This window comes from Microbacterium sp. BLY, from assembly GCF_017939615.1.
Taxonomy (GTDB): Bacteria; Actinomycetota; Actinomycetes; order Actinomycetales; family Microbacteriaceae; genus Microbacterium.
On sequence record NZ_JAGKSR010000001.1, the window covers coordinates 493459 to 605922 of the forward strand.

The 112464-nt window shown below is 71.4% G+C and carries 111 protein-coding genes and 1 riboswitch (2 of these 112 cut by a window edge); of the genes, 50 read left to right on the plus strand and 61 right to left on the minus strand.

The window, feature by feature from the left end:
• The 4 genes from KAF39_RS02625 to KAF39_RS02640 all read right to left on the minus strand — a co-directional run.
• Nucleotides 1-641: the 5' portion of an ABC transporter substrate-binding protein gene (locus KAF39_RS02625; RefSeq protein WP_210675830.1), read on the minus strand. The gene continues 361 nt to the left of window position 1, outside the view; the window shows 641 of its 1002 coding nt (coding positions 1-641); it begins with the start codon at nt 639-641; its stop codon lies off the left edge, out of view.
• A 135-nt stretch (nt 642-776) separates the two neighbouring features.
• Complete coding sequence (locus tag KAF39_RS02630; RefSeq protein ID WP_174521432.1) at nt 777-1811, minus strand: ABC transporter permease; 1035 nt, start codon at nt 1809-1811, stop codon at nt 777-779.
• Nucleotides 1811-3313, minus strand: a complete 1503-nt coding sequence (locus KAF39_RS02635; RefSeq protein WP_210675831.1) for a sugar ABC transporter ATP-binding protein — start codon at nt 3311-3313, stop codon at nt 1811-1813. Before KAF39_RS02635 ends, KAF39_RS02630 begins: the two co-directional genes overlap by 1 nt.
• Nucleotides 3314-3493: 180 nt before the next feature.
• Nucleotides 3494-4414: a sugar phosphate isomerase/epimerase family protein gene (locus KAF39_RS02640; RefSeq protein ID WP_307805029.1), complete on the minus strand. Its 921-nt coding sequence runs from the start codon at nt 4412-4414 to the stop codon at nt 3494-3496.
• A gap of 139 nt (nt 4415-4553) precedes the next feature.
• Here KAF39_RS02640 and KAF39_RS02645 point away from each other — a divergent pair, with 139 nt between their 5' ends.
• Nucleotides 4554-5555, plus strand: a complete 1002-nt coding sequence (locus tag KAF39_RS02645) for a LacI family DNA-binding transcriptional regulator (protein ID WP_210675832.1) — start codon at nt 4554-4556, stop codon at nt 5553-5555.
• Between the two features lie 96 nt (nt 5556-5651).
• Here the strand turns inward: KAF39_RS02645 and KAF39_RS02650 are convergent, their stop codons facing one another.
• The 3 genes from KAF39_RS02650 to KAF39_RS02660 are packed head-to-tail and all read right to left on the minus strand — an operon-like array spanning nt 5652 to nt 8349.
• Entirely contained in the window at nt 5652-6071 is a 420-nt protein-coding gene (locus KAF39_RS02650) for an RbsD/FucU family protein (RefSeq protein WP_210675833.1), read from the minus strand.
• 27 nt (nt 6072-6098) lie between these two features.
• The gene (locus KAF39_RS02655; protein ID WP_210675834.1) at nt 6099-7067 is read right to left on the minus strand and encodes an aldo/keto reductase; all 969 of its coding nucleotides are present in this window, start codon (nt 7065-7067) and stop codon (nt 6099-6101) included.
• Nucleotides 7054-8349: an L-fuconate dehydratase gene (locus KAF39_RS02660; RefSeq protein WP_210675835.1), complete on the minus strand. Its 1296-nt coding sequence runs from the start codon at nt 8347-8349 to the stop codon at nt 7054-7056. Before KAF39_RS02660 ends, KAF39_RS02655 begins: the two co-directional genes overlap by 14 nt.
• 123 nt (nt 8350-8472) lie before the next feature.
• Here KAF39_RS02660 and KAF39_RS02665 point away from each other — a divergent pair, with 123 nt between their 5' ends.
• Both KAF39_RS02665 and KAF39_RS02670 read left to right on the plus strand, forming a co-directional pair.
• Nucleotides 8473-9333, plus strand: a complete 861-nt coding sequence (locus tag KAF39_RS02665) for a fumarylacetoacetate hydrolase family protein (RefSeq protein WP_210675836.1) — start codon at nt 8473-8475, stop codon at nt 9331-9333.
• Nucleotides 9315-10100, plus strand: coding sequence for an SDR family NAD(P)-dependent oxidoreductase (locus tag KAF39_RS02670; RefSeq protein ID WP_210675837.1), 786 nt, complete (start codon nt 9315-9317; stop codon nt 10098-10100). The genes KAF39_RS02665 and KAF39_RS02670 overlap by 19 nt, the downstream gene beginning before the upstream one ends.
• A gap of 278 nt (nt 10101-10378) precedes the next feature.
• On the opposite strand, the gene KAF39_RS02675 is transcribed toward KAF39_RS02670, so the two are convergent.
• Nucleotides 10379-11278: an amidohydrolase gene (locus tag KAF39_RS02675; RefSeq protein ID WP_210675838.1), complete on the minus strand. Its 900-nt coding sequence runs from the start codon at nt 11276-11278 to the stop codon at nt 10379-10381.
• A gap of 47 nt (nt 11279-11325) precedes the next feature.
• On the opposite strand from KAF39_RS02675, the gene KAF39_RS02680 reads away from it, so the two are divergent.
• The gene (locus KAF39_RS02680) at nt 11326-12003 is read left to right on the plus strand and encodes a FadR/GntR family transcriptional regulator (RefSeq protein WP_025105368.1); all 678 of its coding nucleotides are present in this window, start codon (nt 11326-11328) and stop codon (nt 12001-12003) included.
• Between the two features lie 4 nt (nt 12004-12007).
• Here KAF39_RS02680 and KAF39_RS02685 read toward each other — a convergent pair whose 3' ends face one another.
• Complete coding sequence (locus tag KAF39_RS02685) at nt 12008-12670, minus strand: transaldolase family protein (protein WP_210675839.1); 663 nt, start codon at nt 12668-12670, stop codon at nt 12008-12010.
• 119 nt (nt 12671-12789) lie between these two features.
• On the opposite strand from KAF39_RS02685, the gene KAF39_RS02690 reads away from it, so the two are divergent.
• From KAF39_RS02690 to KAF39_RS02710, 5 genes are read left to right on the plus strand one after another with little or no spacing between them, the layout of a single operon-like run.
• Nucleotides 12790-13752 (plus strand): ribokinase, encoded by a 963-nt coding sequence (locus tag KAF39_RS02690; RefSeq protein ID WP_210675840.1) that lies wholly within the window; start codon nt 12790-12792, stop codon nt 13750-13752.
• A gap of 15 nt (nt 13753-13767) precedes the next feature.
• Nucleotides 13768-14172, plus strand: a complete 405-nt coding sequence (gene rbsD, locus KAF39_RS02695; RefSeq protein WP_210675841.1) for a D-ribose pyranase — start codon at nt 13768-13770, stop codon at nt 14170-14172.
• Complete coding sequence (locus KAF39_RS02700) at nt 14172-14984, plus strand: GntR family transcriptional regulator (RefSeq protein WP_210675842.1); 813 nt, start codon at nt 14172-14174, stop codon at nt 14982-14984. The genes rbsD and KAF39_RS02700 overlap by 1 nt, the downstream gene beginning before the upstream one ends.
• A gap of 24 nt (nt 14985-15008) precedes the next feature.
• The gene (locus tag KAF39_RS02705; RefSeq protein WP_210675843.1) at nt 15009-16067 is read left to right on the plus strand and encodes a PLP-dependent cysteine synthase family protein; all 1059 of its coding nucleotides are present in this window, start codon (nt 15009-15011) and stop codon (nt 16065-16067) included.
• A 21-nt stretch (nt 16068-16088) separates the two neighbouring features.
• Nucleotides 16089-16604 carry a glycine cleavage system protein R gene (locus KAF39_RS02710; protein WP_210675844.1) on the plus strand — a complete coding sequence of 172 codons (516 nt, stop codon included), beginning with the start codon at nt 16089-16091 and terminating at the stop codon, nt 16602-16604.
• 102 nt (nt 16605-16706) lie between these two features.
• Here KAF39_RS02710 and KAF39_RS02715 read toward each other — a convergent pair whose 3' ends face one another.
• Nucleotides 16707-17384, minus strand: coding sequence for a FadR/GntR family transcriptional regulator (locus KAF39_RS02715; RefSeq protein WP_210675845.1), 678 nt, complete (start codon nt 17382-17384; stop codon nt 16707-16709).
• Between the two features lie 166 nt (nt 17385-17550).
• Between KAF39_RS02715 and KAF39_RS02720 the strand changes: the two genes are divergently transcribed.
• The 4 genes from KAF39_RS02720 to KAF39_RS02735 all read left to right on the plus strand — a co-directional run bounded on the left by KAF39_RS02720 (nt 17551) and on the right by KAF39_RS02735 (nt 22030).
• The gene (locus KAF39_RS02720; protein WP_210675846.1) at nt 17551-18786 is read left to right on the plus strand and encodes an aminotransferase class V-fold PLP-dependent enzyme; all 1236 of its coding nucleotides are present in this window, start codon (nt 17551-17553) and stop codon (nt 18784-18786) included.
• A 62-nt stretch (nt 18787-18848) separates the two neighbouring features.
• Nucleotides 18849-20162: a sugar ABC transporter substrate-binding protein gene (locus KAF39_RS02725; RefSeq protein ID WP_210675847.1), complete on the plus strand. Its 1314-nt coding sequence runs from the start codon at nt 18849-18851 to the stop codon at nt 20160-20162.
• Between the two features lie 3 nt (nt 20163-20165).
• Nucleotides 20166-21113, plus strand: a complete 948-nt coding sequence (locus tag KAF39_RS02730; protein ID WP_210675848.1) for a carbohydrate ABC transporter permease — start codon at nt 20166-20168, stop codon at nt 21111-21113.
• Nucleotides 21110-22030 carry a carbohydrate ABC transporter permease gene (locus KAF39_RS02735; protein ID WP_210675849.1) on the plus strand — a complete coding sequence of 307 codons (921 nt, stop codon included), beginning with the start codon at nt 21110-21112 and terminating at the stop codon, nt 22028-22030. The genes KAF39_RS02730 and KAF39_RS02735 overlap by 4 nt, the downstream gene beginning before the upstream one ends.
• 65 nt (nt 22031-22095) lie before the next feature.
• On the opposite strand, the gene KAF39_RS02740 is transcribed toward KAF39_RS02735, so the two are convergent.
• The 3 genes from KAF39_RS02740 to KAF39_RS02750 are packed head-to-tail and all read right to left on the minus strand — an operon-like array spanning nt 22096 to nt 25159.
• Entirely contained in the window at nt 22096-23109 is a 1014-nt protein-coding gene (locus tag KAF39_RS02740) for an aldo/keto reductase family protein (RefSeq protein ID WP_210675850.1), read from the minus strand.
• Nucleotides 23110-23161: 52 nt separating this feature from the next.
• Nucleotides 23162-23659 carry a hypothetical protein gene (locus KAF39_RS02745; protein WP_210675851.1) on the minus strand — a complete coding sequence of 166 codons (498 nt, stop codon included), beginning with the start codon at nt 23657-23659 and terminating at the stop codon, nt 23162-23164.
• A 9-nt stretch (nt 23660-23668) separates the two neighbouring features.
• The gene (locus KAF39_RS02750) at nt 23669-25159 is read right to left on the minus strand and encodes a PLP-dependent aminotransferase family protein (RefSeq protein ID WP_246878209.1); all 1491 of its coding nucleotides are present in this window, start codon (nt 25157-25159) and stop codon (nt 23669-23671) included.
• Nucleotides 25160-25178: 19 nt separating this feature from the next.
• On the opposite strand from KAF39_RS02750, the gene KAF39_RS02755 reads away from it, so the two are divergent.
• Complete coding sequence (locus KAF39_RS02755) at nt 25179-25514, plus strand: hypothetical protein (protein ID WP_210675852.1); 336 nt, start codon at nt 25179-25181, stop codon at nt 25512-25514.
• Here KAF39_RS02755 and KAF39_RS02760 read toward each other — a convergent pair.
• Both KAF39_RS02760 and KAF39_RS02765 read right to left on the minus strand, forming a co-directional pair.
• The gene (locus tag KAF39_RS02760; protein ID WP_210675853.1) at nt 25502-26980 is read right to left on the minus strand and encodes a DUF4407 domain-containing protein; all 1479 of its coding nucleotides are present in this window, start codon (nt 26978-26980) and stop codon (nt 25502-25504) included. The genes KAF39_RS02755 and KAF39_RS02760 overlap by 13 nt on opposite strands.
• A gap of 63 nt (nt 26981-27043) precedes the next feature.
• A complete protein-coding gene (locus KAF39_RS02765; protein ID WP_210675854.1) occupies nt 27044-27601 on the minus strand; it encodes a TetR/AcrR family transcriptional regulator in 558 nt (185 codons plus the stop codon).
• Nucleotides 27602-27665: 64 nt separating this feature from the next.
• Here KAF39_RS02765 and KAF39_RS02770 point away from each other — a divergent pair, with 64 nt between their 5' ends.
• Entirely contained in the window at nt 27666-28289 is a 624-nt protein-coding gene (locus tag KAF39_RS02770) for an NAD(P)H-dependent oxidoreductase (protein ID WP_210675855.1), read from the plus strand.
• Here the strand turns inward: KAF39_RS02770 and rlmN are convergent.
• Complete coding sequence (gene rlmN / locus KAF39_RS02775; protein ID WP_246878210.1) at nt 28238-29527, minus strand: 23S rRNA (adenine(2503)-C(2))-methyltransferase RlmN; 1290 nt, start codon at nt 29525-29527, stop codon at nt 28238-28240. The genes KAF39_RS02770 and rlmN overlap by 52 nt on opposite strands.
• Nucleotides 29528-29658: 131 nt before the next feature.
• On the opposite strand from rlmN, the gene KAF39_RS02780 reads away from it, so the two are divergent.
• The 3 genes from KAF39_RS02780 to KAF39_RS02790 are packed head-to-tail and all read left to right on the plus strand — an operon-like array spanning nt 29659 to nt 31758.
• The gene (locus KAF39_RS02780) at nt 29659-30297 is read left to right on the plus strand and encodes a bifunctional 4-hydroxy-2-oxoglutarate aldolase/2-dehydro-3-deoxy-phosphogluconate aldolase (protein WP_210675856.1); all 639 of its coding nucleotides are present in this window, start codon (nt 29659-29661) and stop codon (nt 30295-30297) included.
• Between the two features lie 37 nt (nt 30298-30334).
• On the plus strand, nt 30335-31012 hold the full coding sequence (locus KAF39_RS02785; protein WP_210675857.1) for an ankyrin repeat domain-containing protein: 678 nt from the start codon (nt 30335-30337) through the stop codon (nt 31010-31012).
• Entirely contained in the window at nt 31009-31758 is a 750-nt protein-coding gene (locus KAF39_RS02790) for a sulfite exporter TauE/SafE family protein (RefSeq protein WP_210675858.1), read from the plus strand. Before KAF39_RS02785 ends, KAF39_RS02790 begins: the two co-directional genes overlap by 4 nt.
• A gap of 117 nt (nt 31759-31875) precedes the next feature.
• Here the strand turns inward: KAF39_RS02790 and KAF39_RS02795 are convergent, their stop codons facing one another.
• Together KAF39_RS02795 and KAF39_RS02800 are read right to left on the minus strand one after the other, a co-directional pair.
• Nucleotides 31876-32709: an NAD(P)-dependent oxidoreductase gene (locus KAF39_RS02795; protein WP_210675859.1), complete on the minus strand. Its 834-nt coding sequence runs from the start codon at nt 32707-32709 to the stop codon at nt 31876-31878.
• Nucleotides 32710-32789: 80 nt separating this feature from the next.
• Entirely contained in the window at nt 32790-33548 is a 759-nt protein-coding gene (locus tag KAF39_RS02800; protein WP_210675860.1) for an SDR family NAD(P)-dependent oxidoreductase, read from the minus strand.
• Between the two features lie 134 nt (nt 33549-33682).
• Here KAF39_RS02800 and KAF39_RS02805 point away from each other — a divergent pair, with 134 nt between their 5' ends.
• Complete coding sequence (locus KAF39_RS02805) at nt 33683-34408, plus strand: aminoglycoside 3'-phosphotransferase (protein WP_210675861.1); 726 nt, start codon at nt 33683-33685, stop codon at nt 34406-34408.
• A 12-nt stretch (nt 34409-34420) separates the two neighbouring features.
• Here the strand turns inward: KAF39_RS02805 and KAF39_RS02810 are convergent, their stop codons facing one another.
• From KAF39_RS02810 to KAF39_RS02830, 5 genes are all read right to left on the minus strand, one after another.
• Nucleotides 34421-35893, minus strand: a complete 1473-nt coding sequence (locus KAF39_RS02810; RefSeq protein WP_246878211.1) for an amino acid permease — start codon at nt 35891-35893, stop codon at nt 34421-34423.
• A 10-nt stretch (nt 35894-35903) separates the two neighbouring features.
• A complete protein-coding gene (locus tag KAF39_RS02815) occupies nt 35904-37268 on the minus strand; it encodes a glutamate decarboxylase (RefSeq protein WP_246878212.1) in 1365 nt (454 codons plus the stop codon).
• 116 nt (nt 37269-37384) lie between these two features.
• Entirely contained in the window at nt 37385-38176 is a 792-nt protein-coding gene (locus tag KAF39_RS02820; protein ID WP_210675863.1) for an energy-coupling factor transporter transmembrane protein EcfT, read from the minus strand.
• Nucleotides 38173-39630 carry an ABC transporter ATP-binding protein gene (locus KAF39_RS02825; RefSeq protein WP_210675864.1) on the minus strand — a complete coding sequence of 486 codons (1458 nt, stop codon included), beginning with the start codon at nt 39628-39630 and terminating at the stop codon, nt 38173-38175. The genes KAF39_RS02820 and KAF39_RS02825 overlap by 4 nt, the downstream gene beginning before the upstream one ends.
• On the minus strand, nt 39630-40271 hold the full coding sequence (locus KAF39_RS02830) for an ECF transporter S component (RefSeq protein WP_210675865.1): 642 nt from the start codon (nt 40269-40271) through the stop codon (nt 39630-39632). The genes KAF39_RS02825 and KAF39_RS02830 overlap by 1 nt, the downstream gene beginning before the upstream one ends.
• Nucleotides 40264-40373, minus strand: a riboswitch (TPP riboswitch). Its footprint overlaps the gene before it by 8 nt.
• A gap of 77 nt (nt 40374-40450) precedes the next feature.
• Between KAF39_RS02830 and KAF39_RS15880 the strand changes: the two genes are divergently transcribed.
• Complete coding sequence (locus KAF39_RS15880; RefSeq protein WP_210675866.1) at nt 40451-41977, plus strand: D-alanyl-D-alanine carboxypeptidase family protein; 1527 nt, start codon at nt 40451-40453, stop codon at nt 41975-41977.
• A gap of 57 nt (nt 41978-42034) precedes the next feature.
• Here the strand turns inward: KAF39_RS15880 and KAF39_RS02840 are convergent, their stop codons facing one another.
• Both KAF39_RS02840 and KAF39_RS02845 read right to left on the minus strand, forming a co-directional pair.
• On the minus strand, nt 42035-44350 hold the full coding sequence (locus KAF39_RS02840; protein ID WP_210675867.1) for an ABC transporter ATP-binding protein: 2316 nt from the start codon (nt 44348-44350) through the stop codon (nt 42035-42037).
• Nucleotides 44347-46074 (minus strand): ABC transporter ATP-binding protein, encoded by a 1728-nt coding sequence (locus KAF39_RS02845; protein WP_210675868.1) that lies wholly within the window; start codon nt 46072-46074, stop codon nt 44347-44349. Before KAF39_RS02845 ends, KAF39_RS02840 begins: the two co-directional genes overlap by 4 nt.
• A 203-nt stretch (nt 46075-46277) precedes the next feature.
• Between KAF39_RS02845 and KAF39_RS02850 the strand changes: the two genes are divergently transcribed.
• Both KAF39_RS02850 and KAF39_RS02855 read left to right on the plus strand, forming a co-directional pair.
• Entirely contained in the window at nt 46278-47300 is a 1023-nt protein-coding gene (locus KAF39_RS02850; protein ID WP_210675869.1) for a hypothetical protein, read from the plus strand.
• Nucleotides 47297-47704 carry a GntR family transcriptional regulator gene (locus tag KAF39_RS02855; protein ID WP_210675870.1) on the plus strand — a complete coding sequence of 136 codons (408 nt, stop codon included), beginning with the start codon at nt 47297-47299 and terminating at the stop codon, nt 47702-47704. Before KAF39_RS02850 ends, KAF39_RS02855 begins: the two co-directional genes overlap by 4 nt.
• A gap of 7 nt (nt 47705-47711) precedes the next feature.
• Here KAF39_RS02855 and KAF39_RS02860 read toward each other — a convergent pair whose 3' ends face one another.
• On the minus strand, nt 47712-48773 hold the full coding sequence (locus KAF39_RS02860) for an enoyl-CoA hydratase/isomerase family protein (RefSeq protein ID WP_210675871.1): 1062 nt from the start codon (nt 48771-48773) through the stop codon (nt 47712-47714).
• A 110-nt stretch (nt 48774-48883) separates the two neighbouring features.
• Here KAF39_RS02860 and KAF39_RS02865 point away from each other — a divergent pair, with 110 nt between their 5' ends.
• The gene (locus tag KAF39_RS02865; protein WP_210675872.1) at nt 48884-50968 is read left to right on the plus strand and encodes an ATP-binding cassette domain-containing protein; all 2085 of its coding nucleotides are present in this window, start codon (nt 48884-48886) and stop codon (nt 50966-50968) included.
• A 58-nt stretch (nt 50969-51026) separates the two neighbouring features.
• Here KAF39_RS02865 and KAF39_RS02870 read toward each other — a convergent pair whose 3' ends face one another.
• From KAF39_RS02870 to hemE, 11 genes are all read right to left on the minus strand, one after another.
• Nucleotides 51027-51476, minus strand: a complete 450-nt coding sequence (locus tag KAF39_RS02870) for a hypothetical protein (RefSeq protein WP_210675873.1) — start codon at nt 51474-51476, stop codon at nt 51027-51029.
• A 314-nt stretch (nt 51477-51790) separates the two neighbouring features.
• On the minus strand, nt 51791-53113 hold the full coding sequence (locus KAF39_RS02875; RefSeq protein WP_210675874.1) for a glutamate-1-semialdehyde 2,1-aminomutase: 1323 nt from the start codon (nt 53111-53113) through the stop codon (nt 51791-51793).
• Between the two features lie 96 nt (nt 53114-53209).
• Nucleotides 53210-54187, minus strand: a complete 978-nt coding sequence (gene hemB, locus KAF39_RS02880) for a porphobilinogen synthase (protein WP_210675875.1) — start codon at nt 54185-54187, stop codon at nt 53210-53212.
• A complete protein-coding gene (locus KAF39_RS02885; RefSeq protein WP_025104869.1) occupies nt 54184-54981 on the minus strand; it encodes a uroporphyrinogen-III synthase in 798 nt (265 codons plus the stop codon). The genes hemB and KAF39_RS02885 overlap by 4 nt, the downstream gene beginning before the upstream one ends.
• Nucleotides 54978-55979 carry a hydroxymethylbilane synthase gene (gene hemC / locus KAF39_RS02890; RefSeq protein ID WP_210675876.1) on the minus strand — a complete coding sequence of 334 codons (1002 nt, stop codon included), beginning with the start codon at nt 55977-55979 and terminating at the stop codon, nt 54978-54980. Before hemC ends, KAF39_RS02885 begins: the two co-directional genes overlap by 4 nt.
• A 5-nt stretch (nt 55980-55984) precedes the next feature.
• Nucleotides 55985-56665 carry a hydrogen peroxide-dependent heme synthase gene (gene hemQ / locus KAF39_RS02895; RefSeq protein ID WP_210677923.1) on the minus strand — a complete coding sequence of 227 codons (681 nt, stop codon included), beginning with the start codon at nt 56663-56665 and terminating at the stop codon, nt 55985-55987.
• A gap of 72 nt (nt 56666-56737) precedes the next feature.
• Nucleotides 56738-57010 carry a hypothetical protein gene (locus KAF39_RS02900; protein WP_025104872.1) on the minus strand — a complete coding sequence of 91 codons (273 nt, stop codon included), beginning with the start codon at nt 57008-57010 and terminating at the stop codon, nt 56738-56740.
• Entirely contained in the window at nt 56997-57404 is a 408-nt protein-coding gene (locus KAF39_RS02905; RefSeq protein ID WP_210675877.1) for a phage holin family protein, read from the minus strand. The genes KAF39_RS02900 and KAF39_RS02905 overlap by 14 nt, the downstream gene beginning before the upstream one ends.
• Before the next feature lies 1 nt (nt 57405).
• A complete protein-coding gene (locus KAF39_RS02910) occupies nt 57406-57816 on the minus strand; it encodes a hypothetical protein (RefSeq protein WP_210675878.1) in 411 nt (136 codons plus the stop codon).
• Nucleotides 57817-57980: 164 nt separating this feature from the next.
• On the minus strand, nt 57981-59492 hold the full coding sequence (hemG, locus tag KAF39_RS02915) for a protoporphyrinogen oxidase (RefSeq protein ID WP_210675879.1): 1512 nt from the start codon (nt 59490-59492) through the stop codon (nt 57981-57983).
• Between the two features lie 93 nt (nt 59493-59585).
• Complete coding sequence (gene hemE / locus KAF39_RS02920) at nt 59586-60608, minus strand: uroporphyrinogen decarboxylase (protein WP_210675880.1); 1023 nt, start codon at nt 60606-60608, stop codon at nt 59586-59588.
• A 72-nt stretch (nt 60609-60680) separates the two neighbouring features.
• Between hemE and KAF39_RS02925 the strand changes: the two genes are divergently transcribed.
• Nucleotides 60681-61985, plus strand: coding sequence for a glutamyl-tRNA reductase (locus tag KAF39_RS02925; RefSeq protein WP_210675881.1), 1305 nt, complete (start codon nt 60681-60683; stop codon nt 61983-61985).
• Nucleotides 61986-62047: 62 nt separating this feature from the next.
• Nucleotides 62048-62680: an HhH-GPD-type base excision DNA repair protein gene (locus tag KAF39_RS02930; protein ID WP_210675882.1), complete on the plus strand. Its 633-nt coding sequence runs from the start codon at nt 62048-62050 to the stop codon at nt 62678-62680.
• 38 nt (nt 62681-62718) lie between these two features.
• On the opposite strand, the gene KAF39_RS02935 is transcribed toward KAF39_RS02930, so the two are convergent.
• Both KAF39_RS02935 and KAF39_RS02940 read right to left on the minus strand, forming a co-directional pair.
• The gene (locus KAF39_RS02935) at nt 62719-63441 is read right to left on the minus strand and encodes a hypothetical protein (protein ID WP_210675883.1); all 723 of its coding nucleotides are present in this window, start codon (nt 63439-63441) and stop codon (nt 62719-62721) included.
• Between the two features lies 1 nt (nt 63442).
• Nucleotides 63443-64828 carry a glycine--tRNA ligase gene (locus KAF39_RS02940; RefSeq protein WP_025104883.1) on the minus strand — a complete coding sequence of 462 codons (1386 nt, stop codon included), beginning with the start codon at nt 64826-64828 and terminating at the stop codon, nt 63443-63445.
• A 115-nt stretch (nt 64829-64943) separates the two neighbouring features.
• On the opposite strand from KAF39_RS02940, the gene KAF39_RS02945 reads away from it, so the two are divergent.
• Complete coding sequence (locus tag KAF39_RS02945; protein ID WP_210675884.1) at nt 64944-66413, plus strand: peptide MFS transporter; 1470 nt, start codon at nt 64944-64946, stop codon at nt 66411-66413.
• Between the two features lie 15 nt (nt 66414-66428).
• On the opposite strand, the gene KAF39_RS02950 is transcribed toward KAF39_RS02945, so the two are convergent.
• Both KAF39_RS02950 and KAF39_RS02955 read right to left on the minus strand, forming a co-directional pair.
• Complete coding sequence (locus KAF39_RS02950; protein ID WP_210675885.1) at nt 66429-67118, minus strand: GNAT family N-acetyltransferase; 690 nt, start codon at nt 67116-67118, stop codon at nt 66429-66431.
• A 48-nt stretch (nt 67119-67166) separates the two neighbouring features.
• A complete protein-coding gene (locus KAF39_RS02955) occupies nt 67167-67385 on the minus strand; it encodes a hypothetical protein (RefSeq protein ID WP_210675886.1) in 219 nt (72 codons plus the stop codon).
• A 143-nt stretch (nt 67386-67528) separates the two neighbouring features.
• Between KAF39_RS02955 and KAF39_RS02960 the strand changes: the two genes are divergently transcribed.
• Nucleotides 67529-68971 carry an MFS transporter gene (locus tag KAF39_RS02960; RefSeq protein WP_210675887.1) on the plus strand — a complete coding sequence of 481 codons (1443 nt, stop codon included), beginning with the start codon at nt 67529-67531 and terminating at the stop codon, nt 68969-68971.
• A 10-nt stretch (nt 68972-68981) separates the two neighbouring features.
• On the opposite strand, the gene KAF39_RS02965 is transcribed toward KAF39_RS02960, so the two are convergent.
• The 5 genes from KAF39_RS02965 to KAF39_RS02985 all read right to left on the minus strand — a co-directional run bounded on the left by KAF39_RS02965 (nt 68982) and on the right by KAF39_RS02985 (nt 74672).
• Nucleotides 68982-69380: a hypothetical protein gene (locus KAF39_RS02965; RefSeq protein WP_210675888.1), complete on the minus strand. Its 399-nt coding sequence runs from the start codon at nt 69378-69380 to the stop codon at nt 68982-68984.
• A 330-nt stretch (nt 69381-69710) separates the two neighbouring features.
• On the minus strand, nt 69711-70673 hold the full coding sequence (locus KAF39_RS02970) for a serine hydrolase (RefSeq protein WP_210675889.1): 963 nt from the start codon (nt 70671-70673) through the stop codon (nt 69711-69713).
• Between the two features lie 112 nt (nt 70674-70785).
• Nucleotides 70786-72771, minus strand: a complete 1986-nt coding sequence (locus KAF39_RS02975; RefSeq protein ID WP_210675890.1) for a M13 family metallopeptidase — start codon at nt 72769-72771, stop codon at nt 70786-70788.
• Between the two features lie 45 nt (nt 72772-72816).
• Complete coding sequence (locus KAF39_RS02980) at nt 72817-73977, minus strand: sensor histidine kinase KdpD (RefSeq protein WP_210675891.1); 1161 nt, start codon at nt 73975-73977, stop codon at nt 72817-72819.
• Entirely contained in the window at nt 73977-74672 is a 696-nt protein-coding gene (locus KAF39_RS02985) for a response regulator transcription factor (RefSeq protein ID WP_210675892.1), read from the minus strand. The genes KAF39_RS02980 and KAF39_RS02985 overlap by 1 nt, the downstream gene beginning before the upstream one ends.
• A gap of 154 nt (nt 74673-74826) precedes the next feature.
• On the opposite strand from KAF39_RS02985, the gene KAF39_RS02990 reads away from it, so the two are divergent.
• The 3 genes from KAF39_RS02990 to KAF39_RS03000 all read left to right on the plus strand — a co-directional run bounded on the left by KAF39_RS02990 (nt 74827) and on the right by KAF39_RS03000 (nt 77165).
• Complete coding sequence (locus KAF39_RS02990; RefSeq protein ID WP_210675893.1) at nt 74827-75279, plus strand: DM13 domain-containing protein; 453 nt, start codon at nt 74827-74829, stop codon at nt 75277-75279.
• On the plus strand, nt 75276-75755 hold the full coding sequence (locus KAF39_RS02995) for a DoxX family membrane protein (RefSeq protein ID WP_210675894.1): 480 nt from the start codon (nt 75276-75278) through the stop codon (nt 75753-75755). The genes KAF39_RS02990 and KAF39_RS02995 overlap by 4 nt, the downstream gene beginning before the upstream one ends.
• Nucleotides 75756-75842: 87 nt before the next feature.
• A complete protein-coding gene (locus KAF39_RS03000) occupies nt 75843-77165 on the plus strand; it encodes an MATE family efflux transporter (protein WP_210675895.1) in 1323 nt (440 codons plus the stop codon).
• A 28-nt stretch (nt 77166-77193) separates the two neighbouring features.
• Here the strand turns inward: KAF39_RS03000 and KAF39_RS03005 are convergent, their stop codons facing one another.
• Nucleotides 77194-77859 carry a TrmH family RNA methyltransferase gene (locus tag KAF39_RS03005; RefSeq protein ID WP_210675896.1) on the minus strand — a complete coding sequence of 222 codons (666 nt, stop codon included), beginning with the start codon at nt 77857-77859 and terminating at the stop codon, nt 77194-77196.
• A gap of 102 nt (nt 77860-77961) precedes the next feature.
• On the opposite strand from KAF39_RS03005, the gene KAF39_RS03010 reads away from it, so the two are divergent.
• The 6 genes from KAF39_RS03010 to KAF39_RS03035 all read left to right on the plus strand — a co-directional run bounded on the left by KAF39_RS03010 (nt 77962) and on the right by KAF39_RS03035 (nt 81885).
• Nucleotides 77962-79245 (plus strand): Nramp family divalent metal transporter, encoded by a 1284-nt coding sequence (locus KAF39_RS03010; RefSeq protein WP_374093330.1) that lies wholly within the window; start codon nt 77962-77964, stop codon nt 79243-79245.
• A 20-nt stretch (nt 79246-79265) separates the two neighbouring features.
• The gene (locus KAF39_RS03015; protein WP_210675898.1) at nt 79266-79565 is read left to right on the plus strand and encodes a hypothetical protein; all 300 of its coding nucleotides are present in this window, start codon (nt 79266-79268) and stop codon (nt 79563-79565) included.
• Nucleotides 79566-79610: 45 nt separating this feature from the next.
• Nucleotides 79611-80243, plus strand: a complete 633-nt coding sequence (locus KAF39_RS03020) for a metal-dependent transcriptional regulator (RefSeq protein WP_210675899.1) — start codon at nt 79611-79613, stop codon at nt 80241-80243.
• A 97-nt stretch (nt 80244-80340) separates the two neighbouring features.
• Complete coding sequence (locus KAF39_RS03025) at nt 80341-81150, plus strand: HAD-IIA family hydrolase (protein ID WP_210675900.1); 810 nt, start codon at nt 80341-80343, stop codon at nt 81148-81150.
• Nucleotide 81151: 1 nt separating this feature from the next.
• Nucleotides 81152-81721, plus strand: a complete 570-nt coding sequence (locus KAF39_RS16210) for a YdeI family protein (protein WP_102209458.1) — start codon at nt 81152-81154, stop codon at nt 81719-81721.
• The gene (locus tag KAF39_RS03035) at nt 81718-81885 is read left to right on the plus strand and encodes a hypothetical protein (RefSeq protein WP_210675901.1); all 168 of its coding nucleotides are present in this window, start codon (nt 81718-81720) and stop codon (nt 81883-81885) included. The genes KAF39_RS16210 and KAF39_RS03035 overlap by 4 nt, the downstream gene beginning before the upstream one ends.
• Before the next feature lie 24 nt (nt 81886-81909).
• Here KAF39_RS03035 and KAF39_RS03040 read toward each other — a convergent pair whose 3' ends face one another.
• The 8 genes from KAF39_RS03040 to KAF39_RS03075 form a co-directional block, all read right to left on the minus strand.
• A complete protein-coding gene (locus tag KAF39_RS03040; RefSeq protein WP_210675902.1) occupies nt 81910-83541 on the minus strand; it encodes an ABC transporter ATP-binding protein in 1632 nt (543 codons plus the stop codon).
• Entirely contained in the window at nt 83538-84620 is a 1083-nt protein-coding gene (locus tag KAF39_RS03045; RefSeq protein WP_210675903.1) for a serine hydrolase, read from the minus strand. Before KAF39_RS03045 ends, KAF39_RS03040 begins: the two co-directional genes overlap by 4 nt.
• Nucleotides 84617-85744 (minus strand): enolase C-terminal domain-like protein, encoded by a 1128-nt coding sequence (locus KAF39_RS03050; protein WP_210675904.1) that lies wholly within the window; start codon nt 85742-85744, stop codon nt 84617-84619. Before KAF39_RS03050 ends, KAF39_RS03045 begins: the two co-directional genes overlap by 4 nt.
• Nucleotides 85741-86931 (minus strand): anhydro-N-acetylmuramic acid kinase, encoded by a 1191-nt coding sequence (locus KAF39_RS03055; protein ID WP_210675905.1) that lies wholly within the window; start codon nt 86929-86931, stop codon nt 85741-85743. The genes KAF39_RS03050 and KAF39_RS03055 overlap by 4 nt, the downstream gene beginning before the upstream one ends.
• Complete coding sequence (murQ, locus tag KAF39_RS03060) at nt 86931-87836, minus strand: N-acetylmuramic acid 6-phosphate etherase (protein ID WP_210675906.1); 906 nt, start codon at nt 87834-87836, stop codon at nt 86931-86933. Before murQ ends, KAF39_RS03055 begins: the two co-directional genes overlap by 1 nt.
• Nucleotides 87833-88720, minus strand: a complete 888-nt coding sequence (locus tag KAF39_RS03065) for an ABC transporter permease (protein WP_210675907.1) — start codon at nt 88718-88720, stop codon at nt 87833-87835. Before KAF39_RS03065 ends, murQ begins: the two co-directional genes overlap by 4 nt.
• A complete protein-coding gene (locus KAF39_RS03070) occupies nt 88717-89688 on the minus strand; it encodes an ABC transporter permease (RefSeq protein ID WP_210675908.1) in 972 nt (323 codons plus the stop codon). Before KAF39_RS03070 ends, KAF39_RS03065 begins: the two co-directional genes overlap by 4 nt.
• A gap of 67 nt (nt 89689-89755) precedes the next feature.
• The gene (locus tag KAF39_RS03075) at nt 89756-91306 is read right to left on the minus strand and encodes an ABC transporter substrate-binding protein (RefSeq protein WP_210675909.1); all 1551 of its coding nucleotides are present in this window, start codon (nt 91304-91306) and stop codon (nt 89756-89758) included.
• 164 nt (nt 91307-91470) lie between these two features.
• On the opposite strand from KAF39_RS03075, the gene KAF39_RS03080 reads away from it, so the two are divergent.
• The 3 genes from KAF39_RS03080 to KAF39_RS03090 all read left to right on the plus strand — a co-directional run bounded on the left by KAF39_RS03080 (nt 91471) and on the right by KAF39_RS03090 (nt 93972).
• Nucleotides 91471-92370 (plus strand): MurR/RpiR family transcriptional regulator, encoded by a 900-nt coding sequence (locus tag KAF39_RS03080; RefSeq protein ID WP_210675910.1) that lies wholly within the window; start codon nt 91471-91473, stop codon nt 92368-92370.
• Nucleotide 92371: 1 nt separating this feature from the next.
• Nucleotides 92372-93514, plus strand: a complete 1143-nt coding sequence (locus tag KAF39_RS03085; RefSeq protein WP_210675911.1) for a sugar MFS transporter — start codon at nt 92372-92374, stop codon at nt 93512-93514.
• 122 nt (nt 93515-93636) lie between these two features.
• The gene (locus KAF39_RS03090; protein ID WP_210675912.1) at nt 93637-93972 is read left to right on the plus strand and encodes a hypothetical protein; all 336 of its coding nucleotides are present in this window, start codon (nt 93637-93639) and stop codon (nt 93970-93972) included.
• 8 nt (nt 93973-93980) lie between these two features.
• Here KAF39_RS03090 and KAF39_RS03095 read toward each other — a convergent pair whose 3' ends face one another.
• Nucleotides 93981-94883 (minus strand): ROK family protein, encoded by a 903-nt coding sequence (locus tag KAF39_RS03095; RefSeq protein ID WP_210675913.1) that lies wholly within the window; start codon nt 94881-94883, stop codon nt 93981-93983.
• Nucleotides 94880-95440, minus strand: coding sequence for an orotate phosphoribosyltransferase (gene pyrE / locus KAF39_RS03100; protein ID WP_210675914.1), 561 nt, complete (start codon nt 95438-95440; stop codon nt 94880-94882). The genes KAF39_RS03095 and pyrE overlap by 4 nt, the downstream gene beginning before the upstream one ends.
• A 37-nt stretch (nt 95441-95477) precedes the next feature.
• Here pyrE and KAF39_RS03105 point away from each other — a divergent pair, with 37 nt between their 5' ends.
• A complete protein-coding gene (locus tag KAF39_RS03105) occupies nt 95478-96323 on the plus strand; it encodes an exodeoxyribonuclease III (RefSeq protein ID WP_210675915.1) in 846 nt (281 codons plus the stop codon).
• Between the two features lie 28 nt (nt 96324-96351).
• Nucleotides 96352-97245, plus strand: a complete 894-nt coding sequence (locus KAF39_RS03110) for an HAD family hydrolase (RefSeq protein ID WP_246878214.1) — start codon at nt 96352-96354, stop codon at nt 97243-97245.
• 16 nt (nt 97246-97261) lie between these two features.
• On the opposite strand, the gene KAF39_RS03115 is transcribed toward KAF39_RS03110, so the two are convergent.
• A complete protein-coding gene (locus KAF39_RS03115) occupies nt 97262-98434 on the minus strand; it encodes an MFS transporter (protein WP_307805035.1) in 1173 nt (390 codons plus the stop codon).
• A gap of 79 nt (nt 98435-98513) precedes the next feature.
• On the opposite strand from KAF39_RS03115, the gene KAF39_RS03120 reads away from it, so the two are divergent.
• The 7 genes from KAF39_RS03120 to KAF39_RS03150 all read left to right on the plus strand — a co-directional run bounded on the left by KAF39_RS03120 (nt 98514) and on the right by KAF39_RS03150 (nt 104781).
• The gene (locus KAF39_RS03120) at nt 98514-99767 is read left to right on the plus strand and encodes a sensor histidine kinase (RefSeq protein ID WP_210675916.1); all 1254 of its coding nucleotides are present in this window, start codon (nt 98514-98516) and stop codon (nt 99765-99767) included.
• Nucleotides 99764-100453 carry a response regulator transcription factor gene (locus KAF39_RS03125; RefSeq protein ID WP_210675917.1) on the plus strand — a complete coding sequence of 230 codons (690 nt, stop codon included), beginning with the start codon at nt 99764-99766 and terminating at the stop codon, nt 100451-100453. Before KAF39_RS03120 ends, KAF39_RS03125 begins: the two co-directional genes overlap by 4 nt.
• Nucleotides 100454-100539: 86 nt before the next feature.
• Nucleotides 100540-100677: a hypothetical protein gene (locus KAF39_RS03130; RefSeq protein ID WP_210675918.1), complete on the plus strand. Its 138-nt coding sequence runs from the start codon at nt 100540-100542 to the stop codon at nt 100675-100677.
• On the plus strand, nt 100674-101492 hold the full coding sequence (locus tag KAF39_RS03135; protein ID WP_210675919.1) for an SDR family oxidoreductase: 819 nt from the start codon (nt 100674-100676) through the stop codon (nt 101490-101492). The genes KAF39_RS03130 and KAF39_RS03135 overlap by 4 nt, the downstream gene beginning before the upstream one ends.
• Before the next feature lie 37 nt (nt 101493-101529).
• Nucleotides 101530-102711: a benzoate/H(+) symporter BenE family transporter gene (locus tag KAF39_RS03140; RefSeq protein ID WP_210675920.1), complete on the plus strand. Its 1182-nt coding sequence runs from the start codon at nt 101530-101532 to the stop codon at nt 102709-102711.
• A 106-nt stretch (nt 102712-102817) separates the two neighbouring features.
• Nucleotides 102818-103702: an ABC transporter ATP-binding protein gene (locus KAF39_RS03145; protein WP_210677926.1), complete on the plus strand. Its 885-nt coding sequence runs from the start codon at nt 102818-102820 to the stop codon at nt 103700-103702.
• Entirely contained in the window at nt 103699-104781 is a 1083-nt protein-coding gene (locus KAF39_RS03150) for an ABC transporter permease (protein WP_210675921.1), read from the plus strand. The genes KAF39_RS03145 and KAF39_RS03150 overlap by 4 nt, the downstream gene beginning before the upstream one ends.
• Nucleotides 104782-104863: 82 nt before the next feature.
• Here KAF39_RS03150 and KAF39_RS03155 read toward each other — a convergent pair whose 3' ends face one another.
• Nucleotides 104864-108319, minus strand: a complete 3456-nt coding sequence (locus KAF39_RS03155; RefSeq protein ID WP_210675922.1) for a bifunctional proline dehydrogenase/L-glutamate gamma-semialdehyde dehydrogenase — start codon at nt 108317-108319, stop codon at nt 104864-104866.
• Nucleotides 108320-108457: 138 nt separating this feature from the next.
• On the opposite strand from KAF39_RS03155, the gene KAF39_RS03160 reads away from it, so the two are divergent.
• Nucleotides 108458-109366: a LysR family transcriptional regulator gene (locus tag KAF39_RS03160; protein WP_210675923.1), complete on the plus strand. Its 909-nt coding sequence runs from the start codon at nt 108458-108460 to the stop codon at nt 109364-109366.
• Nucleotides 109367-109466: 100 nt separating this feature from the next.
• Nucleotides 109467-110054, plus strand: coding sequence for a nitroreductase family protein (locus KAF39_RS03165; RefSeq protein WP_210675924.1), 588 nt, complete (start codon nt 109467-109469; stop codon nt 110052-110054).
• 68 nt (nt 110055-110122) lie between these two features.
• On the opposite strand, the gene KAF39_RS03170 is transcribed toward KAF39_RS03165, so the two are convergent.
• Complete coding sequence (locus tag KAF39_RS03170) at nt 110123-112339, minus strand: ATP-dependent Clp protease ATP-binding subunit (protein WP_210675925.1); 2217 nt, start codon at nt 112337-112339, stop codon at nt 110123-110125.
• Nucleotides 112340-112457: 118 nt separating this feature from the next.
• Nucleotides 112458-112464 carry the end of a bifunctional phosphopantothenoylcysteine decarboxylase/phosphopantothenate--cysteine ligase CoaBC gene (gene coaBC, locus KAF39_RS03175; RefSeq protein WP_210675926.1) on the minus strand. It continues 1193 nt past the right edge of the window, so only the last 7 of its 1200 coding nucleotides appear in the window; the start codon falls outside the window, past its right edge; the stop codon is at nt 112458-112460.

Consider the following 112464-nt stretch of genomic DNA (forward strand, 5'->3'; position numbering starts at 1 on the left):
AGGTGGTCGCCGTCACCGTACTGGATGTCGACGATCTTGATGTCGGGGTAGTCCGCCTCGATCTTCTCGACGAAGCCGTCGCGACGCTCGACACCGGTCGAGTTGATCTGCGAGTGCCCGACGATGGCGACCTCGCCCTCGCCGCCGATCAGCTCGGCCATGTGCTCGGCCGCCAGCGCGCCGGCGACCTTGCTGTCGGTGGCGGCGAGGCTCAGGCCCACGTCGCCGTTGCAGGGGGCGTCGAAGTAGACGACGGGGATGTCCTTCGACTTCGCCTGCTCGAGCGGGGCGACACACGCCTCGGGGTCGAGGGCGGCGTAGGCGATGGCATCCGGGTTCTTGTCGATGGCGGCGGTCAGCATCTCGAGCTGCTGCGCGATCTCGGTCTCGGCGGCGGGGCCTTCGAACGTGATCTTGACGCCGAGCTCCTTGGCCTTCTCCTCGGCGCCCTTCTTGACGGCCTGCCAGAACTGGTGCTGGAAGCCCTTCGAGACCATGGCGATGTACATCTCGCCGTCGCCGCTGCCGGTGTTGCCACCCGAGCCCTCTTCGATCACGTCGCCGCCGCCGGCACAGCCGGCGAACACGAGCGCGGATGCGGCCACGAGCGCCGCGAATGCGGTCTTCTTGCCGAATTTCATGGAAACTCCATTGTTCTGTGTGGGTGCCGGCCAGGGACCGGCGGGTGGACATTCGTGGTGCCTGTGCGGAGGGTTCCGCGGGGTCCGGCCGGAGCCGGGGACGGCGGCGGGCACGGGTTTCGCCGCCGCCGTGTCTCAGGTCCGCTGGCGGTTGCGCAGCGAGTCGAGGAAGACGGCCAGCAGGACGACGACGCCGACGACGATGTTCTGCCACTCGGGCTGGATCGACATGATCCGCAGGCCGTTGACCAGGACGCTCATGATCAGGGCGCCGATCACGGTGCCGAGGATCGAGCCGCGGCCACCGAGCAGCGAGGTGCCGCCGATGATCACGGCCGCGATGGCCTGCAGCTCGTAGCCGGTGCCGATCTGCGGCTGGGCCGAGTCGAGGCGGGCGGCGATCACGATGCCCGCGATGCCGGTGAAGGCGCCGGCGAACATGTAGATGAGGATCGTCCAGCGGCGGGTGTTGACGCCGGAGAGGCGCGTGGCCTCCTCGTTCGAGCCGATCGCGAAGGTGTACCGGCCGAGCAGGGTCTTCGACAGCACGAGCCAGGCGACGATCGCGAGCGCGGCGGTGATCAGCACGGCGTTCGGGATTCCGGGGATGAGCACGCCGAGCGCGATCTTCTTGAAGTCGGGAGCCGAGGTCGAGAAGTAGATCGGCGCGACGTTCGAGATGACGAGGGCGAGGCCGCCGGCGATCATCATCATGGCCAGCGTCGCGATGAACGGAGGCAGCCGCAGGAACGTGATGTTGACGCCGTTCACGAGGCCCATGAGCACACCGGTCGCGATGCCGCCGAGCACGCCCACCCACACGGGCAGGCCCATGTTGGTGATGAGCACGCCCGTCATCACGGCGCAGAGCGCCATGCCGGTCCCGATCGACAGGTCGATGCCGCCGGTGATGATGACGAAGGTCGTACCGAGGGCGAGGATGCCGATGACCGCGGTCGACAGCAGCACCGTGGCGATGTTGCTGAAGGTGAAGAAGTTCGGGCTGGCGATCGAGAAGAAGATGACCAGGACGATCAGGGTGCCGAACGCGAGGGACTGCTGGAACTGCCGCTTGAGGAAACCGGCGACGTCGCGCTTGTCGGTGTCTTCGTTGACGGCCGTCTGGATGATCGTCGTCGTCGACGATCCGGACTGCTGTGGGGTGCTCATCAGTCTTCCTCCCCGTGGGCTGCGAGTTGCATGATCTTCTCCTGGCTGGCTTCCTCGTTGCGGAGCGTCCCGGTGATGCGTCCGTTCGCGAACACGGCGATGCGGTTCGCGACGCGGAGGATCTCGGGGAGCTCCGACGAGATGACGATGATGGACTTGCCCGCGTCGGCGAGCTGCTGCATGAGGCGGTAGATCTCCTCTTTCGCGCCGACGTCGATGCCTCGCGTCGGCTCGTCGAAGATGAGGATGTCGCAGTCGCGCATCAGCCACCGGGCGATGACGACCTTCTGCTGGTTCCCTCCGGAGAGGAGCTTGACGACCTGGTTGACCGACGGGGTCTTCACCCGCAGCTGCTGCACGTACTCCTTGGTGCGGTTCTTGGCCTTGCTGTCGCCCATCCAGCCGATGCCGTTGGCGTAGGAGCCGAGCGAGGCGAGCACGGTGTTGAAGGTGACGTCCTGCTCGAGCATGAGGCCGAGCAGCTTGCGGTCTTCGGAGAGGTAGCCGACACCGTGCTTGACCGCGTCGGCGGGCTGAGCGATGCGGACGGCGCGGCCGCCGATCGTGATCGTGCCGCCGTCGCGGTGGTCCGCGCCGATGACGGCGCGGGCGGTCTCCGTGCGGCCGGCGCCCATGAGGCCGGCGAACCCGAGGATCTCGCCCTTGTGCAGCTGGAACGAGACGTCCTTGAGGAGGTTGCGGGTGGAGAGCCCCTGCACGTCGAGCACGACCGGGTCGTTGAGGTGTTCGCGTGCCTGCGGGCGGGTGCCTTCGTCGATCACACGGCCGACCATCATCTCGATGATCGTCGGGATGGTGATCTCGGACTTGTCGAGTGATCCGATGTATGTGCCGTCGCGGAGGACGGTCACGCGGTCCGCCAGCCGGCGCAGCTCATCCATGCGGTGGGAGATGTAGACGATGCCGGTGCCGCGGGCCTTGAGCTGCTCGATGAGCACGAACAGGGTCTCGACCTCGCTGTCGGTGAGGGCCGACGTCGGCTCGTCCATGATGAGGACCTTGGCGTTGAAGGACAGCGCCTTGGCGATCTCGACCATCTGCTGCTCGGCCACCGTCAGCTCTCCTACGCGCTGGCGGGGGTCGAGGTGGATGTCGAGGCGCTGCAGCAGCTCGGCCGTCTGCCGGTTGAGCTTGCGCTCGGACAGGAAGGGACCGGTGGTGGGCTCGCGGCCCACGTAGATGTTCTGCGCGACGGTCAGGTCGGGCATGAGGTTGAGTTCCTGGTGGATGATCGTGATCCCCAGCTCCTGCGCCTGCAGCGGGCTGGTGAGCTCGACCTCCTGCCCCTCGAAGGTGATGGTGCCCTCGTCCTTGGTGTAGATCCCGGAGAGGATCTTCATCAGGGTCGACTTGCCGGCGCCGTTCTCGCCCACGAGCACGAGCACCTCGCCGGCGCGCACCTCGAGGTGCACGTCCTTCAGCGCCTGGACGCCGGGGAATCCTTTGCTGATCCCCTCGACCCTCAGGATGGGTCCACTCATGCGCTCACCTGCTTCCTTGAAGGTTCTGTCGCGATTTCGGCGGACCATTCCGCCGTAAACATCGGATCAATTCTGCGACCTGCACCCGGGTCAGTGCAAGTTGTATCTAAATGTATCTAACGAGGGGCGGCGAGGGAAGACCTGTAATAACATCTTGATCTCGAAGCGCGCCGCGCCGCCTCAGTGGAGGCGGATCGAGTCGACCGCGACGAGCTTGTCGCGGATGTAGGCGTTCGCATGCGCCCCCAGCTCGTCGTTGTCGGTCCAGAGGTTGCGCCAGATGCCGAGCATGCGACTGAGGTCGGGCGCGACCACCGCCGAGGAGAACGACTCGAACACGATGGGGCCGTCGTACCCGATGCGCCCGAGCGCCTTGAAGAACGTGTCGAAGTCGACTGTCCCGGTGCCGAGGTAGCCGCGGTGGCTCTCGCCGATGTGCACGTACCGGAGCGCCGGAGCCGCATCGAGCACCGGCGCGAACATGTCCGACTCCTCGATGTTCATGTGGTACGTGTCGAGGTGGATCCCGAGGTTCGGACGGTCGACCTCTCCGACATATGCGAGCGCCTGCCGCGCCGTGTTCAGCACGTTGGTCTCGTAGCGGTTGACGACCTCGAGCGAGACCGAGACGCCGCGTGCGGCGGCGTGGTCGGCCACCCGCGCGATGGCGCGACGGCTCGATGCCAGGCCCGCGGGCGTCACCGGGTCCATGTACTTCTTCATGGCGCTGTAGATCACGCCGCAGAAGTGACTGCCGCCCAGCTCGGCGAGCACGTCGACCGCGCGGAGCAGGAGCGCTTCCCCCGCGGCGACCACGGCGGGGTCGCCACTCGTGACGTCGGTCTCGTCGGAGAGCCCGAGCGAGGCGCTGACCGCGAGTCCGTGCTCGGCGAGGGCGGCTTTGGCGGCGGTGACATCGAACGAGAACGGGTCCATCAGGGGGAACTCGATGAGGTCGAAGCCCGCCTGCTTCGTCTTCTCCACCGCGAGGCGGATGCCGTCCGCGTCGAAGGTCCCCGTCCAGACGAGTCCGTGGCAGCCGATGTTCATGAACGCTTCCTCCGGCGGGTGTCCGGCACCGTCGCCGCGCGGACTTGGCACGTTACAAGTCCGGTGTGCGAGTCACGCTACGGGGCGGCGACCTCGGGTGTCAAGAACTTTTTTGGCACGTTGCAAGTCGTCCGCTAGCCTGGGCGTCATCCGGTCGCCGTCCGACGGCCGCCATCGCCGAAGGAGGCCCATGCCCGCGAGCGTGAAAGACGTCGCCGCTCTCGCGGGGGTCTCGGCGTCGACCGTGTCGAACTACCTCAACCATCCGCATGTCCTCGGCGCCGCCAGCCGCGAGCGCGTGCGCGCCGCGATCGCCGAACTCGGCTTCGTGCCGAACGAATCCGCCCGCCAGCTCCGCGCCGGCTCGAGCAAGGCCCTCGCGCTCATCCTCCTCGACGCCTGGCTGCCGTACTTCAACGATCTCTCCCGCGGCGTCGACGACGTCGCCCGGGAGGGCGGCTGGTCGCTGTTCTTCAGCGACAGTGCCCGCGACGTCGCCCGCGAGGAGCAGAACATCGATATGTTCGAGGCCCACCGGGTGCAGGGCATCGTCATCTATCCGCGCGGCGACGTGGTGCCGCGGCTGGAGCAGCTCGCGGCCCGCGGCATCCGTTCCGTGGTCGTCGGCCCCATCCCCGCCTCCGCGTCCGTCGCCTCCATCACCTTCGACGACCACGGCGGAGGACGGCTGGCGGGCGAGCACCTGCTCTCCCTCGGCCGCCGCCGCATCCTCTTCCTCGGCGCCCCCGCCGTGAGCCAGTCGAACGACCGTCTGGCGGGGCTGCGGGACGCCGTGGCGGGATGGGACGCGACGGTGTCGGTGCGGGACGTCGAGCATCTCACGACCGAAGACGGCCTCCGGGCCGGCGCCCACCTCGTGGAACTCCCCGCGGAGGAGCGCCCGGACGCCGTGTTCGCCGCGAACGACGGGGTCGCCCTCGGCGTGCTCACGCAGCTGCTCCGCCACGGCATCCGCGTGCCGGAGGAGATCGCCCTCGTCGGATTCGACGACGTGGCCGCCGCGCATCAGAGCGTGGTGCCGCTGACGAGCGTCCGCCAGCCGGGCTATGAGATCGGCCGGGCCGCCGGGGCTGCTCTGCTGCAGCTCCTCGCCGATCCGACCGCTCCCCCGCCGGCGCCGACGCCGTTCCCCGCCGAGCTCGTCGTGCGGGAGTCCACCGTCGGGCGGTGAACCCCGCGTTCACAACTCAGGAGAAGAGCGCCGCTCGGCGTCGAATCGGCCGGTCCGGCCGATTCCGCCGACGTTTCTCCTGAGTTGTGAACGACGTCAGGCCGAGGGGTGACCGACCACGCCCTTCCGGAGCAGCGCGTTGCCGTACTTGCGCGTCTCTCCCGTGCGCACCATCAGGTACGCCTCCTTCGCGACGTCGTAATAGGCGAAGCGCTCGACGAACCGGGTCGTGTCGAGTTCGGTGCCCGCCGCGGCCATGAGCTCGTGCTGCACCTGCAGCACCTCGCCGTCGGCGGAGGTCATCAGATCGATCCCCGGAGCGTCGTCGAGGGGCAGCACGCTGCGGATGGCGGCGACGACCTCGGGCGTCGTGGTGCCGGGAAGGTCGACCACGCGGGCACCGAGACCCCAGGCCGGGAAGTGCGCGTCGGCGACGACCACGGCGTCGGAGTGCCCCATCCGGTCGAGATGCAGCAGCAGCTCCCCGGTGAGCAACGGGTGGATTCCTTCGAGCACGGCGGCTCCTCTCGGTCGGGAGGCGGATCAGGATGCGGGGATCAGGCCCTCGGCCGCGAGGTTCTCCCACAGGGCGGAGGGGATCTCCCGGGCCGCGTACTCGGCATTCTGCCGCAGCTGCGCTGGTCGGCTGCCGCCGACGACCACCGAGCGCACGACGTCGGCCTGCAGCGGGTACTGGATGGCGGCGGCAGGGAGCGGCACGTCGTGGTCGGCGCAGACTGCGGCGATGCGCACGAGTCGGTCCCAGAGCTCGTCCGGAAGCTGCCCGTACTCGTACCGGCCGTCCCGACGCGGCTCGTTCGCCGCGAGGAGCCCGGAGTTGAACACCGATGCCGCGACGATCCCCGTGCCGGTCTCCCGACAGGCCGGGAGCACGTCGACGGCGGCGGGCTGCTCCAGCAGCGTGTACCGACCGGCCACCATCACGAGGTCGAGGTCGGCCGAGCGGACAGACGCTGCCAGGGCATCGGACACCATCGAGCCGATGCCGATCGCGGTCACCTCGCCGTCCGCGCGCAACTGCTCCAGCGCGGGAAGGGCCTCGGCGAGCGCGAGGTCGAGGTCGTGCCGCTCCGGATCGTGCAGATAGAGGAGGTCGATGCGCTCGATGCCGAGGCGCTCGCGCGACTCCTCCAGGCTCGTGCGGATGCCGTCGGCCGAGAAGTCCCACACGCGGCGGAGGTCGTCCGGCACGTGGAAGTCGTTGGCGGTGTCGAGGCCGCCGTCGTGGTCGGGGTTGGGGCGCAGCAGCCGGCCGACCTTGGTCGAGAGCACGTACTCGTCGCGGGGCTTCGTCTGCAGGAACGCGCCAAGGCGGCGCTCCGACAGCCCGAGGCCGTAGTGCGGTGCCGTGTCGTAGAACCGGATGCCGCTCTCCCATGCCGCATCGAGCACGGCCCACGCGTCGTCGTCGGAGAGGGGACGGAACAGGTTGCCGACGTTCGCGGCCCCGTAGCCGAGCCGCGGGACGGTCAGGCGCTCAGATGCCGACATGCGCACCGGTCCAGGTGTATTCCGCGATGCTGTCGGCCTTCATCTCCATGCCCGTGCCCGGTGCGGTCGGCGCCGTGTAGGAGCCGCCCTGGATGTCGGTCGGCACGACGAAGTGCTCGTGCAGGTGGTCGACGAACTCGATGAGGCGGCCTTCGCGGGTGCCGGAGACGGCGACGAAGTCGAACATCGACAGGTGCTGCACGGCTTCGCAGAGGCCGACGCCGCCGGCGTGCGGACACACCGGCACGCCGAATTTCGCGGCGAGCAGCAGGTTGGCGATGTTCTCGTTGACTCCGGCGACGCGGACGGCGTCGATCTGCATGACCGAGATCGCGTCGGCCTGCAGGAGCTGCTTGAAGATCATCCGGTTCTGCGCGTGCTCACCGGTGGCGACCCGGATCGGGGCGACGCCGCGGGCGATCTCGGCGTGGCCGAGGATGTCGTCCGGGCTGGTCGGCTCCTCGATCCAGGCCGGGTGGAACTCGGCGAGCGCGTTCACCCACTCGATCGCCTCCGACACCTCCCAGCGCTGGTTCGCGTCGATGGCGATCGGGAAGTCGGGACCGCACACCTCCCGCGCCTTCCGGAAGCGGCGGATGTCGTCCTGCAGGTCGGCGCCCACCTTGAGCTTGATCTGCGTGAACCCGTCGGCCATGGCCTCGCGGGCGAGGCGTTCGAGCTTCTCGTCGGAGTAGCCGAGCCAACCGGGGCTGGTCGTGTAGCCGGGGTAACCGGTGGCGAGGAGCTGCTGCTCGCGCTCGGCGCGACCGGGCTCCGCCGCCCGCAGGATCTCCAGCGCCTCCTCGCGGGTGAGCGCGTTGGTGAGGTAGCGGAAGTCGACGAGGTCGACGAGCTGCTCCGGGGTCATCCGGGCAAGGAGCTGCCAGAGCGGCAGGCCCGCGCGCTTGGCCTTGATGTCCCACAGCGCGTTGACGACCGCGCCGATGGCCATGTGCATGACGCCCTTCTCGGGGCCGAGCCAGCGCAGCTGGGAATCGCCGATGATCTCGCGGAACGTGCCGCCCATGTCGTCGAGCAGGGGTTCGATCTCGCGCCCGACGAGGTGCCCGGCGAGCGCGTCGATGGCGGCGACCTGCACGTCATTGCCGCGGCCGATCGTGAAGACGAAGGCGTGCCCCTCGATGTCGTCGCCGGCGTCCGTGCGGACGATGACGTACGCGGCGGAGTAGTCGGGGTCCGGGTTCATGGCGTCGGAGCCGTCGAGGCTCAGCGACGTGGGGAAGCGGATGTCGGTGGTGTCGAGGGCGACGATACGGCTCACGGGGGTCCTCTCCCTGCACGGGTCATTCTTCCGTGCGGATCCCTTGGAGTGTAAACATCCGATGTCTATACTGTCAACGAGACCGGCCGCTGAGCAGCGGCCTCCCGAACGATCAGGAGAATCATGAAGTTCGCGCGGCTCGGCACCCCGGGGGCGGAGATCCCCGTCCTTGTGGAGGGTGACCGCTACCTCGACCTCCGCCCGGTGACATCCGATGTCAACGGCGACTTCCTTGCGGGAGACTTCGTCGCCCGCGTCGCCGCCGCCCGCGACGCCGGGGAGCTCCCCGAGCTGCCGGACGCCGCGACGATGCGCATCGGCGCCCCGATCGCCCGCCCCAGCGCGGTGATCTGCATCGGGATGAACTACGCCGCGCACGCCGCGGAGTCGGGCTCCGAGCCGCCGACCATCCCCATCATCTTCCTCAAGACGCCCAACACGGTCGTCGGCCCGAACGACGCCGTGACGATCCCGCGCGGGAGCGAGAAGACGGACTGGGAGGTCGAGCTCGGCATCGTGATCGGCACTCGCACCGCCTACCTCGACTCCCCGGAGGAGTCGATGGCGCACGTGGCCGGCTTCGTCGCCGCGAACGACGTGTCCGAGCGCGACTTCCAGATGGCGGTCTCCGGCGGGCAGTGGTCGAAGGGCAAGATCGCCTTCGGCTTCAACCCCACGGGTCCCTGGCTGGTCACGCCGGACGAGGTCGACCATCAGGCGCTCGGCCTCCGCAGCTTCGTGAACGGCGAGCCGCGGCAGGACTCGAACACGAGCGACATGATCTTCACGGTCGAGCAGATCGTGCACCACCTGTCGCAGTACGTGACGCTCGAGCCCGGTGACCTGATCCTCACCGGCACCCCGCAGGGCGTGGCCCTGTCCGGCAAGTACCCCTACCTGGCCGCGGGCGACGTGGTCGAGATCGAGATCGACGGCCTCGGCCGGCAGCGCCAGGACTTCATCGCATGGGAGGCAGAGAAGTGACGCTTCGACAGGCTCAGGGACCGGGCACGGAAGGCCTCGTGGCCATCGTCACCGGTGGCGCGTCCGGCATCGGCGCGGCGATCGCCGACCGTCTGCACGCGGACGGCGTCATCGTCGCGGTCCTCGACCGCGACACGACCCACGCCGACGAGCGCTTCGCCGCGTTCACCGCCGACGTCTCCGACCGTGCGAGCGTGGACGCCGCCGTCGCCGCCGTCGCCGAGCGGTTCGGCCGCATCGACATCATCGTCAACAACGCCGGCATCGGAGCGCAGGGCGACATCGCCACGAACGACGACGACGAGTGGGCGCGCGTCCTCTCCATCAACGTCACCGGCATCGCGCGGGTGACGTCGGCGGCGCTGCCCTGGCTGCGGAAGTCCCCGGCCGCCGCGGTGTGCAACACCGCGTCGATCGCCTCCACGACCGGAATCCCGCAGCGAGCGCTGTACTCCGCGTCGAAGGGCGCCGTGTCGGCCCTGACCCGCGCGATGGCGGCCGACCACCTGCGCGAGGGCATCCGCGTCAATGCGGTCAACCCCGGCACGGCGGACACCCCCTGGGTCGGACGCCTGCTCGACTCCGCTGCCGATCCCGCCGCCGAGCGGGCTGCACTGGAGGCTCGCCAGCCGCACGGCCGCCTGGTGAGCCCCGACGAGGTCGCCGCCGCCGTCGCCTACCTCGTGAGTCCCGCCGCGGGCTCCACCACCGGCACCTTCATCGAGGTCGACGGGGGGATGGCGCAGCTCCGCCTCCGCCCCGAGTGACCCGATCTTCCCGACGGCCCGGTGTCTCCCCGCGAGACCCCGGGCCGTCCCCGTCCCCTCCCCATCCGGTCCCCATCCCGTCCCGCCCCGCCCCACCGTTCGGGATCAGAACCGCCCCTCCACCCCGCCCCGCACGCCCCTTTCTGATCCCGCACGCCGCACGCTCCCGGGAGGGTCGATCGTGAGCCGTGCGGCACCCATCCGGCCGGGATCAGAAACGGGCCCGGGCGGGGCTCGGGAGGTGGCATATCGCACTCGCCCCGCGTAAGGGGGTGGGACTAGAGGGAGTAGACGGAGGTGGCGGTGCCGTGGAAGAGGGCGTCGCGGTCGATGCCGCGGGAGGAGGCCCAGGTCGCCACGGCGTCGGCCCAGCGGCTGCGCGCGGTCGGCTGATAGGTGGGCGCGCCGTCGGCGGGAGCGTGCGGGTCGCCCGGCTCCGCGGGACCGATCACCGACACGGGCCAGTCGCTCCCCCACATCAGGCGCTCGGGACCGAAGACGTCGGCCGCGGTGTCGAGGAACGGTTCGAGCTGCGCGAGACTCCAGTCCCCTCCGGCCTCCGCCGGCAGACCCGACACCTTGCAGAACACCTGAGGATGCCGCGCCAGCTCGGCCAGATCCCGCTCCCACTCCACAGAGGGCGTGCGCGGAGCGGAAGCCGTCCCGACCTCGGGCTTGCCCAGGTGGTCGAGCACGATCCGCAGCTCCGGGATCGCGCCGGACAGTCGCGCGACGTCGGGGAGCTGCGCGGCGCGCACGCACGCGTCGAAGGTCCACCCGTGCGCCGCGACCTCACGCGCACCCGAGATGAACGCCGACGAGAGCATCACGCCGTCCGGCTCCCCCTGCAGCAGATGACGCACCCCGACGACCAGAGGTTCCGCGGTGAGGCTCTCCAAGTGCACCGTGGTGTCGGTGCCGCGGTCCAGGCGGGCGCCGGCGACGATGCCGACCACCCCGAGCCGCTCCGCCTGTGCGGCGACCCACCGCACCTCGGCGAGGAAGTCGTCCTCGGCGGTCTCGGCCTGGACGAACACGGCTCGTTCGGCCGTGGCCGCATCGAGTCGCGCATGCTCCAGCTCGATGTCGCCGAAGCGCCACGCGAGCGGGCCCTCGAGCCACGTGTACGCGAGGACCTCCGGGTCCCACAGGTGCAGGTGAGAGTCGAGGATGCGCATGCCCCCATCCTGCCGCAGACATCGGATGTTGTGCGAGGATGAGCGCCATGGCTGTGACGGACGAGGCGATCGAGAAGATCAAGGCGATGATCGTGTCGGGCGAACTGGCCCCCGGCGATCGCCTGCCCCCGGAGAAGGAGCTGTCCGAGCGCCTCGGTCTCTCCCGCAACTCGATGCGCGAGGCGGTGAAGGCGCTGGAGGTCATCCGCGTGCTCGATGTGCGGCGCGGCGACGGCACCTACGTCACGAGCCTGGAGCCGCACCTGCTGCTGGAGGCGATCGCGTTCGTGGTGGACATGCACGACGACGACTCGATGCTGGAGATGTTCGCCGTCCGCCGGATGCTCGAGTCGCAGGCCACCGGGCTCGCGGCCACCCTCGGCACGGACGAGGCGATCGCGGCCCTGCAGGAGGAGGTGGAGGCGGTCGACGCGTCCGTCGGGATCGAGGAGCTCGTCGACCACGACATCCGCTTCCACCGCGAGATCGTGGGCATGGCGGGCAACGCCTACCTCGCGAGCCTCATCGAGCACCTGAGCAGCCAGACGGTGCGGGCGCGCGTGTGGCGGGGCCTCACGGAGGGCGGCGCCGTGGAGCGCACCCTGTCGGAGCACCGGGCCATCGCCGATGCGATCGCGCAGCGCGATTCGGCGCTGGCGACCTCCCTCGCCACGGCCCATATCGCGGGTGTCGAGCGCTGGCTGCGGCAGGCCGCGTCGGCCTGAGCCGTCAGGCCCCGAGGCGCTGCATCGCGGCGTCGAACTCGGCTGCCGAGCTGTCGCTCACCTCGTGGAACAGCAGCTCGTCGAGCACGTCGGGCGCGGCGGTGAAGTAAGGCACACCCGCCGCGCGCAGCCCGGTGATGTCGTCGGCCGAGCGCAGGGAGGCGGCGAGGACGTTCGAGTCGCTGCCGGCGCACATCTCCTGCATGCGGGCGATGAGCGCGTCGCCGTCCATGCCGGCGTCCCGCATGCGGCCGAGGTACGGCGCGATGTAATGCGCGCCGATCGAGGCGCACGCCAGCGCCTGCGCGACCGAGTAGACCGCAGTCACGAGCACGGTGGCTCCGTCCCGGACGAGGGCGGACGCCGCCGCGAAACCGGCCGCCGTCGCGGGCACCTTCACCGCCACCCGGTCGCCGAGCGCGCGGATGCCCTCCGCGTTCCGGAGGAAGGAGGCGGTGTCGCCGCCCCAGGTCTGGAAGAAGACCTCGCGGGCCCCCTCGTCCACCCAGCGGGCGTAGAGGTCGGGGATCTCCGCGGCCGTGCGGCCGCCGCGTTCGAGGATCGTCGGGTTGGTCGTGACGCCGTGCACCACCCCGGCGGAGAGCAGCCGCGATACGCGGTCGGTGTCGGCGCTGTCGACGTACAGGCGGGGCGCGATCGCGGTCATCGGGGTCTCCTCGCGGGCAACCTGTCGTTACAGGTGGGGATTCGGCTAATGTAATGACAGCTCCCGAGCCTTGTCAAAGACGCGGGAGTCCCGCGCTGTCGAAGAGGATCAGGAGCGAGATGACCCCCGCACACCCCGGCGACCGTTCCGGCGTCGTCATCGTCGGCAGCGTGACGGCCGACGTCACGACCTTCTCCCAGCGGCTTCCGGCCCGCGGCGAGACCATCCTCGGCGACGAGTTCACGCTGATGCTCGGCGGCAAGGGGGCCAACCAGGCCGTCGCGGCCGGGCGCTCCGGCGCCCGCACGAGCTTCGTGGGCTGCGTCGGCGACGACCTGTTCCACGACCTGGTGGTGGACGGGCTCACCGCCGCCGGCGTCGATCTCGCGCACCTGCGCACCGTGCCGGGGCCGACCGGCATCGCGCACATCCGCGTCGACGCCTCCGCGCAGAACGACATCGTCATGGTCCCGCTCGCCAACGCCGCCCTCAGCACGGCGCAGATCGACGAGGCGCTCGCGGCGCTCGCTCCGACCACCTCGGTGCTGCTCACCCAGCTCGAGACGCCGTCCGCCCTGACCGCGCACATCACGGCGCGGGGGCGCGAGCACGGCATGACCGTGATCCTCGATCCGGCACCGGCGGCGGAGCTGGCGCCCGAGATCTGGCGCAGCATCGACATCGTCACCCCGAACGAGACCGAGGCGTCGCTCATCAGCGGCATCGAGGTGACCGACGCCGCCTCCGCGGAGCGCGCCGGGCACTGGTTCCTGGAGCAGGGCGTCGGCGCCGCCGTCATCACCCTGGCCGGGCAGGGCTCGTGCGTGGTCACCGCCGACGGCGCGACGGTGGTGCCCCCGTTCCCCGTCGAGGCCGTCGACACCACCGCCGCGGGCGACGCCTACGCCGGGTACCTCGGCGCGGCCCTCGCGAGCGGGGCGGCGCTCACCGACGCCGTCCGGCTGGCCACTGCGGCCGGCGCCCTCACCGTCACGAAGCAGGGGGCGTCGCCGAGCCTCCCCCACCGCGCCGACGTCGAGGCCTTCCTCGCCGCGCGCACCGCGGCCGCCGTCGCGAACTGATCTCAGGAGCACACGATGCGCAAGACCCCGACCACGATCAACCCCGCGCTGTCCCGCGTCATCAGCGAGACCGGTCACACCGACCTGATCGTCGTGACGGATGCGGGGCTGCCGATCCCACCGGGCTCCGAGCGCATCGATCTCGCCTACCGGCCCGGCGCACCGGCCTTCCTCGACGTGCTCGACACCGTGCTCGCCGAGCTGGTCGTCGAAGGCGCGACGGTGTCGGCCGAGGTCGCCGAGAAGAGTCCCGAGGTGCTCGACGCCCTGCGTGAGCGCTTCGCGGGGATGAGGTTCGAGATCGAGCTCGTCCCGCACGTCGAGTTCAAGAAGCGCACGCATGACGCCCGGGCGTTCGTGCGCTCCGGGGAGTTCACCCCGTACGCCAACGTGATCCTGCATGCGGGGGTGGCGTACTGATGACGACCGTCGAGGATGCGATCGACCGCCACAGCGCGGCCCCCATGTACGACCAGCTGCGGCAGCTGATCATCGACGGCATCGCCCGCGACGGCCTGCAGCCGGGTGATCCGCTCCCCGGTGAGCATCGGCTGTGCGAGCGCTACGGCATCTCCCGCACGGTCGTCCGGCAGGCACTCGCGCAGCTCGAGCACGAAGGGCTCGTGGAGCGTGTGAAGGGCAAGGGCACGTTCGTCTCGCGCCCGCGCACCAGCGAGAGTCTCGTGCACACGCTCGTGGGGCTGTACGACGACGTCGAGCGGCGCGGCGGCCACGTGCACAGCGACGTCCTCCGGCACGAGCAGACCCTCGCGGACGAGGAGGTCGCCCTCGCCCTGGAGGTGCCGGTCGGGTCGCCCGTGATCGCCCTGGAACGTCTCCGGCACGTGGACGGCGAGCCCTGGTCGCTCTCGACCACCTGGATGCCCGAGGCGGTCGGTGCGGTCACGCTGGGCGCCGACCTCACCGAGGCGTCGCTGTACCGGCTGCTCGCCGACCACGGCATCGTCGCGACGCACGGCGTCCGCTCGGCCGAGGCGACGGTCGCGACGCACGAACAGGCGCAGCATCTCGGTGTGAGCGCCGGCTCGGCGCTCCTCCGTCTGCGCAGCATCAGCCGCAGCGAGGACGGGCTGCCCATCGAGTACTTCATCGCGTACCACCGGGGCGACCGCTCGCGCTTCGAGTTCCAGCTCCAGCAGGAGCAGTCGCAGGCGTCGCTGATGCACGTGGACGGCTCGGGCGGGGCGTCTCCCGCCGGCACCGTCGGCTGACCCCAGGCCGGTACGCTCGAGGGCATGAGCGACTGGAGCAGCACCGCGATCGCCCTGCTGGAAGCCGATGCCAACCGCAGCGCCGACACGCACCTGCACCTGTTCCCCCTGCCGTCCGAGTGGGGCATCGACCTGTACCTCAAGGACGAGTCGGTGCACCCGACCGGCTCGCTCAAGCACCGTCTGGCGCGCTCCCTCCTCCTCTACGGGCTCGTCAACGGGCGCATCCAGGAGGACACGACCCTCGTGGAGTCGTCGAGCGGCTCGACCGCGGTGTCGGAGGCGTACTTCGCGCGGATGCTGGGGCTGAAGTTCATCACGGTCGTGCCCCGGTCGACGGTGCAGGAGAAGATCGACCTCATCGAGTTCTACGGCGGCACGTGCCACTTCGTCGACCGCGCGGAGGACATGTCGCCGGAAGCGCAGCGCCTCGCGTCGGACTGCCACGGCCACTACCTCGACCAGTTCACCTACGCCGAGCGCGCGACCGACTGGCGCGGCAACAACAACATCGCCGACAGCGTGTTCGGGCAGCTGGCCCAGGAGCGGCACCCGATCCCCCGCTGGATCGTCACGGGCGCCGGCACCGGGGGCACCAGCGCCACGTTCGGCCGCTATGTGAAGTACCGCCGCCATGACACCCGGATCGCGGTCGTCGATCCGGAGGGCTCGGCCTTCTACGACGGCTGGGCGGGCACGGTCGACCCGCCGGCCGGGCGGCCGAGCCGCATCGAGGGCATCGGGCGGCCGCAGGTGGAGGCCTCCTTCGTGCCGTCCGTGATCGACGAGATGATCCAGGTCCCGGACGCGGGCTCCATCGCCGCCATCCGCCTCCTCCGCGAGCGCACGCTGCACTGGGCGGGCGGCTCCACCGGCACCAACCTCTACGGCGCGTTCCAGCTCATCGCCCGGATGCGCGCCGCGGGCGAGACCGGCAGCGTCGTGACCCTGATCTGCGACAGCGGCGTGCGCTACGCCGGCACGTACTACTCCGACGAGTGGGTGGCGCAGCAGGGGTGGGACCTCGCTCCGCACCGTGCGCGACTGGAGCGGTTCCTGGAGACCGGGGCCTGGGAGGACTGATCCGCGGGTTACGCTGACCCCATGACCACACTCATCCTCACCGTCGCGGGTGCCGACCGTCCGGGCCTCGTGGCCGCCGTCGCCGATGTCGTCGACGCCCACGGCGGCAACTGGGAGAACAGCTCCCTCGCCGAGCTCGCCGGCACGTTCGCGGGTGTCATCGAGGTGTCGGTGCCGACGGAGCGCACCGGCGAACTCGAGACCGCCCTCCGGGCGATCCAGGGTCAGGGGCTGCTCACGCTGTCGGTGCTCACCGGCACCCCGGGCCCGTCCGAGGACGAGGAGCAGCTGCTCGTGATGCAGGTGCTCGGCAACGACCGTCCCGGCATCGTGCGGGAGGTGTCGGCGGTGCTGAACGCCCATGCCCTGAGCATCGAGGAGCTCGCGACCGAGACCCGGGACGCCGCGATGGCGGGCGGGCGGCTGTTCGAGGCGTCGGTGATCGCGAAGGTGCCGCCGACGGTCGACCTCGACGCTCTGCGCGCCGATCTGGAGCGTCTCGCGTCCGAGATCCAGGTCGACATCACGCTCGGGTAGCCGTTCGCCGACCCACCCCTTCCGGTGCCCCCCACCCCCTTTCGGACGTCCGAAGAGGGCCGGGAGGCACGAAGGGGGGCGGGTCGGCCGGGAAACCAGCAGTCAGAGGCCGGAGTACCGCCGCACCCAGTACTCGGTGTACGCGACGTGGGCGGACGCGGCGGCCGAGGCCGCGACGGGATCCGCGGCGGCGAGGCCACGCAGGATCGCGCGGTGGCCGGCGTCGGAGTGGATCTTGAGCTCCGCGGCATCCTCCGGGTCGGAGATCCGGTAGGCGCGGGAGCGGGAACGCAGCACGTCGATCAGGCTGGTCAGGGCGTCGTTGCCCGCGACCGACGAGATGGCCATGTGGAACTCGTGGTCGAGGCGGGACTGCGCCTCGAAGTCGGTCGTCGACTCGATCTCGGTGAGCACGTCGTCGAGCGCAGCCACCGTGTCCTCGTCGATGCGCGCCGCGGCGAGCGCCGCCGCATGCGGTTCGAGCACCCGCCGGAGCTCCGTCAACTCCAGCACCCCGGCCATCGGCAGCAGTCCGACCGTGAGGGAGAGACTGCCGATGAGGTCGGCGGCGCGGAGCTCGCTGACATAGCTGCCGGACCCGTGCCGTGTCTCCAGCACGCCCAGTGCGGCGAGGGTGCGGATGGCCTCGCGCAGCGACCCTCGGGAGACGCCGAGCCGTTCGCACAGCTCCCCCTCGCTCGGCAGCCGGTCGCCGGGGCGCAGCGCGCCGTCGGCGATGAGGGCCCGCAGGCCGTGCAACGCCGTGTCGAGTGCGCTCATCGTCATCCTCCCTGACCCTCCGCCACCCCTCGTGCAGTCTGTCGGAACCACCGGGCGCCGCAAACTCGTATGACAACTATGTTCCATCTTCGCGGATTCGTAGCCAAAACAGGAGGCGTGTGGCAAAGTTGTGCAACAACTCGCCCCCACTCATCGATGAGGTCCGATGCCCGCTCCGCAGTTCCCCGCTCCGCTCACGCTGAACTCCGGCCTGCGAGCGCGCGATGCCTGGCCCCTCGACCCGACGGTGATCCACCTCAACCACGGATCCTTCGGAGCCGTGCCGTCCGTCGTCGTCGCCCACCAGGACGCGCTGCGCCGCCGCGCCGACCTCAGCCCCGTCGAGTGGTTCCCGCGCATCGCGGAGCGGGTGCAGGATGCCAGGGAGCGCACCGCACCGTTCGTCGGTGCCCGCGCGGAGGACAGCGTCTTCGTCCCCAACGCGTCCGCCGCGGCCACGGTCGTCTACAACGCGCTCCAGCTCGAGCAGGGCGACGAGATCCTCGTCACGGATCAGGGCTACGGCGCCATCACGATGGGCGCCGAGCGCCTCGCCCGCCGGTTCGGCGCCTCCGTCCGCACGGTCGCCCTTCCGCTGCTCGCCTCCGACGACGAGATCGTCCAGCTGTTCGCCGACGCGCTCACCCCGCACACGCGGCTGCTCGTCGTCGACCAGATCACCTCGCCGACTGCCCGCCTGCTGCCCACCCGCCGCCTCGCCGACCTCGCGGCCGCGCGCGGCGTGCGCACCCTCGTCGACGGCGCCCACGCTCCCGGTCTCATCCCGGATGCGGCGGCCGTCGCCGGCGGCGACTGGTGGTTCGGCAACCTGCACAAGTGGCCCTGCGCGCCTCGCGGCTCCGCCCTCCTCGTGACGACCGCCCCCGACCGCGACGAGCTGTGGCCGCTGATCGACTCGTGGGCCGCCCGCGAACCGTTCCCCGAGCGCTTCGACACCCAGGGCACGATCGACGCGACCACCTATCTCGCCACGCCCACCGCGATCGAGTTCATCGAGGCGGAGTTCGGGTGGGCCGCCGCCCGCACCGCGATGGCGGAGCGCGCCGATGCCGGCGCCGAGATGATCGCCGAGGCCCTGCGCCCGTACAGCGATGAGGACCCGCTGACCCCGCTGCCCTCGCCGGTGCCGTCGATGCGGCTGATCCGGCTGCCGCTCGGCCTCGGCGCCACCCGCGAGGAGGCCGACGCGCTGCGGATGGATCTGCTCGACGAGGTGGGCGTGGAGACCGCATTCACGAGCTTCCGCGGCGTCGGCTACTTCCGCCTGTCGGCTCACCTCTACACGGAGGCCTCCGACGTCGAGGCGTTCGTGGAGCGCTGCGTCCCCGCCATCCTGCGCCGCGCCGGGATCCGTCCCGCCGAGGCCCTCATCCTCCCCTGACCCGCATCACCTCCTGCACGACCCACCCGAAAACCCATCCATTCCCCACCGAGAGGCACATCGTGAAGAACAAGATCTTGACGACCGCAGCCGGAGTCGGCACCGTCGCCGTCCTCGCACTCACCGGCTGCTCCGGAGGCTCCGGCTCGTCCGGCGACGGCGGCGACGTCACCCTCCAGATGGTCGAGAGCCTGACCAACCCGGCCCGCACCGAACTCATCCGCGGACTGCTCGACGAGTTCGAGAAGGACAACCCCGACATCACCGTCAACCTGGTCTCACCGCCCACCGAGCAGGCCGACCAGAAGATCCAGCAGATGCTGCAGTCCGGCAAGGGCGTCGACGTGCTCGAGGTGCGCGACATCACCGTCGGACCGTTCGCGAACAACGGCTGGCTGTACGACCTCGGGCCCGACCTGAAGAAGTGGGACGGCTGGGACGCCCTCACCGAGAACGCGCAGTCGGCCTCGGTCGCGGAGGACGGCAAGAGCTACTTCGTCCCCTACGGCTTCTACGGTCTCTCCCTCTTCTACCGGACGGACCTCGTGAAGGACGCCGGATTCGACGGTCCGCCGCACAGCTGGAAGGACCTGCTGGAGCAGGCGTCCGCGATCCAGGACCCGTCGAAGAACATCTACGGGTACGCGTTCCGCGGCGGTCAGAACGCGAACAGCAACGTCGTCGCCGCGATCGAGGCCTACACGATCGACGGTCTCGACACCGAGGACGCGTTCCTGATGAAGGACGGCTCCACGATCTTCGCCGCTCCCGAGGCGCAGGAGGCCGTCGACGACTACTTCGAGCTCTTCACGAAGGCGTCGCCGCCGTCCGCCGTCTCGTGGGGCTACCCCGAGATGGTCGCCGGCTTCACGAACGGCACCACCGCATTCCTGCTCCAGGACCCCGAGGTCATCGCGACCGTGCAGGACTCGTCGCTCAGCGAGGACCAGTGGGACACTGCTCCGCTGCTCGTCGGCCCGTCCGGCAAGGCCGCGCAGCCGCTGGCCGTCGCCGGCTGGGGTGTCGCGGAGAACAGCGCGCACAAGGAGGCCGCGGTGAAGCTCGTCGAGTTCCTCTCGTCCGCTGAGCCCGCCACCGAGTTCGCGCAGGCGAACAGCCTCGTCCCGATCATCGCGGCCGCCGCGGACGACGAGTTCTACTCGACCGGCCCGTGGACCAGTTACGTCACCATGACCGAGGACCCGGAGACCTACGTCAACGTGCGCCAGCCGCGCGGGGTCAGCTGGTGGACCGAGTGGATCCAGAAGTCCGACCAGGACGTGCAGAACGTGCTGCTCGGCAACATGTCCACGAAGGACCTCCTCGCCTCCTGGGACGCGTTCTGGACCGAGAAGTACGCCGCGGAGAAGGGTTGATCCGTGGCCCGCACCATCCGTAAAGGGGGCTCCGTCGGCACCGCCGGCGGGGCCTCCCCGGCATCGCGTCGTCGCCCGTTCCGGGGTCGCACCGCGCTCACCCTGCTGGCGTTCCTCGCGCCCGCGATCGTCTTCGTCTGCTGGTTCACCTACTGGCCCATGCTGCAGGGCGCCCGCATGGCGTTCCACGACTGGAACCTGTGGGACCTCACGTCGACCCCTTTCGTCGGCTTCGACAACTTCCTCGCCGTGTTCCGCGATCCGGCGTTCCCGACGGTGGCGTGGAACTCGGTGCTCTGGGTGGTCGGCTCGCTGGTGCCGCAGCTCGTGATCGGCTTCCTGATCGCCCTCGCCCTGCGCAAGCGGTTCCGCTTCCGCGGCCTCTACCAGGCGCTGGTGTTCTTCCCCTGGGCGGTCTCCGGCTTCCTCATCGGCATGCTGTTCCGCTGGATGTTCAACGCGGAGTTCGGCGTCGTCAACGACCTGCTCATGAAAGCGGGCCTGATCGACGCGCCGCTGCCGTGGCTGGCCGACCCGAAGCTCGCGATGTTCGCCGTGATCGTCGCGAACATCTGGTACGGGGTGACCTTCTTCGCGATCATGATCCTCGCGGCGCTGCAGTCGGTGCCGGACGAGATGCTGGAGGCGGCGAGCCTCGACGGCGCCGGCAAGGTGCGGCAGCTGTTCTCGATCATCATCCCGTACATCTCGATGACGCTGCTGCTGACGATCCTGCTGCGCGTGATCTGGATCTTCAACTTCCCCGACATCATCTACGCGATGACGAACGGCGGCCCCGCCAACCAGACCCACATCATCACGACCTGGATGATCAACTACACGCAGCAGGGCAACTACGGCATCGCGAGCGCCATCGGGCTCATCGTCGTGGCGTTCCTCATGGTGTTCTGCGCGTTCTACCTGATGGCGATGCGGAGAGTGCAGCGATGACCATCACCTCGTCCGTCCGGACCGGATCCTCGATCACCGAGACGCGCCGCATCACGGTGCCCGACCCGAAGGCCGCCCCGCGTCCCAAGCCCCGCGTCACGGTGGGCGGCGTGGTGCGCATCGTCGGCCTGACGCTGTGGCTGCTGATCACCCTGTTCCCGCTGTACTGGATCACGCTCACCGCGTTCAAGTCGCCGGGGACCATCAACCGCTTCCCGATCGAGTACTGGCCGAGCGAGCCCTCGCTGGACAATTTCACGAGCCTGTTCGAGAAGAGCTCCTTCGGGACGTTCCTGGCGAACTCGGCCATCGTGGCGGTGTCGGCAGGCGCCGTGGCGACGCTCATCGCCCTGCTCAGCGCGTACGTGCTGGCGCGGTTCGAGTTCCGCGGCAAGGGGGCGGTGCTCATCGCGTTCCTGCTGACGCAGATGATCCCGGCCTTCATCGCCCTCGGGCCGCTGTACTCGATGATGACCGAGCTCGGCCTCGTCGACACCAAGCCGGGCCTCATCCTCGTCTACATCGCGATCTGCATCCCGTTCTCCACGGTCATGCTGCGGGGCTTCTTCGAGAACGTCCCCGACGCGCTCGAGGAGGCGGCGATGATCGACGGCTGCTCGCGCCTGGGCGCCCTGTTCCGGGTGCTCGTGCCGGTGATGACCCCGGGCATCATCGCCGCGTTCATCTTCAACTTCGTGAACTGCTGGAACGAGCTGTTCCTGTCGGTCGTCCTGATGAACACCGACGCGAACCGCACCGTCCCGTCGGCGCTGAACGGCTTCATCTCGACGTTCAACATCGACTGGGGCTCCATGAGCGCCGCGGCCGTGCTGACGATCCTTCCGACGATGGTGATGTTCGCCCTCGCCAGCCGCTGGATCGTCCAGGGCCTGACCGCCGGCGCCGTCAAGGAGTAACCCGCCGAGTCGCGCGAATGGTCGCATTCCCGGACGGAATGCGACCATTCGCGCTCTTCGACGGCCTAGACGAGCCGGGACTTCGGCGACACGGAGTACGTGTGCTCGGCGTCGCGGTTGACCGTGTCGCCGAGGGCCTCGTCGATGGCGGCCATGGTGTCGGCATCGAGCGTCACACCGGAGGCCTTGACCGTGTCGGCGAGCTGCTCCGGACGGGAGGCGCCGACCAGGGCCGCTGCGACGTTCGGGTTCTGCAGTACCCACGCGATCGCGAGTTGCGGCATCGACAGCCCCGCCTGCTCGGCGATCGGCTTGAGGCGCTGCACCGCGGTGAGGATGTCGTCCTGCAGGAAGCTCTTGATGAAGCCCGCGCCCGAGTTCTGATCCGTCGCCCGCGAGCCCTCCGGCACCGGCTGGCCCGGCAGGTACTTGCCGCTCAGCACGCCCTGCGCCATCGGCGACCAGACGATCTGCGAGATGCCGAGCTCCTCCGACGCCGGAACGACCTTGCCCTCGATGACCCGCCACAGCATCGAGTACTGCGGCTGGTTCGAGATGAGCTGGATGCCGAGCTGCTTCGCCAGGGCGTGACCTTCGCGGAGCTGCTCCGCCGTCCACTCCGAGACGCCGATGTAGAGCGCCTTGCCCTGACGGACGACGTCGGCGAAGGCCTGGAACGTCTCCTCCAGCGGGGTCTCGTAGTCGAAGCGGTGGGCCTGATAGAGATCGACGTAGTCGGTGCCGAGGCGCTGCAGCGAGCCGTTGATCGACTCCATGATGTGCTTGCGGCTCAGGCCGGTGTCGTTCGGGCCCTTGGGACCGGTGGGGAAGTAGACCTTCGTGAAGATCTCGAGGCTCTCGCGGCGCTGGCCCTCCAGGGCCTTGCCGAGCACGACCTCGGCCGCCGTGTTGGCGTACGTGTCCGCGGTGTCGAACGTGGTGATGCCGGCGTCGAGGGCGGCGTGCACGGTCTTGACCGCGGCGTCGTCCTCGACCTGCGAGGCGTGCGTGACCCAGTTGCCGTACGTGATCTCCGAGACCTTGAGACCGCTGTTGCCGAGATAGCGATAGTTGACCATGGACCAACGCTAGTCCCGCTCGGGGACCGGCGGGCCGGATCGGCGGTGATCGTCAGGCGGTGGCGGGCGCGGGCCCTCGCCGACGGGACGTGAGCGCGGCGCCGACCAGCACCCCGACCGCGGACAGCGCGCTGATCGCGTACAGGGGCAGCGCCCACGGGGAGGCATCGGCCCCGCTGATCCCGAACGTGTCGGCGAGCGCCATCCCCGGGCCGAAGGAGGCGACGAAGTAGGCCGGAGTACCGCCCATGAGCACGGCGAGGAAGGTCATGGCCGGCACGATGGGATGTGCGCGCATGACCACGCAGACCACCGCCACCCCGATCGCCAGGCAGACCCCGGCACCGAGGATGCCGAGGACCGTCGTCGGCATGAGGCTCTCCCCGGCGTTCGACATCGCCGCGCGGACCTCGTCGAGGGAGAGGTCGCCCGGAGCCGCGGCGAGCGGGTTGAGCACGAGGATCTGCACAGCGGCGAGCGCCGCGTACGCGGTGACGACGAGCACGCCGGCGACAGAGGTCCAGAGGGTGGAGCGCGGCACCGGTGTCATGCGGTCACCCTAGGCAGGGCCGCTGAGAGAATCCCGGTACTCGCGCCAGGCATCGCCCAGCCGACGCACGCCCTCGGTGAGCACGTCGTCCGGCGCGGTGAACGGCAGGCGCACGTGGTCGTCCGGAGCGGCGGCCGAGACCGCGAAGGCGCCGGTGCCGGCGATGGAGACCCCGTGCGCCGCAGCGATCCGCGCGAGAGCCGACGCGGAGCCCCGCGGCAGGGCGGCCCACAGCGAGAGGCCGCCCCGAGGAGCGTCGTAGGTCCAGTCGGGAAGGTGCGCGTCCATCAGCTCCTCCAGCAGCCGGAGCCGTTCCTGATGCACGCGGCTGCCCACGCGACGGAGCTCCGTCGCGTGGGCGATGAGGTCGAGGGCGAGCAGCTGGCCGGGCACGCTCGTGGACTGGTCGGCGAGCTGCCGCGCTCCGCGGAGCCGCCGGACCAGGACGGGATCGGCGCGCAGCCACCCGATCCGCAGGCCTGCCCAGGCCCACTTCGACACGGACTCGACGACGAGCACCGGGGCATCCGGCCGTTCGGAGGCGAGCGTCGGCGGCACGACCCCGTCGAACGAGATGCCGGCGACGACGCGATCCTCGATCACGGGCACCCCGTACTGCGCGGCGAGCGCCGCCACACGATGCCGCGCCGCGGCGGGCAGACGCGTCCCCGTCGGATTCTGGTGGTGCGGGTTGAGCGCGATGAGGACGGGGCGCAGTCGGGCGATCGCCTGCTCCAGCGCGTCGACGTCGAGGCCGTCCGCGCCCATCGGCACGCCGTGCACCGTCCCGCCGCGCAGCCCCACGGAGTCGGTCACACCCGGCCAGGTGATCTCCTCCGCGAGGACGACGTCACCCGGTTCCACGAGCGCGTTGACGACGAGGCTGATGGCCTGCTGCGCGCCGTGGGTCACGAGGATCTGCTCGGGCGTGGTCGGCGTCCCCTCGGCGCGGTACATGTCCGCGATGAGCTCCCGCAGGGCGGGGAGCCCCGCGGGATCGGTCTCCGGGAGCAGGGCGAGGTCGAGCCGCGGCCGGTGGTCGCGGATCAGCTGCACCCCGAGCTCCGGGATCTGCGGCACCGTGCGGAGCAGATCGATCGCGTTCGGGAGAGCCGAGAACAGGGCTTCCCCGCGGCCGGGGCGACGGTCCGCCGCCGGGGTCGAGGGCGTACCGGAGACCCGGGTGCCGCTGCCCTGCCGCCGTTCGACGAGGCCCCGCTCCGCCAGGGACGTGTAGGCGGCCACGACGGTGCCGCGTGAGACGGCGGCCACAGCGGCGAGCGCGCGCTCGGCGGGCAGGCGATCGGTCGGACGGAGCTCACCGCTGCCGATGAGGGCGGCGATCCCCGCGGCGAGCCGGGCGGAGAGGGGGCCGTCGCCGTGCGTCCAGCGACCGAGACGTGCAGCGAGCGCGGCGGCGGACACCTCCCCCGCCTGCACCAGCACGGGGGCCGATCCGTGGGCCACCGGCGCCACATTGGCCCTGTCCGTCGTGTCCATAGCACCCGATTCTGGACCAATGACACGCACCGCGACCACTTACTCCGGAGATCTCGGTCCAATCCAAAGGGATTGGACCATCGGCGAGCTTCTGGTCTGGCTCGCCGACGACATCCGCACGCACGACCCCTCGCTCCGGGACCACCTGGCGCTCATCGAGGCCGCCGTGAGCGGCGCCCCCTGGCCGACCGCCTCGTCCACCGTCGCCCCGTCCACGGTCGCCGTGATCCGTTCCCTCGCCCTGGCAGCGCGGGCCGGGAACCTCTCCCCCGTGCGAATCGCCCACTTCGTCCCGAATCCGGCGGAGATGGAGCAAAGGGAGCGATTCGAAACCACGGAGCGTCAGGTGGCCTGAGCCCCGGGGGTGGTGACGATGTCGGCGCGATCGCGGAAGCCCTCCGCGGTCACCCTGTCGAGCGCGACCTGCTTGCGGATGGCCAGCGCCTTCTCGTACAGACTCGGGTCGCCGTAGCTCGTCAGCACCTTCACCAGCACCGGCAGCAGCTCGATCATGAAGAACAGCGCCGCGATGAGGATGTGCGCCCACAGGATCGCGGGCTCCTTCTCGCTCAGGCGATTGAGACCGCTGATCTGACTGAGCAGGCCCACGGCCCCGGCGTTGCCCTGCGCCACGGAATCGGCCCGGGCGTTGTAGGCCGCGAGCGCCTGCTCGTACGTGTCACGGGCGGCGGGGAGCTCGTCCTTCGCCTGCTGGCGGTTCTGGGACTCCGATGCCGAGGTGTTCTCCTTGGCGGCGCTGCCGGCGGCCGCGAGTTCCTCGTTCGCGGTGCGGAGCTGGGCGGCCAGGGCATCGTAGGTCTGCTGGGCCTCGGCGAGCTGGGCCTGAGCGGCCTGCGAGCTCGCACCCTCGCCGTTCACCCCGGTGCAGCCGGGCACGGTGCCCGCGCCTTCGCCGGTGAGCTCGCACTGATACAGCGTCCGCGCCTGGTCGATCACGGCCTGCTGCTCCGTGAGCTTGGCGGTGAGGTCGTCGACCGTGGCCTGCGCCGCGGACTCGGTCGCCGACGACGACTCGGTTCCCGCGACGATGCCCGTGGCCGCCTGGTTCTCGAGCGCGGCGACACGCTCGGACGCCGCGTCCAGCGCCTTCTTCTCGGGGCCGGTCTCCAGCGCCTCCTGGTCGGACTGTGCCTGCACGATGTTGGTCGCGGCGACCTCGCGCGAGATGTCGTTGTGGAAGATCTGCAGCACGAGCGGCTCCGCGACGACGAAGCCGATGATCGCGGCCATGATGACGCGGGGGATCGCGAGACCGATGAGCTTCCCGATGTTGCGGGTCGACGTCATGGTCGAGGTGAGGAACCGGTCGAGGTTGAAGATGATGAGCGCCCACACGATCGCGAGCGGGACGGCCAGCCAGATCGCGGCGCGCACGCCCGTCGTGAGCGCGAACAGCATGGAGATCGCACTGACCAGGGCGGTTCCCGCGAGCACGAAGAACATCTGCACGAAGCGCGGGGTCTCTCCGGGGACGCGGTCGAGCACCTCGCCTTCCGCGCCGCCGAGGATGGCGAGGGCGCGCAGCCGCTCGGCGGCCGTGCGTCGACGCCGCGGCTTCCGCGTGCGCGGTGGGCGGGCCGGGCGGTCGGCGACGGCCTCCGCACCATCCGCGGTCGAGGACGCCGTCACAGGCTCGGGCGCCGGGTCGTCGGAGGCGACGTCGGGCTGCGCAGGTGTGTCGCCGGTCGGCTCGAACTCGCGCAGGAAATCGAGGTCATCGGTCTCGGCGTTCGGGTCGCCGTCGAGGATGATCCGACCCTGCGAGTCGAAGCGACCCGGGCGGTGGGCGGAATAGGGCATTCCGACAATCTACGAAACTTCGCCTGTGCATAGCGTGGAAGAGCGGGGCGAGAACCCTTCGAATCACCGGGTGAGTGAGGCGGCGTAGGCGGCCAGGGCGTCGTCGAGGGTGAAGTGGCCCGCCGCGGCGAGGGTGCCGAGGCCGTGCATCAACCCCCACAGCGACACGACGTCCGTCGGGCGGTCGAGCCCCGCCGCGGCGGCCGCCTCCGCCAGCATGCCCTCGAGCGCGTCGATCAGCGGGGCCATGGTCTCGGTGGGAGACCCCGGGACGCAGACGGTGGGGTCGTAGACGGCATCGAACGCGTGAGGATGCTCGACGGCGAAGCGGATGTAGGCCGATCCCCCGGCCACGAGCGTGTCGTACGGCGTCGCTGCCCCCTCGGCCGCTGCGCGCACCTGCTGGAGGAGCTCGGCCATGCTCCGCTCGGCCAGGGCCTTGAGCAACCCGAGGCGGTCGGAGAAGTGATGGTAGGGGGCGTTGTGGCTGACGTTCGCCGCGCGCGCGACTTCGCGGAGGCTGATCTCGGCGGCCGGTCTTGTCTCGAGCAGCCGCATCGCGGCGTCCTCGAGCGCACGGGCCAGATCACCGTGATGGTAGCCGCCCTTCGAACTTGACATGAGCAACATTGTCTCTTATGTTGACACTGTCCAACCAGGTTGACACTGTCCAGATGGGAACCGCATGTCCGCACTCGTCATCGACGGCCACCCCGACGCCCGCTCGCTCACCGCCGCCCTTGCCCGCCGTTACGCGGACGGCCACGGCGATGCGCGCCTGCTCGCGCTGCGCGACCTCGACTTCGACCCGAACCTGCGATTCGGCTACCGGGAGCGCATGACGCTCGAACCCGACCTCGTCGACGCGCGGCGCGCGCTCCACGACGCCGACGCGCTCGTGGTCGCCACCCCGCTGTGGTGGGGCTCGGTGCCCGCACTGCTCAAAGGGTTCTTCGACCGCACCCTCCTCCCCCAGCAGGAGTATCGCTACACGAAGCGCGGACTCCCCCAGGGCCTCCTCCCGGCGCGGCACGGCCGGCTGCTCCTGCTCGCGGACACGCCCTGGTACGCCGTGCCGTTCACCGGGCTGCCCGCGCACACGCAGGTCGCCCGCAACACCCTGCGCTTCTGCGGCGTCCGCACCGTCCGCACGACGCGGATGCTGGGCGTGAAGCACGCCCGCCCCGCGACCATCACCGGATGGCTCGACCGGGCCGAGCGCCTCGGCGCCGGGGATGCGACGCGGGACCGCGCGCGTCAGGCCAGCGCGGCGGAAGCGGCCTCGTCCTCGGACGTCGCGACCAGCTGACCGCACGCCCCGTCGATCTCCTTGCCGCGGGTGTCGCGGAGGGTCGTCGGGATGCCGGCGTCGTTGAGCCGCCGCACGAACTCCTCGGTCACGTCCTTCTCCGAGGACGTCCAGATCGAGCCCGGCGTCGGGTTCAGCGGGATCGGGTTCACGTGCACCCACCCGCGACCGCGCTGGTTGAGCTTGTCCGCCAGCAGGTCGGCCCGCCAGGCGTGGTCGTTCATGTCCTTGATGAGCGCATACTCGATCGAGACGCGCCGGCCGGTCTTCGCGTAGTAGTCGTAGGCCGCGTCCAGCGCCTCGTCGACCTTCCACCGCGAGTTCACCGGGATGAGCTCGTCACGCAGGTGGTCGTCCGGAGCATGGAGCGACAGCGCGAACGTGACCGGGATGTTCTCGTCGGCGAGCTTCCGGATCGCGGGCACGAGACCGACCGTGGAGACGGTGATCCCCCGTGCGCTCATGCCGAGCCCGTCGGGCTGCGGGGCGACCATGATGCGCACCGCGTCCATCACGCGCTTGTAGTTCGCGAGCGGCTCGCCCATGCCCATGAAGACGATGTTCGACACCCGCTCCATGCTGTGGTCGTCACGCTTCTTGCCGCCGAGCTCGCCGTTGGCGATGGCCCGGTTGGCCCGCACGATCTGCTCGATGATCTCGGCCGTGGACATGTTGCGCGTCAGCCCCGCCTGGCCCGTGGCACAGAACGGGCAGTTCATGCCGCAGCCGGCCTGGCTCGACACGCACAGCGTGATGCGGCCGGGGTAGCGCATGAGGACCGACTCGACGAGCGCGCCGTCGTGCAGCCGCCACAGGAACTTGATCGTGTCGCCGCGATCCGTCTCGAGCCGGCGCACCTCGGTCATGAGGGGCGGGAGCATGCCGCCGACGAGATCGTCGCGGATGGCGGCCGGAAGGTCCGTCATCTCGGCAGGGTCGGACGTGTAGTGACGGAAGTAGTGCGTCGCGAGCTGCTTGGCCCGGAACCCGGGGAGGCCCAGCTCCTTCACCTTCTCGATACGCTCGGCCGGGGTGAGGTCGGCGAGGTGCACGGGCGGCTTGCCGCGCTTCGGGCTCGCGAACTGCAGGAGCGGCCGCCCCTCGGCGTCCTTCTTCTGCGTCCACCCCTCGGTCGCGGGCCGCACCTGCGGGGTGCGGGTCTCGCGGATCGCCCCCGAACGGGACGACGCGGGCGCGGTCGCGGGGCGCGTGTCGGGCGTGCGGGGGTTCTCGGCCATCCCTCCAGGGTACCGGGATGCGGGTGGGAGGCGGCTGGGCAGGCGAGTCAGCCGGCCGACCCGCGCATCACAGCTTGTAATGACAAGTTGGGGTGCGCGAGAATGGGGCGTCCCCTCGATCTAGGAGCCGCATGTCCGACCGTCTCGCCCGCGCCCGCACCACCGGCATCCTCGCCGTCCTCCGCGCCCCTTCGCCGGAGCAGGCCCTGGAGGCATCGGAGGCGATCCTCCGCGGCGGGGTCTCCGGCATCGAGGTGACCTTCTCGACTCCTGACGCGCCGGCGGTGATCCGGGAGCTCATCGCCCGGCACGGCGACACCGCGTACATCGGTGCCGGCACCGTCACGACGGCGGAGCAGGCGACTCAGGCCGCCGACGCGGGCGCCGCGTTCCTCGTCAGCCCCGGGACGCTCCCCGACCTCACCCGCGCCATGCTCGACACCGGCCGGGTCGTGATGACCGGGGCGATGACGCCCACGGAGGTCATGGGGGCACTCGAACTCGGCGTCGACGTCGTGAAGATCTTCCCCGCCTCCCTCGGCGGGCCGTCCTACCTCGGTGCGCTGCGCGGGCCGTTCCCCGACGCACCCCTCATGCCCACGGGCGGCGTGAAGCCCGACAACCTCGCCGACTGGTTCGCGGCCGGCGCCGTCGCGGTCGGCGCGGGCGGCGACCTCGCCAACGGCGCGGCGATCGCGAACGGCGACTGGGCGGACATCGAGCAGCGCGCCGCGCGCTTCGCCGCCGCCCTCGCAGCCACGCGAGGCTGAGCCGTCGACCTCCGGGATCGTTTGGTATACCGGATGCATGCGGATACGACGGATGGCGGCGGCCGTCGCGCTCGCGGGAACGCTGCTTCTCGCCTCGGCCTGTACCGCCGCACCCTCGGCACCGACCCCGGAGGCTCCCATGACCGACGCCACATCCGCCCTGCTCACCGCGGCCGCCGCAGGGGATGCTGACGGCGTCCGCCGCGCCCTCGACGCGGGCGCCGACATCGACGCGCGGGGCGACGGCGGCATGACCCCCCTGGTCGCGGCCACCAAAGCGAACCACGTCGACGCGGCGCGAGTGCTGATCGACGCCGGCGCCGACGTGAACGCCAAGGACTCCGCCTACCTCTACGCCGGCGCCCGCGGACACGACGAGATCCTGCGGATGACCCTCGATCACGGGGCCGACGTCCGCAGCACGAACCGCTTCGGCGGCACGGCGCTGATCCCGGCGTCCGAGCGGGGCCTGCGGCCGACGGTCGAGATCCTGCTGGAGGCGGGAGTCGATCCGAACCACGTCAACGACCTCGGCTGGACCGCCCTGCACGAGGCGATCGTGCTCGGCGACGGCTCCGCCCGCTACGTCGAGGTGGTGCGCGCCCTCCTCGACGGCGGCGCCGATGCGACCATCCGCGACGGCGACGGCGTGCTGCCGGTCGACCTCGCGACCGACCGCGGGTACGACGCCATCGTCGCCGAGCTGCGGCGGTGACGGCCCTCGATCCCTGGGCCTGGGCCGCGCTCGGCGCGGCCGCGGTCGTCATCGGGATCTCGAAGACCGCCCTTCCGGGCGGCAGCATCCTCGCGATCGCGCTGTTCGCCGCGGTCCTCCCCGCACGCACGTCGACGGCCGCGATGCTCCTGCTGCTCATGGTGGGCGACGTGTTCGCCCTGCTCGCGTACCGCCGGCACGCGCACTGGCCCACGCTGCTGCGGCTCGCTCCGGCCGTCGTGGCCGGGCTCCTCCTCGGCTTCGCCTTCCTCGCCCTCACCGGCGACGGCATCGTGCGCCGCGCCATCGGCGTCATCCTGCTGCTCATGATCGCCGTGACCCTGTGGCGGCGCTGGCGGCAGACCAGGGCGGAGCAGGAGGTCGCCGCCCGCGGGGGCATCGTGCTCGCCGGGGTCTACGGGACGCTCGGCGGCTTCACGACCATGGTCGCCAACGCGGGCGGGCCGGTGATGTCGATGTACTTCCTCGCCACGCGCACACCCGTCCAGGTGTTCCTCGGCACCTCCGCCTGGTTCTTCGCGATCATCAACGTGATCAAGGTGCCGTTCCTCGCCGGGATCGGACTGTTGACCGGTCCCGTGCTGCTCACCGACGCGATCCTCGCGCCGCTCGTGGTGCTCGGCGCGCTGCTCGGGCTGCGGCTGGCGCGCCGCCTCGACCAGCGGCTCTTCGACCGCATCGTGATCGTGCTGACGGTGCTCGGCGCCGTCTACCTCCTGCTCTAGCCCATCGACACGCTCAAGGCGCTCCGACAGGCTCCGGCCCTTCGACAGGCTCAGGAACCCAAGGCCCTTCGGCAGGCTCGGGAGCCGGCGGTGGGTCGCTGAGCCTGTCGAAGCGCGTCAGTCGAGGAAGATGTCCGGGAACAGCGCGCTGTCCGGAGTCCCCGGCACGGCGGCGTAGCCGGAGAAGTCGGTGACGCCGTTCGCCTCCAGCACGTCCTCCACGATGAGCGTCTGCCCCGTGTACGAACGCGCCGGCTGGGTGAGCACGGCGTGCGCCGCGTCGGCGTAGATGTCGGCCGTGCGGCTCGCCGCCATCACCCGGTCGCCGCCGAGGAGGTTCTGCACCGCCGCCGTCGCGATGGTCGTGCGCGGCCACAGCGTGTTGGCGGCGATACCGTCCTCAGCGAACTCCGCCGCGAGCCCGAGCGTGACCATCGTCATCCCGAACTTCGCCAGCGTGTACCCGGTGTGCGCGCCGAGCCACTTCGGCGTGGGGTTGAGGGGCGGCGAGAGGGAGAGGATGTGCGGGTTCTCGGCGTCCTTGAGGATCGGGACCGCCGCGCGGGAGAGCATGAACGTGCCGCGGACGTTGACGTCCTGCATCAGGTCGTACTTCTTGGCGGAGAGGTCGAGGGACCGGGAGAGGTCGATGACGCTGGCGTTGTTGATGACGATGTCGATGCCGCCGAACTCGCCCTGCGTCTTCATGACGGCCTCGGTGATGTGGTCGTCGTCGCGCACGTCACCCACGATGGGGAGGGCCTGACCGCCGGCGGCGCGGATCTGCTCGGCCGCGCTGTGCACCGTGCCCTCGAGCTTCGGGTGCGGGGCGTCCGTCTTCGCGAGCATCGCGATGTTCGCCCCGTCGGCCGCGGCGCGCAGGGCGATCGCGAGGCCGATCCCCCGGCTTCCGCCCGACATGAGGATGGTCTTTCCAGCGAGTGTGCTCATGGTTCTCGTTTCGAATCGCTTGATTGGCGGGGTTTCCGGTTCGAATCGGACCATTCAGGCGATTCGAAAGCCGGGAGGCGTCACCGGGGAGCCATGCGGATGGCGCCGTCGAGGCGGATGGTCTCGCCGTTGAGGTAGCCGTTCTCGACGATCTGCTGCACGAGGGCGGCGTACTCGTCGGGACGACCGAGGCGAGCGGGGAACGGCACCTGCTGGCCGAGCGAGTCCTGCGCCTCCTGCGGCAGGCCCATGAGCATCGGGGTCTCCATGATGCCGGGCGCGATCGTGCACACGCGGATGGCGTGACGGGCGAGCTCGCGGGCGATCGGGAGGGTCATGGCGTGCACGCCGCCCTTGGACGCGGAGTAGGCCGGCTGCCCGATCTGCCCGTCGAAGGCCGCGACACTCGCGGTGTTCACGATGACGCCGCGCTCCTCGTCGTGCGGCTCGTTCGCCGCGATGACGGCCGCGGCCTGGGAGATGACGTTGAAGGTGCCGACGAGGTTGATGCGCACGATGCGCTCGAAGTCGGCGAGGACGGCGGGGGTGCCGTCGCGGTCGAGCACCTTGGCCGGCGGGGCGATGCCCGCGCAGTTGACGACCACCCGCAGCGGCGCGGCGGCCTGCGCCGCGGCGACCGCGGCCTGGACCTCGTCGACACTCGTCACATCCGCGGCGACGAAGAGCCCCCCGAGCTCGGCCGCGATCTCCTCCCCCTTCGACGAGGCGAGGTCGATGATGGTGACGTGCGCGCCGGCGGCCGTGAGCCGACGGGCGGTGGCCAGTCCCAGTCCGGAGGCGCCGCCGGTGACGAGGGCACCCTGTCCGCTGATCTGCATCTGATGTTCTCCTTCGAACGTCGTCGTGGGACATGCATGGAACGCAGTCCCAGCCTATGCGGTTCTTGGTTTCATCGCAGGCCCGCCGCGTCGCCCCCGAGCCTACGACACCGAGGTTCCGGCAGGATGAGGAGGTGAGCATCCCCGCAGCGTCCATCGAGGTGCCCGACCGCGTGCGCCATCTCGCCGCCGGCGCCGCGCTGACGCCGGTCTGGCGCAACGCGATCGGCGGCCTCACCTTCCGCACCGACGACGGCCGGTACATCAAGTGGGGCCCGCACGACCCCGAGGCCACCATGCGCGACGAGGCCGAGCGGATGCGCTGGGCGCGCACCTGGATCACCGTGCCCGACGTGATCGCGCAGGGCCAGGACGAGGCGCACGAGTGGCTCGTCACGGCGGCGCTCCCCGGGCACAGCGCCGTGGACCCGTGCTGGGCCTCGTCGCCGGAGACCGCCGTGCGCGCGGTCGGTCTCGGTCTCCGGGCCCTGCACGACGCCCTCCCCGTCGCGGAGTGCCCGTGGACCTGGAGCCCGGACGAGCGCATCGCGAATGCTGCGGTCCGCGGCACGACGGTGCCGACCGATCTGCACGAGGCACCGTCGATCGACCGCCTCGTCGTGTGCCACGGTGACGCCTGCCTCCCCAACACACTGCTCGACGACGACGGCCGCCCCCTGGCCCACGTGGACCTCGCCGCGCTCGGGGTCGCCGACCGGTGGGCCGACATCGCCGTGGGGGCGATGAGCACGCTGTGGAACTTCGGCCCGGGCTGGGAGGACACGCTGATCGCCGCGTACGGCGTCGACCCGGACCGCACCCGCCTCGAGTACTACCGGCGGCTGTGGAACGCGACCTGAATCGTCACCGCCTCACGCTTCCGGATGCGCGTCGCTGAGGAGGCTCCCGTCGGCGGGACGCCGATCCCAGGACGGCTTCCGCAGCGCATAGAACAGCAACGGCGGAGCACCGAGCACGACGATCACCAGACCCACGATCCACGGGTACGCGGCGGCCGGGAAGGCCGTGAACCCCTGCGGCGGGATGAAGGCGAGCACGAACGCCGCGAGGCAGGCGACGAAACCGACCCCGGCGACGAACGGCAGCGCCTTCACCCGGTACGCCCGCGGGACGTCCGGCGCCTTGCGCCGCAGCACCATCGCCGAGGCGAACATGAGCATGTACATGATGAGGTACAGGGCGGCGGCCATGTCGATCAGCGCGACGAACGCGGCGCTGACGTTGGGAACCACGATGAAGATCGCCGCGAGGATCGTGACGATCGTGCCCTGGAGCATCAGGATGCCCGACTGCACCCCGGCCTTGTTGCGCTTCTGCAGCAGCGGCGGCAGCAGTCCCGTCTCCGCGGCCGCCAGCACGCCCTTCGACGGACCGGCCACCCAGGTGACGACCGAGGCGAGGGCTCCGGCGGCGATGAGCGCCGAGACGACGGCGGTCGCCCAGCTCATGTCCCAGTGGTCGAAGTACTCCCCGAACGCGAGCATGATGCCGTTGGTCAGCCCGAGCTTCTTCTCGGGCACCGCGACCGAGATCGCGATGGTCGGCAGGATGAACACGAGCAGGATGAGACCGGCGGCGAGGAACACCGAGCGCGGGTAGCCCTTGCCCGGGTCCTTCATCTGGTTCACATGGACGGCGTTCACCTCCATACCGGCGTACGCGAGCACGTTCGACACGATGAGCACGATGGAGGCCAGGCCCGTGAACGGCGGGATGATCGCCGAGGCGTCCAGCGGCACCTGGCTCTTCTCCCCGCTGAACACCCAGATGGCCCCGAACACGATCAGCATGATCGCCGGGAGCACCGTACCGAGGATGCCTCCCCAGGAGCCCAGCTTCGCGAAGAGGTCGCCGCCGCGGAGGGTGACCAGGGTGGAACCCCAGTAGAAGACGATGATGATGACCGCGGTGAAGAACCCGGAGCTGGACAGCGAGGGATCAAGGAAGACGAAGGCGAGAGCGCCCGCGACGAACGCGAGCTGCGTGGGGAACCAGACCACGTTCTGGATCCACTGCAGCCACACCGCCGTGAACCCCCAGCGGTTACCGAGGGCCTCCCGCACCCAGACGTACACGCCGCCCTTCCACCCGGTCGCCAGTTCGGCGGCGACGAGGGCGGTGGGGATGAGGAAGACGATCGCCGGGATGATGTACAGCGTGACGCTGCCCAGACCGTAGATCGCCATCGCGGGAAGGGACCGCAGGCTCGCCACGACGACGAGCGTGAGGAGGGCGAGCTGGCCGACGCCGAGGACGGCGACGGCGGGACGGGAGACCTGCGGCGTCGAGGCCGCACCGGTCGCACCAGACTGCTGCGCAGACATATCGGCCTCCTCAGTGGTGGAACGCGGAGTCGGGCTGTTCGGCGGGCATGGGGGCCTCCAGGGCGTCGAGGTACGCGACCTCGGCCTTGATCGTCTCCAGCAGCTCCGCGGCGAGGTCCATGCTCAGCCCGTTGCGGACGACGATGCGCTGCACCGTGAGGTCTTCGAGATCCGCGGGCATCGGGTAGGCCGGGACGAGCCAGCCGCGCATCCGGAGGCGGTCCTGCAGGTGATAGAGCGTCCACTTGTCGGTGTGGCCCTCCTTCAGGCGCCACGCGAACACCGGGATGTCGCTGCCGTCGTTCCACAGCTCGAACGCATCGAGCTGACCGATGCCCGCCGAGAGGAACTTCGCCACGTTCTGCGACGCCTGCTGGACGGCGCGATACCCCTCGAACCCGAGGCGGAGGAAGAGGTAGTACTGCAGGAGCACCTGGGCCCCGGGGCGGGAGAAGTTCAACGCGAACGTCGGCATCTCCCCGCCGAGGTAGCTGACCTGGAACACGAGGGAGTCCGGCAGCCACTGGGCGTCGCGCCACACCACCCACCCGAGGCCCGGGTAGACGAGACCGTACTTGTGCCCCGAGGTGCTGATGGAGTGCACGCGCTCCAACCGGAAGTCCCAGACGAGATCGGGCTGGAGGAAGGGGGCGATCATCGCCCCGGAGGCGCCGTCCACGTGGATCGGGATGTCGAGACCGGTGTTCTTCTGGATCTCGTCGAGGGCGGCGGCGATCTCGGCCACCGGTTCGTACATGCCCGTGTAGGTGACCCCCATGATCGCGACGACGCCGATGGTGTTCTCGTCGACGTACTTGTCGAGGTCGTGGCCGTCGAGCGTCTTGTGCTCCTCGCTGATGGGCACGAAGCGCGGTTCGACGTCGAAGTAGTTGCAGAACTTCTCCCAGCACACCTGCACGGCGCTCGACATCACGAGGTTCGGCGAGGAGGCGTCCTTGCCGGCGGCGCGCCTGGCCCGCTGCCAGCGCCGCTTGAACGCGAGACCCCCGAGCATGCAGGCCTCCGAGGAGCCGATCGTCGAGGTGCCGATGCTGCGGCTGGCGTCCGGCGCGTTCCACAGGTTCGCGAGCATGTGCCAGCAGTTGTCCTCGATGGCGGCGGTCTGCGGATACTCGTCCTTGTCGATCATGTTCTTGTCGAAGGAGGCCATGTAGACCTGCTTCGCCTCGTCGTCCATCCACGTGCTGACGAAGGTGGCGAGGTTCAGGCGCGCATTGCCGTCGAGGATCGTCTCGTCCTCCACGATCTGCTTCGCGGTCGCGGGGAGCGACTCGCTGTCGGGGATCACATGCCGGGGGGCTACGGTGGCTTCCCCCGGGCGGGTGAACAGCGGCTGGTCGTCGGAGATGCTCATGGGACGTCCCTTCATTCGGTGTCACTTCGGCACTGCGTCGTTGAGGCGCGGTCTTCTGCGCACGCTAGACCTCTCCCCGATGGACTTCTAGGGTCTCTGGTCCTATGGGAGACCGGTCAGGCGGGACCGAGGATGAAGTTCCAGGCGCCGGTGGCGACCGCAGCGGCGATCGCGATCCCCGAGATCGCCGCGCCGACGGCGAGCAGGATCCACTCGGGGGCACCGAAGCGCGACTCCCGCGCCCACGTCCGCCGGACCGGCGCGCCGAACCCGCGGGCCTCCATCGCGGTCGCGAGCTTCGCGCCGCGGCGGATCGACAGCACCAGCAGCGCGAAGGCCATGCCGAGGAAGCGGCGGAGCCGCCCGCGGTCGGCGACGCCCCGCGCCCGGCGGGCGAGCTCCAAGGCGCGCCAGTCGTCGAGGAACAGGCCCACCATGCGGAGCCCGGCGAGCGCGCCGAGCACGAACCGGGCGGGTAGACGCAGGATCTGCCCGAGGCCGTCGGCGAGGTCGGTGGGGTCGACCGTGATGAACAGCACCACCGACGGCAGGGCGATCGCGAGCACGCGCAGCGTCGTCGCGAGGGCGAGGGCGAGCGAGCCCTCGCTGATGCGCAGCACGAACCAGTCGACGTAGACGGTGCCGCTCGTCTCCCCGTAGAGCGCGATGGTGAGACCGGTGAGCGGCGCCGCGAGCCACACCGGCCAGGTGCGCACCCAGAACTCCCGCCACCCGATGCCGGCGAAGAGGAACAGCACGGCCTCCAGCGCCAGCGCGACCGACGCCGACACCGGGTCGAGCGTGAGGATCAGCGGCAGGGCGATGAGGGCGCTGACGCCGAGCTTCGCGACCGGGTTGATGCGGGCGACCACGCCGGTGCGGGCGGGTGCCGTGGCGAGATCCGTCATGCCCGCACCCCCAGCGCGAACCGGGTGGCGTGCAGGGCGCGCGCCACGTCGAGGTCGTGGGTGATGGTGACGATGGCGGAGCCTTCGTCCCGGAGCACGGCGAGCATGGCGACGAGCTCGGCCCAGGTGCGGGCGTCCTGGCCGAAGGTCGGCTCGTCGAGGACGAGCACGCGGGGACGCGTGGCGATCGCCGCGGCGACGGTCAGGCGGCGCTTCTCCCCGCCGGAGAGCGTGTACGGGTTCGCGGCACCGAGGGCGGTGAGCCGCAGCCGCGCCAGCAGTTCGTCAACGCGCGCCGTGATCTCGTCCTCCGGGAGGCCGAGGGCCCGCGGGCCCACCGCGAGTTCGTCGCGGACGGTCTTGGCGAGGAGCTGGTGCTCCGGCTCCTGGAACACCATGCCGATCCGGGTCAGCAGGTCTCGGGACGCCCATCGGATCGGGGAGGCCTCCGCCCCCTGCTCGAGCGCCGGCGCGGCGGTCACCGCGCCGTCCGCCGGAGGCAGGAGACCGGCGAGCGTGAGGCCCAGCGTCGACTTTCCCGCCCCGTTGGGTCCGGTGATGGCGAGGGCCTCCCCGGCATGCACGTCCAGGTCGATGCCGTGCGCCACCGGGCGCCCCTTCACCCGCGCGACGGCCAGCTCGCGCGCCGACAGCAGCACCTCACCCGGACCGGCGAGTGGCGCCGGGGGCTCGGCGGGAGGGCGGCCGGGCACCCACACACCGTCCGCTGCGAGGCGCGCGCCCTGCGCACCGAGGACCTCGGCGGGTGGGCCGTCCGCGATCACGCCGCCGGCGCCGAGCACGATGACCCGGGTGAGCAGCGGCAGCCACACCTCGAGCCGGTGCTCCACGACCACGAGGGTCGCGGGCCGGACCGCCAGCATGCGCTCGACCGCCTCCCTGACCTCCTGCACGCCCTCCGGGTCGAGGTTGGCCGTCGGCTCGTCGAGCAGGACGAGGCCGGGCCGCATGGCGAGCATGCCGGCGAGGGCGAGGCGCTGCTTCTGCCCGCCGGAGAGCGCCTTCGTGGGGTGGTCGAGCGGGAGATCGAGCCCCACGGCCGCCAGGGCCTCCTCGACACGCGACCAGATCTCCGCGCGCGGCACCCCGAGGTTCTCACAGCCGAACGCGACGTCGTCGCCCGCTCTGGCGAGGATCACCTGCGAATCCGGATCCTGCAGGACGAGCCCGGACCGCCCCCGCGTCGCCACGGCCGGGGCGCCGTCGACGAGCAGCTCGCCCTCGCTCTCGCCCTCCTCCTCGCCGCCGAGCACGCCGGCCAGCCCGTGCAGCAACGTGGACTTGCCCGCACCGGACGCACCGAGCACGAGCACGCGCTCCCCGGACTCGATGCGGAAGGAGACGTCGCGCAGCGCCCAGGCGCGGCGACTCGCGTGCCGCCACCCCCACCCGCGCGCCTCGACGGCGGCGGGGGCGACCTCCTCCGCCGCCATCAGACGCGGACGCGCGCCTCGCGGCCGGACCCGAAGCGATCCAGCGCCCCGGTCGCCGCGATGCCGCGGGCGAGCACCCAGGAGAGGGCCCCGGCGATGACGGCACCAGAGACCACGGCGCTCACGAGGTAGATCACGGTGAACGCGGGGCCGGACCCGGCGTACCAGAGGATGAGGTTGTTGATGCTGCCCGCGAGCGCGGCGCCCGCCCCGGCGAGGATCGCGACCGGCAGCGACCAGCGGCGGTAGAAGAACAGCAGGAAGATCAGCTCGGCGCCGAGGCCCTGCACCAATCCGGCCTCGATCGTGAGGAATCCGCCCCACTGGTTGCCGACGAGCGCCGACACCACGGCCGCCAGCGTCTCGACGTAGATCGCGGCCCCCGCCTTGCGGATGATGAGGCCGCCGAGAACGCCGGCGAACAGCCACGGACCGTCCAGGAGTCCCTGCAGGCCGGGGAGCAGCGGCTCCAGCAGAGCCTTGGGGCCGAGGTAGCCGACGTTCCAGGCGAGGAAGATCAGACCGGCGGCGACACCGAGGACGCTGGCGACGACGATGTCGACGATGCGCCACCGCAGATAGCCGCGTGCCGGAGCGGTCGTCGTCTTCGCGGACGGGGACGTGGACGTGGACGTACTCATGTGAACTCCTCCCTGCGCTGGCATGACCCAGATCAGGTTCGACGGTCGAAGCGCGATTCGCTCCCTCTCAGCCCGGCTCGCCGGACTCCCGTGGTTGTGGTGACGATTCTACCGCTTTCCGTCCGCGCGTCCGGAGCCCTGCACGGCGGATTCCTGACGGGATTCGGTACCGTAAGCGAGTGACCGCTTCCGATCCCCCCGCCGAGGCGTCCGTCGGCGTCGGCGTCGACGCCCGGCCCGACCGCACCGCACCGGTGCCGACGAACCCCGCCGCCACGGAACCCGCCGTCGACGCGGACGACTCCGCCCCGGCGAGCGAGGACAGCGCCGCCACCGGCACGGTTGCCTGGGCCGATGCCTCCGCACCGGCCACCGCCCTGACCTGGGTCGACCCCGATGCGGTCGCCGCCGGCTCGTCGACGCCCGACTTCGACGCGTCGCCCGACGCGGAGGGCACGACGGGACTGCTGCGCGACGCCCGGCTGCGTCCGGCGATCGCCGGCCCTGGCCTGCTCCTCCCACTCGGGGTGCTCGCCGGCCTCGTCGCCTCCTACGCGGGCACCACGCTGCTCTGGCCGCTGCACGAGATCCCTCCGACCGTCCAGGCCGTCGAGTTCACCCCCGTCGCCGCCCCCACCGCGGCACTCGCCTGGCCCGCCGTCGGTGACGGCGCCGTCGGGATCACCGGCATGACCACCGCCGCTTCCACCACCGCGCCGGTGAGCATCGCGAGCATCACCAAGGTGGTCAGCGCGCTCATGGTCCTGGACCGCCTGCCGCTGGCCCCCGGGGAACAGGGCCCGGAATTCTCCTTCACGTACGCCGACAGCGTCCGCTACTGGGACTACCGCATCTCCGACCAGTCCGCGCTGGACGTCCCTGTCGGCGGGGTACTGACGGAGTACCAGCTGCTGCAGGGGACGCTGCTGGGCTCGGCCAACAACTACATCGACCGGCTCGCGACGGAGATCTGGGGGTCGAACCGCGAGTTCGCCGCGGCCGCGGAGCGCTGGCTCAGCGAGCGGGGCCTCTCCGGGATCACCGTGGTCACACCGTCCGGATTCGACGAGCGCAACGTCGCCACCCCGGAGGCCCTCGTCGCGCTCGGAGAGGTGGCGATGCGGAACCCGGTGTTCGCGGAGATCGTGGGCACCCGCTCGGTCGACCTCCCGGGCGCCGGCACCGTCGTCAACACGAACGGGATGCTCGCCGACCCCGGTGTCGTCGGCATCAAGACCGGCACGCTCGTCGGGTGGAACCTGCTGACCGCCAAGGACGTCACGGTCGGCGACTCGACGGTCCGGCTCTACGCCGCCGCGCTCAACCAGGAGGACGACGACGCCCGCCTCGCCCTCACGCGCGCCCTGTTCGCCCAGACCGAGGCCGCACTGCAGGCCCAGGGCCCGGTGGTCCCCGCCGGCACCGTGGTCGGGCGCGTCGCGACCGTGTGGGGGGAGAGCGTCGACGTCGTCACGGGTGCGGACGCGGATGTCGTGCTGTGGAACGGCGCGACCGCGACCGCGTCCCCGCAGTTCGACCTCGGCGAGGAGCGGGAGGCGGACGGCACCGTCGGCACGCTCACCACGACCGGCCCCATCGACAGCACCGAGACCGCGCTGGTCCTCGACGAGGACGTGGAGGGTCCGAGCCCCTGGTGGCGGCTCACGCACCCGCTCGAGCTCCTCGGTATCACCTCCGCCGACTGACTCCGCATGCACGACGCCCCGCTCCGGTCCGGAGCGGGGCGTCGTGCCTGATGCGGGTCAGGGGCGAGGCGTCGTGCCGTCCGCGCCGTCCTCCAGCAGCGCCTGCGCGGCGGCGGTCTCGGCCGCCGGCACCTGGGCACCGACCGCGGCCCCGGCCGCGGCGGCCGCCGCCTGCGCCTCGGCGCTCCCGTCCTCCTCGGCCTCACCGGTCACGACGACGGGAGAGGATCCGGTGAGCGCGGCTTCCGCGTCGAGATCCGTCGCCGCCTGCTCGAACTGCGACTGGTACAGCCGCCAGTACGCACCCTGCGCGGCGATGAGTTCGTCGTGCGTGCCCTTCTCCACGATGTCGCCGTGCTCCATCACGAGGATGAGGTCGGCGTCCCGGATGGTCGACAGGCGGTGCGCGATGACGAACGAGGTGCGCCCCTGGCGGAGCGCGGCCATCGCGTGCTGCAGCAGCAGCTCGGTGCGGGTGTCGACAGCGGACGTCGCCTCATCGAGGATGAGGATCGACGGCTGGGCGACGAACGCCCGGGCGATCGTGATGAGCTGCCGCTCTCCGGCGGAGACGTTCGAGGCGTCCTCGTCGAGCACGGTGTCGTATCCGTCCGGCAGCGCGTGCACGAACCGGTCGACGTACGTCGCCTTCGCGGCGGCGAGCACTTCCTCGTCTGTCGCGGTCGAGCGACCGTACCGGATGTTCTCGCGGATGCTCCCGGCGAAGAGCCACGGGTCCTGGAGCACCATTCCGGTGCGGGACCGCAGCTCGTCGCGCGTGATGGTCGAGATGTCCTGACCGTCGAGCGTGATCCGTCCGCCGCTGAGCTCGTAGAACCGCATGATGAGGTTGACGAGCGTCGTCTTGCCGGCACCCGTGGGGCCGACGATCGCGACGGTCTGCCCCGGCTCCACACGGAACGACAGATCGGTGATGAGCGGTCGCTCCGGCGAGTACGAGAACGAGACGTTCTCGAACTCGATCACGCCCTCCCCCTCCCGGAGCGCGGGAGCGTCGGGGTCGTCGGCGTCCTGTTCGTCGGCATCGAGCAGGTCGAACACCCGCTCGGCCGACGCGGTGCCGGACTGCACGACCGCGGCCATGCCGCCGAGTTCGGACAGCGGCTGCGTGAACTGCTGCGAGTACTGGATGAACGCCTGCACATCGCCGAGGCGCAGCTGCCCGTTGGCGACCATGAGGCCGCCGAGCACCGCGATGCCGACGTAGGTGAGGCTGCCGACGAAGGTCATCGCGGGCATGATGATGCCCGAGAGGAACTGCGCCTTGAAGCTCGCCTGGAAGAGCTCCTCGTTCTCGGCCTTGAACTTGTCCAGGGCGTCCTGCTCGCGGCCGAACACCTTCACCAGCGCGTGGCCGGAGAAGGCCTCCTCGACGCGGGCGTTGAGCCGGCCGACCTTGCGCCACTGGGTGCCGAACGCCTTCTGCGACCGCGGACCGATCACCCCGAAGATGACGGCCATGAGCGGCAGGGCGACGAGCGCCACGAGGGCGAGCTGCCACGAGATCGAGAACATCATCACCAGCACGCCGATCACCGTGAGCACGGCGGTCAGCGCACCCGACAGCGACTGCTGCATGGTCTGGGTGATGTTGTCGATGTCGTTCGTCACCCGCGAGATGAGCTCACCACGCTGCACCTTGTCGAAGTACGACAGGGGCAGGCGGTTGATCTTCGCCTCCACGGCCTCGCGCAGGCGCCACATGGTGCGCACCATGATGACGTTGATGACGTAGCCCTGCAGCCAGCTGAGGAACGCGGCGACCACGTAGATCGCCAGGACCGCGGCGATGACCCAGCGCAGCGCATCGAAGTCGATGCCGTCGCCGACCCGGAAGTCGCCGAGGGCGGCGACCTGGTTCGCGAAGTCGGTCTGTCCGGCGTCGCGCAGCGCCTCGGCCACGACGTCCTGCGGCGTCCCCGCGGGGAACCCGGGGAAGTCGCCGCTCGGCTGACCGAGCTGGATCGAGATGAAGCCGCGGTAGACGATGTTCGTCGCCTCGGCGAGCACCTTCGGCGCGGCGACGGTCAGGACGACGCCGATCGCTCCGAGGATCGACACGAAGACGAACCACACGGCGGAGGGCTTGAGCAGCCCGATCATCCGGGCGAAGCTCGCCCCGAAGTTGTCGGCCTTGCCCGGCGCGACGCTGTCCCAGGATCCGGAGTTCTGCCGCGCCTGCTCGGCAAGGTCGGCCTCGTACTGCTCCTCGGGGGTGAGCTCCCGCTCGACCGCGGGAGCCGTGGCCTTGCCCCGACCGCGGCGGCGCGGGTTCCCCGCCCCCTCGTTCCCTGACCCCTGGGTCCCTGACCCCTGGGTCCCTGAGCTTGTCGAAGGGTCCTGCGCGCTCATGCGTCCACCCCCAGCTGCGACTCGACGATCTCGCGGTAGGTCTCGCTGCTCTCCAGCAGCTCTTCGTGGGTGCCGACGCCGACCATGGTCCCGCCCTCGAGCACGACGATGCGGTCGGCGTCGGTGATGGTGGAGACGCGCTGCGCGACCACGATCTTCGTCACGTGCGGGAGCTCTCGCCAGAGCGCCTGCCGCAGGCGCGCGTCCGTCGTGAGGTCGAGTGCCGAGAACGAGTCGTCGAACACGAGCACCTGCGGCCGGTGGACGATGGCCCGGGCGATCGCGAGGCGCTGTCGCTGCCCGCCGGACACGTTGGTGCCGCCCTGCGCGATGCGGGATTCGAGGCCGTCCGGCATCTCCTCCACGAAATCGCGCCCCTGCGCGATCTCCAGCGCGTGCCAGAGCTCCTCGTCGGTGGCGTCCTCGCGGCCGTAGCGGAGGTTCGACGCGACGGTGCCCGTGAACAGGAACGGTCGCTGCGGCACGAGGCCGATGCTGTCCCACAGCGCTTCGACGTCGGCCTCGCGCACGTCGGTGCCGCCGACGTGCACGGACCCGCCGGACACATCGAACAGGCGCGGGATGAGCGAGACGAGCGTGGTCTTGCCGGACCCCGTGGAGCCGACGATCGCGACGGTCTCCCCGGGCTCCGCGGCGAAGCTGATACCGGTGAGCACGGGGGCGTCAGCGCCCGGGTAGGTGAACTCGACGTCGTCGAAGGCGACGGCGCCGGGAGCGGGGAAGGCGGTGACGCCGTTCGCCGGACGTGTCATCGTGGATTCGGTGCCCAGCACCTCGCCGATGCGCTCCGCCGAGACGGCCGCGCGCGGGATCATCATCGCCATGAAGCTCGCCATGATGACACCGCCCATGATCTGGCCGATGTACTGCATGAAGGCGAACAGCGTGCCCACCTGCACGGTGCCGTTGTTGACCTCGATGCCGCCGAACCAGATCACGGCGACGACGGTGACGTTGAGGATGAGCATGAACAGTGGGAACAGCAGCACGAACAGGGAGCCCACCTTGCGGCCGACGACCATGATGTCGGTGTTCGCGCCGCGGAAGCGTTCCTCCTCGATGCGCTCGCGGACGAAGGCCCGCACCACGCGCACGCCCGTGAGCTGCTCGCGCATGATGCGGTTCACGTTGTCGAGCTTGCCCTGGTAGCTGCGGAACAGCGGCACCATGCGGCCGATCACGAGGGCGGCGAGCAGGAGCAGCACCGGCACCGAGACGGCGATCAGCCAGCTGAGTCCGGCGTTGGTCTGCACGGCGAAGATGATGCCGCCGATCGCGAGCAGCGGTGCCGTGACCAGCATCGTCGCGCCCATCATGGCGAGCATCTGCACCTGCTGCACGTCGTTCGTGTTGCGGGTGATGAGGGATCCGGCGCCGAACTGCGAGACCTCGCGTTCGGAGAAGCCGCTGACCTTGCCGAACACGTCGGCGCGGATGTCACGCCCCGCGCCCATCGCGGCGCGTGCGGCGAAGTAGGTGGCGATGACCGAGGCCACGATCTGGCCGAGGGACACGGCCAGCATGAACAGGCCGGTGCGCCAGATGTACGCGGTGTCGCCCTGCGCGACGCCCTTGTCGATGATGTCGGCATTCAGGCGGGGCAGGTAGAGGGTGGCGGCGGCGCTGGCGAACTGGAAGACCAGCACCGCGACGAGGAGCCACTTGTAACGGGACAGATATCGGAGGAGGAGTTTTCCCAGCACAGGCGGACTTTCTAGGAAGGAGGAGGCGGCGGGTCTCCCGGCAGGCGGATGCCGACCGACGACGGGCCATAGGACAGGGTGCCACGAAGCGGTGACATTCGGATCCCCCTCCGGAGGGACCTTCGCTCACAGCGAACCGCTCCATGTATCACTCGCCTGACACAACTTGTGATAGACATGTGACACAAAGAACGGAGTCCGACATGCCGAACGCCACCCTGCCCGACATCGTCGGCGCGATCCTCTCCTCGCCCGCCGTCTCCCTGCTCCTCGGAATCGTGGTCGCCGCTCTGGTCTCCGTGACGCCGTGGTGGCGCACGCGGCGTGTGCCCGCGGCACGCCTCACCGGCGACGGGGCCCTCGCCCTCGCCGCGCGCCACACCCCCGAGCGCCGCCTCCTCGCCGTCGGCGCTCTCGCCGTCCTGGCGACGGGGGTGACCGTGGAGGTGCTCGCGCGGCACGTGCTCACGCTGAGCGGCCAGGTGTCGTGGTGGCGGTACGCCGCTCCGGTGTTCTCCGCCGCCGCGGTCCTCGCCGTGCTGGCGCTCCTCATCACGATCCGACGGGTCCGGGGCACGACGCGACCGGTGGTCACCGGGGCGCGTCGGACCTGGCTGTCCTTCCGCCCCCGCGTCGGCCTGCCGGCCGCAGGCCTCTCCCTGCTGGCGCTCGTCCTCACGACGATCGCAGCCGGCTGCGCCTCCTCGAACATCCACGGCGGCCCGTTCGTGTTCCTGGAGATCCCCGCACCGAACACCGACGTCGACCCGATACGGGTGTGGTTCTTCGGATGGGCCTACGGTATTGCCGTGCTGATCTGCTGCGCGCTGCTCGCCGTGTCCGCCGTCTGGGCGCTGACGGCGAACGCGACGCGTCCCTTCCTCCGCGCGGAGACCGTTCCGGCCGAGCACCACGAGCGCGCCCGGATCGCCGCAGGCATCGCGCAGATCGCGACCGGGGGCGTCCTCCTGACGCTGGCCACCGCGTGGCGGTTCATCGGGGACGCGGGCCGGATCGGCCCCCTCACGATCGAGGACGCGGGCACGTTCGAGACCGTCTGGCGCTACGCCGACATCGCGGGCGCGGCCGGCGCTGCCGCCCCCGTGCTGGAGGTGGTGGCCGTCGCGCTTCTGGTGCTCTCCGCGCTGTCGATGCGATCGAGCGCTCCCGGCGGCCGCGCGGGCGGGTCCGCGGTCTCGCCGCTGCAGACGGAGGGGGCCCGATGACGCCGCGCGCTCCGCTGGCCGGCGCCGACGACGCCCTCCCGGCCCTGGACATCTACCGGCAGTTCCGCGGCCTGATCGTCTCCGGGCGGCTCGGAGCCGGGGAGCGCCTGCCCTCGGTCCGGCAGACGGCCAGCGACCTCGGCGTCGCCCCCGGTACCGCGGCGCGCGCCTACAAGATGCTCGAAGCCGACGGCCTGGTCGTCTCCCGCACCGCCGCCGGCACGCGCGTCTCGGAGTCGGCGGCCCTGCTGCCGGCCCCGGTCATCCGAAAGATCCGTGATCTGGTCGACGTCGCGCAGGACGCGGGGGTCGACGCCGGCGACGTGACCGACGTCCTCCGCACGATCTGGCGCTCCCCCCACCTCGACGACGGGCGCCCCGACGCCCTCTCCGGCGAGAGCTGACGACGAGTCAGAACAGCGCGGGCTGCGGGACGTACGTGCGGGCCGGCGCCCCCGCGTCGGGCCCGAGCTCGGCGAGCGAGGCGGGCTGCCACTGCGGGTTGCGGTCCTTGTCGACGAGCTGCGCGCGGATGCCCTCGACCAGATCGGGGTGCTCGTTCACGAACCACATCACCCGTCGGTACTCGCCCTCGAGGGCGGCCCGCACGCCCGGCATGCCGCGCGCCTCGCGCACCGCGTCGAGCGTGACGACGAGGCCGGTCGGGGCGAGACCGTCGAGGAGGTCGGCGATGGCGGCGGCCTCCGTCGTGCCGAGCGCGTGGAGGCGGTCCAAGATCTCGGGCACGCTCGGCGCCGCGAACGCGTCATCGATCCAGGCCCGTGCGGCGGGGAGGGTGGACGGCTCCGGCGTCTCGTCGAACAGCAGCACGATCTCGCTGGGGCCGGTCGGATCGGCCCGATACGCCAGCGCTTCGCGGAGCGCGTCGAGACGGTCGGAGGGGACGACGTGGTCGGCGAAACCTGCATACACCGCGTCCGCACCGTTCATCGTCGCTCCCGTGAGACCGAAGTACTCGCCGAGCCGTCCCGGCGCCCGGCCGAGGAGCCAGGTCCCGCCGACGTCCGGCGTGAAGCCGATCCGCGTCTCCGGCATCGCGAGCTTCGAGCGCTCCGTCACGATGCGGATCGCGGCGTGGCCCGCGAGCCCGATGCCGCCGCCCATGGTGATGCCGTCGGCGAACGCGACGACCGGCTTCGGGTACTCCGCGATCATCGCGTTCATCGCGTACTCGGCGCGGAAGAACTCTGCGGAACGCTCCGGGTGGCCCGACACGATCTGGCTGTGGAGGCGGCGGACGTCGCCGCCGGCGCACAGGCCGCGGTCCCCCTCCCCGTCGATGAGGACGATCTGCACGTCGGAGTCGTCGCGCCACGCGACGAGTGCCTTCGTGATCTCCGCGATCATGTCCTCGTCGAGGGCGTTGATCGCCTCGGGACGGTTGAGGGTGAGCCGCCCGAGCGCTCCTTCGGTGCGGATGAGGACACGGGGCGCGGTGGGGGTATCGGTCACGGGTGCCAGGCTACCCCGTCGCGTGAGGCCGGATTCCGCACGAAATGCGGGTTCCGGGGCGGTTTTCCGGCAGGATAGGGGGAACTGTTCATCGCAACGAGAGGTCCCGGATGCCCGAAGGACAGGTGCTCGAGTTCACGAATGTGACGAAGCGCTTCAACGAGGTGACGGCCGTCTCGGACTTCTCCGCACGTGTCGAGCCGGGAGCGGTCACCGCCTTCCTCGGCCCCAACGGCGCGGGCAAGACGACGACCCTGCGCATCCTGCTCGGCCAGGTGCGCGCCACGTCCGGCACGGCCACCGTCGGCGGCGTCGCCTACCCCGAGCTGCGTCAGCCGCTGCGCACGATCGGCTCGGTGCTGGAGGAGACGGCCTACCGTCCCCGTCGCACGGCCAGCCGTCAGCTCACCATCGCCGCGAAGGCCAACGGCATCCGCCTCGCCCGCGTCGACGAGGTGATCTCGCTCGTCGGCCTGGAGGGAGAGGCGGACTCGCGGATCGGCGGATTCTCGCTGGGCATGCGACAGCGCCTCAGCGTCGCGCACGCCCTCCTCGGCGACCCCGGAGCGCTGGTCTTCGACGAGCCGGCCAACGGACTCGACCCGGAGGGCATCCGCTGGATGCGCCTGCTCATGCGCCGCCTCGCGGACGAGGGTCGTACGGTGCTGGTCTCCTCGCACGTGCTCAGCGAGATCGAGCAGGTCGCCGACCACGTCCTCGTCCTGTCCAAGGGGCGGCTCGTGCTGTCGAGCGGCATCGAGACGCTGGCCGACCCGGCCGGAGGCGCCGTCGTGGTCGACGCCGTCGACCGGCCCGGCCTCACGACCGCTCTCGTCGCCGCCGGCTTCGACATCGAGGTGCTTCGGTCCGGCCTGACCGTACGCGGGACCGATGCGAGCCGCGTGGGCGCCGTCGCGGCGGACGCGGGCATCGCCCTCACCACGCTCGTGCAGCGGGGTCCGACGCTCGAGGACGTCTTCATCGACCTCATGCGCGGCGGCCGCTTCGACACCACTCCCGCGCTCGCACAGCCCGCGTCCGCAGCGACCGATATGTCGGACGACGCGACCTCGGACGAATCGACCACCGACGAAGCGACCACCGACGAGGCGGCAGCCGGCGTCGCGGCGTCCGCCCTCGCCGCCGGTGGCTCGGCGGCACTCGCCGACGACCTCAGCACGGACACGCCCGCGGAGACCGCGACCGCCGACCCGGCGGCCGATGATGATCCGGAGGACGACGCCACCCGCGTGGTGCCCGTGATCGACGACACCGTCGCACCGGAACCGGCGCCGACCGAGGACGCGGAGCCCGAGCCGGCCGAGACGCGCTCGTTCGACGACATCGTGTTCGGCACCCCGGCCCCCGCCTCGGCCGTGACGGAGTCACCGCGGCGTTCATTCGCGGCCCTGTTCGCGACGACGTCTGCCGAGACCCCCGACGACGCGTCTTCGACCACCGCGGATCCCGACGCCGCGGATCCCGCGACCGAGGCGGACGCGACGCCCGCCGACGCAGACGCCGTCCCCGAGGACGACACCGCTTCCCCCGATGGCGCCGTGTCCCCCGATGGCACCGCCTCGCCCGATGGCGCCGACTCGCACGACACCGATCCATCCGACGAGGAGCCCGCCCCCGGCGACGGTCCGGTCAACACCGACGACGAGGCTCCGGCGACGGACGACCCGACCGCGGAGACCGCGCCGGAAGCCACGGACACGAACGAGGAGGAGCCCGCGGGGGTGGAGTTCTTCTCCGACCTCGGCGGCGCGCCGTCCGAGGACGGCGCGGCCGTCGAGAACGCCGAGGGATCCGAGCCGGGCGAGAACGCCGGTGAGTCCGCGTCGTCCGAGCCCGCCACGGACTCCGCGGACCACGAGGACGACGACCCCCGTTCGGCGGCCGTGAGCTCGATGCTGGCCGCCGCCGCCCGCGCCTACTACGAGGACGAGCCGCGCGACTACCCGCTCGCCTCCGCATCGGAGGAATCCGGCGAGGAGAGCGCGCAGTGGAGCGTCGCGGCGACCGGCGTCATCGACACGGTCCCGCTCGCAAGCGGGCCGTCGCCCGAAGGACAGGAGGGCTCGGCGTCCGCCGACGCCGCCGAGACCGCGCCCGCGCCCGCGCCCGCGGACGAGCAGCACCAGGACGAGCAGCCGCAGGACGAGCAGCCGCAGGACGAGAACCACGGCTGAGCCCCGCTGACAGACGAACGCCCTCCCGGTGGTCCGGGAGGGCGTTCGTCATGAAGGGTCAGGCCGGGCGCGGCCGGATCACCGGGCGGCGGCTGCCCCTGGAGACGGGGGTGGGGGACGTCGCGACGATCTCCTCGACGGTGGTCGGCTCCTCCGAGACGGGGAGGCGAAGCGCCTGGGTCAGTGCGAGACCGTGCCGGGTGGTGAGGATCAGCCGGTTGTACTGCGGGTCGCCCTCGAGGTCGACGACCACGCTCGGGCGACGGCGGCGGATCAACACGAAATCAAGGCTGCCGGCGGCCTTCCAGCTTCCGGCGGCCAGCACACCGGGGATGTGCGTGCCCGGGTTCGGGACGCCACGGAGCCAGGTCCAGGCGTCGTCGGTGAGCTGCACCTTGGTGATCGTGTCGCGCACGATGCGGACGTTCTCTCGATGGAAGGTGGCGGCACGTTCGATGGGCGAGAGCACGACCTCGAGTTGCGTCTGATCCAGCAACAACGTCACCATGCCCCCAGTCTGCCAGCGCCGTCCTTCCGGTTGGCTGGAAGTTGCTCACAGGAACGCAACGATCCCTTGTCGGAATCCCCCACGTCCAGCCCTCACGGCTCCTCCGCGAGGGCAGCCTCCCACGCAAGAACAGGCGCCGCCGCGCGCGTCAGCCTGACTCCGCGCGAAGGCCTGATGCCGATGACCTTCGGGCCTGCAGGCGTTCGCGGGAGATCAGGCAACGGTGTCCAAGGGTTCCTGTCCCCGCGCGGGTGCCTGTTCTCACGCGAACAAGCCTCGCGAACGAGCCTCGCGGGCGTCCGCGCGAGCAGCCGTCAGGGGCGCGCGGTGGCGGCGGCCTCGGCGGCGTGCGGCAGGGCGGCCTCGATGCGCTGGAGCTCGTCCTCGCCGTGCGCGGCGGTGAGGAACCAGGCCTCGAAGACGCTCGGCGGCAGCGCGACGCCGTGCTCACGCATCGCGTGGAAGAACGCCGCGTACCGGAACGACTCCTGCGCCTGCGCCTCGGCGTAGTCGCGCGGGGCGGAGGCGCGGAACGAGGCGCTGAAGAGGTTGCCGGCGGAGGCGAGGGCGTGCGTCACTCCGGCCTCGGTGAGCGCGCGGTCGAGAGCCGACGACACCCGGGCGGCGGCGGCATCGACCGTGGCGTAGACCTCGGGCGTGGCGAGTCGCAGCGTGGTCAGGCCCGCGGCCACCGACAGCGGGTTCCCGGACAGCGTGCCCGCCTGGTAGACGGGGCCGAGCGGCGCCAGGAGGTCCATGACCTCGGCGCGGCCGCCCAGAGCCGCCAGCGGCATGCCGCCGCCGACGACCTTCCCGAAGGTGAGGATGTCGGGCAGGTAGTCCTCTCCGGACTGTGCCTGGAGCCCCCAGAACCCGGCCGGGTGCACCCGGAAGCCGGTGAGCACCTCGTCGAGGATCATCAGCGCGCCGTGGGCGTGGGCGGTCTCCGCGATGAGCCGGTTGAAGCCCGGCAGCGGCGGAACGACCCCCATGTTCGCGGACGACGCCTCGACGATGACCGCGGCGATGCGCGGGCCGTGCTCGGCGAAGACCGCGGCGAGCGCCTCGGGGTCGTTGTAGCGGATCACGAGCGTCTGGGCGGCGATCGGCGCGGGCACGCCCGCCGAGCCGGGGAGGGCGAGCGTGGCGACCCCGGATCCCGCCTCCGCCAGAAGGCCGTCGGAGTGACCGTGGTAGTGCCCGGCGAACTTGACGAGCAGATCGCGCCCGGTGGCGCCGCGCGCGAGGCGGATCGCGGTCATGGTGGCCTCGGTGCCCGTCGACACGAGACGGACGCGCTCCACGGGACGGATCTCGCCGAAACGGACGCGATCCGCGATGAGGGCGGCGAGCTCGACCTCCCCCTCCGTCGGGGCGCCGAAGGAGAGCCCGCGGGTCGCGGCCTCCTGCACCGCGGCGACGACCTCGGGCTGCGCGTGCCCCAGCAGCGCGGGGCCCCAGGACGCGACGAGGTCGACGTACTCGCGGCCCGCGGCGTCGGTCACCGTGGCTCCGCGCGCCGAGGCGAGGAACCGCGGCGTCCCGCCGACCGACCCGTAGGCGCGCACCGGAGAGTTCACCCCACCGGGGATCACCGCTCGGGCGGCAGAGAAAAGGTCGTCATTGCGGTCGGTCATCGCGGCTCCTCCGTGATGCACGGAACTCTCCCGGCATCCCTTCCAGGCTAACCCGCCGCGTCTCCCCCGGAGGCCGCCGGCAGGCAGCAGGACGGCTCAGCCGCGCAGCCAGCGGGCCGCCTCGGTGGCCCAGTACGTCAGCACCGCGTCGGCGCCCGCGCGGCGGATCGACAGCAGCGACTCGAGGACCGCGGCGCGCCGATCGATCCAGCCGTTCGCGGCGGCGGCCTCGATCATCGCGTACTCACCCGACACCTGGTACGCCCACACCGGGACGGTCACGGCGTCGCGCACCTCGCGGAGCACGTCGAGGAAGGCCATCGCCGGCTTCACCATGACGATGTCGGCGCCCTCATCCTCGTCGACCAGCGCCTCCCGCACGCCCTCGCGGCGGTTGCCGGGGTCGAGCTGATACGTGCGACGGTCGCCCTGCAGCTGCGAGTCCACCGCCTCGCGGAACGGCCCGTAGAACGCGCTCGCGTACTTCGCGGCGTACGCCAGGATCAGGGTGTCGGTGAATCCTTCGGCGTCGAGCGCCTGACGGATCACGGCGACCTGGCCGTCCATCATCCCGGACAGCCCGAGCAGCTGCGATCCCGCACGCGCCTGGGCGAGGGCCATCGAGGCGTACCGCTCCAGGGTCGCGTCGTTGTCCACCGAGCCGTCGGCGGCGAGGACGCCGCAGTGCCCGTGATCGGTGAACTCGTCGAGGCAGAGGTCGGTCTGCACGACGAGCGCATCGCCGACCTCGGCCGCCAGCGCCTCGGTGGCGACGTTCAGGATGCCCTGAGGGTCGTCCGCGCCGGAGCCGCGGGCGTCGCGGACCGCGGGAACGCCGAACAGCATGACGCCGCCCACTCCGGCCTCCGCGGCCTCTGCGGCGGCCGCTCGCAGCGAGTCGATCGAGTGCTGGGCGACGCCGGGCATCGACCCGATGGGGACCTGTTCGCTCAGGCCCTCGCGGACGAAGAGCGGGAGCACGAGCTGACGCGGCTCGAGGGAGGTCTCGCGCACGAGGTCGCGGACGGCGCGCGACTGACGCAGTCGGCGCAGCCGGATGTCGGGGAAGCTCACGGCGCGAACTCGTCTGCCGCGTGCGGGAGGGTGAACTGCGAGACGGCCTCGATCAGCGCATCGATGGTCTGCCGGTCGGCGACCACCGAGACGGGCAGGCCGGCGCGCTCGGCATCCTTCGCCGTGCGCGGGCCGATGGCGGCGAGGAGGGTCTCGTCCGGGATCTCGGGGAACTGCTCCCGCACCTGCTCGGCCACCGAGCCGCTGGTGATGAGGATCGCGTTGATGCGTCCGTTCTCGACGTCGCGGCGGATGCGCTCCGTCACCGGGACGCCGACCGTGCGGTAGGCGACGACGCCATGCACGTCGTGTCCCGCCTCGGACAGCAGGATGCTGAGGACGGGCTTGGCGATCTCGCTGCGCAGCGCCAGGATGCGGCGGGGCTCGTGCTCGAGGGCGATGAGCTGCTGCGCCATGCCCTGCGCGGAGTTGTCCTGCTCGGGGACGAGGGCGACCTCGTAGCCGACCGCCTGCAGCGCCGCGGCCGTCGTCTCACCCACGGCCGCGATCTTCGTGGTCTTCGGCACGACGGCGCGGTGGGCGAACAGCACGTCGACCGTGGTCGCGCTCGTGACCGTCAGCCAGTCGAACTCCCCGGCCGCGAGCTGCTCCAGGGCCCGGTCGAGGGTCGCCTGGTCCGTCGTCGGAGCGAAGTTGATGAGCGGGGCGACGACGGGGACGGCGCCGAGCGCCCGGAGGCTGGCGGCGACGCTGTCGCCCCAGGGCCCGCCACGGGGCACGAGGATGCGCCAGCCGTCCAGCGGTCGGTCCTGCTTGCTTTCAGAAGTGGTCATGACAATTCGGATTGCTCTTGAGGGACGAGGTCGGCCGCCCCTTGATCGAGCAGCCGACGGGCAACAGCGAGCCCGAGCTCACGCGCTGCGTGCATCGGGTCTGCACCATCGGCAGCATCCGCACCATTGCCACTGCCGTTCCGATGAATATACTCCCCGTTCAGGGCTTCCGTGACGTCCAAGCCGATTCGCCGACCGCCGTCCGGGGCGTAGACGACCGTCCTGACGCGGATCTCGGACCCCTGGACCACCGCGTGGGCCGCCATGGGGGCTTGACAACCGGCGTCCAGTCCCTCCAGGATTGCCCGCTCGACGGTGATCGCGAGTCGTGTCTCCGGGTGATCCAGCGCCGACAGCGCGGTGCGCAGTTCCGCCGGCGCATCCGCACGGGTCTCCACCGCGAGCGATCCCTGTCCTGGCGCGGTCGGCCACTCGGCCAGGCCCAGTTCCTCCCGGTGCAGCGGCGAATCGGTCCCCAACCGCGAGAGCCCGGCGGCCGCGAGGATGACGGCATCCAGCTCTCCGGACGTCACCCGCGCGAGGCGGGAGTCGACGTTGCCGCGGATGTCCACCACTCGGGCGCGCGGAGCACGTCGGTGCACCTGCGCGATGCGCCGCGGGGAGCCGGTACCCACCGCGCTCCCTGCGGGCAGCTCGTGCAGCGGGACACCGTGACGGGTGAGCACCACATCGCGGGCATCCTCCCGTCGGGGCGTCGCCGCGATCACGAGCGACTCCGGCACGGCCGTCGGAAGATCCTTGAGGGAGTGCACGAGGAAGTCGCACTCGCCCGCCAGCAGGGCCTCGCGGAGACGGGTGGCGAAGATGCCCAGGCCGCCGATCTCGGACAGCGAGGCGCGGTTGGTGTCGCCCTCGCTGGTGATCGGGACGAGCTCGACGCGGCGGCCCGTGACCTTCTCGAGAGCGGCGGCGACATGACCGGACTGCGCCTGCGCGAGCGCGCTGCGGCGGGTACCGAGACGGAGGGGGGTGCTCATGGCGATTACTGCAGCACGTCCGCGATCTCGTCGAAGCGCAGGCGGCGCCCCGTGTAGAAGGGCACCTCCTCCTTCACGAACATGCGGGCGTCGGTGTAGCGGAGGTCGCGCATCATGTCGACCAGATCGGTCAGCTCATCGGCCTCCAGCGGCAGCAGCCACTCGTAGTCGCCGAGGGCGAACGAGGCGACCGTGTTGGCGACGACGCCGGTGAACGCGGCGCCCTTGCGACCGTGGTCGGCGAGCATCGCGCGACGCTCGCCCTCCGGCGCCAGGTACCACTCCGGCGTGCGGACGAACGGGTACAGGCAGAGCCAGTCCTTCGGCTCGATGCCCCGGAGGAAGCCGGGGACGTGCGCGCGGTTGAACTCCGCGTCCCGGTGCACGCCCATGACGTTCCACACCGGCAGGAGCGAGCGCAGCATCTCGGTGCGACGCAGGCGGCGGAGCGCCTTCTGCAGCTCCTCAGCAGTGTCGCCGTGCAGCCACACCATGAGGTCGGCATCCGCCTTGAGCCCGGAGACGTCGTAGAAGCCGCGGACCGCGACGCCGGAGTCCTCGATGTGGGAGACGATCGACTCGAGCTCGGTCGCGTCGTTCTCGGTGACAGGGGCGTCGGGATTGCGTCGCCAGACGGCCCAGAGGGTGTAACCGGACGGGTTCTCTTCGCGCAGCTCGGACATGATCCCAGTCTGCCCCCTTTGCGGAGGAGCCGCTAATCAGGGGAATACCGCCACACCCGGGGGCGAGGGGGCGGGTCAGCGAGCGATCGCGCGGGCGATCGCCCACACGGCGCCGCCGACCGCGGCCGCGATCCCCACCGTCGCCGCGATCGCGGCGGCGGGGTTGCGGTCCGCGAACGCCCGCGCCTTGACGGCGGCGCGCGCCGACGCCTTCTCGACGCGTCGGGGGATGTTGCCCTTGACCTCGATGGCGGCGAGCGCCGCCTTCAACTCCGCCCGCGCCGAGGCGACGGGATCAACGATGCCCGCGGGGACCGCGGTGCGCGGCAGGGACTCAGGGGTGCTCATCGCCGGCCTCCTTCACGATACGGATGTCCTCGGCCACGGCCTGCGCCGGGTTCTGGCGGCGGAGCACCTTGCGGAACTTCAGGATGCCGAGCAGTGCGAACAGCAGCACGGCGACGATGAGGATGCCCAGCACCGCCAGCGCGGACAGCCACACCGGCCACCACGACGACAGGCCCGCGATCGCGAACACGAGGATCACGGGCACCGCCCAGAACAGGAAGAACAGCGCGACGAGGAACCAGACCGAACCGATCCCCGCGTCCTTCGCCGTGCGCGACACCCAGGCCTTGGCCGCGTCGATCTCGGCCTTGACCAGGTTGGTGACGAGCTCGGGCAGGTCGCCGAGCAGCGTCAGCAGGCTGTCGTCGGCGCGATCCCGGTATCCGCGGGGCATGTCAGTCGTCGGACTTCCGCGGAGCGGGCTTCTTCGCGGCGGGCTTGGCCGCCGGCTTCTGGGCCTCGGCCGCGCGCTCCTTGACCTCGTCGACCGCGTCCTCCGCCGCCTCCGAGATCTCCTCCGCCGCGTCCTTGCCCGAGGCGATGACCGCGTCGAGCTTCTGGCCGGGGGAGCCGTCACCCGTGACCGACTTGACGATCTTCACGGCACCGGTCCAGACGGCACCCGGAACCGCGGCGGCCTTGTCGCCCACGAAGCCCTTGACCTTGTCGACGCGCTCCTGCACCGGGTCCGTGTTCCAGACCTTCAGCCACTGCGTCTTGATCTGCTCGTAGCGCTCGCGTCCTGCGCGGGTGCCGAGCACATAGCCGACGCCGAGTCCGACGACGAGTCCGATCTTCCCCTTCATGGGGTCTCCTCACGTTGTTCCGGCTGTGGTCCGTCCCGGGGGACGCCGATCATCCGCGTCTCCGCCGCGATCAGGTACCCAGCGTAACGCCGTATGCCGATTTCGGCATCAATCGATCAGAGGGTTGACACGGAGCCGCGGAGCGCACTCGCCCGGTCGTGCACTCAGTCCCAGAGGAGGGCGCGGCGGAGGCGATCCGCCTCCCCGGTCGCATCCGGCACGACCTGGGCGAGCCCGGTGCCGGCGAGCCACGCGCCCACCGCAGCCAGACCCGGAACCGCCTGCACGGCCTCCCGCGCCGCCGTCCGACGCTCCCCGGATCCGATGATGGACGCCGGCTGCGCCTGCACGAACCGCCCCCGATGTCCGGCGAGGACCTGGTCCGCCGTGAGGGGCACGCCGAGAAGGGTCGACGCCTCCCGGCGGGCGAGGTCGATCGCCGCCTCGTCGTCCATCGACGCGGTGACCGCCGGCTCCCCCTGCGCGCCGAACGAGACGCGGACGACCTCACGATCGCCGGCGGCCTCGCGCACCCAGGCCCACTTGGCTGTCGAGTGCGTCAGCGCCTTCGCCGTGTGACTGTGCGGCACGGTCAGCACCCCCGTCCCCCGGGGCGGCGTGCGCAGCGCCGGGGCGTCGAGGAGGAGCGTCACGATCTCGATCTCGGGCGAGGGGGCGGGCTCCGCCGCCGCGAGGGCGGGCACTGCCTCCGCGAGCAGCTCGCGTGCGACCTGCTCGGACGTCGCGACGATCACTGCGTCGGCGGCGATCTCCGTCTCCGACGACTCCTCCTCGTCGGTGTCGCCCGCCGGCTCCTCGACGACGACACGCCAGCCGGTCCCGTCGGTGGCGAGGCGGCGCACCGCGACGGCCGTGCGCACAGTCGCGCCGAGTTCCTCCAGGTCAGCCGCGAGGGCATCGACGAGCGCGCTCATCCCGCCGACGAGGCCTTCGACCGCGGCACCCGGCGTCTTCGCCCCGGCCGCGGCGTTCTCACCGCGGAGAGCCAGCACCGCGCCGGACAACGACCCGACCCGGGTGAGGGCGGCGTTCAGACCGGGGGCGGCGACGTCGATGTCGATGTCGTCCGGAGAGGCCGAGTACACACCTGTCGTGACCGGGGCGACGAGACGGTCGCGCACCTTCTCGCCCATCCGCGAGGCGACGAGACGCCCCAGGCTGAGCTGGTGCCCGATCGTGAGCGGCGGGCGGACGCGGTCGAGGTACGCCCGCCAGGCGCCGGACCAGCCGATGATGCGGCGGACGTCGTCCTGGAACGGGTTGCCCGGGATGCCGAGGATGCCGCCGACCGGGAGCGGCGCCGCCCCACCGCCCGGGAGCCCGGCGAGCCAGGCACCACCGGCCTGCGGTGTGACGACGCGATCCGTGAGTCCGAGGTCGTCCACGAGAGCCCGGACGTACCCGCCCTTCGTCGCATAGCTCTCCGCTCCGGCATCGAGGACGACACCGTCCAGGTCGACCCGCCGGATCACACCGCCCAGGTCGTCCGCCGCCTCGAGCAGCGTCACCCGCATGCCGACCTTCGCGCATTCACGGGCGGCCACGAGTCCGCCGACGCCGCCGCCCACCACGACGACGTGCGTCCGTGCGGCACGGGCGGCCAGGTCGGCCGGTTCTACGGAGGATGATGCGGGGCCGGGGCGCTCGGAGCTCATGCCCCCATCCTTTCACCGCCACCTGTGCGTCGAATCGCCCGATTGGCCGGGAAATCACCGCGGATGGGGCCGGGTGCGGGATTCGAACCGAGATCAGCCCGCGTGCACCAGCTCGACGATGCGGGTGAGCTGGTCGGGGTCGGTCTCCGGGGGTACGCCGTGGCCGAGGTTGAGGATGTGGCCGCGAGCCGCGCGACCGCGGCCGAGCACGTCGCGGACATGCGCCTCGAGCACCGGCCACGGCGCTCCGAGGAACGCCGGGTCGATGTTGCCCTGCACCGACACGTCCGGGCCGAGGATCGCGGCCGCCTCATCGAGCGGCAGCCGCCAGTCCACGCCCACGCCGTCCGCGATGCCGCCGAGGCGCATGTCGCCGAGGAAGGGCCCGGTGCCGACGCCGAAGTGGATGGTCGGAACGCCGATGCCGTCCAACGCGGTCCGCGAATGCGGCGCGACGAACGTGCGGTAGTCAGCCGGGCTCAGCGACCCCGCCCAGCTGTCGAACAGCTGCACGACCGCGGCGCCGGCGTCGCGCTGCGTCTCCAGGAAGCGCCGGGAGATCTGCGCCAGCCAGCCCGCGAGACGGTGCCAGGCCTCGGGCTCCGCGTGCATCATGCCGCGGGCGCGCAGGTGCTCCTTCGACGGACCGCCCTCGACGAGGTACGCGGCGAGGGTGAACGGCGCCCCCGCGAAGCCGATGACCGGGGTGTCGCCCAGCTCGGCGGCCACGATGCGGACGGCCTCCGCGATCGCGGTGCCGTCGAGGCTGTCCGGATCGATCGCCGTGATGCGGTCGACGTCGGCCAGCGTGCGCACGGGGTCCGCGAACACGGGGCCGCGCCCGGGCTCGATCTCCACCTCCACACCCGCCAGGCGCAGCGGGATGACGATGTCGCTGAAGAACACCGCCGCGTCGACACCGTGGCGGCGCACGGGCTGCAGGGTGATCTCGGCGGCGAGGTCGGGGGTCAGGCAGGCGTCGAGCATGCGCGTGCCCACCCGCAGCTCCCGGTACTCGGGGAGGGACCGACCCGCCTGGCGCATGAACCAGACCGGAGCGGTGGCGGGGCGATCGCCGGTGAGGGCGCGCAGCAGCGGGGCGTCGGAGAGTGCCATAACTCCATCCTCCCATCCGGCGCCCGCTGACCGGCCGAGTCCGGGCTCCGGACGCTCGGGTACAATCGAAGAGTGCTGCTGTGTGTGACGGCGAGTCACAAGACCGCCTCCTTCGAACTGCTCGAACGCCTGAGCCGCACCCCCGACGACGTCGCTCCCACCATCGTGGGCATGGCGCCGTGCGTGCAGGGTGCCGTGGTCCTCGCGACGTGCAACCGCTTCGAGGCGTACGTGGAAATGGACGAGCCCGTGACCGCGGCCGGCGCCATCGGCGTCGAAGCCGTGATCGAGGCCGTCGAGTCCGCGACCGGCATCCCCGCCGCCGACCTGGACGGTGCGTACGCCGTGCACTCCGGGCGCCGCGTCGCCGAGCACCTCTTCTCCGTCGCCTCCGGCCTCGAGTCGGTCGTCTCCGGTGAGGGTGAGATCGCCGGGCAGGTGCGCCGTGCGCTGAAGTCCGCCCGCAAGGACGGCACCACCTCGCCCGAGCTCGAGCGCCTGTTCCAGCGCGCGAGCCAGGCACAGCGCAAGGTCAAGAACGTGACCGCCCTGGGCCGCGCCGGCCGCTCGCTCGTGCGTCTCGCGCTCGAACTGGCTGACAGCCGGATCGCCGACTGGTCGGCCGAACGCGTGCTCCTGGTGGGCACGGGCGCCTACGCCGCCGTCACCCTCGCTACCCTCCGCGAGCGCGGCGCCGTCGACATCTCCGTCTACTCCCCCTCGGGCCGCGCCGAGATCTTCGCCGCCAAGCACGACATCCGGCCCGTTCCGGCCGACGAGTACGCGCGCACCGCCGCGCAGTCCACCCTGCTGATCACCTGCACGTCCGCGACGGAACCGGTGCTCGGCCCGGAGCACCTGCAGCTCCCGGTCGGCCTCGCCGCCGCGGGCTGCCCGGTGGGCGCGAGCGCCCGCCCGAACCAGCTCGTCGTCGACCTCGGGATGCCGCGCAACGTCGACCCGGCCGTCTCCTCCCTCGAAGGCGTCGCGCTGCTCGACCTGGAGACCATCCGTCTGCACGCGCCGCTGGAGGAGCTGCAGGCGACGGACGCCGCCCGCAGCGTCGTCCGCGAGGCCGCGGAGACCTTCCACGTCGTCGGCGCCCGTCAGAGCGTGACCCCCTCGGTGGTCGCGTTCCGCTCGCACATCTTCGAGCTGCTCGAGCGGGAGATCGCCCGGGCGCGCGCCCGCGGCGATGAGGACGGCAAGGTCGAGCAGGCCCTCCGGCACCTCTCGGGTGTGCTGCTGCACACGCCGACCGTGCGGGCGCACGAGCTCGCCGCCGCCGGCCGTGCGGACGAGTTCGCGGCCGCTCTCGCGACCCTGTACGGGATCACCCCGGCCGCGGACACCGCCGAGGACGCCGCCACCGCCTGACCCGCGTCGGCATTGCGGCGGAAGCCGTCTGGCGAGAACCGTGCGGATGCGAGACTTGTCCCATGGCCCTTCACATCACCGGAGACACCGCCGCCGACGCCCTGCTGACCGAGAACCCGCTGGCGCTGCTGGTCGGGATGCTGCTCGACCAGCAGATCCCCATGGAGACCGCGTTCACCGGTCCGCTCAAGATCGCCGAGCGGACGGGCGCCGCCGACGCCGCCGCGATCGCCGGCATGGCCCCCGAGGAGTTCCTGGAGGCCTTCCGGCAGACGCCGGCGGTGCACCGGTTCCCCGGGTCGATGGCGACGCGCGTGCAGACGCTGTGCCAGGCGATCGTCGATGAGTGGGACGGCGACGCCGCCGCCCTGTGGACGCGGCCGTCGACAGGCTCAGACCCTTCGACAGGCTCAGGGACCCATTCGACAGGATCGGGGACCCCGCCGACCGGGGCCGAGGTACTGCAGCGACTCAAGGCTCTCCCCGGTTTCGGCGAGCAGAAGGCGAAGATCTTCCTCGCCCTCCTTGGCAAGCAGTACGGCTTCACCGGAGAGGGCTGGCGCGAGGCGTCGGCCCCCTACGGCGAGGAGGGATCGTTCCGCAGCGTCGCCGACATCGTCTCGCCCGAATCCCTCACGAAGGTGCGCGAGTACAAGAAGGCGATGAAGGCCGCCGCGAAGGCCGCGAAGGAATAGCGCCGAAACCCCGGGGAGGGCGGGGTCTCAGCGGAGGGTCAGCGGGAGCGGAGGCGGGTCAGCGCGGCGGGGACGGCGAAGACGAGGACGATCGCGAGGACGATGCCGCGGACGATCCACATGCCGGGCTCCCAGAGCACCTCATAGCGGCCGGGAAGACCGAAGAACGCGGCGATGATCGACCCCCACGAAGCGCGACCGCTGCTCTCCGTGTCGATCGACAGCCCGCCCACGATGCTCATCACGCCGAGGCTCATCAGCACGAGCGGCATGATCAGCGCGCCGCCCTTCGCCTCTCCCCGCGCCATCAGGCGGATCACCGTGACGATCGAGACCAGCGGGAACACGAAGAAGAACCACACGAGCGCGCCCAGCAGCAGGCCCACGATGATGAAGATGGGCACCCAGACCAGCATCCAGGGACCATCGTCCGCGATGAAGTACTCCGGGTCGCGGATGAGCGCCACGACGAATCCCCCGAGCGTCCCGAGGGGCAGCACCGCCAGCACCCACCAGAACACGGCCTTCGGAACCCGTTTGCGGTCTCCCAGCCGCGTCATCACGATCTGGATGATGACCGACGCCGCCAGCGCCGGGATGCCGAACATCGCGATGATCGGCCCCGCGCCGTCGTTCTCGCGGAGGTCGAGGATGGTGAGGATCATCCACGACACGGCGAGCGCGCTGAGGACGATCGCCGCGACAGGACGGACGGGCGAGGACTCCTCCGCCCGCGTGCCGACTCCCCCCGGTGTCGTCATGTCAGGCGCCGCGGAGGCGTTCCGCCAGGTAGGCGTGCAGTTCGTCGATCGGGACGCGCTCCTGCGCCATCGTGTCGCGGTCGCGCACGGTGACCGCGCGGTCGTCGAGCGAGTCGAAGTCGACCGTGACGCAGAACGGGGTGCCGATCTCGTCCTGGCGGCGGTAGCGCCGGCCGATCGCGCCGGCGTCGTCGAAGTCGACGGCCCACGAGCCGCGGAGGGTGTCGGCGACCTCGCGGGCGAGCGGCGACAGGTTCTCGTTGCGCGACAGCGGCAGCACGGCGGCCTTGACGGGAGCCAGGCGCGGGTCGAGCTTGAGCACGGTGCGGGTGTCGGTGCCGCCCTTGGCATTGGGCACCTGCTCCTCGACGTACGCGTCGACGAGGAAGGCCATCATGGCGCGGGTGAGACCGAAGGACGGCTCGATCACGTACGGCGTGTAGCGCTCGCCCGTGGCCTGGTCGAAGTAGGTGAGGCTCTGGCCAGACGCCTCGCTGTGGCTGGAGAGGTCGTAGTCGGTGCGGTTGGCGACACCCATGAGCTCGCCCCACTCCTTGCCCGCGAAGCCGAAGCGGTACTCGACGTCGATGGTGCCGGCCGAGTAGTGCGCGCGGTCCTCCTCCGGCACATCGAACTGACGCATGTTCTCCGGGTCGATCCCGAGGTCGATGAACCAGTTCCAGCAGGCCTCCACCCAGTGGTCGAACCACTGCGGCGCCTCGGCGGGCGGAGTGAAGAACTCGATCTCCATCTGCTCGAACTCGCGGGTGCGGAAGATGAAGTTGCCGGGCGTGATCTCGTTGCGGAACGCCTTGCCGACCTGACCGATGCCGAACGGCGGCTTCTTGCGGCTGGCGGTGAGCACGTTCGAGAAGTTCACGAAGATGCCCTGTGCGGTCTCCGGACGCAGGTAGTAGAGGCCCGACTCGTCGTCGACGACGCCGAGGTACGTCTTCACCAGACCGGAGAACGCCTTCGGCTCGGTGTACTGCCCCTTCGTGCCGCAGTTGGGGCAGGGGATGTCGGCGAGGCCGTTCTCCGCCTTGCGGCCCTTGCGGGCCTCGAAGTCCTCGATGAGGTTGTCGGCACGGAAGCGCTTGTGGCACTGCAGGCACTCGACCAGCGGGTCGGTGAAGGTGGCGACGTGGCCGGAGGCCTCCCAGACGCGCTTCGGCAGGATGATGCTGGAGTCGAGGCCGACCATGTCGCCGCGTCCGCGCACGAACGTCTGCCACCACTGCCGCCGGATGTTCTCCTTCAGCTCCGTGCCCAGGGGTCCGTAGTCCCATGCCGACCGGGAACCGCCGTAGATCTCACCCGCCTGGAAGACGAAACCGCGGTGGCGGGCGAGGGCGATGACCTTGTCAAGACGGGACTGTTCGGCCACGGTGGCTCCAATGGTCGGATGCGGAGAATGCCCGTGAGCACGGGCACCCCCATTCTATCCGGGGTCGTGGCGCACCCCCTGGCCGCGGAGCGCGACGGAGAGTACCGTCCCACGCATGAGCCCCACCGCACACCGGTCCGCCTCCCGTGACGAGGACACCCGCTTCTTCGGGCAGCCGTGGTCGCTCGTGCACATCTTCGGCGTGGAGATGTGGGAGCGCTTCAGCTTCTACGGCATGCAGGGCATCCTGCTCATCTACCTGTACTTCTCCGTGACGAAGGGGGGCCTCGGCCTGCCGGAGGCGGTGGCCGGCGGGATCGTCGGCGCCTACGGCGGCTCCGTGTACCTCTCGACCATCCTCGGCGCGTGGCTCGCGGACCGGTTGTTCGGCTCCGAGCGGGTGCTCTTCGTCAGCGCCATCGTCATCGTCTCCGGTCACCTGGCGCTCGCGCTGCTCCCCGGATTCGTGGGGGTGGGGGTGGGTCTCGTGCTCGTGGCCCTCGGCTCCGGAGGCCTGAAGGCGAACGCGACCTCGGTCGTGGGCACCCTGTACCGCCCGGACGACGTGCGGCGCGACGCCGGGTTCTCCCTCTTCTACCTGGGCATCAACCTGGGCGCATTCCTCGGCCCCATCCTCACGGGGCTCCTGCAGTCGACCCTCGGCTTCCACTGGGGGTTCGGTCTCGCCGCCCTCGGCATGACCCTCGGTCTCGTGCAGTACTCGTTCGGCCGCCGCGGACTGCCCGCCTCGGCCCGTGAGGTGCCGAACCCGCTGCCCCGGTCGCGGTACCCCTTGGTCGCCGGGATCGCGGTCGGCGCCATCGCCGTCATCGCGGTGCTCGTGCTGACCGGCGTGATCCAGGCCGACAACCTCGCCCTCATCGTGATCGTCGTGACGGTGGTCGCCGCCGTCGCCTACTTCACGGTGATCCTCGGCAGCCGGCGCATCGACGCCACCGAGAGGTCACGGGTGTGGGGGTTCCTGCCGCTGTTCCTCACGAGCGTCGCGTTCTGGTCGCTGTACCAGCAGCAGTTCACGGTGCTGACGATCTACTCCGACAAACGACTCGACCGCGACCTGTTCGGGTGGGAGATGCCGGTGTCGTGGGTGCAGTCGATCAACCCGGTGTTCATCATCATCCTGTCCGGCGTCTTCGCGGCGATCTGGACGAAGCTGGGGACGCGGCAGCCGTCGACCCCCGTCAAGTTCGGGCTGGCCGCCATCATCATGGGCGCGGCGTTCCTGCTCTTCCTGCCGTTTTCCGGCGGCGGGGCGAACTCGACGCCGCTGCTCGCGATCGTCGGCATCCTCTTCGTGTTCACCGTCGCCGAGCTGCTGCTGTCGCCGGTCGGGCTGTCGGTGACGACCAAGCTCGCCCCGGCCGTCTTCCACACGCAGATGGTCGCGCTGTTCTTCCTGTCGATCGCCCTCGGCACGGCCATCTCGGGCGAGCTCGTGAAGTTCTACGACCCGGACAACGAGGTGCCGTACTTCTCGATCCTCGGGAGCATCGCGATCCTCGTCGGCATCGGACTGCTGCTGAGCGTGAAGCCGGTGCTGCGGCTCATGCGCGGCGTGCGGTGACGGCCGCGCGTCCGCTCACGCCGTGAAGAGGTAGCCGCGGCCGGTGTCGAAGCCCGCGATGGTCAGACCGCTGCCGAGCAGTCCCTCCATCTGCGCGCGCAGACGCAGCCGCCACTCGTGCGCGGCCTCGGGGTCGGTCTCCCGCATGCCCTCGATGTCGGCCGGGATCTCCAGCGTCTCCACGACGGTGTCGTCCGCCGGCGGCTTGGCGATGTCGGCGAGCGCCCACTCGACGTCGAGACGGTCGCTCTCGTCGCCCGCGTCGCCCCCGCCGAAGATGCCGTAGCGGTTGACCGAATAGCCGGTGGCGCGGGCCCCGAGGACGGTCAGGAAGAAGTGCGCGTTGCGGGCGACCAGCGGATCGAAGGTCCACGTGATGCGGCCGACGTCGCGCGAGAACGCCCACTGCCGCTGGTGCCCCTTGAGCTCGCGCCCCCACCCGCGGCCGCGGTACTCGGGGAGCAGGGCCGTGATGTGCGAGTGCATCGCCCGGCGGGCCGGTTCGCCGAAGAAGGCGATGGAGGCGCCGACCATGCGCTCCTCGTCGCCCTCGCCGTCGAAGAAGCCGACGACGTAGTTGCCCGACTGCTGCAGGGCGCGCAGGGTCCCGGCGTCCACCACGCGCTGCGGGCCCCGGATGGAGTCGAGCAGGCTCTGGGCGTCGAGGATGAGTTCTACGGTGTCGAGATCGCGGATGGTTCGCACGATCCCAGTCTGCCCCTCCTCCGCCCGTTCGCGGAAACCGGAGCCGGGTCAGCGGTACGGGAACGCCTCCCCGCCGCCCGCGGCGAGCGCCTCCGCGACGATGCGCAGGTGCTCCTCGGCCATCTCGGCGGGCAGGGGCGGCAGGATCCCGTCCCAGAACGCGAGCACCGCACCACGACCCTGCATCATGCCGGCCGGGCGCGCCAGCGCCCACATCTGCATGTGCGCGGAGCCGTCGTTCCAGCGGCCGAAGTGGCAGCGCGCCACCCGAGGCGTCGAGCACCTCGCCGATCGGGAGCCGGCGGTGGTACGGGGAGTCGGCGGGATGCGGCGCGGGCGCGGAGGCGTCGGTCATCCGGCCATGCAACCACATCGGCCCCGTGCGCCCGGAACGCCGGTAGCCTGAGCCGGTGGGTGCGAACGACGACAGAGCCAGGAAACGTCTCTCCCGTACCCCGCCCCGGTGGGCCGTCATCGCAGTGCTGGCGTTCGCCGGCCTGTGCTCGTCGTTCATGTTCACCCTCGTCGTACCGCTGCAGGCCGAACTGCCGCAGCTGCTGAACGCCTCGCGGGAAGACACCACCTGGGTGGTCACGATCACCCTGCTCGTCGCCGCCGTCGCGACCCCGATCTCGGGTCGTCTGGGCGACATGTACGGCAAGCGCCGGGTCGTGATCGCCCTCCTCGCGATCCTCATCGTGGGGTCCGTGATCGCCGCGCTCTCCGGATCGATCGTGGGCGTCATCATCGGCCGGGCGCTCCAGGGCGCGGTGACCGGGGTCGTCCCCCTCGGCATCGCGATCATGCGCGACGTGCTCCCTCCCGAGCGCCTCGGCACCGCGGTCGCCCTCATGAGCGCGACCATGGGCGTCGGCGGCGCGATCGGCATGCCCGTCGCCGCGCTGCTCGCCGAGAACGCCGACTGGCACATGCTGTTCTGGCTCGCGGCCGCCCTCGGCGTGCTCGGCCTGCTCCTGGTTCTCACGGTGGTCCCGGAGGACGTGCTCCGCTCCCCCGGACGCCTCGACGTGCTCGGCGCGATCGGACTGGCCATCGGTCTCACGGGCCTGCTGCTGTTCGTGTCCCGCGGCGCCGAGTGGGGGTGGACGGCACCGCTCACCCTGGTCTGCGTGATCGGCGGCGTCGCGGTCCTGCTGCTGTGGGGCTGGTATCAGCTCCGGGCGAAGGACCCCCTGCTCGACCTGCGGGTCGCCGCCCGCCCGGCCGTCCTCTTCACGAACATCGCCGCCATCGGCATGGGCTTCGCCCTCTTCGCCTCCAACGTCACGTTCCCGCAGATGCTCGAGATGCCCGCGGTGGACGGCGCCGGTTTCGGGTTGAACATGGTGGCGGCCTCGCTCGTCATCATGCCCGCGGGTCTGGTGATGATGGTGATCTCGCCGCTGTCCGGGTGGCTGGAGCGCACCGTGGGGCCGCGGCCGCTCTTCACCGTCGGGGCCGTCGCGATCGTGCTCGCCTACGTCTTCGTGCTGCTGTGGTCGACCGAGGTGTGGCACATCTTCGTCGCGAACATCTTCATCGGGGTCGGGATCGGGTTCACCTTCGCCGCGATGCCCATGATCATCATGCGCTCGGTGCCCGCGAACGAGACCGGCGCATCGAACGGGCTCAACGCGCTGTTCCGCTCCGTCGGCACCTCGACGGCCTCGGCCGTCATGGGCGGGGTGCTCGCGGCGATGAGCGTCGACGTCGGCGGCGTGGCCGTGCCGACGCGGGCGGCGTTCGAGGTGTGCTTCTGGCTCGCGATCGCCGCCGGCATCGTGGCCGTGGTGCTGTCGCTGTTCATCCCCCGGAGACGCGCCACGGAGCAGCACCCCTCACTGCCGGACTGATCCGCGGGTCTCAGCGGGAGATCGTGCGCGGGTCCGGGTCGTCGGCACGCGGCGGCCGCAGCCGCGCGGGAAGCGGCCACGGCAGGGTGAATCGGGCGGTCGCCGGTCGGGTCATGTCACCGAAGTCGTCGATCTTCACGACGATGCGCCCCGGCGCGCCCTCCTCGTCCGGCGTGACCTCGAGGATGCGCACCCGGAGCGGGCGGTCATCCTCTCCCTCGAGCATCCAGGGATCGGCGAGCCACGCGATCCCGTGCTCCTCCAGCGCCGCCTCCGCGTCGAGCCACTCGCCCGGGCCGAAGACCCTGCGCCCGAGCACATCGACGGCGGCCCACTCCTCTCCGTCCGGATGGATCCAGCCGAGCAGCTCGCCGTCGTCACGGCGGTGCGGGGTCCAGGCGGGAGGCATCCCCCGATGCTAGCCCCTGGCCTCGCGCGACCAGGCGCTCGCGCGAGTTCAGGCGCCCGTGAGTTCAGGCGCTCACGTGAGTTCAGGCGCTCACGTGAGTTCAGGCGCTCACGCCCCATCAGGCCGGTTTCACCGCTGTACGCCTGATCCCGCGCGGAAGCCTGCACCCACCCACGGAACTCCGCACGCGCGGAAACAGGGGAACACGCACGATCAGGCAAGCGCGGCAGGTCAGGCCCATTGGCGTTCCGGGAGGCTGATGGCGGGCGGGAGGCTGATGGCGCGCGCTCATGATGCCGGCCACCGCGCTGGGTCGGCGCGAGGGCGGGGTCAGTGGGTGTATTCCATGAGCTCGACGCCGAGCACGCGGAAGGCGTCATGCGCACGGAGGCGGTGGCTGATAGAGAGATCGTCGAAGCACACGATCATCGAGTACGCGACACCGGCCCGCGGCCCCGCGAGCACCCCGGCCTCGGCGCGCACACCGCGATCGCGGCCGGTCTTGTTCACGAAGAGCAGGCCGTGCGCGTCGTGCTCGTGGGCGAACGGATCGAGCCCCGTCGAGGCGGCCACGAGACTGAGATCCTGATTGAGGCTGAGCCACTCCGACACCTGGGCGCTGACCGCGGCATCTACGACCTGCGAGTTCACGAGCGCCGAGAACAGCCCCGCGAGCTCCCGGGCCGATCCTACCGCGACCTGCGGGGCGTCATCCGGACCGCGGCGGTCGCGGAACCGGTCGAGCAGCGCGGTGCGGCGCAGTCCCAGCCCCTCGATGCGCTCCCGCACCCGGTCGTGCCCCACCTTCCCCAGCAGGATGTTCACGGCGATCGGATCGCCGGCGGTCGCGGCCAGCACGGCGAGATCCTCCAGCGGGAGGGCCGGAGCCCGCAGGTGCCGCCAGAGCCCGGAACTCTCCACGGCCTCGACGCTCGAGCGGTCGACGATCTCGAGCGGGTCGAGCGCGCCCGACTCGAACGCCGCCGCGACCTCGATCAGCAGCGGGACGACGCCGAGCCCGGCCACCGGCAGCGTGACGTGGTCGTCCCCCGCCAGCACGTGCTCATGGGAGTCGAGGTCGACCACGTGCACCGACACCTGGGCCCCGGCGTTCGCGAGGCCTTCGAGAGCCTTCAGCGTGGACGTGAACGAGCGTCGCCCCACGGCGACCCGACGCGGCAGACGGCGGGCACCAGGACGATGCGAGCGGCGCCCCGCGGACTCGGGCGCACCCCCGGACGCTCCGGGAGCCGACGGGTTCCGGAACGCGTCACCAGGCTCGATCGCACCCACGCGTGATCCTTCAGGAGGGGGAGGGGAACAGCACAACCGGGAAGAGGCGCCCCGGCGGCAGGGCTATCGTAACCCCACCGCCGGGGCGCATCTCACAGAGTGCGGAGGTTCGTCACCAGATGGTCACCCTGGACGATTCCGGCAGCCACAGCGCATCCTTCTCGGTGACCCCGAAGGCCTCGTAGAACGCATCGATGTTGCGCACGATCTGGTTGCAGCGGAACTCGTTGGGCGAGTGCGGGTCGATCGTCAGCAGGCGCAGCGTCTCGGCCTCGCGGCTCTTCTGCTGCCACACCTGCGCCCACGACAGGAACAGCCGCTGGACGCCCGTGTAGCCGTCGATGACCGGCCCCTCGACGGGTTCCGGCACCGCGGGGTCCGTGCGCAGGGACAGCTCGTACGCCTGGAGCGCGATGCCGAGGCCGCCCAGGTCGCCGATGTTCTCGCCGATGGTGAGGGCGCCGTTCACATGGTGCTCCGCGTCGAGGCCCTCCGGCACGAGGGCGTCGTACTGTGCGATGAGCGCCTTCGTGCGCTCCTCGAACGCCGCCCGGTCGGCGTCGGTCCACCAGTCCTGCAGGCGGCCGTCTCCGTCGTAGCGGCTGCCCTGGTCGTCGAAGCCGTGACCGATCTCATGGCCGATGACCGCGCCGATCCCGCCGTAGTTCGCCGCGGCGTCGCGCCCGGCGTCGAAGAACGGGTACTGGAGGATGGCGGCGGGGAACACGATCTCGTTCATCGACGGGTTGTAGTACGCGTTCACCATCTGCGGCGGCATGTGCCACTCGGTGCGATCGATCGGCGTGCCGACCTTGTCGATGTTGCGGTCGTGCTCGAAGATCGCCGCCCGCCGGACGTTGCCGAGCAGGTCGGTGCGGTCGATGGCGAGCGTCGAGTAGTCCCGCCACACCTCGGGGTGCCCGATCTTCGGGGTGAACGCGTCGAGCTTCGCGAGCGCCCGCTGCCGGGTCTCCGCGGTCATCCATTCCAGCTTCTCGATGCTCTGCCGGTACGCCTCGACGAGATTGGCGACGAGCTCGTCCATGGCCGCCTTCGCCGTCGGCGGGTAGTGCCGTTCGACGTAGACCTTGCCGATCGCCTCGCCGAGCGCCGCCTCGGTGACCGAGACGCCGCGCTTCCAGCGCTCCCGGATCGTGGGCACGCCGGTGAGCTGGGTGCCGTAGAACGCGAAGTTCTCCTCCACCAGCTCGTCCGTCAGGTACGGCGCGGCCGCGTGCACGACCTTCGCGCGCAACCAGGCCTTCCAGTCCTCGAGGCGCTCGTCCGTGAGGAGCGCGCCGAGCCCTTCGAAGAAGCTCGGCTGCGAGACCACGACCTCGTCGAACGCGCGCGGGTTCGTCGGCGTCACGGCCTCCCGCCACGGGGTCAGGTCGACGCCCGCGAGTTCCTGCAGCTCGTCCCACGTCTTGAGGTTGTAGGTGGCGACCGCGTCGCGGCTGCGCACGTTGTCCCAGTGGTGCCCGGCGAGCTCGGTCTCCAGTGCGATGGAGCGCTCGGCCTGCGCCGCGGCGTCCGCGACACCGGCGAGGGTGAGCAGGCGCTCGAGGTGTGCCCGGTACGCCGCCCGCGTCTCGGCGAACGTCTCCAGGCGGAAGTAGCTCTCGTCCGGCAGGGAGAGGCCGGCCTGCACGAGCACCGGGACGTAGCGCTCCGGGTCGCCGGGGTCGCCGTCGACGTAGAGGCCGATCACCGCGGCACGGCCCTCCCGGTCGTACGCGCCCACGGTGCGCAGGAAGGCGGGGATGCCGTCGATCGCGTCGATCTCGGCGAAGGTCTCGGCCAGCGGCGCCACGCCGGCCGCGGCGATGCGCTCGGTGTCCATGAAGCTCGCGAACAGATCGCCGATCTTGCGGGCGAGGGTGCCCTCCTCGGCGTCCTGCGACTCCTCGACGATGGCGCGCACGTCCTTCTCGGCCTGCTCCGCCAGCAGGTGGAACGAGCCCCAGCGGGCCCGGTCGCCGGGGATCTCGGTGCGCGCGATCCACGCGCCGTTCACGTGACGATACAGATCGTCCTGCGGGCGGATGTCGGGGCTGAGGTCGTCGAGCGCGAGGCCCGCGGGAAGCACGTCGGTCATGCGCTCCAGCCTATGGCCGGGGTCCCCCACGGTGTCCAGCGGCGGTCACTCCCCGCGGCCCGGCACCCCCACCGGGAGGGACACGTTCATGCGGAAGCCCGCGTCGGTGCGCTCCGCGAAGACGTCGCCGCCGTGCGCCCGCGCGAGCCCGCGGGCGATCGACAGTCCGAGACCCGCCCCGGAGGCGACGCCGTCGTCACCGCCCGCCGCCGGCCGGGCGGGATCCTCGCGCCAGCCGACGTCGAACATCCGGTCCAGGTCCTCCACCGCGACACCGGCACCCTGGTCCAGCACCCCCAGGACGAGACGATCCCGGTCGATCATCGAGGCGGACAGGACGATCTCCGTCCCCGGAGGCGCGTGGCGGACGGCGTTCGTGAGCAGGTTCACGACGATGCGCCCGAGATGATGCGGGTCGGCCCACAGCACCGGCCCCGCGATACCCCGCTCCACGATCCGGACATCGCGCTTCGCCGCCGCCGCGGCGACGTCCGCCACCGCATCGGACACGACGTCCCGGAGAACCACCTGCTCGGTCTGCAGCTGCACCGCCCCCGAGGTCAGGCGGGAGAGCTCGAAGAGGTCGTCGACCATCCGGCTCATGGTCTCCACCTGCACCCGCACCTGTCCGGCGAAGCGCTCCGGTGCGACCGCCGCGCCGTCCTCCACCGCCTCGGCGAGGACGCGGACGGCCGTGAGCGGCGTCCGCAGATCGTGGGAGATCCAGGCGAAGAAGCGCCGGCGCGCGGAATCCAGCCGCACGAGCTCGGCCCGGGCCGCGTCCACCTCCGCAGACACGACCGCCAGCTGCGCCGAGAGGTCGGCGAGCTCGCGCGAGGCCGCCCGGTCGGCCACCACCTCGTCCGTCCGGCCGATCCTGCCCAGAGACACCGAGAACCCCTCGACCCAGGCGCGCACCGTCCGCGCCATGCACCAGGCCATGCCCAGCCCGAGCACGAGCGAGACCACGATCACGGTGAGCAGGATCGTCAGGTCATGGGTGGAGAGGTACATCTCCACCGCGATCGCCACCACGGCCCCCGCCATCGCGACGGTGCCCGCGCTGGCCACGACCATCAGCTGCGCGCGGAGGCCGCGCCGCCGCAGGGCTCGCAGGAGCAGCACGGCGACGACGGCGACCACGATCGCCACCGACAGGCTCGTGAGCACGATCTGCAGGATCACCGCACCGGAGAGCATCGTCATCAGCCGTCCCCTCTCGCCAGGAAGCGGTAGCCGACGCCCCACTCGGTGAGCAGATGACGAGGATCACGCGGATCCTCCTCGATCTTCTCCCGCAGGCGCCGGACGTGCACCGTGACCGTCGAACGCTCGCCGACGGTCCACCCCCACACCTCGCGGAGGATCTCGTCGCGCCCCAGGGCGCGGTCCTCGTTGCGCACGAGGAACAGGAGCAGGTCGTACTCCCTGCCCGTCAGCGTCATCTCCTGTCCGCGCACCCAGGCGCGCCGACGCAGCAGGTCGATCACGAACGCCCCTCTCCGCAACTCCCCGGCCGACGCCTGGGCGACCTGCGACCGACGCACCAGCGCCGCGACCCGCATCGACAGCTCCCGCATCGAGAACGGCTTGGCGAGATAGTCGTCGACACCGAACGCGAACCCGTCGATGCGGTCCTCCACCTCCCCCAGCGCCGTGAGCACCATGATGGGCACGTCCGACACGGCCCGCAGCTCGCGGCAGAGCTCATCGCCGCTGATTCCGGGCAGCATCCGGTCGACGATCACCACATCGGGGACGGCCTCCCGCAGCGCGGTCCGTGCGGAGACCCCGTCCCCGAAGCTCGACACCGCGTAGCCGTGGGCACGCAGGTACTCGCCGACCGCCTCACGCACCGTGGGATCGTCCTCCACGACCGCCACACTGATGACCCCTTCCATGCCGTCGAGGGTAGTCCGCGCGTGACGCCGCACCGGCGGATCCTTACGGTTCCGAAAGGTCTTCCCCGCGGCCCGCCGCCGCTTCCTAGCGTGCTCTGCAGCACCTCCGCCGCGGCATCCGCCACGGTGGCGTTCCATCGGACAGGAGATCATCATGCGCAAGACCCTTCTCGCCACCACCGCCGCCGTCGGGCTCGCCCTGACGCTCGCGGCCTGCAGCCCGCAAGACGCGGCCGACACGTCGGCCCCCTCGTCCTCGGCCTCGCAGAGCACCACGGAGAGCGACGCCACGACCGCGGACACGACCGCGAAGACCGGGGAGTTCGCCGGACTGAACGGCAAGGAGGTCGCCGGCATGGTCTCGGTCTCCGACACCGAGGTCATGCTGTCGGAGTTCTCCTCGGACGAGGGCCCCGACCTGCACGTCTACCTGACCGACGGCACGGACGAGGCGGCCATCGCCGCCGGCATGCTCGTCGACGCGGTCTCGTACGACACCGCGACGCAGACCTTCACCCTTGACGGTGTCGAGGCCGAGGACTACTCCCACGTCGTCATCTACTGCGACAAGGCGAAGGCCGTGTTCGGGGCTGCCGAGCTGTCATGACCGCCCTCCGTTCCGCTCGTCTCCTGATCGGCCCGCTGCTGGGGGCGGCCGCGCGGGTGGCGGTCGGGGTGCTGTGGCTCATCGAGGGGACGCTGAAGTACCGATCGGGCTTCGGAGCGGCCGACATCGAACTCGTGGCGCAGAGCGCACAGGGGAACACGAGGGTGCCGGACTTCTTCGATCCGCTCGGGGCGGCGATGACTTCGGCATCCGCGCTCTTCGGGGTCGCGATCCCGGCACTGGAGGTCGGATTGGGCGTCCTCCTCGTGTCGGGACTGCTCACCCGAACGGCCGCGTTCGTCTCGATCGGGACCCTGGCGCTCTATTGGAGCGCAGACCAGCTGATCGCGCAGTACCCCGTGATGGTGGTGCTGTCCGCGACGGTGCTGGTGTTCGTCGCCTCCGGGCGGTTCGGGGTCGACGGCTGGGTGCGGGCGCGGCGAGCGAAGCGTCCGGTGGAGGGACCGGGCGACTGAGTCACCCCCGGCGTCGACGTCCGAAGCGTCGGCGCCGGGGTGGCGCCTCGCGCGTCGGGAGTCGGCGGCAGGTCATAGGCTCGGAGGATGGCCGCCCGCACCTCCCTGAACCGCGAGATCCTGCGCCTGGCGGTCCCCGCCCTCGGCGCGCTCATCGCGGAGCCGGCCTTCCTCATCGTCGACGCGGCGCTCGTCGGGCACCTCGGCACCGTTCCGCTCGCCGGGCTCGGCATCGCGGGCGCCGTGCTGCAGACCATCGTCGGCCTCATGGTGTTCCTCGCCTATTCCACCACCCCCGCCGTCGCACGCCGGTTCGGTGCCGGGCGGCCGGGAGAGGCGGTCTCGGTCGGGATCAACGGCATGTGGCTCGCGCTCGGCCTCGGTGCCGTGCTCGCCGTCATCGGCGCGGTCTCCTCCCCCGGGCTCGTCTCGCTGTTCGGGGCGAGCGCCGAGGTCGCGGCGCAGGCGAACGAGTACCTCGTGATCTCGATGTGGGGTCTGCCCGCGATGCTGATCGTGTTCGCGGCGACCGGCCTCCTCCGCGGACTGCAGGACACCATGACGCCGCTGTGGATCGCCGGTCTCGGATTCGGCGCCAACGCCCTGCTGAACTGGCTGTTCATCTACGGCTTCGGCTGGGGCATCGCGGGATCCGCGGCGGGGACCGTGACCGCGCAGTGGGGCATGGTCGCGGCGTACGCGCTCGTCGTCCAGCGCCTCGCCACCCGGCACAGCGCCTCCCTGCGCGCCCAGCGGGACGGCCTGCGGCACACGGCGACGTCCGGCGGCTGGCTGTTCCTGCGCACCGTGAGCCTGCGCGTCGCGCTGCTCGCGACGGTGGGCGTGGCGACCGGGATCGGCACGGAGGAGCTCGCGGGCTGGCAGATCGTCTTCACGATCTTCTCCGCGGCGGCCTTCGCCCTCGATGCGCTCGCGATCGCCGCGCAGGCGCTCATCGGCAAGGAGCTCGGCGCCGGGGACGAGCCGCAGGTGCGGCGGGTCCTGGCACGGACGGTCGCGTGGGGAGCCTGGTTCGGCGTCCTGGTCGGCGCCGTCATCGCCGCCTCGTCCGGCATGCTCGGCATCGTCTTCACCGGAGACCCGTCGGTCGCGCAGGTCGTGCAGCCCGCGCTCCTCGTGCTCGCCGTCGCGCAGCCGGTCGCCGGGGTCGTGTTCGTGCTCGACGGTGTGCTGATGGGTGCGAACGACGTCCGCTACCTGGCGATCGCCGGCGGCCTCAACCTCGTCCCGTTCCTGCCGGCCCTCGCGATCATCGCCGCGACCGGTGTCGACGGCACGGCCGGGCTCGTGTGGCTGGCGGTGGCGTTCTTCGGCGTCTACCTCCTCGCGCGGCTCGGCACGCTGGGGTGGCGGGTGCGCTCCGGACGGTGGCTCCTGGCCGCCGCCTGACCGTGGCCCGACCGCGCCTCGAGCGTGGTCATCCCGCGTGGCGGCGGCACCACTCGTACATGATCACCGCGGCGGCGGCGCTCGCGTTGATGGAACGGGTCGAGCCGTACTGCGTGATCTCCACGTGTCCAGTCGCTGCGGCGAGCGCCTCCGGCGACAACCCGGGACCCTCCTGACCGAAGAGGAGCACGCAGGAGCGCGGCAGGTCGGCGCGGTCGACCGGAACGGCGCCGTCGACGTTGTCGATCGCGATGACGGGCAGCCCTTCCGCGGCAGCCCAGGCGGCGAACGCGGCGATGTCCTCGTGGTGCACGACGTGCTGGTACCGGTCGGTCACCATCGCGCCGCGCCTGTTCCAGCGACGCCGCCCGATGATGTGCACGGTGTCGGCGAGGAACGCGTTGGCGCTGCGCACGATGGAACCGATGTTCATGTCGTGCTGCCAGTTCTCGATCGCGACGTGGAACGGGTGTCGGCGCGTGTCGAGGTCGGCGACGATCGCCTCCATCCGCCAGTAGCGGTAGCGGTCGATCACGTTGCGCGTGTCGCCGTGAGCCAGCAGCTCGGGGTCGTACTGGTCCCCGGCGGGCCAGGACGAGGGCCCTCCCGGCCACGGCCCGACGCCGTACCCGGGCTGCAGCGGCGAGGTTCCGGGCCCGGTCGGTTCGGTGCTCTCGAGGGGCTGCGCATCCATCCCGCCAGGCTATCGCCGCGCGCGACCAGCCCGGCAGCGCGGGGACGCGGACGGACGGTCACGGATATTTAGGTGGACCGAAAAATACGCTACGGTTTCGGTGTGCCGAAAAATTCCCCCGCCACCGTGACCGACACCCGCACCGCCCCACCGCGCCTGCTGTGGCTGCTCGGACCCGCGCTGGTCGCGGGCGTCGCCTACCTCGATCCGGGCAACGTGGCCAGCAACATGACGGCCGGGGCGCAGTACGGCTACCTGCTCGTCTGGATCGTCGTCGCCGGCAACGTCATGGCCTGGCTGATCCAGTACCTCTCCGCCAAGCTCGGCGTCGTGACCGGCCGGAGCCTCCCCGAGATGCTCGGCCAGCGACTGCGTCGCCCCTGGGCGCGCCGCGCATACTGGCTGCAGGCCGAACTCGTGGCGATGGCGACCGACCTCGCCGAGATCATCGGCGGCGCCGTCGCCTTGAACCTGCTGTTCGACATCCCGCTGCTGTGGGGCGGCCTCCTCACCGGCGCCGTGTCGATGATCCTGCTGGCGGTGCAGAGCCGTCGCGGCGCGCGGCCCTTCGAGTTCGTCATCATCGGCCTCATGCTCATCATCACGATCGGCTTCCTGGCGGGGCTCTTCCTCGCACCGCCGGATCCCGCGGGGATCGTGAGCGGCCTCGTGCCGCGGTTCGAGGACACCGGCTCGGTGCTGCTGGCCGCCTCGATCCTCGGAGCCACGATCATGCCGCACGCCATCTACGCGCACTCGTCGCTCGCCCGCGACCGGTTCGGCTCCGCGACGGCGGAGAGCGCGGAGGAGGCGGCCCGCGTGCAGACCTCGCGCATCCGCCGACTGCTCACCGCGACCCGCTGGGACGTCACCATCGCGATGATCGTCGCGGGTTCCGTCAACCTCGGCATCCTCCTGCTCGCGGCCGCGAACCTCGCCGGGGTCGCCGGCACCGACTCGCTGGAGGGGGCGCATGCCGCCCTCGCCGCCGGGCTCGGGCCGGTGGTGGCCACCTTCTTCGCGGTCGGTCTGCTCGCCTCCGGTCTCGCCTCGACCTCCGTCGGCGCCTACGCGGGGGCCGAGATCATGCACGGGCTGCTGCACGTGCGCATCCCCCTGCTGGCCCGCCGGCTGGTGACGCTCATCCCCGCGCTCGTGATCCTCGGGATGGGCATCGACCCGACGCTCGCCCTCGTCCTCAGCCAGGTCGTGCTGTCGTTCGGCATCCCGTTCGCCCTCATCCCCCTGGTCGCACTCACCGCGCAGCGCCGCACCCTCGGCGTGTGGGTCAACAGCATCGGGACGACGGTCGCCGGCATCGTGGCCTCCGTGCTCCTCATCGCCCTCAACGGCGCCCTCCTCTGGCTGGTGCTGACCGGGGCGTGACGGCGGATAGGCTCGACAGCATGTCCGCCGCCTCCGCCCGCCGCACCGTCCGCATCCTCACCTGGAGCGGCTTCGCGACCGGCGTGATCGGCGGCCTGCTCATCGCGTTCCCGAAGGTGATCGGACCCGCGAGTCCCTGGGTGCAGCTCGCGCTCGGCGTCGCGACGCTGGTGCTCGCCTTCCGTGCCCGCAAGGTGGGCATCGCCGAGGTCGAGGGCTTCGACGGGCGCCTGTCCCTCGCCGCCGCCCTCCTCGGGTTCCTCGTCCTGTTCTTCGCCGGACAGGCGACGGTGATCCTGCTGGGTTCCGCGGGCGCCTGATCCCGCCGCGGGGGACCCCGCGACCCGAACGCGTAGGGTTGACGGGTGGCATCCCCGGCAGCTGACGACTACCTGAAGACCGTCTACGCGCACACCGAGTGGCAGGAGGCGCCGATCACTCCGTCGGTGCTCGCGGCCAAGCTCGGCATCGCGCCGTCGTCGGTCACGGAGATGGTGAAGAAGCTCGCCGCCGCAGGCCTCGTGTCCCATGTGCCATACGGAGCCGTCCGGCTGACCGAGGCCGGGACCGCCCGCGCCCTCGCGATGGTCCGCCGCCACCGCCTCATCGAGACGTGGCTGGTGCGCGAGTTCGGCTACGGGTGGGACGAGGTGCACGACGAGGCCGAGGTGCTGGAGCACACCATCAGCGACCGCCTGCTCGAGGGCATCGACGAGCGCCTGGGCCGCCCGCGCTTCGACCCGCACGGCGATGCCATCCCGGACGCGGAGGGCCGGATCGACCGCGTGCCGTTCGTGCTGCTCGCCGATGCCGCGGCGGGGCACACGGGCCGCGTGCTCCGTGTCGACGACCGCGACCCCGCCCTGCTGCGCACCCTCGAGTCCCACGGCCTCACCGTCGGCACGACCGTGACGGTGACCCCGTCCGGCATCACCGTCGACGGCTCCGAGCTCCCGCTGCCTCCCGCTGCCCGCGACGTGGTGTGGCTTTCGGCCTGACCCCCTTCGTTCGAATCGCGCACTTTGCCGCACACCGGCCCGGGATGGGACCAATCAGGCGATTCGAAAGGAAAGGCGGGGCCTCTAGGCTGAGCACATGGCACACCGTGACGACATCGAATGCTGGCTCACCGACATGGACGGCGTGCTCGTCCATGAGAACGACGCCATCCCCGGGGCCTCCGAACTCCTCGCCGGATGGGAGCGCAACGAGATCCCCTACCTCGTGCTCACGAACAACTCGATCTTCACCGCGCGCGACCTCTCGGCCCGCCTCCGCGCGAGCGGCCTGATCGTGCCGGAGGAGCGCATCTGGACCTCGGCCCTCGCGACCGCCGACTTCCTCGCCCAGCAGCTCCCCGGCGGTTCCGCCTTCGTCATCGGCGAGGCCGGGATCCTCACCGCGCTGCACGAGGCCGGCTTCATCATGACGGAGACGAACCCCGACTTCGTGGTCGTCGGCGAGACCCGGAACTACTCGTTCGAAGCCATCACCAAGGCCATCCGCCACATCAACAGCGGCTCGCGCTTCATCGTGACGAACCCGGATGCGACCGGCCCGAGCGCCGACGGGGTGCTGCCCGCGACGGGCGCGATCGCCGCCCTCATCACCAAGGCCACCGGCAAGGAGCCGTACGTGGTCGGCAAGCCCAACCCGATGATGTTCCGCTCCGCCCTGAACAAGATCGGCGCGCACTCGAAGAAGACCGGCATGATCGGCGACCGGATGGACACGGACATCGTCGCCGGCATCGAGGCGGGGCTGCACACGGTGCTCGTGCTCACGGGCATCAGCGACCAGCGGATCATCGAGCAGTACCCGTTCCGTCCCGACGAGATCGTCGACTCGGTCGCCGACCTCCTGCCCACGATCACCGACTCGATCCCGACGCTCGACGAGGACTGACGTGGGCGCCCTCGACGACGGCGAGCGGGTCACGGCGGCGGACGCCGCGGAGTGGCGCGCCTGGCTCGAGGCGAATCACGAACGCTCCACCGGGGTGTGGCTGCTGAGCGTGCGCGGCCGCGCCGCCACCGGCGTCGGCTACGAGGACGCCGTGCGGCAGGCGCTGTGCTTCGGGTGGATCGACGGCCCGGTGCGCACGTTCGACGACGAGACCGGCGGCCAGTGGTTCTCCCCGCGACGACCGGGGAGCGGCTGGGCCGCGACGAACAAGGCCCGCATCGCGGAGCTGGACGCGGCGGGTCTCCTCGCCCCCGCCGGGATCCGGGCGCGCGAGACGGCGAAGGCGAACGGCTCCTGGACCGTGCTGGACGGTCCGGAGGCCGGCATCGAGCCACCCGAGCTCACCGCCGCGCTCGACGCGGTGCCGGCGGCCAGGGCGAGCTGGGACGCGTTCCCGAAGTCGGTGAAGAAGTTCGGCCTCACGCAGATCGCGATGGCCAAGCGCGCGGAGACCAAGGCCGCCCGCATCGCGAAGATCGTGGCGGATGCCGCGGAGGGGAAGCGCCCGTGAACCAGAGCGACCTGCTGTTCCTAGTCCTGTTCCTCATCACGCTCACGACGCTGGTCGTGTTCGTCGTTCAGTTCGTGCGGTCCCGTCGCCGCGGCGGCGGCGAGGACGACGGCCGGGCCGGCTGGTGGGAGGGCCCCTGGGACGACGACGACCGCCGGCGCTGAGCCGACGGTCGTCGCCGTGTGCGCTCAGGAGGCCAGCGACGCCCCGGGGATCGCGGCGAGCAGCTCCCGCGTGTAGGGGTGCTGCGGCGCGTCGAAGATGCTCTCGGGCGTGCCGCTCTCGACCACGACGCCGCGCTGCATGACGTGCACCTCGTCCGAGATCATGCGCACGACGGCCAGGTCGTGGCTGATGAAGAGGTAGCTGAGCCCGAGGCGCTTCTGCAGGTCGGCGAGGAGATCGAGGATCTGCGCCTGCACCAGCACGTCGAGCGCGGAGACCGCCTCGTCCAGCACGACGAGCTCGGGCTCCAGGGCCAGGGCGCGGGCGATCGCGACGCGCTGCCGCTGTCCACCGGAGAGCTCGTGCGGCAGCCGCTCGGCCATGGCCGCGGGCAGGGCGACCTGCTCCAGGAGCTCCCGGACGCGGGCGTGCCGGGAGGCGGCCGTGCCGATCCGGTGTACCCGCAGCGGCTCCGCGATCGACTGCTCGACGGTGTACCGGGGATCGAGCGAGGCGTACGGGTTCTGGAAGACGGGCTGCACGCGGCGGCGCAGGGCGAAGAGCTCCTTGCGTCGGAGGGCGGTCAGGTCGGTGCCGTCGAAGAGGATCGACCCCGCGGTCGCGTCCTCCAGGCCGAGCACCATGTTCGCCGTGGTGGACTTTCCCGAGCCGGACTCGCCGACGATGGACACGGTCGTGCCGCGGCGGATCGTGAAGCTGACCCCGTCGACGGCCGTGAAGGTCTGCGGCTCACCCGCCTTCGCGTTGCGGAGCGGGAACTCCTTGCGCAGGTCGCGGATCTCGACGAAGGGCACGGCGTCGCGAGCGACCGCACGCGACGGCAGGGCTTCCCGGCGGGAGGCGAGGCTCGGTGCGGCGGCGAGCAGCTGCCGCGTGTACTCGTGCTGCGGATTGCCGAGGACCTCCGCCGAGGTGCCCTCCTCGACGACGCGGCCGCGGAACATCACGACGATCCGGTCGGCGCGTTCGGCGGCGAGGGCGAGGTCGTGCGTGATGAGGAACACCGCGGTGCCCAGTTCGTCGGTGAGCAGGTCGAGCTGGTCGAGGATGCGGCGCTGCACGGTGACGTCGAGCGCCGAGGTGGGCTCGTCGGCGATGAGCAGCCGCGGCTTGCAGGCGAGTCCCATCGCGATGAGCACGCGCTGCCGCATGCCGCCCGAGAACTCGTGCGGGTACTGGGTCGCCCGGCGGGCGGCGTCGGCGATGCCCACCATCTCGAGGAGTTCGACGACGCGGGCCTTCGTCGCCTCGCCGCTGGTGTACCCGTGGACTTCGAGCGCCTCCCCGATCTGCTCGCCGACGCGCATGAGGGGGTTGAGGTTCGACATCGGGTCCTGCGGCACGAGGCCGATGCCGGCGCCGCGGAGGGACACCATCGCGTTCTCCGGGAGGTCGGTGAGCTCGCGGCCGTCGAAGCGGATGCTCCCCGCCGTGATGACGCCGTTCTCGGGCAGCAGGCGGTTGACCGCGGCCGCCGTGGTGGACTTCCCGGAGCCGGATTCGCCGACCACGGCGACCGTCTCGCCGGCGGCGATCTCGATCGTGACGTCGCTGACGGCGGTGACCAGTTCGGAGCCGGTCCGGAAGGCGACCGCGAGGCCGTCGATGCTCAGCACGGGCGGGGTGGTGCTCATGGGGTACTCGTTCCTTCGGGGTCGAGGAGTGCGGGCAGCGCTGCGCGCCACAGGGTCTCGGTGGGGGCGATCTCGTCGGCGAACAGGCGGTTCGCGAGCAGGACGACGGCGGTCCCGGTCGCGGGGACCACACCCAGCGCGCACCCCGTGTAGCCGGGGTGCCAGAGCATCCGGGTGGGGTACCCGTCCGCCGTCACGGTGTCGCTGCGCCACCCGAGGGCCTGACCGGGGTCGGGGCCGTCGCGGAACAGCTCGGCCACGAGTGCCGGGTCCCAGAGGTCGGCGTGCGCCTCGGCGTCGGCGAGCGCGACGCCGAGGGTCAGCAGGTCGTCGACCGTGCCGAACAGCCCGGCGTGGCCGGAGACGCCCTGCAGAGCATGGAAGCAGTTGCCGTCGTTGACGACGCCCGTGATCTCGTCCTCCCGCCAGGGGAAATGCCGGCGGGACGTGAGGATCGGGTAGGGCGTGCCCGTCGCGACCATCCGCCGCTCGGCGGCGTCCCCGTCCCCCGTCGACGAGGCGACCGGAGCGGCGGCGGGCCCGTAGCCCGTGCGGGTGAGCCCCAGGGGCGCGGTGACGAGCTCGCGCACGGCCGCATCGAGGGAGAGACCGGTCACGGCGGCGACGATGCGGCCGAGGATCAGGAACCCCAGGTCGGAGTAGTGCCGCCCGTCATCCAGGCCGTAGCGGAGGGGGAGCGCGTCCGCGGCGGCGGCGCCGTCGGCGTACCCGCCGTCGAGGTACAGCGGCTGCCACTCCCACAGCCCGGCGCGGTGCAGCAGCAGGTGCCGCACGGTCGTCCCGGGGGCACAGGCGGTTCGGGGAACGAAGCGGTCCACCGGATCGTCGAACCGGAGGTCGCCCCGGGAGGCCAGCCGGAGGAGCGCGGTGGTGGTCGCGGCGACCTTGGTGACGGAGGCGAGGTCGAACGCCGTGTCCGTCGTGACCGGGGTTCCCGCGAGATCGGCGAGGCCGCCGGCGGCCGTGTCCCGGCCCGCGCGGGTGGCGACACCGGCGACGGCTCCCCGCGGCGCGGTCGGCCCGGCGAGGACCCCGGCGATCGCCTCGGCGGCGCTCATACGAGAGCCCCTGTGCGGGAGCAGTCGAGCAGCACCTCGGCGTCGGCGGCGATCCCGGTGATCCCCAGCCCCGCGGCCGGGGCGAGCGTGAGCCACTCCCCGTCGGCGGTGAGCCCTCCGGTCACCGGCGACCGGCGCAGCCACGATGCCGCGTCGAGGTCGTGCACGACGTCCGGAGCGATCGCGGCGGCGAGATGCGCCGCGGCGGCCACTCCGACGTGCGACTCCATCATGCAGCCCAAGACGACGCCGAGTCCGGCGGAACGGGCGGCGTGCACGGCGGCGAGTGCCTCGGTGAGCCCGCCGGTCTTGGCGAGCTTGATGTTCACGAGCCCGGCGGCTCCGCGCGCGGCGACGTCCTGCACGTCCCGCGCGGTGCGCACCGACTCGTCGGCCATGATCGGGGTGTCGACGGCGGCGGTCACCGCGGCGAGCGCGTCGAGGTCGGGCGCGGCGACGGGCTGCTCGACGAGTTCGAGACCCAGACCTGCGTCCTCCGCCGCCCGGATGATGCGGATGGCGCTCTCGACGTCCCACGCCTGGTTCGCGTCCACGCGCAGGGTGATGTCGGCGCCGACGGCGGCCCGGATCGCGCGGAGGCCGGCGACCGTGTCATGTTCCCGGGACGCCTTGATCTTGAGGCAGCGGAATCCCGCCGCCGCATACTCGGCGGCGGTGGCGGCCAGCGCCGCCGGCGTCGCCACGGACAGCGTCATGTCGGTCCGGATGCGCGTCGGCGCGGTCCCCTGCACCGCGAGCGTCTGCGCGAGCGGCACGTCGCGATCCTGGGCGGCGAGGTCGGCGACCGCACAGGCCACCGCGCTGCGAGCGGCGGCGTTGCCCCAGACGGCCGTGGCGAGGGCATCCGCCAGTCCGGGATCGTCGGTGGAGCGCCCGAGCACGGCGTCCGCGAGCGGACCGGCGACCGCGGCCGTGACGCTCTCGGGGCTCTCCCCCGTGACGCGCCAGCTCGTCGCGGCCTCCCCGTATCCGCGGCGGCCGTCGGCGTCGGTCACCTCCACCAGCACGACGTCGAGGTGGTCGGTGCGACGGACGGCCGTCACGAAGGGACGCACCAGGGGCGAAGGCACCCGCAGCACGCGCATCCGCTCGACGACGGTCACGATCCCGCCGCCTCCGTGAGGGTGAGGGAGTCGATGGCCGCGACCGGCTCGGGCATCTGCAGCGGACCGGCGCCGGGCGTGATCGTGCCGAGGATGCGCGGCTCGCGCGCCCCCGTCCCTCCGGGGACGATGGCGGGGACGCCGTGCAGGGTCGACCAGCCGATGAGCGCGAGGAGGATGGCCTCCTTGCTGTCGGCGGGGGCGCCGAGCTCGTCGGCCAGCACGACCTCGGTCTGCGGCAGCGCCGCCCGGAGCCCGTCCAGGAGCAGCGGGTTGCGGCAGCCGCCGCCGGACACCGCGAGGAAGCCGATGCCGGCGGCCTCGACGTCGCGGGCGACCGTGCGGACCGTGAGCTCGGTGAGCGTGCGCACGAGGTCGGCGACCGGGATCTCGCGCCCCTGCGCCGCGAGGTGCTCGTGCACGTAGGCGAGGTGGAAGTGCTCCTTGCCCGTGCTCTTCGGCGGGGTGAGGGCGTAATAGGGGTCCGCGAGCATCGCGTCCAGCAGCGCCTCGTCGACCCGTCCGGTGCGGGCGATCGCCGCGTCGTCGTCGTAGCCGAGCGGGTTGAGGTCGTGCGCGACGATGACCGCGTCGACGAGGGCGTTCGCGGGGCCGATGTCGTACGCGATGAGGCCGTCCGGGCGGACGACGGTCATGTTGGAGATGCCGCCGAGGTTGAGCGCCGCCGAGACGCCGGCGCGGCCACGGAGCAGCAGCTCGTCGAGGAACGACACGAGCGGAGCGCCGTGGCCGCCCGCGGTGATGTCGCGGATGCGGATGTCGGAGACGACGGGCACCCCGGTCTTCTCGGCGATCCAGGCGGGCTGTCCGATCTGCAGGGTGCCGAGCGCGTGGGCACCGTCGACCCAGTGGTACACGGTCTGGCCGTGCGAGCACACCGCGTCGACACCGCCGACCTCGGCCGCGATGTCGGCCGCGACCTCCGCGAACGCCTGACCGATGAGGGTGTCGAGCTCGGCCACCTCGGCCAGGGTGGTCGGCGCCGGAGGCAGCGCGGCGATGAGTCGCGCCCGCAGCGCGGGGCCGTAGGGGACGCTCGTCGACGCGAGCACCGTGCCGCGCAGGTCGACGCCGTGGGCGGTGAAGCCGCCGTTGGTGGCGAAGTCGACGACGGCGGCGTCGATCCCGTCGTGCGAGGTGCCGGAGATCAGTCCCAGGACGCGCATCAGTTCTCCTCCAGTGCGGTGCGCAGACGGCCGTTTGCCGCAGCGAGTCGGGCGGTGGCCGCGGGAAGGTCCTCCCCGCGGCGGATCATGATGGATGCGAGCTTCACGTCCCAGTCGGCGCCCTCCAGTGCGGCGGCCGCGGCGTCGCGATCGACGCCGGCGATCGTCCGCACCATCCGGATCGCCCGCTCGCGGAGCTTGTGATTCGTGGCCTTCACGTCCACCATCAGGTTGCCGTAGGCCTTGCCGTTCCGGACCATCGCGATGGTCGAGAACATGTTCAGCACGAGCTTCTGCGCCGTGCCCGACTTGAGCCGCGTCGAGCCGGAGAGCACCTCGGGGCCGACCTCGACCTCGATGCCGTGCTCCGCGGCCGCGCTCAGCACGGTGCCCGTGTTGCAGGACAGGCCGATGCTCAGCGCCCCGCGCTCCCGCGCCCGCCGGACGGCGGCGACCACATAGGGCGTGCGCCCGCTCGAGGCGATGCCGATGACGGTGTCGAGCGGGCCGATCCCGGCCTCGTCGATCGCGGCGGCTCCCGCCTCGGCGTCGTCCTCCGCCCCCTCGACGGGGTTCACGATCGCACCGGGACCGCCGGCCATGATCGCGAACACGAGCTCCGGCGGGGTGCTGAAGGTCGGCGGGCACTCGGAGGCGTCGAGCACGCCGATGCGGCCCGGGGTGCCGGCGCCCACGTAGACGAGGCGGCCGCCCTGCGCCATGCGCTCGGCGGTCTGCGCGATCGCCGGGATGATCTGCGGCAGCGCCCGGTGCACGGCCGCGGGCACGGTCGCGTCGGCCTCGTTCATGGTCTGCGCGAGCTCGGCCACGCTCATCCGGTCGAGCCCGGCGTATCGGGGGTCGCTCGCCTCGGTGGCCAGCGCACCCAGGTCTTCGGCGATCATCGCTTGCCCCGATTGCGCGGGTCGAGGCTGTCGCGCAGTCCGTCCCCGAGCAGGTTGAGTCCGACGACGAGCAGGACGACGACCACGCCGGGCGCGATCATGGTCCACGGGGCGATGGTCACGAGGGTGCGCGCCTCGAAGATCATCGAGCCGAGCGACGGCGCGGGCGGCGGAGTGCCCAGGCCGAGGAAGCTCAGCGAGGCCTCGGTGAGGACGGCCCACGAGAGGGAGAGGGTGACCTGCACGATGATGATCGACGTGATGTTGGGCAGCACGTGGCGGAACATGGTCGCCATGCGGGCCTGGCCGGTGCTCTTGGCCGCCTTGACGTACTCCACCTCCCGCAGCGACAGCACGGGCCCGCGGGTGACGCGGATGAAGATCGGCACGTAGACGATCGCGATGGCCACGGCGATCGTGAACCAGTTGCGGTCGAACACCGACGCGAGCGACAGGGCGAGCAGCAGCGGCGGGAACGCGAACAGCACGTTGGTGACCGCCGTGATCGCCCCGTCGGAGATGCCGCGGTAGAAGCCGGCGATGAGTCCGCACACGGTGCCGACCACGGTCGCGAACGCGACGGCGACGACGGAGATGAGGGCGGAGTTGGCGACACCGGCGGCCACGCGGGAGAACACGTCGCGGCCGAACTGGTCGGTCCCGAACCAGTGCACAGCGGACGGCGGCTGCAGTCGGGACGGCGGGTCCTGCGCGAGCGGGTCGAACGGCAGCAGGCCGAACGCCGAGACGAGGCTGAGCACCGCGAGCAGCGCGACGATGATGATGCCCGCGAGTCCGCTGCGGCTGCGCAGCAGGAGACGCACGCGCTCCATGGTGCGCCCGCCGCCGGGAGCGAGGGCCGGGGTCTGAGAGATGTCGGTCATGCGGCACGCACCCGGGGGTCGATGACCCGGTAGAGCAGGTCGGTGAGCAGGTTGACGATGACGAAGGCGAGGGCGATCACCAGCACAGTGCTCTGCACGAGCGCGTACTCCTTCTGCTGGATGCCGAGCAGCACCTGGCGGCCGATGCCGGGCAGCGAGAAGATCTGCTCCACCACGACCGCACCGCCCAGCAGGTAGCCGAACTGCAGACCGGTCATGGTGACGATCGGGACGAGCGCGTTGCCGAGCACGTGACGCACCTGGAGGCGGCGGGGCGGCACGCCCTTGGCCTTCGCGGTGCGGATGAAGTCGTTCGCGCGGATCTCCAGCACCGCGGTGCGGGTGGTGCGCATGATGGGGGCGGCGATGCCGAACCCGAGCACGATCGACGGCAGCAGCATCTGCTGGAGGTTGAGGAGCGGGTCGTCGAAGAGCCGCGCGTAGCCCTGACCGTTCGGGTTGAAGCCGAGCGACTGCGCGAGGATCGCGAGCAGGGCGGTGCCGAGCAGGAAGGCCGGGATGGAGAGTCCGGCGAGTCCGACGACCTGGCCGACGCCGTCGCGCACCGAGTCGGGCTTCGAGGCGGACAGCATGCCCAGCGGGATGCCGATGGCGAGTGCGATGAGGATCGAGAAGATCGCGAGCTCGAACGTGACGGGCAGCGCGGCGGCGGTGAGGTCGAGCACGCTGGTCTGCGCGCGCGAGGAGAAGCCGAGGTTGCCGGTGAAGATGTTGCCCAGCCAGGAGAAGAACTGCACGAAGAGCGGCTGGTCGAGGCCGTAGTACGACTCGAGCGCGGCGCGCTGCGCCGGGGTGAGGGCGGCCGCCTCGGTGCCGAGGCCGGAGCTGATCTGGTCGCCGGGGATGGCGCGCAGCATCAGGAAGACGAAGACGGCGACGCCGAAGAGGGTGCCGAGGGCTGCGAGGATGCGTCGCAGCACGCTGTTGCGGAGGAGCTGTCTGAACATGCGCGTGGGAGAGGTGCCTGTCGTCGGGGAGCCGAGGGGGCGCGGGCGTCCGCGCCCCCTCGTTCCGCTACTGGATGGAGGTGGTCCGCAGGTACTGCAGCGAGCCGTTCGCCATCGGGGTGAATCCGTCGACGGTGGAGGACGTCGCGGTGTAGGTGTAGCTGGTGAACAGCCAGATCCAGGCGGCGTTGTCCTCGAGGTTCTCGGACACCTGCGCGTAGATGTCCTTGCGCTTCTCGGGGTCGGCCGTCTCGCGGCCCTCGGCGAACAGCGCGTCGAGCTCGGGCGAGGAGTAGCCGGCAACCTTGTTCAGGTTGCCGGTGCTGGTGAAGTAGCGGCCGTACATGCCGTCGGGGTCGGGGCGTCCGCCGTTGAGGGCGACCGCGGCGTCGAAGTCGGCGGCGATCCACCGGTCGACGAACGCGCCGGACTCGAGCACCTCGAGGTCGAGCGTGATGTTCGCGTCGGCGAGCTGCGCCTTCAGGTTCTGCGCCTCGTTGACGGAGGTGGCGTACTCGCCCTGGGACACGATCGTCTTGACGGTGACGCCGTCCTCCTTTCCGGCCTTCTTCAGGTACTCGGCCGCCTTGTCGAGGTCGCGCTCCGGGCACGGACGCGCGTCGGGGTCGGACTTGAAGGCGGGCGAGGTGATCGGACCGGTGACCTCGCCCTCGCCGAGCGCGGCGGTGTCGAGCACCTCCTGGCGGTCGATCGCGCACTGCATCGCGAGACGCACGTTGACGTCGGTGAGGTCGCCGCGCGTGGCGTTGAGCTGCAGGGCGTGGTAGCTGAGCTGCGGCGTCGTCGCGACCTCGACGTTCGCGCCCTCGGCGGTCTGCGCGACGAGCGGGTCGTCGAACACCGCGAGCTGCACGTTGCCGGACTGCATCGCCGAGACGATGGACGACTCGTCCGGGATCACGCGGAACTCGACGGTGTCGAGCAGCGCGGTGTCGCCCCAGTAGTCGTCGTTCTTGGCCAGCGTGAGCGACTGGCTCGGGGTGCGGTCCTCCAGCACGAACGGGCCGGTGCCGTTCGGCGTGGTGTTGAGCGCCTCCTCGGTGTCGTCCGACGAGAGCATCGCCATGTTGATGACGGCGAGGTTCGCGGGCAGGGCGGCGTCGGGGGCGCTGAGGGTGAGGGTGACGGTGTTCTCGTCAGTGGCCTCGACGGCGGCGACGGAGGCGAGCGAGCTCGCGGCCACCGCGGCGGTCGCCTCGTCGGCGATGGCGTCCAGCGAGTACTTCACGTCGGCGGAGTCGAAGGCGCTGCCGTCCGCGAACGTGACGCCCTCGCGGAGGTGGAGGGTGACGGTCAGGCCGTCCTCGGAGACGTCCCACGACTCGGCGAGACCGGGGACGACGTTGAGCTCCTCGTCGAACTCGGTCAGCGTGCCGTACAGGTTCTGCAGGACGTTGACCGCCTGGAACTGGGTGGCCTTCCACGGGAAGAGCGTGTCGGGATCGCTCGTGACGCCGATGACGAGGTCGCCACCGGCGGCTCCCGATCCGCCGTCGGACGGGTTCGATGCGGGCGCGGAACACCCGGTCATGACGAGCGCCGCGGCGAGGCCCGTGGCGGTGAGGGCGCCGAGGGACGCCCACCGTGCTGTGCTCATGCTGTTTCCTCCTGGCTGGGACCGCGTCGCCCTGGCTCGGATCAGGCGGTGCTGCCTGATGTCCCGCGAACATCGTCGGTCTGGGTAAGTACCAAAAGTACACGAAAGTACCTACGCGTGTAACAGAAGTTCCTCTAGTGTTATGAACACCGATCGGAGACCCCATGCCCCACGACGACGCCCGCGACGACGCCGGCGCCCCTCTCGTGCTCGTCCGGATGCGCGCGCTGCGTCCCGAACTCCGGCCCAGCGAGCAACGCATCGCCGATCTCTTCCTCGCCGACCCCGCCGGGACCGCCGGGCTCTCGGTGGCCGAGCTCGCGCACCGCTGCGACACGTCGACCACGTCCGTCGTGCGGTTCTGCAAGCGCCTCGGCTACGAGCATGTGCGGGAACTGCGCAACCACGTGCTGCGCGAGGTGGAGCGCGAGACCTTCGACACCGCCGCGCTTCCCGCCGTCTCCGGCGACATCGACCGCAACGACACGCTGACCGACATCGTCGCGAAGGTATCGCTCGCCGAGACGCTCTCCCTCGCCGACACCGCCAAGGTGCTCGATACGGACGCGCTCCGCGCCACGGTCGAGGCCATCACCTCCTCCACCCGGGTGGACATCTTCGGTGTGGGGGCGAGCTCCATCGTCGGCCTCGACCTCCAGCGCAAGCTCACCCGGATCGGGCGGACAGCGCTGGAGTGGTCCGACCCGCACGCCGCCTGGACCTCGGCGGCCACCCTCGGGCCGGGGAACGTCGCGATCGCCGTGTCGCACACGGGTGCCACCACCGACACCATCGAGTTCCTCCTCCTCGCCCGCCAGGCCGGCGCGACGACGATCGCCATCACCAATCACGCCGGCTCGCCGCTCGCCGGTCAGGCCGACATCGTGCTGACCACCGCCGCGCGCGAGACCGGCTTCCGCTCCGGGGCGCTGGGCAGCCGGATCGCCCAGCTCATGGTCGTCGACTGCATCTTCATCGGCGTCGCGCAGTCGAACTACGACCGCTCGATGGAAGCCCTCCGCGACACCTTCGCCGCCGTGCACCATGTGCGCGGAGGAGCCTGAGGTGGCCGCCCGCCGGCTCCGCGTCGGCCTGTTCGCGGCGTTCGGCGGACTCGGCGTCACTGCGGCGTTCGTCCCCGCGGTCCTGCCCTCCGCGGAGCGCGCGACGGGCGCCGACCTGAGCGCCGCCGTCCCCGTCCTCTTCGCGGGACTGCTCGCCGGGGTCCTCCTGTCGGGTCCGCTCCTGGTGCGCCGCCCGCCCCGGACGACGCTCGTGGTGGGCAGCCTGCTGCAGGCGGTCGCCGTCGTCGGCGTGGCCCTGGCCACCGACCCCGGCGTCTTCCTCGCGTCCGCCGCAATCGCCGGGCTCGGGTTCGGGCTCGTCGAGGCGGCGGGCTCGGTGGCCGCCAAGGCCGCCGGCACGGGGAGCGCGACCGGCCTGCTCAGCGCCCTGATGGGCACGGTCGCCGTGTGCGCGGCCGTCACGCCGCTCGTCGTGGCGCTCGGGGCGGAGGTCCGTCCGGCGCTGTCCGTGCTCGCGGCGGTGCCGCTCACGACCGTGGCGGTGCTGATCGGCACCCCTGCCGGCGCACGAGCGACCGAAGCCCCGGCACGCCGCGACGCGCGCTCGCTGCTCGTCCTCCTCCCCTTCGCGCTGGCGCTGCCGCTCTACGTCGGCGTCGAGACCGTGCTGTCCGGCTGGTCGGCCGTGATCCCGGAGCGCGTGCTCGCGATCGACCCGGCGGTCGCCGCGCTCGGCACCTCGGCCTTCTGGGCGCTGATGGCCGTCGGTCGATTCGGTGCGGCCGCGCTCCGGCGCGCCGCGGTACCGCCGCTCGCCCTGCTCGCGACCGCGACCGGTGCCGCTGCGGTCCTCCTGGTGCTCGCCGGCGTGCTCCTCGGCGAGCAGCCGGTCGCGGCGCTGGTCATCCTGGCGGGGGTGGTGGTGCTGCTGGCCCCGAGCTACGGGCTCATCCTCGGGCTCGCGCTCGACCGTCTCGACCCGGCCCGCAGTGCCGCCGTCACCGGTGCGCTCGTGGCCTGCGGGGCGGTCGGCGGCACGTTCGTCCCCGCCCTCGTCCTGCTGATCGGGCGCGACCCGGCGTCGAGCGTCACCTTCCTCATGTCCGCCGTGCTGTGCGCGGTCATCCCCCTGCTGATGCTCGTCGCATCGCGCTCCGGACGCCCCGTCCCGGCGCTGCGGTGACAGACTCTTCCTCCCCCATCGGGTCGTCGCGCGGCCTCTTCACAGATGCCGGAATTCCGACGGGCACCCGCACGGCGACCACGTATCGTCGAAGCCACACCCGCACCGAGGAAGGGAACACCGTGGCCACAGACACGCTCACGATCATCGTCAGCGCGATCGGCAGCGTGCTCACCCTCGGCGCGAGCCTCTTCGCGGCGGGGGCCTGGATGATCCGTCGCATCGACGACCGCATCGACACCGTGGAGACGAAGCTCGGCACCCGCATCGACACCGTGGAGACGAAGCTCGGCACACGCATCGACTCCGTGGAGTCGAAAATCGGCACCCGCATCGACTCCGTCGAAGAGAAGCTCGGCGCCCGCATCGATGCGGTGGCGGCGGACGTCACGGATCTGAAGATCGCCGTCGCCCGCCTCGAGGGGCCGCCGCGACGCCTGCTCGTGTCGGGAGGCTGAGGCTCCCGTCAGCGCAGGACGAGGGCGGCGGCGCCGATCAACGGCCCCTCGTCGCCCAGGCCCGAGCGGACGACGCGCGTGCGGCGGGAGTACTCATGCACGGCGCTGGCGGTGAGAGCCTGCTGGACGAGGTCGATGTAGTCGGATGACACCCGCGAGAAGCCGCCGCCGATGGCGACGACGTCGAGATCGACGAGGGTCGCGGCATCGGCCAGCGCCTCCCCGACGGCGCGGGCGGAGCGTTCGATCGCGGCGCGGGCGACGGCGACACCGGCCACGGCGTCCCGGGCCAGGTCTTCTCCGGTCGCGCCGGACCAGCCCTGCTCCCGCGCCCAGGCCGCGCTGGCTGGTCCGGAGGCGATCTCCTCGAGAGTGAGGCCGCCCTCGCGGCGCACCTGCCCGAGGTGCCCGGCGTTGCCGCTGGCCCCCGGCACATACGCACCGCCCACGACGAAACCGCCGCCGACACCGGTGGACACGACGATCGACAGGGAGGCCCCCGCCTCCTGCGTCGCCCCCAGCCAGGACTCCGCGAGCGCGAGCGCGCCGCCGTCGTGACCGAGGATCGCCGGGACGTCCCGCCCGAGCGCGGCCGCGGCCGCGTCGGCGACCGCCGCCACGAGTCCGAAGCCTCGCGCGAGGGGCATGTTCACCGGCAGGATCTCGCCGCGGGTCCGATCCACAGGACCCGCGCTGCCGATCCCGGCGCCGACGAGCTCCGCGTCGGCGGGGAGGGCGGCGAGCGCCTGCCGCACGATCGCGTCGACCGCGTCCGTCAGCGATGCCGGCGTCGCCTCCCGGCCGGTGGGCTGCCGGCTGCGGCTGCCGGGGACGAGCGCGCCGTCGTCGGCGACGAGGGCGGCTTCCATCTTCGTGCCGCCCACATCGACGGCCAGGGCGTACCGGGTCACTGCGGGTCGAGTCCGAGGTCGTCGAGGTCGAACGCCGCACGCCACTCCAGGCCTTCGGCCTCGATGGCCGCCTGGGCGCCGGTCTTGCGATCGACGATCACCGCGACGGCGACCACCTCCGCGCCTTCCTTGCGGAGCGCCTCGACGGCCTTGAGCGCGGACTGCCCGGTGGTCGAGGTGTCCTCCAGCACGACCACGCGCTTGCCCTTCACGTCGGCGCCCTCGATCTGGCGGCCGCGTCCGTGGTCCTTCGGCTCCTTGCGCACCACGAACGCGTCCAGCGGACGATCGGTGCCGACCGAGGCGTGCAGCACGGCGTTCGCGATCGGGTCGGCCCCGAGCGTGAGACCGCCGACGGCGACGACGTCGAGATCGGCGATCAGGTCGCGCATGATGCGGCCGATCGCCGGGGCGGCGCGGTGGTCGAGGGTGAGCTTGCGCATGTCGACGTAGTACGTCGCCTTCTTGCCGCTGGAGAGGGTGAAGTCGCCGTGGAACACGGCCTCGTCGGTGATGAGATCGAGGAGGGTCTGGCGGTCTGCGTCGAGTGCGGTCACGGCATCCAGTGTAGGAGGCACACCCTAGGCTGGACGCATGCGCTTGGCCACCTGGAACGTCAACTCCATCCGCACCCGTGTCGCCCGTACCGTCGAGTTCGCCGTCCGTGAAGACGTCGACGTGCTCGCGATGCAGGAGGTGAAGTGCAAGCCGGAGCAGTTCCCGTACGCGCCGTTCGAGGAGGCCGGGTACCACGTCGAGGTCCACGGCCTGAATCAGTGGAACGGCGTCGCGATCGCGAGCCGGCTGCCCGTCACCGACGTCCGCACCGCGTTCGACGGCATGCCCGGGTTCGCGAAGGGCCATGAGGGCCCCGACGCCCCGCAGGAGGCGCGGGCGCTGGGCGTCCTGGTCGACGGCGTGCGCGTCTGGAGCCTGTACGTGCCCAACGGCCGTTCGCTGGACGACCCGCACTACGCCTACAAGCTGCACTGGCTCGAACAGCTCCGGCGGTCCACGGCGGCCGAGCTGTCGGCGAACCCCGACCTCCCCCTCGCGCTCGTCGGAGACTTCAACATCATCCCTTTCGACCACGACAACGGCGACCCCGACATCGTGGTCGGCCGCTCCACCCACGTCTCCCCCGCCGAGCGCGACGCGTTCTTCGCCCTGGAGGACGCCGGCGTGACCGACGTCGTGCGGCCGCTGCTCCCGGAGGGCTACACCTACTGGGACTACCAGCGGCTGAAGTTCCCCCGTAACGAGGGCATCCGCATCGACTTCATCCTCGGATCGAAGACCTTCGCCGACGCGGTCACCGGCGCGGCGATCCACCGCAACGAGCGCAAGGGTGAGCAGCCCAGCGACCACGTGCCCGTCGTGGTCGACCTCGACCTCGGCGGCGACGACGCCGACGACGACCTGCCGATGATCTTCTCCTGACCCTTCGACAGGCTCAGGGACCCATCGCATGGCAAGCACCGGCCCTTCGACAGGCTCAGGGACCCATCGCGTGGCAGGCACCGGCCCTTCGACAGGCTCGGGGACCCATCGGGTGCGGCTGATCGCGACCGATCTCGACGGCACGCTGCTCGACGGCTCGTCCGCGGTGACCGTCCGCACCCGCGCCGCGCTCGACGCCGCCCGGCTCGCGGGGATCACCGTGGTGCCGGTCACCGCCCGCCAGCCCATCGGCCTGCGCGCGATCGCCGCGGATGCCGGATTCGACGGGTGGGCGCTGTGCGGGAACGGCGCGTACGCGACGCATCTCACCGAGGGCCGGATGCTGTTCGCGGAGGAGCTGCCGCCCGCGACGCTCCGCACGCTCGCGGAGGCGCTGCGGGCCAGCATCCCCGGTCTGCTCTTCGCGAGCGTGCGGGAGGGCGGCGAGACGTTCGTGGCGCAGCACGGCTATGCAGCCATCGCGCAGCTCTCCGACCACAAGCGCGACCCCGCGACCATGGGCGGCGTGCCGCTGGAGGAGGTGCTCGCCGCGCCGACGCTCAAGCTCGTGATCCGGCACCCGGAGCTCGCGCCGGCCCCGCTCTTCGAGACCCTGCAGTCCCTCGGGCTCACCGGCTTCGAGGCCACGCTGTCGGGTGCCCCGTTCGTCGAGGTCATGGCGCAGGGCGTCACGAAGGCGACGGGACTCGCGCGGCTCTGCGCGCATCTGGGCATCGACCGCGCCGACGTCGTCGCCTTCGGCGACGCCCTCAACGACGTGGAGATGCTCCGCTGGGCCGGGCACGGCGTCGCGATGGCGCACGCGGAGCCGATCGTGCAGGAGGCCGCGGACGAGACCTGCGCCCGCAACGACGAGGACGGCGTGGCCCAGGTGATCGAGCGTCTCCTCGAAGACGTGTAGCCGGCGGCCCGCGCGCTCAGCCCTCGTCGTCTTCCGAGCGGCGCAGGCCGAGGAGCGCGAGGGCCCCGGCGCCCGCCGTGAGCGCCGCGATCACGCCGATCCCGATCGCGGGCACGGTCGCCGTGGCCACCGCGCCGGCGACGAGCGGTCCGCCGGCGTCGCCCAGCTCGCGCCCGAGTTCCGCGCTGCCCATCGTGCGCCCCATCCGGTCCGCCGGCGTCGAGGCGGCGAGGTGCGAGAACGCGACGGGCGTCGCGAGCCCCACTCCCGCCCCCACCAGCACGCCCGTGACGGCGAGCACCCCGGGTGTCACCCACAGCGCCGCGAGCGCGATGCCGGCCGTGATCAGCAACAGTCCGCCGGCCGCGCCGAGCCGGACCGAGATGTGCCCGCGGTCGTGCGCGGCCCCGACCACCGGCTGCACGATGCTCGACACCACCGCCAGCACCGTGACGATCGCCATGCTGCCCACGGTGCCGAGCCCCGCCTGCCGTCCCAGCAGCGGGAGGAACCCGACGGCCACGGCCAGCGCACCGGTCGTCGCCGCCAGCACGAGGGTGGGGACGAGGAAGCCGCGGGCGAGGAGCTCGCGGCCGAGGTCGACGAGGGTCACCCGTCTCCGCGGCAGCACCGGCACGGCGGGGACGGCGACCAGCACCCATCCGGCCGCGGCCAGCCCGAGGACGGCGAGCGCCCAGAACAGCGCGGGCAGACCGCCCGCCACGACCAGCAGCGCGCCGAGCAGCGGGCCGAGGGCGTAGCCGAGGCTCTTCCACGACCCGTAGCGACCGAAGTAGCGGCCGCGCGACGCGTCGTCGGTCATCCGCGCCACCGCGGCCGAGGACGCGGGCGAGAATGCCGACGCCGCCGCCCCCTGACCGAAGCGGGCGATCACGAGGCCGATCATGCCGGGGGCCAGCGCTCCGACCACGGAGAACGCGGCGAAGGCCAGCAGCCCGCCGACGATCACCGGCCGCACCCCCACGCGGTCGCTGAGCGCGCCGAACAGGGGTTTGAGCAGCACTTCCGCGAGGTCGTACAGCGCAAGGGTGAACCCGAACGCCAGGAGCGTCCAGCCGATGTCCTCGGTCTCCGCCCCGAGGGCCGCGGCGATGCCGTGCGCTCCGAACGCCGTGGTGAAGCCCGCGAGGTACAGCGGCGCCAGGCGCGGGCGCGGCGAGGAGGTCACACCTGATCCTCGCAGACGTCCGCCCCGCCTCCGTCGCACGGGGGATGCCCGGCCGCCGGCCCCGCCGTACGGTGGAGGGATGGCCTTCACCCGGACGCCGAGCGCGCGCGATCAGCGCGGTGATCTCCTCCTCGCCCTCGTCCTCTTCGTCGGTGCGATCCTCAGCGCCGCCCTCTGCTCCATCGCCCAGATCTACGGCGACGAGCAGGCGCCCCTGTGGACCGCCCTCCTCTTCGCCGTGGTCGTCTCCGCGCCCCTCGCCTTCCGTCGCCGCTGGCCGGGGACGGTGGCGGTCGTGGTCTCGGTGGCGTACTTCGCCGCCGTCACGATCCGGGTGCCCGAGATCTACGTCGGCAACATCGCGATGTTCATCGCCCTCTACACGGTCGGCGCCTGGATGAACGACCGGCGGAAGGCCCTCATCGTCCGCGTCGCGATCATCGTCGGCATGTTCGTGTGGCTGCTCCTCACGATGTACCGCGACGCGATCAGCGAGGCGGACAAGGCGGAGGTCGTCGCCGGCGCCATGTCGCCCTACGTGGCCTTCATGCTCATCCAGATCCTCCTCAACGTCCTCTACTTCGGCGGCGCCTACTACTTCGGCGAGCGCTCCTGGTCGGCGGCCGAGCAGCGCACCGTGCTGGAAGACCGCACCCGCGAGCTCGAGCGCGAACGGGAGGTCACGGCGGCGCAGGCGGTCGCGCTCGACCGGGTGCGCATCGCGAGGGAGCTGCACGACGTCGTCGCCCACCACGTGTCGGTGATGGGGGTGCAGGCGGGCGCCGCGCGTCTCGTGCTCGACAGCGACCCGGCGCAGTCCGCACGCATCCTCTCCGGCATCGAATCCTCCGCGCGCGATGCGATCCAGGAGCTGCGTCAGCTGCTGGAGACCCTCCGCACCCCGGGCGGCGACACCGCCGAGTCGTCGTCGATCGTCTCCCTCGACGACATCGCGGCGCTGGCGGAGGCGTCCACCGACGCGGGTCTACCGACGGCGTACACGGTCATCGGAGACCCCGTGCCGGTGCCGTCGCTCGTGGCCGTCAACCTGTACCGGATCGCCCAGGAGTCGCTGACCAACGCCCGCCGGCACGCCGGACCGGGGGCGACCGCCGACGTGCGGGTCCGCTACGACGACGAGGGCGTGGAGGTCGAGGTCGTGAACACCGGCCGCCCCATCGCTCAGCTGCGACCCGGACTCGGCCAGCTCGGCATGCGGGAGCGGGCGGCGGCCTCCGGCGGCACGTTCGAGATCACGCCCCGCGCCCCCGGCGGCCTGCGGGTGCGCGCCCGGGTGCCGCTCGGCACCGCGGTGCCGGAGGGCGTCCGATGAGCGCGCCGATCCGCGTCCTGCTCGTCGACGACCACGCCCTCCTGCGCGCCGGTTTCCGGACGATCCTGGACACCCAGCCCGACATCGCCGTCGTCGGCGAGGCGTCGACCGGAGCGGAGGCCGTGGCCCAGGCCGCGACGCTGCGCCCGGACGTCATCACGATGGACGTGCAGATGCCGGACATGGACGGCATCGAGGCGACCCGTCGCCTCGTCGCCGATCCCTCCGTGCACGCCGCGATCGCGATCGTCACGACGTTCGACCGCGACGACTACTTGTACCGGGCGCTCGAAGCGGGGGCGAGCGGCTTCCTGCTGAAGAACGCGGGGGCCGAGGATCTGATCGGCGCCGTGCGCGCGCTCGCCGCCGGCGACGGGATGCTGGCACCCGAGGTGACGCGCCGGGTGCTCACGCGCTTCGCCGCGCCGGCCGACGGGGACGCACCTCCGGTCACGGCCGCTCCGGTGCGCACGACCGCGATGCCGCCGCTTCCCGAGCCGCTGACGGAACGGGAGGCGGAGGTGCTGACGCTGCTCGCCGACGCCCGCAGCAACGCCGAGATCGCCCGCGCGCTGTACATCGGCGAGGCGACCGTGAAGACCCACGTCTCGCGCATCCTGCAGAAGCTCGGCGCCCGGGACCGCGTGCAGGCCGTCGTGCTCGCTCATCGGCGCGGCCTGGCCTGAGCGGATCATCGCGGTTTCCGCGTAATGAACCGTCGTCCGTCCTCTCTCTTCAGGCGGAAGCTCCCGCGGACCACCTGAGGAAGAGAATGATCACGTCACCGTCGCACGACCCGAGAACGACCTCGGAGACCACCACCGGCGAGCCCCCTCGCCTCGCGCTCTACCGCGACCGCGGGACCGACCGTCCGCGCACCCTCGCCACGGTCGAGACGCCGGCCGCATGACCGCGCCGCGCTCCGTCTTCCTCACGGGCACGTCCACCGGGCTCGGCCGCGCCGCCGTCGCGCTGTTCTCCGAACGCGGGTGGCGGGTGGTCGCGACCATGCGTGCGCCCGAACGCGAGCACGAGCTCGGCGCCCTGCCGGGCGTCGTCCTCAAGAAGCTCGACGTCGACGACCCCGACGCGATCACCGCCGTCGTCGCCGAGACGCTCGCGGAAGGCCCGATCGACGTCCTGTTCAACAACGCCGGCTACGGCCTGGTCGGCCCGTTCGAGGCGGCCTCCGACGAGCAGATCGTGCACAACCTCACGACGAACCTCCTCGGGCCGATGCGCGTCGCCCAGGCGTTCATCCCCGCCTTCCGGGAGCGCGGCACTGGCGTGATCCTGACGACCACGTCGATCGGCGGGCTCGTCACCATGCCCTTCACCTCCGTCTATCACGCCGCGAAGTTCGGGATGGAGGGCTGGAGCGAGAGCCTGTCGTACGAGCTCAAGCCCTTCGGGATCCGCGTCAAGACGCTCGCGCCGGGCGGCATCCGCACCGACTTCAGCGGCCGGAGCCTCGATCGGACGCACCACGAGGCGTATGCGGAGGCACTGGACACGGCCGCCGGCCGATTCCTCGATCCGGCCAGGGACGCCACGCGGTCGTCGGCGGAGGAGATCGCGAAGGTCGCGTACGACGCCGTCACCGACGGCACCGACCGGATCACCTACATCGCCGGGGTCGACGCCCAGGAGTACCACCGTCTCCGCGAGCGGCTGGGGCAGAGCGGCTACGTCGCCGAGGCCACCCGGCTCTTCTTCGGCGACTGAACCGATCGGGCGGGCACGCCGCGATACGCTCGGAGCCATGCCCGACGCCGCCCCCGTGTCCCGCCCGATCGTCGCCGGCATCGTCACGGCCCTCGTCGGCTTCACGAGCTCGTTCGCCGTGGTGCTCACGGGTCTCGACGCGGTGGGGGCCACCGCCGCGCAGGCGGCCAGCGGACTCCTCGCCGTGAGCCTCGCGATGGGCCTCGCCTGCATCATCCTGGCGTGGCGCTACCGCATGCCGATCACGGCCGCGTGGTCGACCCCGGGCGCCGCTCTCCTCGTGGCGACCGGCACCGTGGAGGGCGGATGGCCGGCCGCGATCGGCGCCTTCCTCGTCACCGCGGCCCTCATCCTCCTCACCGCGCTCTGGCCCGCGCTCGGCGCCCTGATCGCGCGCATCCCGCCGTCGATCGCGCAGGCGATGCTGGCCGGGGTGCTGCTGCCGCTCTGCCTCGCGCCGATCACCGGGATCGTCGCGAACCCCTGGGGCGTGCTCCCGGTCGTGCTGACCTGGCTCGTGTTCGCCCGCCTCGCCCCGCGCTGGGCGGTGCCGCTGGCCTTCGTCGCGGCGGCCGTCGTCGTCGCCGCGACCCTGGTCTCGGAGGGGAGCGCGGTCGACCCGGCTGTCCTGCTGCCCCGGTTCGAGCTCACGATGCCCGCGTTCACGGTCGGCGCCCTCGTCGGCATCGCCCTGCCGCTGTTCATCGTGACGATGGCCTCGCAGAACGTACCCGGCGTCGCGATCATGCGCAGCTTCGGCTACGAGGTGCCGTGGCGTCCGGCGATGCTGGTGACGGGCCTCGGCACCGCGCTCGGGGCGCCGGCCGGCGGGCACACGATCAACCTCGCCGCGATCAGCGCGGCCCTCGCCGCTTCGCCCGACGCCGACCCTGACCCGGCACGCCGCTGGCTCGCCGGGGTCTCGACCGGGGTGTCCTACCTCGTCCTGGGGGCGTTCTCCGCGGCCTTCGCGACCCTCGTGGTGCTCGCCCCGACGGCCGTGATCCCCGCCGTCGCCGGCCTCGCGCTCTTCGCCGCCTTCGGTGCCGCGGTCCAGCAGGCGATCGACGACCCCGGCGAACGGCTCCCCGCGGTCGTCACCTTCCTCGTCGCCGCGTCCGGCATCGCCGTGCTCGGCGTGAGCGCGGCGTTCTGGGCGCTGGTGGCCGGTCTCCTCGTCCGCACGGTGCTGCACGCCGGACGTCCGTCCCGCGGCTGATCCCCGGCGATCCCCCGCACGGGGGATGCCCGCCCGCCCCCGTGCTCCGTAGCGTGAAGACCATGCGGATCACCTTCGGACGGAGCACCACCTCATGACCACCGGACTGCTGGAACTCTCCGGCATCACCAAGAGCTACGGCAGCCGCCGCGTGCTGGACGACGTGTCGTTCACGGTCACGCCGGGGCGCCTCACCGGCTTCGTCGGCGGCAACGGCGCCGGCAAGACGACCACCATGCGCATCATCCTCGGGCTGCTCTCGTCGGACGGCGGGCGGGTCGACCTCGACGGCGCCCCGCTGACCACGGGCGACCGCCGCCGCTTCGGCTACATGCCGGAAGAGCGCGGGCTCTACCCGAAGATGAAGGTGCTCGAGCAGATCGTCTACCTCGCCCGGCTGCACGGATTCAGCAAGCCGGAGGCGACGGAGCGGGCGACGTCGCTGCTCACCGAGCTGGGCCTGGGCGAGCGGCTGGACGACACGATCGAGTCGCTGTCGCTCGGCAACCAGCAGCGGGCGCAGATCGCCGCCTCCCTCGTGCACGACCCCGACGTGCTGATCCTCGACGAGCCGTTCTCCGGGCTGGACCCCCTCGCGGTGGACGTGGTCGCCGGCGTGCTGCAGGCGAGCGCCGCCCGCGGGGCCGCCATCCTCTTCTCGTCCCACCAGCTCGACGTGGTCGAGCGCCTCTGCGACGACCTCGTCATCCTCGCCGGCGGGACGATCCGGGCGGCGGGCTCCCGCGACGGACTCCGCGCCGAGCACGCGCGCAACCGATACGAACTGGTCTCCGCGGGTGACGCCGGGTGGCTGCGCACCGAGCCCGGCGTGACGGTGGTCGATTTCGAGGGCGGCTACGCGCTCTTCGACGCGGACGGCCCCGAGACGGCCCAGCGCGTGCTGCAGTCGGCGGTCGCCCGCGGCGACGTCGCGAGCTTCGCCCCGCAGCGCCCCTCCCTCGCCCAGATCTTCAAGGAGGTCATCCAGTGAACGCCCCGACCCCCGTGCGGAACGGGATCTGGCTGGTCGCCGAGCGGGAGATCGGCTCGAAGCTCCGCAGCAAGGCGTTCCTCATCTCCACCGGCATCCTGCTGCTCATCGCCCTCGCCGGAGTGCTGTTCGGCGGCTTCGCGAGCAAGAACACCGATGCCCTGCCCGTGGCCGCCACGGCGGAGACCGCGAGCGCCGTCTCCGCGCTGCCCGACGTCGAGGTGACCCCGGTCGCGGACCGCGCCGAGGCGGAGAAGCTGGTCCGTGACGGGAAGGTCGACGCGGCCGTCCTGCCCGGCGACAGCCCGGCGGGCTACACGATCGTCGCGCTGGAGGACGCGCCCGGTTCGCTCGTGTCCGCGCTGTCGCTCTCCCCCGACGTCGTCATCCTCGAGCCGGTCACCACCAACCCCCTGCTGCGGTATTTCATCGCGATCGCGTTCGGGCTCGTGTTCATGATGGCTGCGGCGACGTTCGGCGGCACCATCGCACAGAGCGTCGTGGAGGAGAAGCAGACCCGCGTCGTGGAGGTGCTGCTGTCGGCGATCCCCGCCCGCACCCTCCTGGCCGGCAAGGTCATCGGCAACACGATCCTCGCGATGGGGCAGATCCTCGCGCTCGCCGCCGTCGCGACGATCGGGCTCATCGTGACCGGGCAGCGGGAGGTGCTGACGACCCTCGGCGCCCCCATCATCTGGTTCGCGGTGTTCTTCCTGTTCGGGTTCGTCCTGCTCGCGGCGATGTTCGCGGCGGCGGCCTCGATGGTCTCCCGGCAGGAGGACATCGGCGCGACGACGACCCCCATCACGATGCTCATCATGGCGCCGTACGTGCTGGTGATCGTCTTCAACGACAACCCGCTGGTGCTGACGATCATGTCGTACGTGCCGTTCTCGGCTCCGGTGGGCATGCCCATGCGCCTGTTCGTGGGTGAGGCCGAGTGGTGGGAGCCGCTGCTGAGCCTGGTGATCCTGCTGGCGAGCTGCGTGGCGGCGATCGTCGTCGGCGCGAAGATCTACGAGAACTCCCTGCTGCGGATGGGATCCCGCGTGAAGCTCGCCGAGGCCCTCCGCGGCTGACCCGAGACCCGCCTTCGCACCGAGACCCCCTGCTGCAGACGTCTGCAGCAGGGGGTCTCGGCGTGCCCCCGGGGTCGCGGCGTCAGAGGAGGCCGTCGGAAAGGGTGGTGGGGTTGCCGAAGCGGTGGTTCGTGATCGACACGGCCTGCTCGTGGAGGAACGGGAGCATCTCGACCCGGCCCGCTCCGGTCACGGCGTGCGACCAGACGGCGACGTCGGGGCTGCCGTCGAGGGCGGTGTGCAGCGCGGCGGCATCGCCACCGACGAGCCGCACCCGCTGCCACGACCGGGCGGTCTTCGCGAAGCGCTTGGTCCAGGCGGCGTCCGACTCCGCCCGCACGGACACGCCCTCGGCCTTCAGCGCCTTCTCCACGCGCGACGGCAGCGATCCGGCCGACACGGTGAACGGGCTGCCGGATCGCAGGGCGGCGGCGAGCACCCGCACGCCCTCGGCCAGCGGCGCGTCCTCGGCGATCCGCACATCGACGGCCACCGGACGGTACCGGAACACGTTGCGCTCGACCCCGAGTCCGGACTTGTCGCTCACGGTGCCGAACTCGTCCGTCCACGCCCGCTCGTCGGCGGCGGCGGCACGGTGCAGCCACTCGATGCCCGCGGGATCGAGCTGCGGGGAGGCCGCCTCCAGCAGTCCGATGACCGCGGGGGTCACGGCCGCGCCGGGGGTCGCGGCGGGCAGCTCGCCCGCACGCCACTCCCCCAGGCCGAAGAGGTAGTTCGGACCGCCGGCCTTGGCCCCGGCGCCCACGGCGGAGCGCTTCCAGCCGCCGAACGGCTGCCGCTGGACGATGGCGCCCGTGATCCCGCGGTTCACGTAGAGGTTTCCGGCCTCGACGCGGTCCAGCCAGGTCGCGACCTCGGCGGAGTCGAGCGAATGCAGCCCCGCAGTGAGGCCATAGTCGACGGCGTTCTGCAGCCGGATGGCCTCGTCGAGGTCCTTCGCGTGCATGATGCCGAGCACCGGTCCGAAGAACTCGGTCAGGTGGAAGTACGAGCCCTCGCGCACGCCGGTCTTCACCCCCGGCGTCCACTGCTTCCCCTCGTCATCGAGCTTCCGCGGCTCCACGAGCCAGCGCTCGCCCTTGTCGAGCGTGGTGAGGGCGGTGAGGAGCTTGCCGTTCGCCGGCTCGATGATCGGGCCCATCTGCGTGGCGGGATCGTCGGGCAGGCCCACGCGCATCGAGGTGACCGCGTCCACGAGCTGCCGCTCGAAGCGCTGCGAATCGGCGACCGATCCGACGAGGATCGCCAGCGACGCGGCCGAGCACTTCTGGCCCGCGTGGCCGAATGCGCTGCGGGCGACGTCGGCGGCGGCGAGGTCGAGGTCGGCCGACGGCGTCACGATGATCGCGTTCTTGCCGCTGGTCTCGGCGAGCAGCGGCAGGTCGGCCCGGAAGGAGCGGAACAGCTGCGCGGTCTCGTAGGCCCCGGTGAGGATGACCCGGTCGACCTGCGGGCTCGCGACCAGGCGGGTGCCGAGGTCGCGGGAGGCGAGGTCGACGAGGGCGAGCAGATCGCGCGGGACGCCCGCGGCCCACAGCGCCTCGACCATCACGGCGCCGCACCGCTGGGTGAGCTTCGCGGGCTTGATGATCACGCCGGATCCGGAGGCGAGGCCGGCGAGCACGCCGCCGGCGGGGATCGCCACGGGGAAGTTCCACGGCGGCGTGACCACGGTGACCTTCGACGGCACGAACTCGGCGCCGGGAATGGCCTCGAGATCCTTCGCCCGCTCCGCGTAGTAGTGCGCGAAGTCGATCGCCTCGCTGACCTCGGGGTCGGCCTCGGCGATGGTCTTGCCGGCCTCGTGCGCCATGATCTCCAGGAGCTCGCCGCGGCGGGCGGCGAGCTCGTCACCCGCGCGGTGCAGGACGGCGGCACGCTCGGCGGCGGGGAGGGCCGCCCAGGTCTCGGCGGCCGAGGCGGCGGCGGCGAACACGGCGTCCAGCTCGGCGTCGGTCTCGATGCGGGCGGCGGCGATCGCGTCCCGGCCGAGCGTCGACGCGACCGAGCGCTGCAGGATCTCCCGACCCCACGCGCGGTTCGCGGCGAGCGCGGGATCGGTGTCGGGCTCGTTCGCGAAGCCGTCCGTGGTGGCAGCGGGGCGCGGAGCCGTGCGGTCCTGCGTGCGGTTCGGGCCGGGGACCGACGGGTCGGCGACGAGCGCCGCGAGGGAGCGCTCGAACCGCTCCCGCTCGCGGGTGAGCAGCGCGGGGTTCGACGCCAGCTCGAACACGGCGGACATGAAGTTCTCGGGGCTCGCGTTCTCCTCGAGGCGCCGCACGAGATACGCGATCGCGACGTCGAACTCCGCCGGGTTCACGACCGGTGTGTAGAGCAGGAGGCGGCCGACGTCCTTGCGGACGGCCTCGGCCTGCCCGGTCGCCATGCCGAGCAGCATCTCGTACTCCACGGCCTCGGCCACACCGCGGGCCTTCGCGAGCAGCCAGGTGTAGGCGATGTCGAAGAGGTTGTGGCCGGCGACGCCGATCCGCACCGCGTCGAGCCGTTCGGGGGTGAGGGCCCAGTCGAGCACGCGCTTGTAGTTCGTGTCGGAGTCCTGCTTGGTGCCGTAGGTCGCGAGCGGCCAGCCGTGCACCTTCGCGTCGACCTCCTCCATCGCGAGGTTCGCGCCCTTGACGACACGCACCTTGATCGGTGCGCCGCCCTTCGCCCGTCGCGCGGCCGCCCATTCCTGGAGACGCTGCATGGCGCCGAGTGCGTCCGGGAGGTACGCCTGCAGGACGATGCCCGCCTCGAGGTCCTCCAGGCCCGGCTGCTCGAGGATGCGGGTGAAGGCCGCGATGGTCAGATCGAGGTCGCGGTACTCCTCCATGTCGAGGTTGATGAACTTCTGGGTCCCGACGCGGGCACCCTTCGCCTCGGCCTTCGCCGCGAGCCGGTACAGCGGGGTGAGCTTCTCGACGACATCGGCGACGGCCTCGTCGAACGACCACATGGAGAGCTGGCTGACCACGCTCGAGACCTTGATGGAGACGTAGTCGACGTCCGGACGGGCGAGGAAGTCGTAGGTGCCCTGCAGGCGGCGGCCGGCCTCACGCTCGCCGAGCACGGCCTCCCCGAGGAGGTTGAGGTTGAGGCGGTTGCCGCTCTTGCGGAGCCGGGCGATGGCGGGGCCGAGCTTGGAGGGCGTGGCATCCAGCACGAGGTGGCCCACCATGGCCCGCAGCACCCGGCGCGAGATCGGGACGACGACGTTCGGCAGCTTCGGCGCCCAGAACCCGCCGGCCTTGATCGCGGCACGCAGGTAGCCGGGCAGCAGGGTGGGCGTGATGTCGGAGAGCTCGGCGAGCTTGCGCCCGGCGACCCGCAGATCCTCCGGCCGCATGACGCCGTCCACGAAGCCGACCGTGAAGGCGAGGCCGTTCGGGTCCTTGAGCACCTCGGAGAGGCGCTGGGCGGCGGGCTCGACCGGGTGGGTCTCGCTCTCGGCGAGCCAGCGCTGCACAAGCGCGGCGACCTCTTCGGTGCGGGGGACGGTGTCGTCGGTGACGGTCATGGGGCGGGGTACCTTCCTCGGCCTCGCACACCCGGGTGTCGTGTGCGGCTGGATCATTGTCCAGCCGGTCGGTAGGCTCCGTCTATCAACCGATTCGAGTGGATTCTGTTCACTCTTCCCGAACGATCGGAACCGTCCGTGCTCGACGTCCATCGCCTGCGTCTGCTCGTGGAGCTGTCGCGTCGCGGCACGCTCTCCGCCGTGGCCGATGCGCTGTCGTACAGCAAGGCCTCCGTGTCCCAGCAGCTCGCCGCGCTGGAGCGCGACGTGGGGGTGCCGCTGCTGCGTCGGGTGGGTCGCGGCGTGCAGTTCACGCCGCAGGGGAACGTCCTGGTCGCCGAGGCCATCGGCATCCTCGATCAGCTGGAGCACGCCCAGGTCGCCGTCGCCGAATCGCTCACCGAGGTGACCGGCACCGTGCGCCTCGCGGTGTTCCAGTCCACTGCGCACTCCCTGCTGCCCCGCGCCCTCGCGGCCCTGGGCGAGCGCCATCCCGCGCTGCGCGTCGAGGTGACCGAGCGCGACCCGGAGTCCGGTCTGGTGGGCGTCTCCAGCCGCGACTACGACCTCATCCTCGCGGAGCAGTATCCGGGACGTACGCGCCCCATCCACGCCGACCTCGACCGCGTCGTGCTCGCCCACGATGCCATCGCCCTCGCCCGGAGGCCAGGAACGCCGGGGGCCGCCGATCCGGTCGCCGCGCTGTGGGCGACACGCGCGGAGCCGTGGGTGCTCGAGCCGGCGGGCACCGCGTCCCGCGCCTGGGCCGAGCAGCTGTGCCGCACCGCCGGCTTCGAGCCCGACGTGCGCTTCGAGCTCGCCGATCTCACGGCGCACGTGCGGCTCATCCATGCGGGGCTCGCGGTGGGCCTGCTCCCCGAGCTGGTGTGGGCGGGCGACACCCCGACGGTCGATCTCGCGCCGCTCCCGGACGAACCGCGACGGGAGATCTTCTCCTCCGCGCGGCGGGTGTCGGCGGATGCGCCGTCGATCCGGGCGGTCCGCGCCGCTCTGGCGGACGCCGCCTCACGGAACCTGCTCGACTGACGCGACCCGTCCGCGCGGGGAATATGCATGCGCATGCATCGGTTCCCTCCCGATGTACCCGGACGACGAGGTCCGACCACCCCCGTTGAAAGGAACTTCCGTGAGCACTCCCGTCATCGACCGCACCGCCCCGACCGAGCACCCCGTCCTCGACGTCCTCGCCGGTCGCTGGAGCCCCCGCGCCTACGACGCGCAGCACCCGATCGACGAGGCCAAGCTCGCCACCGCCCTCGAGGCCGCCCGCTGGAGCCCCTCCGCGAACAACATGCAGCCCTGGCGCTTCATCGTCGCCCGCCGCGGCACGGCCCTGCACGCCCAGATCGTCGATTCGCTCATGGGCTTCAACCAGGCCTGGGCCGGCAACGCCGCCGTGCTCGTCGTCGCGATCGCCGAGACCGCGACGCCCGACGGCACCCCGATCACCCACGCCCTCTACGACCTGGGCCAGGCCGTCGCGCACTTCTCCGTCCAGGCCCACCACGACGGCCTCGTGGTGCACCAGATGAGCGGCTTCGACCCCGAGGTCGTGCGCGAGTTCGCCGACCTCGAGCCCCGCTTCACCCCGGCGACCGTCATCGCCGTCGGCGAGTTCGGCGACATCGAGGCCCTGCCGGAAGCCCTGCAGGAGCGCGAGGTCGCCCCGCGCGTCCGCCGCCCGATCACGGAGACGGTCGTCCTCAGCGCCTGAGCATCGACACACGAAAGGCCCGGTATGCGTGACGCATACCGGGCCTTTCGGCCGTGGGCCGATGCCGATCAGTCGTCGAGCAGCTCGGCCTCGATCACGTCGTCGTCCTCGTCGTCGGGCTCCGGCTCGGGGGTCGTCGCGGTGAGCACGAGACCCGTGCCGTCGGCCGCCACGTCCACGCGGACGGTGTCGCCGTCGTGCACGCCGCCCGAGAGCAGCGCGGTCGCGAGCTTGTTCTGCACCTCCGTCTGGATGAGGCGGCGCAGCGGACGCGCACCGAACACCGGGTCGTAGCCGCGCTCGGCCAGCCACGACCGTGCACCGGGAGTGACCGCGAGCGTGAGCCGGCGATCCCGCAGCCGGTCGTGCAGCTGGTCGACGGAGAGCTCCACGATCTGCGCGAGATCGTCCTCCGTGAGCGCCTGGAACATCACGATGTCATCGAGACGGTTGAGGAACTCCGGCCGGAACGCCTGCCGCACGAGCGCCATCACCTGCTCCCGCTTCTCCTCCACGGAGAGCACGGGGTCGATGAGGATCGGCGAGCCGAGGTTCGAGGTCAGGATCAGGATCACGTTCGAGAAGTCGACCGTGCGGCCCTGCCCGTCGGTCAGCCGCCCGTCGTCCAGCACCTGCAGCAGCACGTCGAACACCTCGGGGTGCGCCTTCTCGACCTCATCGAGCAGGATGACGCTGTACGGGCGACGCCGCACGGCCTCGGTGAGCTGGCCGCCCTGCTCGTAGCCGACGTACCCGGGAGGGGCGCCGACGAGGCGCGAGACCGAGTGCTTCTCGCCGTACTCCGACATGTCGATGCGCACCATGGCGTGCTCGTCGTCGAAGAGGAACTGCGCGAGAGCCTTCGCCAGCTCCGTCTTGCCGACACCGGTCGGGCCGAGGAACAGGAACGATCCGGTGGGGCGACCGGGGTCGCTGATGCCCGCCCGCGAGCGGCGGACCGCGTCGGACACCGCCTTCACGGCGTCCTTCTGGCCGATGAGGCGCTTGCCGAGCTCGTTCTCCAGGTGCAGCAGCTTCTCGCTCTCCCCCTGCAGCAGCCGGCCCACGGGGATGCCGGTCCAGGCCGCGATCACGGCGGCGATGTCCTCCTCGGTGACCTGCTCGTTCACCATGCGCGGCTCGCTCGAGGCGGTGGCCTCAGCCTGCTCCGCCTCCGCGATGTCGCGTTCGAGGCGCTTGATCGTCTCATACTCCAGCTTCGAGGCCTTCGTGTAGTCGGCGTTGCGCATGGCGAGGTCGCGCTGGGTGATGGCATCGTCGAGTTGCTTCTTCAGCTCACCGACCCGGTTGAGGCCCTGACGCTCGCGCGCCCAGCGGGCTTCCAGCCCGGCGAGCTCCTTCTCGAGCTCGACGAGGTTCTCGCGGAGCGTGCCGAGACGCTCCTTTGACGCGGCGTCCTTCTCCCGCTTGAGCGCCAGCTCCTCCAGCTTGAGGCGGTCGACCTGGCGCTTGAGCTGGTCGATCTCGACCGGAGAGGAGTCGATCTCCATCTTCAGGCGCGACATCGACTCGTCGATCAGGTCGATGGCCTTGTCCGGCAGCTGCCGCGCGGGCAGGTAGCGGTTGGAGAGCGAGGCGGCGGCCACGAGCGCACTGTCGGAGATGGTCACCCCGTGGTGCGCCTCGTACCGGCCCTTGAGGCCGCGGAGGATCGCGATCGTGTCCTCGACCGTGGGCTCGCCGACGTACACCTGCTGGAACCGACGCTCCAGGGCGGCGTCCTTCTCGATGAACTCGCGGTACTCGTTGAGCGTGGTGGCGCCGATGAGCCGCAGCTCGCCTCGAGCCAGCATGGGCTTGAGCATGTTCGACGCCGCGACCGAGCCCTCGCCGCCGCCCGCGCCCATGAGCACGTGCAGCTCGTCGATGAACGTGATGACCCGGCCGTCCGACTCGGTGATCTCCTTGAGCACCTGCTTCAGGCGCTCCTCGAACTGGCCGCGGTACATGGCGCCGGCGACGAGGGCGGAGATGTCGAGGGAGACGAGCTCCTTGTCCTTCAGGGATTCGGCGACGTCGCCGGCGACGATGCGCTGCGCGAGGCCTTCGACCACCGCGGTCTTTCCGACGCCGGGCTCACCGATCAGCACCGGGTTGTTCTTGGTGCGACGGGTGAGCACCTGGCTGACGCGCCGGATCTCACTGTCCCGTCCGATGACGGGGTCGAGCTTGCCCTCGCGGGCGCGGTCGGTCAGGTTGATGCCGAACTGCTCGAGGGCGGACTGCTGTTCCTGGTTCGGGGATCCGGTCTGCGGGGTGGTCATGCGCTCCTCCTGGAGATGCTCCTTCTGGTCGTCTCCCGGGACCGAAGCCCGGCCGCGGGATCAAAGTTGAGTTTGGTTGACTCAAGTTTAGCATTCCTCTGTGCGGCGCTCCAGTGCCTCACCTC

Coding starts and splice junctions, on each gene's coding strand:
- KAF39_RS02630 (WP_174521432.1), bottom strand. CDS start 1,811: ATGAGCACCCCACAGCAGTCCGGATCGTCGACGACGACGATCATCCAG.
- KAF39_RS02635 (WP_210675831.1), bottom strand. CDS start 3,313: ATGAGTGGACCCATCCTGAGGGTCGAGGGGATCAGCAAAGGATTCCCC.
- KAF39_RS02645 (WP_210675832.1), top strand. CDS start 4,554: ATGCCCGCGAGCGTGAAAGACGTCGCCGCTCTCGCGGGGGTCTCGGCG.
- KAF39_RS02655 (WP_210675834.1), bottom strand. CDS start 7,067: ATGTCGGCATCTGAGCGCCTGACCGTCCCGCGGCTCGGCTACGGGGCC.
- KAF39_RS02665 (WP_210675836.1), top strand. CDS start 8,473: ATGAAGTTCGCGCGGCTCGGCACCCCGGGGGCGGAGATCCCCGTCCTT.
- KAF39_RS02670 (WP_210675837.1), top strand. CDS start 9,315: ATGGGAGGCAGAGAAGTGACGCTTCGACAGGCTCAGGGACCGGGCACG.
- KAF39_RS02675 (WP_210675838.1), bottom strand. CDS start 11,278: ATGCGCATCCTCGACTCTCACCTGCACCTGTGGGACCCGGAGGTCCTC.
- KAF39_RS02680 (WP_025105368.1), top strand. CDS start 11,326: ATGGCTGTGACGGACGAGGCGATCGAGAAGATCAAGGCGATGATCGTG.
- KAF39_RS02685 (WP_210675839.1), bottom strand. CDS start 12,670: ATGACCGCGATCGCGCCCCGCCTGTACGTCGACAGCGCCGACACCGAC.
- KAF39_RS02690 (WP_210675840.1), top strand. CDS start 12,790: ATGACCCCCGCACACCCCGGCGACCGTTCCGGCGTCGTCATCGTCGGC.
- rbsD (WP_210675841.1), top strand. CDS start 13,768: ATGCGCAAGACCCCGACCACGATCAACCCCGCGCTGTCCCGCGTCATC.
- KAF39_RS02700 (WP_210675842.1), top strand. CDS start 14,172: ATGACGACCGTCGAGGATGCGATCGACCGCCACAGCGCGGCCCCCATG.
- KAF39_RS02705 (WP_210675843.1), top strand. CDS start 15,009: ATGAGCGACTGGAGCAGCACCGCGATCGCCCTGCTGGAAGCCGATGCC.
- KAF39_RS02710 (WP_210675844.1), top strand. CDS start 16,089: ATGACCACACTCATCCTCACCGTCGCGGGTGCCGACCGTCCGGGCCTC.
- KAF39_RS02715 (WP_210675845.1), bottom strand. CDS start 17,384: ATGAGCGCACTCGACACGGCGTTGCACGGCCTGCGGGCCCTCATCGCC.
- KAF39_RS02720 (WP_210675846.1), top strand. CDS start 17,551: ATGCCCGCTCCGCAGTTCCCCGCTCCGCTCACGCTGAACTCCGGCCTG.
- KAF39_RS02735 (WP_210675849.1), top strand. CDS start 21,110: ATGACCATCACCTCGTCCGTCCGGACCGGATCCTCGATCACCGAGACG.
- KAF39_RS02740 (WP_210675850.1), bottom strand. CDS start 23,109: ATGGTCAACTATCGCTATCTCGGCAACAGCGGTCTCAAGGTCTCGGAG.
- KAF39_RS02745 (WP_210675851.1), bottom strand. CDS start 23,659: ATGACACCGGTGCCGCGCTCCACCCTCTGGACCTCTGTCGCCGGCGTG.
- KAF39_RS02750 (WP_246878209.1), bottom strand. CDS start 25,159: ATGGACACGACGGACAGGGCCAATGTGGCGCCGGTGGCCCACGGATCG.
- KAF39_RS02755 (WP_210675852.1), top strand. CDS start 25,179: ATGACACGCACCGCGACCACTTACTCCGGAGATCTCGGTCCAATCCAA.
- KAF39_RS02760 (WP_210675853.1), bottom strand. CDS start 26,980: ATGCCCTATTCCGCCCACCGCCCGGGTCGCTTCGACTCGCAGGGTCGG.
- KAF39_RS02765 (WP_210675854.1), bottom strand. CDS start 27,601: ATGTCAAGTTCGAAGGGCGGCTACCATCACGGTGATCTGGCCCGTGCG.
- KAF39_RS02770 (WP_210675855.1), top strand. CDS start 27,666: ATGTCCGCACTCGTCATCGACGGCCACCCCGACGCCCGCTCGCTCACC.
- rlmN (WP_246878210.1), bottom strand. CDS start 29,527: ATGGCCGAGAACCCCCGCACGCCCGACACGCGCCCCGCGACCGCGCCC.
- KAF39_RS02780 (WP_210675856.1), top strand. CDS start 29,659: ATGTCCGACCGTCTCGCCCGCGCCCGCACCACCGGCATCCTCGCCGTC.
- KAF39_RS02785 (WP_210675857.1), top strand. CDS start 30,335: ATGCGGATACGACGGATGGCGGCGGCCGTCGCGCTCGCGGGAACGCTG.
- KAF39_RS02795 (WP_210675859.1), bottom strand. CDS start 32,709: ATGAGCACACTCGCTGGAAAGACCATCCTCATGTCGGGCGGAAGCCGG.
- KAF39_RS02800 (WP_210675860.1), bottom strand. CDS start 33,548: ATGCAGATCAGCGGACAGGGTGCCCTCGTCACCGGCGGCGCCTCCGGA.
- KAF39_RS02810 (WP_246878211.1), bottom strand. CDS start 35,893: ATGTCTGCGCAGCAGTCTGGTGCGACCGGTGCGGCCTCGACGCCGCAG.
- KAF39_RS02815 (WP_246878212.1), bottom strand. CDS start 37,268: ATGAGCATCTCCGACGACCAGCCGCTGTTCACCCGCCCGGGGGAAGCC.
- KAF39_RS02820 (WP_210675863.1), bottom strand. CDS start 38,176: ATGACGGATCTCGCCACGGCACCCGCCCGCACCGGCGTGGTCGCCCGC.
- KAF39_RS02825 (WP_210675864.1), bottom strand. CDS start 39,630: ATGGCGGCGGAGGAGGTCGCCCCCGCCGCCGTCGAGGCGCGCGGGTGG.
- KAF39_RS02830 (WP_210675865.1), bottom strand. CDS start 40,271: ATGAGTACGTCCACGTCCACGTCCCCGTCCGCGAAGACGACGACCGCT.
- KAF39_RS02840 (WP_210675867.1), bottom strand. CDS start 44,350: ATGAGCGCGCAGGACCCTTCGACAAGCTCAGGGACCCAGGGGTCAGGG.
- KAF39_RS02850 (WP_210675869.1), top strand. CDS start 46,278: ATGCCGAACGCCACCCTGCCCGACATCGTCGGCGCGATCCTCTCCTCG.
- KAF39_RS02855 (WP_210675870.1), top strand. CDS start 47,297: ATGACGCCGCGCGCTCCGCTGGCCGGCGCCGACGACGCCCTCCCGGCC.
- KAF39_RS02865 (WP_210675872.1), top strand. CDS start 48,884: ATGCCCGAAGGACAGGTGCTCGAGTTCACGAATGTGACGAAGCGCTTC.
- KAF39_RS02870 (WP_210675873.1), bottom strand. CDS start 51,476: ATGGTGACGTTGTTGCTGGATCAGACGCAACTCGAGGTCGTGCTCTCG.
- KAF39_RS02875 (WP_210675874.1), bottom strand. CDS start 53,113: ATGACCGACCGCAATGACGACCTTTTCTCTGCCGCCCGAGCGGTGATC.
- KAF39_RS02885 (WP_025104869.1), bottom strand. CDS start 54,981: ATGACCACTTCTGAAAGCAAGCAGGACCGACCGCTGGACGGCTGGCGC.
- hemC (WP_210675876.1), bottom strand. CDS start 55,979: ATGAGCACCCCCCTCCGTCTCGGTACCCGCCGCAGCGCGCTCGCGCAG.
- KAF39_RS02900 (WP_025104872.1), bottom strand. CDS start 57,010: ATGAGCACCCCTGAGTCCCTGCCGCGCACCGCGGTCCCCGCGGGCATC.
- KAF39_RS02905 (WP_210675877.1), bottom strand. CDS start 57,404: ATGCCCCGCGGATACCGGGATCGCGCCGACGACAGCCTGCTGACGCTG.
- KAF39_RS02910 (WP_210675878.1), bottom strand. CDS start 57,816: ATGAAGGGGAAGATCGGACTCGTCGTCGGACTCGGCGTCGGCTATGTG.
- hemG (WP_210675879.1), bottom strand. CDS start 59,492: ATGAGCTCCGAGCGCCCCGGCCCCGCATCATCCTCCGTAGAACCGGCC.
- hemE (WP_210675880.1), bottom strand. CDS start 60,608: ATGGCACTCTCCGACGCCCCGCTGCTGCGCGCCCTCACCGGCGATCGC.
- KAF39_RS02930 (WP_210675882.1), top strand. CDS start 62,048: ATGGCCCTTCACATCACCGGAGACACCGCCGCCGACGCCCTGCTGACC.
- KAF39_RS02935 (WP_210675883.1), bottom strand. CDS start 63,441: ATGACGACACCGGGGGGAGTCGGCACGCGGGCGGAGGAGTCCTCGCCC.
- KAF39_RS02945 (WP_210675884.1), top strand. CDS start 64,944: ATGAGCCCCACCGCACACCGGTCCGCCTCCCGTGACGAGGACACCCGC.
- KAF39_RS02965 (WP_210675888.1), bottom strand. CDS start 69,380: ATGCCTCCCGCCTGGACCCCGCACCGCCGTGACGACGGCGAGCTGCTC.
- KAF39_RS02975 (WP_210675890.1), bottom strand. CDS start 72,771: ATGACCGACGTGCTTCCCGCGGGCCTCGCGCTCGACGACCTCAGCCCC.
- KAF39_RS02980 (WP_210675891.1), bottom strand. CDS start 73,977: ATGACGATGCTCTCCGGTGCGGTGATCCTGCAGATCGTGCTCACGAGC.
- KAF39_RS02985 (WP_210675892.1), bottom strand. CDS start 74,672: ATGGAAGGGGTCATCAGTGTGGCGGTCGTGGAGGACGATCCCACGGTG.
- KAF39_RS02990 (WP_210675893.1), top strand. CDS start 74,827: ATGCGCAAGACCCTTCTCGCCACCACCGCCGCCGTCGGGCTCGCCCTG.
- KAF39_RS02995 (WP_210675894.1), top strand. CDS start 75,276: ATGACCGCCCTCCGTTCCGCTCGTCTCCTGATCGGCCCGCTGCTGGGG.
- KAF39_RS03000 (WP_210675895.1), top strand. CDS start 75,843: ATGGCCGCCCGCACCTCCCTGAACCGCGAGATCCTGCGCCTGGCGGTC.
- KAF39_RS03005 (WP_210675896.1), bottom strand. CDS start 77,859: ATGGATGCGCAGCCCCTCGAGAGCACCGAACCGACCGGGCCCGGAACC.
- KAF39_RS03015 (WP_210675898.1), top strand. CDS start 79,266: ATGTCCGCCGCCTCCGCCCGCCGCACCGTCCGCATCCTCACCTGGAGC.
- KAF39_RS03025 (WP_210675900.1), top strand. CDS start 80,341: ATGGCACACCGTGACGACATCGAATGCTGGCTCACCGACATGGACGGC.
- KAF39_RS03040 (WP_210675902.1), bottom strand. CDS start 83,541: ATGAGCACCACCCCGCCCGTGCTGAGCATCGACGGCCTCGCGGTCGCC.
- KAF39_RS03045 (WP_210675903.1), bottom strand. CDS start 84,620: ATGAGCGCCGCCGAGGCGATCGCCGGGGTCCTCGCCGGGCCGACCGCG.
- KAF39_RS03055 (WP_210675905.1), bottom strand. CDS start 86,931: ATGCGCGTCCTGGGACTGATCTCCGGCACCTCGCACGACGGGATCGAC.
- murQ (WP_210675906.1), bottom strand. CDS start 87,836: ATGATCGCCGAAGACCTGGGTGCGCTGGCCACCGAGGCGAGCGACCCC.
- KAF39_RS03065 (WP_210675907.1), bottom strand. CDS start 88,720: ATGACCGACATCTCTCAGACCCCGGCCCTCGCTCCCGGCGGCGGGCGC.
- KAF39_RS03070 (WP_210675908.1), bottom strand. CDS start 89,688: ATGTTCAGACAGCTCCTCCGCAACAGCGTGCTGCGACGCATCCTCGCA.
- KAF39_RS03075 (WP_210675909.1), bottom strand. CDS start 91,306: ATGAGCACAGCACGGTGGGCGTCCCTCGGCGCCCTCACCGCCACGGGC.
- KAF39_RS03080 (WP_210675910.1), top strand. CDS start 91,471: ATGCCCCACGACGACGCCCGCGACGACGCCGGCGCCCCTCTCGTGCTC.
- KAF39_RS03105 (WP_210675915.1), top strand. CDS start 95,478: ATGCGCTTGGCCACCTGGAACGTCAACTCCATCCGCACCCGTGTCGCC.
- KAF39_RS03110 (WP_246878214.1), top strand. CDS start 96,352: ATGGCAAGCACCGGCCCTTCGACAGGCTCAGGGACCCATCGCGTGGCA.
- KAF39_RS03120 (WP_210675916.1), top strand. CDS start 98,514: ATGGCCTTCACCCGGACGCCGAGCGCGCGCGATCAGCGCGGTGATCTC.
- KAF39_RS03125 (WP_210675917.1), top strand. CDS start 99,764: ATGAGCGCGCCGATCCGCGTCCTGCTCGTCGACGACCACGCCCTCCTG.
- KAF39_RS03130 (WP_210675918.1), top strand. CDS start 100,540: ATGATCACGTCACCGTCGCACGACCCGAGAACGACCTCGGAGACCACC.
- KAF39_RS03135 (WP_210675919.1), top strand. CDS start 100,674: ATGACCGCGCCGCGCTCCGTCTTCCTCACGGGCACGTCCACCGGGCTC.
- KAF39_RS03140 (WP_210675920.1), top strand. CDS start 101,530: ATGCCCGACGCCGCCCCCGTGTCCCGCCCGATCGTCGCCGGCATCGTC.
- KAF39_RS03155 (WP_210675922.1), bottom strand. CDS start 108,319: ATGACCGTCACCGACGACACCGTCCCCCGCACCGAAGAGGTCGCCGCG.
- KAF39_RS03170 (WP_210675925.1), bottom strand. CDS start 112,339: ATGACCACCCCGCAGACCGGATCCCCGAACCAGGAACAGCAGTCCGCC.